A 115,343-nucleotide genomic window follows, 5' to 3' on the forward strand; every position below is an offset into this window, starting at 1 on the left:
GGGCACTCCGTCGGCCCCTCGCCTGACGGTCTTGGCGTGGGCCTTGTCGAGCCCGGAGGCGGACCCGTACAGGACGGACACGTACCCGGCGGACTCCTTGCCGTCGACGGTGCCGAAGGGCGCGGACACCACGACGTCCGCGTACCCGTCGTGGTTGAAGTCCACGACGGGCTTGCGCGGCGGGACCGGGGCGGCCGCGGCACTGCCCGCGGTGGCGACCAGGGCGAGGGGCGTCGCGAGCGCGGCGGCGGCGACGGCGGCAATGACTGAACGACGCACTGTTTCTCCTGTGGGGTAAGACTGTGACGTAGGAGAAGACGAGTGACTCGAACGCAGGGTTGTACACCGGCAGTTCATTCATATGTCGCCGGACGGCCGGGCAGCGCAGGGCAGCGCCGGGCAGCCGGTCGACGCGGCGGCAGGGGTGGGGTAGAGGTTCAGTCATGCGAGGAAACCGGCGCCCGTCCATGCAGGAGCTGATCCGCCGCCGCACGGCCGCCGGATTCATCGCCCGCCGCCATGAACTCCGCCTCTACCGGGACAATTTGGACACGTCGCCGGACGACGACCGGCACCGCTTCCTCTTCCACGTCCACGGCGACGCCGGGGTCGGCAAGTCCTCCCTCGTCCACGAGCTGATCCGCATCGCCCGCGACCGGGGCGCGCTGACCGCGTACGCCGACGAGTCGGCGGGCTCCGTGCCGGAGGTCATGGCGGACATCGCCGAGCAGTTCGCCCGGCAGGGCCGGACGCTGAAGTCGCTGGAGCGGGCGCTCGCGGCGTACCGGGAGCGCAGCCATGAGGCGGTGGTGGCGGTGGGCGACCCTTCCGGGGGCGGTCCGTCGGAGGGCGGCCCCTCCGCGGGGAGCGTGGCCGTCGCGCGCATCGGGCTCGCCGGGATCGGTGCCGTCGTGCCCGGCGCCGGGGCCGTGACGGGCGCCCTCGACCCCGCCCAACTCGCCCAGGGCGCCGAGCGGTTCAGGGACCTGATAGCGGCCCGCTTCCGCAACCACGAGGACGTGCGCCTGGTCCTGGAGCCGGAGCGCGCGCTCACCCCGGTGCTCCTGTCCGAGCTGGCCGACGCCGCGGACGACGCCCCCTGGATCGCCCTCTTCTTCGACACGTACGAGCGCACGGCGCCCTTCCTCGACGCCTGGCTGCACGACGTCATGACGACGGACCGCCACGGCCCCCTGCCCGGGAACGTCGTCGTCACCCTCGCGGGCCAGCGCCCCCTCGACCCGGTCCGCTGGGAGGGCGCCCTCGCCTATGTGGCCGACCTGCCCCTGCGGGAGTTCACGGAGGCCGAGGCGCGCGAGCTGCTCACCGCGCGCGGGGTCACCGACGAACCCGTCGTGCGCGAGATGCTGCGGCTCTCCGGCGGCCTGCCCGTCCTGGTGTCGACCCTGGCCCGAAGTGGCGCGGAGAGAAGGGGACTTGAGGGCATCGACGACCCCAGCGCGACGGCGGTCGACCGCTTCCTGAAGTGGGAGCGGGACCCGGTCCGCCGGGCCGCCGCCCTCGCCTGCGCGCTGCCGCGCCGGCTCGACGGGGAGGTGGCGCGCGTGGCGCTGGCGGAGGTCTCCGAGGAGGGTCACGGCGTGCTGTACGCATGGCTGCGCACCCTGCCCTTCGTCACCGAGCGGCGCGGTGTCACCCGCTACCACGACGTGGTGCGCGCCCCGATGCTGAGGCAGCAGCTCAACTCCGCACCACAGGAGGCGAGTTCGGCGCACACGCGGCTCGCGGCGGCCTTCGGTGAGTGGCGGGAGGCGCGGGCCCGGGAGCTGAGCGACGACGTGTACGGGCGCCCCTGGCTGTGGCCCGACTGGTCGGCCCTGCGCGTCGAGGAGCTCTACCACCGGCTGTGCGCCGCACCGCGGGCCGCGCTCGCGGAGGCGCTGCGGGACGGGGTGGACGCGTGCCGCGCCGAGGTGGCGGCGGCCCGCGAGTGGGCGCGGGCGGTGGCCGACGCGGGGGAGGACGGCGCGGCCCACGCCCCGGAAGCAGCAGACCTCAGACAGCTGGGGGAGGAGTTCCTCACCCTCCTCGAAGACGAACGGCAGGGCCCCATAGAGGCGTTGACGCTCCTCCTCTCCCGTTCGGAACTCGACCAGGAGGGCCGTGTGGCGGCCTACAACGCCCGCGGCTACCACTACTTCATCACCCGGCAGCCCGAGCTGGCCTTCGCCGACCACGAGCGGGCGCTCGCCGTGGACCCGCAGGACCCCTGGGGCCACCACGGCCTGGCAATCCTGCGGCGCGCGGCGGGCGACTTCGAGGAGGCGCTCCACCACTTCGACAGGGCGGAGGAGCTGACGGGGCCCGACGTGGAATGGGTGCCCAGGGAGCGCGGCGACACGTACCGCAGAATGGGCCGCTACGACGAGGCCCTGCGCGAACTCGGCCGCGCCCACGCACTCGCCCCGCGCGAGGCCAAGACCCTGGCCAGCAGGGCCCAGACGTACTTCCTGCTGGGCCGCGCCCACGAAGCCCTGGACGACTTCGACCGGGCGATCTCCCTGTGGCCCGAGTACAGGTGGGCCCTGGTCCGCAGGGCCCACGTCCGCTCGGCGCTCGGCGACGTCGACGGGGCCCTCGCGGACCTGGACCGCGCGGAGGAGCTCGACCCGACCGCGCAGTACACGGTGGGGGAGCGGGGCGACGTGCACCGCTTCGCCGGACGGTACGAGGAGGCAATCGCCGCGTACGACCGGGCCATCGGGATGGACGCCGGGTACGCCTGGGCCTGGGGCAGCCGCGCCCTCGCGAACGAGGGCCTCGGCCGGACGGCGGCGGCGGTCGCGGACCTGGAGCGCGCGCTGGAGGCGAAGCCGGACTACGAGTGGGCCCGGCAGCAACTGGCCCGCCTCAGGGGCGAGACGGACGCGCCGGGCTGGACCGGCAGGCCCCCGACACCCCCCGGCACCCCCTAACCCACCAGCAGTTCACGCTTCAGCTCGCGCAGCTCGCGCGCGTCGAGCCCGAGGGCCCGCTTCTCGTACGTACGGAAGGAGCCGAACTTCTCCTCCACCTCGGCGAACCCGGAGTTGAGGTACTCGGGCCGCACGTCGAGCATCGGCTTGTACACGGCGGCCTGCTCCGGCGGCAGCGCGGCGAGGGCGGCGGCGTTGGCCTCGGCGCGGTAGTCGTTGGAGGCGAGGTAGTCGTCCATGACGGTGGCGCGCGGCACGCCGAGGGCGGTGAGCAGGGCGGCGTTCGCCCACCCGGTCCGGTCCTTCCCTGCGGTGCAGTGGAACAGCACCCCGCGCCGGCCGTGTGCCGCTCCGATCCGCGAAAAGACGTCCGTGTAGGCGGACTTGGCGCTGTCACCGCTGACCATGAACTTCTCGCCCTCGGTCATCATGGCGACGGCCTCGGCCGCCGTCCTGGGCATCGAGGTGAAGGCACCCGAGCCCGCGAGGACGTCCGCGACGACGTACGAGGTGCCCTGGGGCACCCGGTCCGGGTCCTTGCCGCGCTCCGACTCCATGCGCAGGTCGATGTCGGTGCCGATGCCGAGCCGCCGCAGCTTGGCGAGGTCGGCGGCGGTGAGCTTGTCGAGGGCGTCGGAGCGGTAGACGGCGCCCATCGTCACCCAGTGCCCGTCGGCGGTCCGATAGCCGCCCGCGTCACGGAAGTTGACGGTCCCGTCGAGCTTGATGAGCCGGTCCGCGAGCCGGAGCGAGCCACCGCGCGAGGGCACCAGGTCGAACCACTGCCGGTCGGCCCCGGCGGGCAGCCCCCGCACGGTGACCCGCCCGTGCGCCCCGCCGGACGCGACGGTGCGCCCGTCGTCGGTACGGACGGCCACGCGCCGCACCCCGGGCGCGGACCAGGCGACGGTGTACGTGCCCGGCTCGCCCTGCTCGGCGGTGACGGTGGCCTCGGTGAAGGGGATGCGGGAGGTGTGGTGCCCGGCCCCGTGGGAGTGGGCGTGGGAGTGGGCGTCGGAGTGGGCGGGCGCGGCGGTCGCGGTGGCGGTGGCGGCGAGCGCGGTGAGGGTGGCGGCGGCGAGGACGCCCGAGGAGCGCGTGACACGAGTCAAGGAGCCGGAGCGGCCGAGGGGGCGGGGCTGGATGGGATGCATGGGGGGATGGTTTGAGGGTGAGGCGAGGGCCTGGGAAATCTCCGGTGAACGCCGCTCAAAACCGGCCTGAAGGGCGACTTCGCTCATAACACTTGGTGCCTGAACCGAACGTTCCTGGTCGATTACAGTGCTGAGCCAGAGACGCCGGAGAACGGCGTGGAGCAGGTGTTGCAGGCATCGCAGGTGTTGCAGGTGGCGCAGCGCGGGGAGGGAGGGCTCGGTGACCGCAGCGACGACCGGCGTCTGGGGGCGCGCAGAGCAGCAGGACTTCCGCAGCCGGGTCCGCGGCACCCTCCTCGGCGCGGCGATCGGCGACGCCTTCGGGGCGGCGGTCGACGCCCTCTCCCTCGCGGAGATCACGTCGGCGCACGGCACGGAGGGCCTGACGGAACCGGCGGCCGCGCAGGGCCGCAGGGGTGCGGTGACGGCGGCGACGCAGCTGAGCCTGTTCACGGTGGACGGCCTGATACGGGCGCAGGTCCGCCGCGACACCGGCGCCTGGCACCCCCCGACCGACATCCACCGGGCGTACCGCCGCTGGGCCGCGACCCAGAGCGACTGGGGCCCCGACGAACGGCGCAAGGAGGACGGGTGGCTGGCGCGGGAGGAGTGGCTGTACTCGCGCAGGGCTCCTGAGCGGGCCTGCCTGCTGGCGCTGGCGGACGAGGCGATGGGCTCCCTCGACGCTCCGAGGAACCCCGAGGAACGGGGCCCGGGAGCGGCGACCCGCTCCGCCCCCTTCGGCCTTCTGGTCGGCTGGGAGCCGCAGTTGGTGCTGCAGCTCGCGGTCGAGTGCGCGGTGCAGACGCACGGCCACGCGGGCGCGTACCTCACCGCCGGGGCGCACACGGTCCTGGTCCACGGCCTCGCCCGGGGCGAGTCCCTGGACGGCGCGGTCCAGCGCACCCTCGCGCTCCTCGCGGCGCGGCCGGGCCACCAGGAGGTGACGGACGCGTTGCAGCATGCGCTGGGCGCGGTGCGGCAGGGGATGCCGACGGCCGCGCGGGTGGAGGAGCTGGCGGGGGAGGACAGGTCGGCGCCGGGGGCGCTCGCTGTGGCGGTGTACTGCGCGCTGGTGGGGGAGGACATCCGGCACGGTCTGCGCCTCGCGGTGAACCACGGCGGTGCCTCGTCCGCGACGGGTGCGCTGTGCGGCTCCCTCTTGGGCGCCCTGCACGGCGAGACGGCGCTTCCCCCTGCCTGGCTCAGCGAATTGGAGGGCCGGGCGACGATCCTTGAGCTGGCGGACGACTTCGCCATGGAGATGACCCAGGGCCCGGCCCTCCACGGCCCGGCCTCCTCGGCCCCGGGCTGGCTCTCCCGCTACCCCCGAGCCTGACCGCCACCCCTGCCGGGGGCCTTTTCCCCAACCCCGCCCCTTCCCGATCCGGCGACTCCGTCGCCCCTGGGTGGGCTTGTATCGCCTCAAGGGCTCGTCCTCAATCGCCGGACGGGCTATCTCCAGGCCGATCGGGGGGGGCAAGAACCGACGGAGGCATTACGGCGCCCGACCCAACTCCGTTGACCGTACCGGGGGAAAACAGGCTCAACCGGCGATTGAGGAACCAATCACCTGTACCGGGTGATTTAGCGTCGCCCCCATGAACGCACCCCGCTTCCTCACCGCCCCCCTCCTCGCCCTCACCCTCCTCGGCACCGCAGCCGCCGCCACCGCCACCGCGGCCCCCGCCCACGACCCGTGGCCCAACTCCGGCCAGGGCCCCGCCGCGTCCTCCGTCCCCTTCGGCGCCCCCTTCAGCGCCGACCCCTTCTACGAGGGCTTCTTCAGCAGGGCCAAGGCCCACCAGGACCGCACCATCCCGGCTGCCGCCCCGGCCGCCGCCCCCCACTGCCCGCCGCCGGCGACCGGCAACGGCTCCAGCGGCGACAGCGACTCCCTCGTCGACTCCGACATCACGTCGAGCACGTCGATCCTCTGAGGCTCACCCCTTGTCAGCCACGCCGTCCCGCGCACCCTGCGCGGGCACGGCGGCCGACGCCGCCCCACCCGGCATCCCGTCCCCGTCCCTGTCCCCGTCTGCGTTGATCCGCTCGATGAGCGCGTCCCGCTCCGGAGTGTCCTCCGGCTTCACGTATCCGATGACCACGTACAGGACCAGCGACACCGCCAGCGGCACCGACACCTGGTACTGCAGCGGCACTCCGCCCTCCACGTTCCAGCTGATCGGGTAGTTGACCAGCCAGAAGGCCAGCAGGCCCATGGCCCAGCTGGTGAGCGCCGCGGTCGGGCCGCAGCGGCGGAACGGGCGCAGCAGGCCCAGCATCATCGGGATCGCGATCGGTCCCATCAGGCCCGCCACCCAGCGGATGACGACCGAGATGATGTCCTTGAACGTGGGCGAGTTGACCTGGGTGGCCACCGCCATCGACAGGCCCAGGAAGATCACCGTGGTGAGCCGTGCCGCGAGGAGGCCGGCCCGCTCCGTCCAGGACCGCGCCGACTTGGCGAGGACCGGCGCCACGTCCCGGGTGAACACCGCGGCGATCGCGTTCGCGTCCGAGGAGCACATCGCCATCGTGTGGGAGAAGAAGCCGACGATGACCAGGCCCAACAGGCCGTGTGGCAGCAGGTTCTCGGTCATCAGGGCGTACGCGTCCGAGCCGTCCGGCTTCTTCGCGTCGACCAGCAGCGGTGACATCCACATGGGGAAGAAGAGGACCACCGGCCAGACCAGCCACAGCGCCGCGGACAGCTTCGCCGAGCGCGCCGCCTCCTGCGGGCCGGCCGTCGCCATGTAGCGCTGGGCCTGGTTGAGCATGCCGCCGTTGTACTCGAAGAGCTTGATGAAGAGGAAGGCGAGCAGGAAGACCGTGCCGTAGGGGCCCACCAGCGGCTTGGCGTGGCCGTCCAGTTCGGGGCGGTCCCAGACGCCGAAGAAGCCGCCGAAGTCGCCGAGCTTGGCGACGACCGCGATGAACATCGCGATGCCCGCGAGGAGTTGGATGATGAACTGGCCCAGCTCCGTCAGTGCGTCCGCCCACAGGCCGCCGATCGTGCAGTAGATCGCGGTGATCACGCCCGTGATGAGGATGCCCTGATTCAGGGAGACGCCCGTGAAGACGGACAGGAGCGTCGAGATCGCGGCCCACTTGGCGCCCACGTCCACGATCTTCAGGAGCATCCCGGACCAGGCGAGCGCCTGCTGCGTCGCGAGGTTGTAGCGGTTCTTCAGGTACTCCAGCGGAGAGGCGACGTGGAGGCGTGAGCGCAGCCGGTTGATCCGTGGGGCGAACAGCCGCGCGCCGATGGCGATGCCGAGCGCGATCGGGAACGACCAGGTGACGAAGGAGGTGACGCCGTAGGTGTAGGCGATGCCCGCGTAGCCCGTGAACATCACCGCGCTGTAGCCGGACATGTGGTGCGAGATGCCCGAGAGCCACCAGGGCATCTTGCCGCCCGCGGTGAAGAAGTCGCTGACGTTGTCGACGCGCTTGTGGGACCAGACGCCGATGGCGACCATCACGCCGAAGTAGCCGACGAGCACGGCCCAGTCGAGACCGTTCATGCGCCCTCCTTGGGGTCCGTCTTGTGAACCCAGCTGCTCCCAGCTGAACTCCCGTGAACTGGCTGCCAGTTCGCCGCGCAGCCCGGTGTCGGTCGCGAATCGCCCGCTCATCGTGGGTTGGGTCACAGGGCACGGACAACCGCCCGACGAGTCAAGGGGAAGTAAAATCGTTCTGCTTGGTGACCTCGGTTCAGATACATGACCGTTCTCGGGTCACAAAAGGGGCCGTACGGGGCGTGTCCCGTACGGCCCTTGAGGGTGCGCGACGTGCCTACCTCATCAATTCGCCCGCGTTCACCAGCAGCGACTGACCCGTGATCGCCCGCGCCCGGTCCGAGGCGAGGAACGCGCACGCGTCCGCCACGTCCCCGTCCGTGGCCAGCTCCGGCAGCGCCATCCGGTCCGTGAGCCGGGCCAGGACCTGGTCCTCCGGGATTCCCTCGGTGTGCGCCTGGAACTGGACGAAGGCTTCCACCGGCGGACCCCACATCCAGCCGGGCAGCACGGTGTTGACCCGGATGCGCGCGGGCCCGAGCTCGCGCGCCAGGGAGTACATGGCCGAGGTCAGTGCGCCCTTGGACGCCGCGTACGCCGCCTGGTGCACCTCGCTCGGCGCGGCCACCGACGACTGCGTGCCCACGATGACGACCGAGCCGCCGCGCTCCTTGAGGGCGGGTAGGCAGGCGCGCGTCATCCGCAGCGTGCCGAGCAGATTGACGTCGAGCACGCCCTGCCAGGTCGCGAAGTCCGCGTCCGCGAGCCCGCCGAAGTAGCTGTCCCAGGCGGCCACATGGACCACCGCGTCGATCCGCCCGAACCGCTCCAGGGCCAGCGCCGCCAGCGCCTCGCACTGGTTCTCGTCGGTGATGTCCGTGCTCTTGTACGCGGTGCGGCTGCCGTCGGGGTCGATCTCGGCCGCCGACTTGGCGAGGTTGGCCTCGGTGCGCGCCCCGAGCACGGCGTTGCCCCCGTCGCGCACGACGGCGGCGGCCACCTCGTGGCCGAGCCCGGTGCCGACTCCGGAGACGATCACGGTCTTGTCTGCGAGGAGCATGTGCGGCCCTCCGAAGTCGGTGGCGACGTCTGGCGGATTGTCTGACGGGGCGTCAGAGTATGGGCCACTGCCGGAAGAAGGAAGGGTGGAGGCATGAGTGAGGACACGCGCAGCGAGGTGTACGCCGAGCTGGCCGCCGTCGGCCCGTACGGGACGCACCCGGGCCATGCGCTGATCACCATGGTTGAGCCGCACCCGGGCCATGAGTACGCGTACAACCGCTGGTACGAGGACGACCACTACTACGCGGGCGCGATGGCGATGCCCTGGATGTACGCGGGGCGCCGCTGGGTCGCGACCCGGGAGCTCCAACTCCTGCGCTACCCCGAGCAGTCGGCGGTGGCCCAGCCGGTGACGGCCGGGTGCTACATCTCCACGTACTGGATCACGGACGGGCGCTACGACGACCACATGAAGTGGACCGTCGGCATCAACAAGCGGCTCAACCGGGACGGCCGGGTCTACCAGGACCGCACCCATGTCTTCACCTCCTTCCAGGACCACGCGGCGACGGTCTACCGGGACGGCGCGGCGGGCCCGCGCGACCTGCACGCGCTCGACCACCCCTACCGGGGGCTCGTCGTCCAGGTCGTCGACGCCGAAGGGGACGGGCAGCGCGCGGAGTTGCTGGAGTGGCTGCGCTCCTCGTATCTGCCGAAGCGGCTCGCCGGGTCACCGGCGGCGATGGTCGTCCTGTTCCGCCCGACGCCGCTGCCGGGGGACCGGATGACGTACGTGAAGCAGGTCGAGGGCGTCGACACGCGGCTGACCCTGCTGTGGTTCCTGGAGGAGGATCCGCGGGAGTGCTGGGAGCGGCATTTCACGGGCTTGGACGCGGCGGTGGCCGAGGGGGGCCTGGGGAAGGTGGAGTTGGTGGCGCCGTTCATCCCGACGATCCCTGGCACGGACGCGTACGTGAACGAGCTGCGGCACTAGCCCGTCCGGCGTTTGAGGACGAGGCCGTCCAGGCCGATACGGGGGCGGGGGTCGAGTCCCGAGGTGGGGCGCCTCAAGAACCGTCCAGGGCGCCCACGCCAGGGGAAAGCCCCCTCGGCCGGGACGGCGGGCCAGTCGAGAGGGCTCTTTCGGTGGAGCGTATGCAGTTGTTGAACCGAGCTGATCGATCTTCGGGATATCGCCGGGATCTCGGTCATCACCGGAGGTCGGAGGCACCCCGGCTGACCTCGGTCACGAACGCGGTCCATGATGCGGCGGGGAAGGCGAGGACCGGCCCTTCGGTGACCTTGGAGTCACGGACGGAAATCGCCTCCACGATCGGGGACTTGACCTCGACGCATGCGCCATTTCCCGTGGAATACGAGGACTTGATCCATGCATGCGAAGTGCCCTGCTTGATTGCCATGTTTGCTCCGATTCGCCCAGTTGTTGATGAGTGATGTCACCAGTGGGAACCGCATGAGTGCGGTATCCGCCAACGTTCTGTCCTGTTGGCGTGAATGACGCTACTCGCCAACATCGGCGCGTGAAGGGGTCGTTCACTCAACCGGATGGCATATTCCAGGGGGGCCTTCCGCCCCGACGCGGCGAAGGTGTACCGTGCGGCGCCTTCCCGCCCGGGGCTGCCCCATGCTCACAAAACGGACTCAGCGCGTGTAATCCTTGGCGATGTCGGCGATGAACTCGCGCGACTGGTCCACATTCAGGGCTTGTGCCCGCAAATGCTCGTACATGACGCTGTATTTCTGGACGTCGTTGGCCTTCTCCAGATACAGGTCACTGGTCACGCCCTCGATGTAGACGACGCTCGAATCGGACGCGTCGGGGAACTCGAGGATCGCGTACTGGCCATTGAGGCCGGGATGAGCCCCCATGTGGAAGGGGATCACCTGCACGGTCACATGCGGGAGTTGGGACTGCTCGACGAGGTACTCCAGCTGCTCGGCCATCAGCTGCGGTGTCCCCACGACACGGCGCAGCGCGGCCTCGTCGAGGACGGTCCACAGGCGCAGCGGATTCTCCGGCGCCGCGATGCGCTCCTGGCGGCGCATGCGCACCTGGACGCGCTTCTCGATGTCGGTGGGGGTGGTCTCCGGGAGCGCGCCGGTGATCAGCGCCTCCGCGTACGGCCGGGTCTGCAGGAGTCCCGGCACGACCTGCGGGTCATAGACGCGCAGCGAGGCCGCGTCGGTCTCCAGGCCGATGTAGACGCTGTAAGGGATGTCGCCGAAGGAGTGCCACCAGCCTTGCTGGCGCGAGTCCTTGGCCATCTGCATGAGCGAGTCGACGATGCGGTGGTCCTCGACCTCGTACACCGCGCACAGGTCGCGGACGTCGCGCTGGCTGATCGACCGACGCCCGTTCTCCAGGCGGCTGATCTTCGACTGCGAGACGAGGAGCTTCTCCGCCACCTCTTCCGCCGTCATGCCCTTGAGCTCTCGGAGCCGGCGCAGCTCCTGGCCCAACCGGCGCCGCCTGACAGTGGGATTGACATTGGACGCCACGGGACGTGCACCTCCGGCTACGTGCCTCTACTTTGCGTATCTGCTGTTCAGCAGAGTGCCACCAAGGGGCTTCGTGCCGCTGGGAAACAGCGGATGTGAGGCGCGCGTGAGCAGTGCGGACTCAAGTGATGCGGCCGCGCGGGGCGGCGGCCCGGTGGGCCCCGGCCCCGCGCGGCCCAGCGGCTCCCGAACCGGGTCTGGGGGACTGCGGTGCGGCGCTGGTGCATGGTGCTGCGGGTCGTGCGTTGTGGTGCGGATGGTGCGTGTGGTGCAGGTGGTGCGTGAGCGGTGATGGTTGCTGCGGCGGTTGCTGCAGCGGGTGAAGAGGTGGTGCCGGTGCGGCCTCAGTGGGCCACGGCGCGAGCCATGGCTCCGCGGCGCGACTGCAGCGGAACCTGGTCGACGCGACCGGGATCCGGAGCTGTCCGGTCCGCCTTGCGGCCGACCGATCCGGCAGCGGCTGCCGGCGCCGGGCTGCGGCGCGGCTGGGCCGCCACACCGTTCTGAACGTCCATCACGGCGTGCGCCACGAGGCCGCCCATGGGGTCGTGCCTGATGAGATCCCGGAGGCGGGAGCGGGATGAACGCCCCTCGTTGCCGGGATACAGGTGCTTGCCGAGGCCGACCGCGTGGGCCAGTGCGGCGAGCGCCGCGGTCCGCGGGTCCGGTGGTACGCCGGTGCGGATCGCGCTGTCCAGCCGGGACCTGATCTCCCGGCTGATGGCCGTGTCCGTCGCTTGGTAGCGAGTCGTCGGCAGCACTCCGCACATCTGACCGGCGACGGCATGAACCATGCCGCACCGCTCGAGGTGCGAGAGATACGTCTGGCGCAGCCCCAGTCGGGGCCCGCCGATCCAGTGGACGGCCCGAACCGGGCTGCCGCGCCTGCGCAGCAGTTCCAGTGCGGAGTCCAGAGTCGGATCTCCGGTCGGCCGTGGCATCACCACGGCGATACGATCCCCGTCTGGGGCTATCCGTCCGGCCAGCGCCAGCTCTACTAGCTGTGCTCCGGCCAGACCCAGGTCGAGCGACTGCGGCTGCGCTGTGGTGCCCGTGGCCGGGTCCAAAGCGAGCAGCAGAAGCTCCTCCGGAATTGTTCTGCGGCTCCTGCCCATCCATGCCTCCCCGCGTGGATGAATGACAGGGTGACCCCTCTCACATTGGTCTGTCGAGAGTGCGTGACCGGTAAGTACGGGAACCAGTAGGTATGTCGTTCTCGTCTACCACGGGGGTTAAGCCCTCACACAGGACACTGGTACATGGTTCGGACAGCGCGTCCGTCCAAAAAAAACGGCGTTACGGCATATCGAGGAGGCATCGGTGGCGGGCGAGTCCCCCGACAGGTCGGAGCAGCGGAAGTCGTCGGGGACCCCGGCTGCGGACGAAGGCGCGAGCCAGGCCCCGCGTGACCCGAGGCTCGCGGTGACCCGCGAGGACCAGGCGACTGCGGTGTTCTCGACGAAGGACGTGGCGCGAACAGGAAACGGTTCCGCACCGGAGCCGAAGCCGCAGACGGAGCCTGAGCCGGAGGCGGGGTCGGCCGGGGAGAGCGGCGACGCGCGCCTGCGGGCGGCGGTGGCGGCGTGGGTCGCCACGGCGGACGACGAGACGTCCCCGGAGGACGCCCCGCCCGCCGACGCGCGGCCTGAGCCTTCTTCGGCGTCCCCGGCGTCCCCGGCGTCCCCGGCGTCCCCGGCGGACGACGCCGACGCCGAGCCGGACGCCGACGAGTCGCACTCGGAGGGCGACTCGGAGGACGTCTCGAGGAGCGCTTCGGGGGCGGGACTTGGCGCCGCTGCCGCGTCGGACTCCGACTCGGACTCGAACTCCGACTCCGACGCGGAGCCCGGGGCCGCGCCTGAGTCCGGTTCCGGGCCGGAGGCCGAAGCCGGTGACCGCGACGAGAGCGGGTCCGACGCGAAGCCCGCCGCCGACTCCTCGGCCGAAGCCGACGCCGCCGAGCCTTCCCCGGAAGCCGACTCCGACTCCGAGCCCGAGGCGGCGCCCGAGGCGGGCGACGGGGGTGTCTCCGCGTCCTCGTCCGGCGAGGACGACAGCGCCCGTGCCGAGGCCGAGCCCGCCTCGAAGACCGACGCCGACGCCGACGCCGACACCGACACCGGCGCCGACTCCCGAGCCAAGGCCGACGCCGAGCCCGAGGACGCCCCCGGCCCGGACGCCAAGTCCGACTCCGAGGCGAAGCCCGAGCCCGAGAAGAAGCCCGAGTCGGACGCCGAGCCCGACGCCAAGCCCCCCGTCGACCAGGCCACCGCCGTCTTCAAGACCATGCGGCGGACCGAGGTCGATCAGCCGACGACCATGCTCAAGCTCGGGGACCAGAAGCCCGAGGCGGGCGCCGGGAAGGCGGCCGAGAGCGAGGCCGAGCGGACCAGCAAGTTCGTCGCGCTGAAGCCGCTCGACGAGCCCAAGCGTCAGCCCCAGGGTCAGCCCCAGGGGCAGCCCGCGGGGCAGCCGCAGAGCAGCCCCTCCGAGAGCCGGTCCAAGGCCCCGTCGGAGCCGGCGGCGGCACCGGGGCAGCCGAAGTCCGGGGCTGGAGCCGAAGCCGGGGCGCAGGCCGGGTCCAAGGCGCCCACGCCCGACAACGGCGTCCCCGACACCCCCGAGCGCACCCGCCAGCAGCCCCTCCCGCCCAAGCCCCCGATCGACCTGCTCGCCGAGCTGACCAACACGCCGCCGCCGCCCGAGACACGGGTCCGCACCGCCGTGCGGCGGGTCAAGATCTGGACGCCGCTCGTGCTGCTCCTGGCGATCGTGTTTGCAGTCGTACAGGCGGTGCGGCCGCTGCCCGACCCCTCGCTCTCGCTGACCGCGCAGGAGTCCGTGTCGTTCGACGGGAGCAAGCCCTCCATCCCGTGGCCCACCCAGGGCCAGGCCGCGATGGACGTGAACGGGATCGGGTCCTTCGGCACCGCGGGCAAGCAGAAGCCCGTGCCGATCGCCAGTATCGCCAAGGTCATGACCGTGTACGTGATACTGCGCGACCACCCCATCAAGCCCGGGGGCAAGGGCTCCATGCTCACCGTCGACGACAAGGCCGAGGCGCACTACAAGTCCGGCAAGGCCGACAAGGAGTCCGTCGTCGATGTGAAGGCGGGCGAGAAGATGAGCGAGTACGAGGCGATCCAGGCGGTGATGTTGCCGTCCGCGAACAACGTCGCGCGCATGCTGGCCCGCTGGGACTCGGGCGGTGACGAGAAGGCGTTCGTCAAGAAGATGAACGACACCGCCAAGGAACTCGGCATGAAGAACACGACCTACACCGACCCCAGCGGGCTCGACAAGACCACCGTGTCGACCGCCGAGGACCTGGTGAAGCTGGGCCGTGCCGCCATGGACGTCCCGGTGTTCAAGGAGATCGCCGCGCAGCCCTTCTACACCCCGAGCAACCACCGCGGTGACCCGAACCGCAGCGACGGCAAGTGGGGCAACTTCAACAGCCTCGTCCCGACCGTCGCGGTCGGCATCAAGACCGGTACGACCACCGCGGCCGGCGGCAACCTGCTCTTCGCCTCCAAGAAGACCGTCGGCGGCAAGGAGCAGCTGATCATCGGCGCCGCCCTCGGCCAGTACGGCAAGCCCGGCGTGGCCAACATCGACGAGGTCACCAACGTCAGCCGCGCGCTGATGGAGGCGGGCGAGGCCGCGCTCACCGCCAAGAAGGTCGTGAAGAAGGGCGACGTCGTGGGGCATGTCGACGACGGGCTCGGGGGGACCACCCCGGTCGTCGCCACCAAGGACGTCTCCGCCGTCGGCTGGGCCGGGCTCACCGTGAAACTGCAGCTCGACACGGACAAGGGCAAGACCATCCCGCACTCGGCGAAGGCGGGCACCAAGGTCGGCGTCCTCCGCGTCGGCGACGGCAGCAAGGCGGGCGCCGTCGAGGTTCCCGTCGCGCTCCAGCAGGACCTCAGCGAACCCGGCTTCGGGGCGAAGCTGACCCGGATCAGCTGAGCGGGCCCGTGACGCCGCAGGGGGAGGCCGGTCCGGGCCTCCCCCTGCGGCGTGCGTGCTAGCGTCACAAGTTCGGGGAACAGCACGAGCGGGACAGCACCACGCGGCTGCGGGACAGCACCACGCGGCTGGGGACGCGATCAGGTACCGGGATCAGGTACCGGGATCAGGTACCGGGATCAGGGACCGGGACCAGGGACCACGCGACCCGCAGGACCAGCACAGAACAACACGGGGAAAGAGAGCCTGCAGTGGCCACCGCGGAGCCGACGCGCGCAGACGATGCCGGGACCACGAGCACCGGATCGCGAATACGGCTGCCCGCCCAGCGCCGTACCGGCCCGGCCACCCGCCCCGGCGACCCCGACTCCCGCTTCCGCGCCCTGCTGCGCCACCCCGTCACCATCTCGGTCCTCACGGCCGCCGCACTGCACCTGATCTGGTCCTTCACGTTCGCCAGCAGCGGCGGTGACCTCGCCGCGCAGGACGCCTGGGCCGAGTTCGTGGGCCGCCACCCCGACTCCGCGTACAACCTCGCCTGGTACGGCGGGATGCACCCGGTCTCGTACAGCGTGGTCTCGCCGTATCTGATGTCGGTGCTCGGCGTGCGCACCACGATGATGATCGCCGGGACCGTCTCGGCGGGCCTGCTCGCGATGATCCTGATCCGCAGCCGGGCCGTGAAGAACCCCCTCGCCTGCTCGCTCGCGGGCGTCTTCGCGCTGATCTGCAACGCCATCTCGGGCCGCGTCACCTTCGGCCTCGGCCAGATGTTCGCGCTCATGGCGGTCGCCGCCGTCTTCTGCTGGCCCTACCGCTGGCGCTACAAGCGGTGGGCCAAGGCCCTGGTCGCCGCGCCGTTCGCGGCGCTCGCCACGATGGGCTCGCCCGTCGCCGGGCTCTTCGTCGGCCTCGTCGCCGTCGCCCTGTTCCTCAGCAAGCGCTACCCCGGCGCGTACGCCCTCGGCATCGCGCCCGCGATCGTGGTGGGCCTGTCCGCCTGGCTGTTCCCGTTCTCCGGCACCCAGCCGATGATGTTCTGGTCGACGCTGCTGCCGCTGACGTACGCGATCCTGACCGTCGTCCTGGTGCCGAAGCACTGGAAGACCGTGCGGATCACCGCGGCCGTGTACGGCGTCTTCGTCGTCGGCGTCTGGGTGATCAACTCGCAGATCGGCTCCAACATCACGCGGCTCGCGATGTCCTTCGGGGGCGTCGCGATGCTCGCCGCGCTGCCGTTCCTGGTGCCGAAGTCCCGCAAGTGGTACGCGGCGGTGATCGCCTTCGTCGGCTTCACCGTGTGGCTCGGCATCAAGACCGGCGACGACATCGTGCACGCCCGGCCCGACGCCGCCTGGACCCGCGAGCTGGCGCCGCTGGTGAACGAGTTGCAGGAGGTCGGCACCGACAGGGGCCGGGTCGAGGTCGTGCCCGCGCGCAGCCACCGCGAGGCGTCCGCCCTCGCCCCGTACGTGATGCTGGCCCGCGGCTGGAACCGCCAGGCCGACATGGAGCGCAACCCGCTCTTCTACGACGACACCCTCAACACCGCGAACTACCACGCGTGGCTGCAGCGCTGGGCCATCCACTACGTGGTCCTGCCCAAGGGCGAGCCCGACGGCGACGGCGGCAAGCGCGAGGCGAAGCTGATCAGCGACGGCCTGCCGTACCTGGAGCAGGTCTGGGTCGACGACAACTGGCAGCTCTACAAGGTCAAGGACCCCACCCCGCTCGCCGACCCGCCCGCCACCATGGAGCGCACCGACCAGGACCGCATGCGGATCAAGGTCGACAAGCCGGGCAAGGTCCTGCTGCGTGTCCCGTACTCGCCGTGGCTGAGCATCGTTGACGAGCACGGCAAGGGCGTCGCGCGTCCCAAGGAGACCGACGAGTCCAAGAAGCGGGACCACGACGTCTACGAGAAGGAGTTCGACAACCCCAACGGCTGCCTGGTGGAGGCGGCCGAGGACTCCGACGGCGACAAGTGGACCGAGCTGGTCGCCCCGAAGCCGGGGGTCTACCAGCTGGGGGCGCCGTACCAGCTGCCGCGGGGCACGCCGTGTCCGGAGGAGCTGGCGAAGTAGCCCGCCGCCGCGCCGCCGCGCCGTCTCGCCGTCTCGTCGGCTCCCCGGTCAGTCGGCCGGGGAGTCGCAGATGTCCTTCGCCAGGATGCGGACCGAGGCGTTCTTGCGCGCCTCCCCGCGCACTTCCTCGCGCACCCGGTCCAGCTGCTTCAGGAGCGGCTTCAGGTTCTTGGCCGTGGGGTCGCCGAAGTAGCTGAGCACCGCCCGGTGGAAGGCGTCCCTGACCCGGGGCGGCATCACGTCCGAGGCGTCGAAGCAGAGCGTCTTCGCCCGCCGCGTGAAGATCCTGGTGATCGCGGCGCCCTCCCGGTCCTCCGGCTGCGGGTCGGAGCGGGCCGGGAAGAACGGCGCGAGACCGGGCTCGGCCGCCCCCTGCCACTCCTTGCGGGCCGCGGGCGAGGACAGCCGGTCGACGAGTTCCCTGGCCTCCCGCCGGCCGGTGAAGACCGCGGCCATGTCCCCGGACACCTCGAAGGTGTCGGCCCCGGCGCCGCCCCCGATGAAGGCGGCCGACGGCTGGACCCGCACCTGGTCGCCCACGTACACGTGGCGGATGAAGGCGCTCTGGTGCTCGTGCGTGCAGCCCTTCAGCGAGTTCAGCAGTCCGCGTTCGTCGCGGCCCTTGTACGGCATGCCCAGCGGGCCCGCGGGGGCATACGTCTGGTGGTCGTCGAGCATCCGGCCCCACTTCTCCCAGGCGCCCCGGATACCGGTCCACGGCAGCTCGCCCGCGGCCCACCGCTTGTAGACGTCCTGGCCGTACAGGTGCAGCACGATGTCCTCGATCCAGTCGGTGCCGGGCCAGCCCGAGGTGGCCTCGGACGCCATGCCCACGCACCAGCGCGGGGCCGCATCCGACGTGCCCTTCTTGCTCCACACCAGGCTCTTCACATCGACCTTGAGGGGCACCCAGTACGTGGAGCGCGCGTGGTTCACCACCAGCTTCGGCACCCAGGGCGCGAAGGCCCGGGACGCGGCCGTGCCGTCCAGGGGCTTCAGCCGGTTGTCGGCCGCGTACTCGGAGAGCTCGCCGATGCTGTTGAGGACCGCGACGTCCGGCGGGTCGCCCGCCTCCAGCTTCGCGACGAGGGTCTCGCGCAGGGAGCGCGTGCCCTCGTACTCGTACGTGACGCTGTCGTCCTTTGCGTCGAGGCGCGCGAGGACCGCGCGGAACGCCTTGCCCTCGGCGTCCGTCCACGGCCCGAGGACGACGACCTTCCGCGGCGCGGGCGCACCGCAGCCGCCCGCGCCGAGGGCGGTGACCGCGAGCAGACAGCAGACGAGGGCCGCGCGCAGCAGACGGCTCATGTGGCGGCTCCTGGGCGGGAGATGAGGACGTACTCGCGGCGGTAGACGTACAGCGCGGCGCCGGCGAGGGCCGCGCTCAGCAGCCCCGCCGGGGCCACCCAGGGCGCGACCCCGTCGAGCGCGGAGAGGCGGCCGTCGGCCAGGTCATGGGTCGCGGTGGCGTCGAGGGCGGAGATCACCGGCGCCTCGGGCTTCTTGAACGGGTGCTTCTCGGCGAGGGTCTCCCGCTCCGGCCCGGCGTCCTCGGCGAGGGCGGCGGCCACGTCCGTGACCCGCCCCTGCGCCCGCTGCACGTACACCGCGTCGACGGCGAGCACCGGCACGGCCAGGAGCAGCAGCAGGCTCACCCACAGCGGCCAGCTGATGAGGTGCAGCCGGTGGCGCACGAAGGTCTGGGCGCGCCACAGACCGACGGCGAGCAGCACGAAGGCGACGGCGGAGACGGCCAGGGCGGCGAGCACCAGGGCGCCCGGCCCCGCGCGGTCCCCGAGGCGGGCGCGCAGGGACGTCTCCAGGGCGGTGATCCGGTCGACCACGGTGGTGTTCTCGGAGGCGGCGTCCGGCGGATAGCACGTCAGCAGGGAATCCCTGGACCTGGCGGCTTCGACGGCCTTGCCCTTGCCGTTCCTGGGGGGCTCCTTCGTGCACAGGATGCTGCGCGCGTACCCGAGACCGGCCTGCCGCAGGGCGTCCACGTCGGCGTTCAGCTGCGCGTAGCTGATCCAGTTCGCGTAGTCGACGACGAGCCCCGAGACGACGTCGAGCTCCTGGCGCTCCGAGGCGGTGAGGGCGTCGCTGCGGGCCGCCTGGTTGAGCTTCTGCGTGGTCCGCGTGATGCGGGTCCGGTACCCGTCGCTCATCCCGCTGAGCTTCACCGCCTCCTCGATGGCGAGGCTCTTCTCCGCCTCCTGGTCGGCCATCCGCAGGGACACCCGGGCGTCGGCGAGTGCGACGAGGGCGGGCTTGTACTCGTCCCGGATGTACGCGGAGTCCCCGCGCACGTCCGCGTACGCGAAGCCGAAGGTGCTGAACGCGACCACGGTGAGCAGGGGCAGCGCGACGAGGCGGTCGCGGAGGTAGGAGCTGCTGCGCGGCGGGGGCTGTCCGGGGCGGCCGCCTGCGGGCGGCGGCCAGGCGTAGCGCAGCACCCGCCGCCCCACGTCGCGGGCGACGAGGACGGCCATGTGGGCGTGGCGGCGCAGCGTGCGGCCCCGCTCGCTCACCGCTCCGCCCCGCCCGGCAACACCGTCGTGCTCGCGTGGATGCGCGCCGCCTCCACGTCGAACCGGGCGATCCGGTCGAGGAGTTCGACCTCGCCGCGGTCGGGGTCGACGACCCGGACCAGCTTGCGCAGATGGTCCTGCATCGTCGTGTCGCCGGTCGTGGCGGCCAGCTTCCAGGCGGTGGCGAGGAGGGTGCGGGCCTCTTCGCGGCGGCCGCTCTTCAGCTCGGCGCAGGCCCGTTCGTACGTGTCGTGGAGCTCTTCCTCGTGCTGGTAGTGGGCGACCCTCGGGTCCAGCCTGCTGTAGAGGTCCGCCTCGTCGGACCAGCGCATCAACACGGCCTTGCCCAGGGGGAGTTGAACGGCGGGGGACGGAGGATCCACGTCGACCTCCACCTCCGTGAGGAGCAGCTCCTTGTCGCGCTGCTCCTTCTCGTACGGGGCGCTGACGCACAGCAGGTAGTCGCGGGTCTCGTCGCCCCAGGGTGCCGTGTCGTACTCCTCGACGGGGCCGCCCCTGCCCGACTCCTCGTCGGAGCGGTCGACGTGGGCGGGGCGGAGCCGGGTGCGCGTCGGGTGCACCTGCTCGAAGTAGTGCAGGCGGACGCCCTTGCGGTGGTAGAGGCGCAGGCGCAGCCCGGTCAGATCGCGCTCGGCGGCGCGCTGGGCGAGTGCGGCCAGCTCGGCGGGGAGCTGGGCGAGGTCCGCGACGGCGCGGGCGCGGCCGCCCAACCGGCCGGTGATCAGGAGGAGTTCCTCGGTCTCCCAGTCGTCGCCGATGCCGACGGCGTCACACGTGAAGCGGCCCGCGCACCGCTCGACGCGGGCCGTGAGCTCCTCCCGGGACTCGTACGCGGGCAGGTTCTTGCCGTCGGTGAGGAGCAGCGCGTGCCGGGCGCGGGCGGTGCCGGGCCCCGCCGTGTCCCCCTCGGCCCCCTGGAAGAGGCGGCGGGCCCGCTCCAGCCACGTGCCCATCGCCGTGCCCCCGCCCGGCGTGCAGCCGTGCAGCGCGGCCTCCGCCTCCGCGCGGGTCACGGCGTCCGCGACGGCGAGCGCCGGGCGCCTCGGGTAGATCATGTCGGAGTCCTTGCGCCCGGCGACGAGCGCGAACTGGGCGCCGTCCGGGAGCCGGGCGAGCGCGCCCACCGCGGCCTCGCGGGCGGCGGCGAGGCGGCTCGGCGGGATCACCATCGACGAGGAGTGGTCGATGAGGAGGACCTCGGCGAGCGGCGGGCGTTCGGCGCCGCCCGGCGGCTCCACGGGGTCCGGGTCCGCCTGCCGGGCGGGCGCCGCGGCCCGCGCGTTCTTGCGTACCGTCACCGTGATCACCGCGTACATGCGTGGCGGGTCGGCCACGAACGGCGCCTGCGGGCGCGGCAGTTCGTGGACCTGGCTCACTTCGAGGGTGATGGCGGCTCCGGGCGCGCGGGCGCCGTCGTCCGGGTCCACCACGTGCTGATTCTCTCGGTCCATCGAGTGCCCCCGTGGTATCGGTGGTGCCGGAGCGCGTACGGCCTGGTCACATAGGCGCGGTCCAGGATGAGCGCGGCGACCGGACCGCCGTCCGGCGCGTCCATGCGCGCCGCCTGGTGGGCGAGCCGCTGGTAGAGCTGTGCCAGATCCTTGCGCAAGTCGCGCGGCCCGTACGGGAATTGGATGCGCGGGTCCGCCTCATGGGCGACCCGCTCCAGCTCCCGCGGGGGCATCGCCTCCGCGCCGACGAGCCGGTGCGCGGCGCCCCAGACCTCCGCCTTCATGCGCACCCTGGCCGGTTCGTCGGTGAGGCCGTGCGCGTAGCAGAGCCGGGACAGCCGGCGCAGCGCCTCGGCCAGGTCGTCGGCGGTGCGCGCGTGGTCGGTCCACACCCGCAGCGCGGCGGTGCGCGCCGGGGTGCGGTGCGGGGAGTGCTGCGGGACGGCGTCGAGCGCCTCCATCGCGTACGCGAGCGCCTCGGGCCCGCCGAGGGCGAGCCGGGCCCGCACGGCGCCGAACGCGGCGCTGCCCAGGGAGGGGTTGCGCAGCCGCACCGCCTCGTAGAACGTCAGCGCCTGGCGCCCGCGCCCGCCGTGCTCGGCGCAGTAGCCGAGGGCCAGCTTGGGCGCGTACTCGCCGGGGATCGCGCTGTAGACCCGGTCGAAGCGGTTGCGGGCCGCGCCGATCTGCCCGCCCGCGAGAGCGAGCAGGCCGTGGTGCCAGTCGAGGCGCCAGTCGTGCGGGGCGTCGCGGGGGCCGATGGCGGCCGCGGCGCGGGTGAGCTCCCGCGCGGCGCTCTCCAGCCGTGCGGCGTCGTCCCCGTCCGGCCGGCCGATCGTCCGCAGCCGCAGGCGGCAGCGGAGCAGATGGATCTCGGTGGAGTCCCGCCACTCGCTGACGTGCTGGAGCAGCGCCTCGGGCGCATCGTCCTTGAGCCGGCTGAGCTCGCCGTGGTGCGGGTCGTCGGGGGAGGGACGGGGGACGGGGAGCTGCTGGGCGATGCGGAGGGGGGCGGGGGGTGGGTAGGTGGAGCGGGGGGTTTCTTGTGGTGTTTCGGGGGGCTGGGGCTGGGGCTGGGGCTGGGTCTGGAGCTGGCGCTGGGTCTGCGGCTGGGGCTCGGGCTGGCGCTGGGTCTGTGGCTGGGCCTGCTTCTGTGGCTGAGGCTGGGTCTGTGGCTGCGGCTGGTCCTGAGGCTGAGGCCGGGCCTGTGGCTGCGGCAGCGGCTGGGCCTGCGGCCGGACCTGCGTCTGCGGCAGCGGCTGGGTCTGCGGCAGTGTCTGTGGCTGGGTCTGCGGCTGCTGCGTCCCGCCCCCGGGCGTGGGCGGGACCGCCCAGTGCCGTGGGTGCGGCGCGTCCCCGAGGCCGCCGTCCAGGGCGTGCGCGGAGAGCAGGAACAGCGGTGACGGCTCGAAGGTCTCCTCGCCGGTCCGCAGCGACCGCAACTCCCGGAAGACCCCCCGCAGTTGCTCCTCCATCTCCTGGGCCGTGGCGAACCGGTCGGCGGGCTTCGGCTCCGTGGCCCGGTACAGCGCCCGGGCGAGGGAGACAAGGCCGAGCCCGCCCGGGGGCTCGGACATGGCGCGGGGCGCGGCCACGGAGGGCGTGCCGTCCGGGCCGAGGGTGCCGAGGCGGCGCAGCCGGGCGCGGTCCTCCGGTTCGTTGTCGATGCCGATGCCGCTCAGGCTGCGCAGCGTCATGCCGAGGCTGAACAGGTCGTCCCTGCTGGTGGATTCGCCGTGTGCGCCGACCGTCGGGGCGTGGTAGCCGGGGGTGATCTCGCCGGGCGCGCCGGACTCGCGGACGCTCGCCACGTCGATGAGCTTGGTGCTCGCGCCGTCGTGCATCACGTTCGTCGGCTTGAGGTCCCCGTACACCTTGCCGCGCCCGGGGGCGTGCAGATGACGGAGTCCGGCGAGGACGCGGATGCCGTAGCCGAGGACGAACTCGTGGTAGCGCGCCCCATCGAACTCCTCCGGGTGCCGCGCCGCCCGGGCCCGCACCTCCTCCAGGTTGAGCCCGTCCGCGTACTGGAGGACGAGGAAGTCCCCGACGTCCGGGTGGTGGCCGTAGTTGTGGACCCGGATGAACGCGTCGTGGTTGAGCTCGACGAGGGCCTTGCGCTCCCGTTCCAGTGTGTGGCGGGCGGCGGCACCGGCGATGTCGTCGTCGCGTCGCAGCAGGATCTTGATGGCGACCTCGCGCCCGCCGACCTTGGTGTCGAGCGCGAGGAAGACCTCCCCGAGCCCGCCGTAGCCGAGCGGCTTCACCAGCCGGTACTGGCCCGCGAGCAGTTCCCCGGGCGGCAGCGGGAGCCGCGCGGCGAGCCCCGGTTCGGCGGTGCCCGGTTCGGCGGTGCCCGGGTCTGTGCCGCCGGCGTCCGTGCGGCGCGGCAGGGTGATCTCGGGCAGGGTGGTGGGCTCGGGGTTCTCGGGCGGGGTGCGGACCAGGGCGGTGGTGAACTTCGGTGCGGACACGCGTGGTGGGGGCCCGATGCCGGACAGGCGGGTCCGAGGGAGACGGGTCCGGGTGTACGGGTCCCGGGGCGCGGCCCGGGGGGCCGTGGCGGCGCCCCCGTGCTCGGGCGGCGGCGAGGAGGCGGGCGGCGCGGCGGGGGGCGGGGTGCGCGGGGCGACGACGGAGGAGTGCCGCTGCGTCGCGGCGTCCACGGGCTCGCCGGTGAGGCGGCAGTAGCCGGTGGGGCTGAGGGTGCCCCGGCAGCCGGGGTGCGGACAGGGCTTCACGACTCCCCTTCCTGGTGCGGCTGTTCGGGATTCTCGTGCTCACCCACGACCTCGTCCGCGACCTCGCCCGCCCCCTCGTCCGCGACCTCGCCCACGACCCTCCGTACGACCCGCGCGTACGCCGCCACGGCCCGCTCCGCGTCGGGCAGCGGACACGGCCCCGCCATCAGCAGGTGCTGGGCCTCCGCGAACGCGTCGACGGCGCCGGGGTGTTCGGCGAGCCCGTGCGCGGCGAGGCGGGCCTGGTGGTCGGCGAGCAGGGCGCGCAGCCGCAGGTGTTCGTCGAGGACGCCCTGGAGCGCGCGCTCGGCCCGCTCGGCGCGCAACAGGTAGGTCTCCACGGCCTGTTCGGCGTACGACAGCTTCTCCAGGAATATCGGCCCGCTCTGCTCCCTGCCCTGGCCGCGCTGCTCCCGCAGCTCCTCGGTGAGCTGCACCGTCCACACGGCGCCGCGGGCCGCGTAGTCGGTGGCCCGGGGCGGGTCGACGACGCGCCGCTCCACGCGCCGGAACAGCCCGCGGGCCCGCCGCTCGGTGGCCGCGAGTACGGCGACCCGGTCCCCGATCCGCTCCAGCCAGGCGTCGGCGCGGTCCGCGGGCAGCAGGTGCTCCGCCATCGCGTACGGGAATCCGTGCTTGCTGTCGCGCACGACGAGCAGCAACCGGGCGCCCGCGTCGGCCAGTTCGCGCAGGACGTGCACGGCGGCGGCCGGGTCGGTGGCGGACCGGTCGGCGCCGAGCACGGCGACGGCGGGCCGCCGCGAGCCCGCGTGCCGCAGCATGTGCCGCAGCACGGCGAGGGCCTCGCGGGTCTCGCCCTGCTCGGGCCGGTCGAGGGCGACGCCCTCCACGTCGAGGACGAGGTTGATGCTGCCGACGCGGGGGGTGAGTCCCGCGCGGGAGAGGAGCGGCGCACCGGAGCCGCCGCCCTCGCCGTGTGCCGCCGTCCCGTTGCCTGCGGGCAGTTGGGCGGGGAGCTGGGCGGGGAGCTGGGGCGACTGCTCGTACGCGGCCAGGTTCAGGACGACGTCCAGGGCCTGGCGGGCGCGGGCGTCGTCCTCGGCGATGAACAGCACCTCGGTGTCCCAGGCGCACGCCTGCTCGGCGGGGGCCGCGTCCGGGCCCTCCAGCCAGCGGTTGACGGTGCGCTGGAGCCCGTGCGGCCGGGCGGCGCGGGCGGCGTCCGCCGAGACGACGCGCGGCCCCGGGATGGCGTGCGGCCCGGTCACGTACCGCTCCGCGAACCGGCTGAAGTACTTCGAGACGGTCGCCGCCGGGATCATGTACCCGCGTTCGCCGCTCTCGTCGGCCTGGACGACGATGCCGAGGACCCGGTCCGTGCCGTCCTCCAGGACCCCGGCCCCGCTGAACCCTTCGCGCAGCCCCCGCTGCGCCGTGTGCGGCCCGGTCAGGTCGATCTGCACCCGCTCGTCGCCCGCCCCGCCCGGCCCGCGGCAGGCCCCGGTCAGCCACTGCCCGCCGGACTCGAACTCCGGGAATCCGTCGATGAGTACGGAGGTGTCGCGGTAGTCGAGGGTGCGGTGCAGGGTGACGGGCGAGGCGACGGGCGCGGCGGTGTCGAGGGCGAGCAGCGCCAGGTCGCCCTGCGCCCGGCCGAACGGGGGCAGCCAGTGTCCGGGCACCACGGTCGCGGTGCGCTGCGGGGTGCGGGGCAGCCCCTGCAGGAGCGGGAAGTCGACCTGCACCCGCTCGGGCGCGCGGCCGGTGCCGGGGTCGAGGACGACGTGCGCACAGGTGAGCACCCGGTCGCTGCCCAGCAGCACCCCGGCGCCGAGCACCTCACCGCCCCCTGAGGGCCCCCACTCCCGCAGCCTGACCCGCCAACTCCGGTGGTCCACCGGCGAGTTCCTCATGCTTCCTCAGAATAGGTGCGGGGCGGGGGTATGACGCCTGAGTTGCGTGAGGAGACGGTGACGGGGCGTGTCGCCGGCCGCCGGGCCGCGCCGCGGTACGTCTCGTTCCCGTTGCACCGGCGCCGCGGGCCTTGTCGCGGCACGGGGAGCGGTGTGTGCTGAGCGGATGATCGCTCGTACCCCGGCCGCCCGAGGGGCCACCGCCGCCGTCCTGCTCGCGCTGCTCGTGCCGCTCGCCGGGTGCGGGGGCGAGGGCGGCGGAGGCGACGGAGGCGACGGCGGCGGGCGCAAGGGCGCGGCGACCGGGTCGGGCTCCCCGGCCCCGGTACCGACCGCGAGCCGCCCGCCCGAGCCGGGCAAGGGGACGAAGGACCCCGACGACCTGAACGGCGACGGGCACCGGGACCTCGTCCTCACCGTGCCCGTGGCGAAGCCCGGCAGCCAGGGCGCCGAGACCCGGCTCGCCGTCGTCTTCGGCTCGGCGGGCGGCCTCGACCCGACGCGCCGCACCCTCTACGGCCGCCCGGACCTCGGCCTGCCCGCCGACAAGGGGGCGGAGCAGGGGGACGCGCCCGCCCGTGCCCGCTCGGTGGGCCCGGTGACCACGGCCGACCTGGACGGGGACGGCTTCCCCGACGTCGTGGCCCAGGTGTCCGTCCGCCTGTCGGACGAGGAGGCCCGCCGCACGGGTGCGCCGATGGATTCCCGCTCGGACACCTACGTCACCTGGGGCGGCCCCTCCGGTCCACGGCGCGGCACCGGGGCGGTGCGGCTGCGGCTGCCCGCGCCCGCCGCCGCGCAGGGCCTCGCCCTCGTCCGGCGCGGCGACTTCGACGGCGACGGCCACCACGACCTGGCGGGCGTCCGGCAGGACGGCAAGGAACTCGACCTGCTGTACGGCCCGTTCACGCGGTCGGGCGCCCCGGCACGGACGGACACCCGGTCCCTGCCACAGGACCAGAACGTCGCGTACGGGACGCTGTGCGTGGACGACATCGCGGCGTCGGGGCGGCCGCGGGCCACGGGCCTGCTCGTGCACTACGGCGACGACGGCGAGCAGGCGGGCGGGCTGCTGTTCGCGGCGGCGGGCGGCGGCAGCGGCGACGGCGCCCGGGGGATCGCGGCGACCGGGCGCCCGGTCCGGGCCGGAAACGCCTTCGCCTTCGGGGACTTCGACGGCGACGGGGCGCGGGACCTGGCGGTCGGCGACAGCGGCAGCCGCAACGACGAGCCCGGCTACGAGACGGAGCCGCCCGAGGTCGACGGGGCGTACGCCGTCTACTCCGGCGAGGGCGGCGCACCGGCCGCCCACCGGCTCCCGAAGACGTCGGGGGAGACGGGGCTGTCCACCACCTCCACCCGCGCCTTCTTCGCCGCCGACCCGGACGGCGACGGCAAGGACGGACTCCTGGTGGCCGGTCCCGAACAGGTCCCCACCGCCGTACTGCTCGACGGCGACAAGGAGTCGGCCCGCCTCACCCGCTCCGGCCCCGCCACCCTGGACGGCGCCCGCATCCCCGCCGACGACCGCCGTACGAGCGTGACGGCGACCGGGGACTTCGACGGCGACGGCGCGGACGAGACCGTCGTGGCGTGGGCGACGAGGACGCTGGACGGCACCTACGGCACGGTCCCGGTCCAGTGGTGGATCACGAAGGGCCTGACGGACCAGGACCAGCTCACTTTCTCCACACGGAAGTTGGCTCCCGTACCGCATTCCGCTGAGTAAACTGCGGCGCTCGCACACGTCGCGGGACACCAAGGAACTGTCGCGGGACACCAAGGAACAGTCGCGGGACACCAAGGAACAGTCGCGGGACACCAAGGAACAAAGGGGTAGCAGTGGCACACGGGGGAAACCAGGGCTGGGGGCCACGCAACAACCCACCCCACGGAGGCGGCCCGGACCCGTACGGCCCCCCGCCCCAGGTCCCGCCGCAGGGCGGCGCCCCGACCCCGCCCCCCTACCCGTCCCCGCACCTCGCGCCGCCCTACCCCCAGCCCCACCCGTACCCGCGGCCCCAGCCGCAGCCGCTGCGCAGGCGCCGCTCGGGCTGCGGCTTCCTCTTCGTCTCGCCGCTCATCCCGCTGATCCGCTCCGCCCGCAACCGCGCCGAGGCGATCTTCAACCAGCCGGGCGGCGGCCGCGTCGTGGACTCGCTCGTCACGAAGGTGCAGCTGTGGCGCGCGCTCGCCGGAGCGGCCGCGACCCTCTATCTCATCTACACCTACGGGGCGGACGACGGCTGGAGCGGCGTCGCGAACGACGGTGTGGCGAAGCTGATCCTGGCCCCGCTGCTGCTCATCCTCACCGGCCCGGTGGCCATTCTCGTCTTCATCCGCTGCGCGCCCGCCGACCAACGGCGCCTGCTCCGCTCCCGGTTGGGCGCCCCGCTCAAGGCCGTGGCCTGGTGGGTCGGGATCCTGGTGGGCGTCGTCCTGGCGCTGGCGGGCAGCGCCTGGATCATGAAGCAGAACTACGGCACGCTGGTGATGGGCCTGGTGGCGCTCACCCTCCTCATCGGCCTCCTCTGGCTGCTGCCGTTCATGGCCTTCGCCTCCGCCTACGCCGCCCGCTACGCCTTCAACACGGCCAACGTGCACGCCGCGCTCCCGGCCGTCCTGACCGTCGTACTCGTCTGGGAACTCATGCTCTGCAGCCTCGCCCTGGACGGCGGCCTGCCCCATGGCCCCCCGGCGGCCCAGTGGTCGGCGGTCCTCGGCGGCCCGCTGTCCGTAACGGCGGTGGCCCTGTGGGAACTCCACCGGATGCGGACGCGGCACGGGGTGCGGATCCGCCACTGAGCGGTCCCCTCCGGGCCCGGCCGGACTATCGTGGATGACGCACCGTGAATGCGCCCAGGCCGTCCGGAAGCGGCCGCAGCGGCGCTTCGGACGGGCCGATACGGAACCGGGGCGGATCAGCGAGTTCCTGTCAGCGGGCACGACGGGCCCCCCAAGGGGTCGACCTCATGGCTCCTCATGGCTCCCACCGCGGTTCGCCCTCAAGCCAAGTCCTCGCCCGGCACAGCGGATTCGGGAGCCGATGGAAGAGGGAAGACGGGCTGACTCCTGATGCCTACGTCAGAGCGCGAGGTGTTCATCGCCGAGGTCGTACTCGACCTGGCCGCACGCGCGGACGGCTTCGACGCGCTGGAGCTGCTGCACGACCTGACCTCGCGCACCGTCGATCTGCTGGCGGTGCGCTCGGCCGGCGTCACCGTCCTGGACGAGGCCGGGCAGGTGGACTACCTCACCGCCTCGGACGAGGTCTGCCGCCGACTCCAGGAGATCCAGATCGACTTGGACGAGGGCCCGTGCGTGGACAGCACCCGGTCCCATGCCGTCCTGCCCCCGGTGCTCCTGGGGCCTCCGGGGAACCCTGGGCCCCCGGGCACGCGGAGCTCCTCGGCCGGGCCCCCGGGTACGCGGGGCTCCCCGGGGCCGGGTACGCGGGGCTCCCCGGGGCCAACTTCTCAGCGCTGGCCGCGCTTTGCGCCCCGGGCTCTGAGCGCCGGCATCATCGGCGTCGCCGCCGTCCCGGTGCGCACGTCCACGCACAGCGTCGGCGCGCTCAACCTCATGATCGACCGCCGCCCGCTGCCGACCCTGGGGGACCTGCGCCTGGCCCTCGCCCTCGCGGCCGGTGCCGCGCACTGCCTGCAGCAACGGCACGTCCTGCTCACCAAGGACGAGACCATCCACCAACTCCAGTCCGCACTCGACAGCCGGGTCACGATCGAGCAGGCCAAGGGAGTGCTGTCGGCCCGCCTGGACGTCGACATGGAGGAAGCCTTCGCCCGGCTTCGTTCGTACGCGCGCGCCCGGCAGGAGAAGCTGGGCGACTTGGCCGCACGGGTCGCACGCGGGGCCGTCCCGGCCGAGCTCGACCGGACCACGTGACGTGCCCGCCCCGGACGAGGGGCCCGAGCCGTCCGAGGCCGCGCTGCCCGGCACCCCCTTCGCGGACCTTCTCACCCGTGCCCGCCGCGCCGCCCGTACGGGCCTGGGCCTGGGCGCCGCCCCGCTCGCCGGCGCCGCCCGCCTGATCAGCCTGGACGCGCTCACGGTGAGCGCGGTCGCCCACGACGGCCACCTGGAACTCCTGTGGAGCGACCCGCCCCGGGGCCTCGGCCCGGACCTGGACGACCTCCAGTACGTCCTGGGCGAGGGCCCCACGCTGGAGGCGGTGCACCAGAGCCACTCTGTGCTGGTGCCCGACCTGACATCGATGGACCCCACACGCTGGCCCACGTTCCTGACGGCCGTCGACGGCGTCACGGACGTCGCGGTGCGCGGCGTCATGGCCGCCCCCCTGGAACTCGGCGCGGCCACGGTCGGCGTGCTCACCGGCTACGCCACCACACCCACCCCGCTCGCCCCCGGACAACTCCACGACTTCCACTGCCTGGGCCGCGTCCTGCTGCTCCTGCTCCTGCACCAGACGGCGCCCGCGACGGCGAACAACCACGGCGACGTGACGGCGAACAACCACGGCGACGGGAACGGCGGCGGCATCCACCTGTACCGCGCCGAGGTCCACCAGGCCACCGGCTTCGTGGCCCACCGGCTCGGCATCCCCCTGGACCAGGCCCTGACCCGCCTCCGCACCCACGCAGCCACCCACGACCGCCCCCTGTCGGACCTGGTCCACGCAGTCCTCACACGCCGCCTGTCCCCGGAGGACCTGGGCCTGTGAGCACCCACGCGAGAGGCCCCGGACCGTGATCGGTCCGGGGCCTCTGGACTGGTGCCCCCGGCAGGATTCGAACCTGCGACACCCGCTTTAGGAGAGCGGTGCTCTATCCCCTGAGCTACGAAGGCCAGCCCAGACAGGGTAGCCGATGGCGGGAAGTGGCGGGGTGGGGGCGGGGGTGCGGGCGGCTGCTGTCCAGGGCGACGGGGGTGCAAGACGCTGGGACATGTGGGCGAGACAGAAGGCTATTCAGCGGCTCGTTCGGGCTCTCTACGGTGGAGCACATCAGCCAGAGGCGGCCCACTGGATGCAGTGGCAACCCGCCGTATGAGAAGGAGAGTTGCCGTGCGTGCAGTCGTTCAGAAGTCCTTCGGTGGTCCCGAGGTCCTCGAGGTCGTCGAGGCCGAGCGGCCGAAGCCGTTGTCCGGTGAGGTCCTTGTGCGGGTCCGTGCCAGTGCCGTGAATCCTGCCGATGTGGCCGTCAGGGCCGGGGCCTTTCCGCTGCTCGGGGAGCCGCCCTTCGGGGTCGGGTGGGACATCTCGGGTGTTGTCGAGGAGGCGGGGCCCGGTGCCCGGTTCAAGGTCGGGGACGAGGTGTACGGGATGCCGTTCTTCCCGCGCGCCGCCACCGGATACGCCGAGTACGTCGCCGCCCCCTCCCGTCAGCTCGCCCGCAAGCCCGCCTCGGTCGACCACGTGCACGCCGCCGCCGTCCCGCTCTCGGCGCTCACCGCCTGGCAGGGCCTCGTGCAGGCGGCGGGCGTGCGGGAGGGCGACCGGGTGGTGATCCAGCGGGCGGCCGGTGGGGTCGGCCACTTCGCGGTGCAGATCGCGAAGGCGCACGGCGCCCATGTGATCGCCGTCGCGAGCGCCGCCCGGGAGGACTTCGTGCGCGGGCTCGGTGCCGATGAGGTCATTGACTACCGCACCACCGACTTCACCGACGTCGTCACGGACGCCGACATCTTCCTCGACTCCACGGCCCAGGGGGACCGCTCCCTCGGGGTGCTGCGGCCGGGCGGCACCCTCATCAGCGTCCTGGAGCACGGGGACGCGGAGCTCGCGGCGCGTGTCGAGGCGGCCGGGCGGCGCTTCGCGGGGGTCTCGGTCGAGCCGGACTACGCGGCGCTCGAAGCGATCGCCGAGCTGGTCGACGCGGGGCGGATCCGCCCCTACGTGGAGGAGACGTTCCCGCTGGCGGAGGCGGGCAAGGCGCACGAGCTGGTCGCGGCGGGACACGTCCAGGGCAAGATTGTGCTGACGGTGGAGTGAGACGGAACAGACACGCAGCAGCCTGAGCATGCGGGGGACGAGGGCGGGATGGACATCCTCACCGAGGCGCTGGCCTCGATGCGCACGGGGCAGCCGGCCTCCGTACGGACCAACGGCCGTGCGCCGTGGGGGCTGCGGCTGCCGCCCGTCGCAGGGGCCGGGTTCCACGTGGTGCTGCACGGGACGTGCTGGCTGGTGCCGCTGGCCGACGCCCCGCACGCCCCGCACGCCCCGCACGCCCCGCACGCCCCGCACGCCCCGCACCTGGAACCGATTCCGCTGAACCCCGGCGACGTGGTCTTCCTGCGGGACGGGCGCGGCCACATCCTCGCCGACCAGCCCTCCACCCCGCCCCAGGTGCCGGAGGCCGAACGGTTCGAGGAGGGTTCGCCGATCGGGTCGGTGACGCTCGGCGGTGACGGGCCCGAGACGAGTCTGCTGTGCGGCAACTACCACCTGGACCAAGGGCGTCCGCACCCCCTGGTGCGCCAGCTGCCCGAGCTGATCCACCTGCCGACGCGGCACGGCAGGCACCCGGAGCTGAGCGCGGCCGTCCAACTCCTGTCCACGGAGCTGGAGAACCCGCGCATCGGCTCGGCCGGCATCGTGCCGACCCTGATCGACTCGCTGCTCCTGTACATCCTGCGGGCCTGGCTGGACGACCAGCCCGCGGCCGTGGCCCGGGGCTGGGCCGCCGCGCTGAGCGACGCGGCGGTGGCACCGGCCCTGTCGGCCATCCACGCCGACCCGTCGGCCACTTGGACGGTCGAGTCGCTCGCGGGGCGCTCCGGTCTGTCCCGCGCGGCCTTCGCCCGCCGCTTCAGCACGCTGGTGGGGGAGCCGCCGATGGCGTACCTGACCCGCTGGCGGATGACGACGGCGGCCCGGCTGCTGCGGGAGACGGACGCCCCGCTGACGGCGGTGGCCGCCCGCACCGGCTACGGCTCGGAGTTCGCCTTCGCCAAGGCGTTCAAGCGGGAGTTCGGGGTGGCGCCGGGCGGGTACCGGCGCGGGACGAGGGCGGCGTAGCCCCCCCCGCCCATCCGCCGGTCCACCCCCGTCCACCCCGTAAGTCATCGGGCCAGGCACACTTCAAGTGCAGCAATTGCATCAATGTCACCATCAATGCCATGACTTTTGGGGAACACGCATGATTACGCTCACCAAGGAAGACGGCCCCGCCGACCTGGACGGCGTGACGCACCTGTCCATCGGTGTCTCCTGGGACCCCACCGCGGGAAGCAGCGGCGGGGTGCTCGGAAAGCTCAAGCGGAAGAAGGGCACCGACCTCGACCTGATCGCCGTCGCGATGCAGGGCGCGGACCCGGTGCGGCTCGCGGGCCTCGACTCCCTGGACCCGATGGGCAACGGCTCGTTGGTGCACAGCGGGGACAACCAGACCGGCCACGGCGACGGTGACGACGAGACGGTCACCGTCGAGTTCGCCCGGGTTCCCTCGCAGATCACGTCCATCGTGTTCATCGCCGCCGCGTACAAGAAGCAGAGCTCGTTCCAGGCCGCGCGCAACATCAGCTTCAAGGTGTACGACGCCTCGGGCGGCAGCAGCCAGCAGGTCGCCGACATCTGGCCGAGCCTGCTCAGCAACGACAACGGCTGCGCGGTCGCCAAGGCCATACGCGTCGGCGGGAGCTGGAAGCTCGAGGTCATCAACCAGACCGGCAAGATCAAGCAGGGCGACGAGCAGGCGCTGATGCGGTTCGCCGTCAGCAAGTAGTGAGTCGTGCCCCTCTGGGAGGGGTGGCCAGGAGCGGGAGGCGGCGGTGCCGCCTCCCGCTCCTGCTGTGTGAGTGGGGGGAGACGCTCGGCATCCCCGTGTGTTACCTTGCCGAAAGCACGTGTGAAACGCCCCTCTGTGGCGCCCGTGCTGAAGCTCTTCTCTTTTCCTTTTCTCCCGGCGACGCCTGGATCTTCGTAGATCTCCGTACGGCAACCGGGTTTCTCCAGGTCACTGCGGTTCCGGGCCTCTGTGAGCCCTTGGTTCCACGCCCCGCAGCGCCTTCTCCCTCGCATGTCCGCACCAGCGGCGACATTCGCGAAGTCCTCGAAAGGACCCCACCATGACCAGCACACTCCCTGAACTTCAGACACAGAACCAGAACCAGAACCAGAACCAGACCAAGCCCGTCTCCGGGGTCCTCGACCTCGGCCGTGACGGCCATGGCTTCCTGCGCGTCGAAGGGTGCCTGCCCGGCCCCGCCGACGTCCGCGTCCCCGCCCCGCTCGTCCGCCAACTCGGGCTGCGTACAGGTGACTTCGTCGAAGGCGAGGCCAAAGAAGGCAAGGATGCCAAAGGCGGCAAGAACGGTGCCCTGACCCGTGTCTGGCGGGTCAACGGCCGTACGCCCGAATCGCTGCGCGGCCGCACCAAGTTCGCCGGGCTCACCCCGCTCTACCCCAGCAGCCGACTGCGCCTGGAGACGACCGGCGACCTCGTCGCGACCCGGCTCGTCGACCTCGTCGCGCCCATCGGCAAGGGGCAGCGCGGGCTCATCGTCGCCCCGCCCCGCACCGGCAAGACCGTCCTGCTCCAGCAGCTGGCCGCCGCCGTGGCGGCCAACCACCCCGAGTGCCACCTCATGGTGGTGCTGCTCGACGAGCGGCCCGAGGAGGTCACCGACATGCGGCGGTCCGTGAAGGGTGAGGTGCTCGCCTCCACCTTCGACCGGCCCGCCAAGCAGCACATCGCCCTCGCCGAACTCGCCGTCGAGCGCGCCAAGCGCCTGGTGGAGGAGGGCCGCGACGTCGTCATGCTCTTCGACTCGCTGACCCGGCTGTGCCGCGCCTACAACAACGCCGCCGCCAACAGCGGCCGCACCCTCAGCGGCGGTGTCGACGCGGCCGCCATCCAGGGGCCGAAGAAGCTCTTCGGTGCCGCCCGCAGCGCCGAGGAGGGCGGGTCCCTGACCATGCTCGCGACCGTCCTCGTGGAGACCGGTTCGCGCGCCGACGACTACTACTTCGAAGAGCTCAAGAGCACCGGCAACATGGAGCTCCGCCTCGACCGGGGCATGGCCGACCGGCGCGTGTTCCCGGCCGTCGACATCACCAGGTCCGGTACGCGCAAGGACGAACTCCTCGTACCGGCACAGGAGTTGACCGCCCTGCACGGGCTGCGGCGGGCGCTGCACGGGCGGGACGGGCAGAGCGCCCTGGAGGCCGTCCTCGACCGCCTGCGGCACACCCCGTCCAATGCGGCCTTCCTGCGCCAGGTCCAGCAGACCGTGCCCGGCGCGGGAGCCCAGGAGGGCAAGGAGAGTTGAGGCCCCCTGCAGGGTCGAGAGCCTCAACAGGGTCACGAACGCGTGATGTTCACCCGGTAGTTGCCGTTCTCGTCCACGCCCGCCACCGTCACGCGCACCCCGGACGCGCGGTCCACATAGGACTCGCCGGGGCCGTAGGGGGCGTCGGAGAGTTCGGCGTGGACGTTGGGGCGGCGGGTGCAGCCCCCGCTGTCCTTCGTGGAGTCCTGCACGGTCACCGGGCCGTGGCCGGTGTCGACGTCCGCGTCCACCTTGTAGACGAGCACCCCGGGGCGGCACACCGCCGCGTCGTTCCCGGCGCGGGTGCGGACCTCGACGGCGATGCCGGTCTTCTCCGTCAGCGGGACGAACGCCATCTTGGTGCCGCCCGGCGTCGCGAGCGGGCTCAGCAGGTGCTCGGTGGTGCCGGGCGTCGACGCGCAGCCCACCTGGGTGTCGTCGAGCCAGCCGAGCTTCCACTTGTGCCAGCCGAGGAGGTCGTTGTTGGCGCCCCAGTCCTCGCTCATGATGTCCCAGTGCCCGACCGCGCCGCCGCCCTCCTGGGTGTAGAGGTCGGGCAGCCCGAAGACATGGCCGTTCTCGTGCGGGAGCACCCGGTAGCCGGTCTCGGTGTAGGAGCCGGAGCCGTCGTCCTGGCGGCTGTAGACGAACGAGGCGTTGGAGACGGGCACGCCGTCGGCGACCGGTGCCTCGTGGTTGCCCGCGAAGGTCACGGACAGGACCGTGTCGAGCGCGGACGGGCCAGCGTTCGGGGTGATCAGGATGTTCACGAGGTCGTAACTGCGGAAGTCCACGTCCGGGTCGGCCGCCGCCACGATGTCCTGGACGAGCTCCCGGTAGCCGGGGTCGAAGGGGGCGCCGCGCTCTATCCCGTACGCGGCGAAGGGCTTGGGCATCCGCAGCCAGTGCGGGACGGGGGACTCGGGGCGGTAGTCGAGCCGCCCGTACGAACTGGTGCGGAACCAGTCGGAGGTCTGCGGGAAGAACTCCGCGAGCCGGTCGAGGGCGCTGCCCTGTCCGGGGGCGTCGGAGAAGTCGACCATCAGGTTGAGGGCGCGGACGGTGCCCGTGGAGCGGGAGTAGCCGGGGGCGGTGGGCACGCCTTCCGACATCTGCACGCCCATCGCGCCGTTGATCATGCACGGGCCGAGGGCGGTGGCGCGGGCCAGGGCCACCGGGCCCGCCGTGGTCGGCTCCTCCATGAGGCGGCCGGTGCTGGCCGACGTGGTCACCGCGAGGGCGACGGCGGTGAGCGAGGCGAGGGCGATGCCTCTGCGGGCCCCGCGTATGCAGCGTCTTGTCGGCCGCGTCGGCGGCGGCTGCGTCGGCTGCTGCTGCATCCATGGGCCTTCCGGTCCGTGGCAGCCGCCGGTCTGGCTGCACCCTGTCCGATCACCCTGTGCCGGAGGGTGCGCGGGCGCTCGCTGAGTGCGACCGATCGGGGCTTTCTCGGCGAGGGGGTGTGACGCGGGTCACAGAATCCTTCTTCGGTTCCGGGAAATATCCGGGGACTCCTTCCCCGTTTAGACCTGTGTCCGCGTGAAACGGGGATTCACTCCCCGCATCCCGGGCGATCGGGCCGGACCGGCCGATGAGTTCCGGTCTCCCGCCCGGTCTACAGATCGAGACCGGTCGAGACCGATCTAGACCGTCCAAGAACCAAGCGAAGGGGAATGCCGTGAGCACCGCGACCACCGCCACGCAGCGCCGCGTACCCCGCCCCCGGGCCGACGCCCTGCGCAACCGGGAGCGGATCATCGGGGCCGCGCGCGAGATGTTCGTGGAGTTCGGCGCCGAGGTGCCGCTCGACGAGATCGCGCGCCGTGCGGGCGTCGGCAACGCCACGCTCTACCGGCACTTCCCCGACCGCGGCGACCTCCAGCGCGAGGTCGTCCTGCACGTCAGCGACCGCATCGTGGCCCGCGCCGAGCAGGCTCTCGCCGAGTCCGCGACGGACGAGGCGGGGACCTTCGAGGCCCTGCGCGGCTTCGTGCACGACGCGGCCGACGAGCGGATCGGCGCCCTGTGCCCGATGCTCTCGGCCCACTTCGACCACGACCACCCCGATCTCTTCGAGGCCCGGAACCGCATCCAGGACCGGGTCGAGGAGCTCATGGAGCGGGCGCGCGCGGCCGGGCAGCTGCGCACCGACATCGCCGTCGGAGACCTGATGGTCGCCCTCTCCCAGCTGACCCGCCCGCTGCCCGGCACGCCCTGCGCCAACATGGACGGCTTCATCCACCGCCATCTGCAGCTGTTCCTCGACGGCCTGATGACGCCGGCCCGCTCCGAACTCCCGGGGGAGGCAGCGACTTTGGAGGATCTCCGCAAGAACTGACGCGCGCGGCCGGTTCCTCTCGGACGACGTGCGAACGTCTCCTTCGTACGTCTCCTTCGTACGTCTCTCACTTACGTCTCTTACGTCTCTTTTTCACCACTCCGTATCCCTAGGTGGCTACCTCCATGTCTGAAACAGCTCTCCGACCGCCCGTGGCGGCCGACCCCAAGCGCTGGAAGGCCCTGGTCTTCATCGCGCTCGCGCAGCTCATGGTCGTGCTCGACGCGACGATCGTGAACATCGCGCTGCCCTCCGCCCAGACCGACCTCGGCATATCCGACGGCAACCGGCAGTGGGTCATCACGGCCTACGCGCTGGCCTTCGGCGGACTGCTCCTGTTCGGCGGCCGCATCGCCGACCTGTGGGGCCGCAAGCGCGCCTTCGTCGTCGGCCTGATCGGCTTCGCCGGTGCCTCCGTGCTCGGCGGCGCCGCGCAGAACGAGGCCATGATGCTCGGCGCCCGTGCGCTGCAGGGCGTCTTCGGCGCGCTGCTCGCGCCCGCCGCCCTGTCGCTGCTCGCGGTGATGTTCACCGACGCCAAGGAGCGCGCCAAGGCGTTCGGCATCTACGGTGCGATCGCCGGTGGCGGCGGCGCCGTGGGCTTCATCCTCGGCGGCACCCTGACCGAGTACCTGGACTGGCGCTGGACCTTCTTCGTCAACGTCCCGTTCGCGATCGTCGCCGCCCTGGGCGCGTACTTCGTGATCCGTGAGCCGGCTGAGGGCCGCAACCGCTCGCCGCTCGACATCCCCGGCGTGATCCTGTCCAGCCTCGGCCTGGTCGCCCTGGTCTACGGCTTCACCCGCGCCGAGTCCGACGGCTGGTCGGACGCCGTGACGGTCGGCATGTTCGTCGCCTCCGCGCTGCTGCTTCTCGCCTTCGTCCTCACCGAGGCCAAGGTCCGCTCGCCGCTGCTGCCGCTGCGCGTCCTGACCGACCGCAACCGCGGCGGTGTCTACCTGTCGCTCGGCCTCGCGGTCATCGCGATGTTCGGCACGTTCCTGTTCCTCACCTACTACCTGCAGGTCGTCCAGGGCTTCTCGCCGATCAAGACCGGCTTCGCCTTCCTGCCGATGATCGCGGGCATGATCGTGGGCTCCACCCAGATCGGCACGCGGCTGATGACCCGCGTCCCGCCGCGGCTCCTGATGGCCCCGGGCTTCCTGGTCGCCGCGCTCGGCATGCTGCTCTTCACGCAGATGGAGGTCGGCTCCTCGTACGCCGCGCTCGTGCTGCCCGCGATGGTGCTGCTCGGCCTCGGCATGGGTACGGCGTTCATGCCCGCCATGTCGCTCGCCACGCACGGCGTCGAGCCGCGTGACGCCGGTGTCGCCTCCGCGATGGTCAACACCTCGCAGCAGGTCGGCGGCGCCATCGGCACGGCCCTCCTGAACACCATCGCCGCCTCGGCCACCACCGCGTACCTCACGGACCACGCGGCCGGTGCCACCGACCCGAAGCTCCTCCAGGCGCAGGCCATGGTGGACGGCTACAGCCACGCCATCTGGTGGGCGGTCGGCATCCTGGTCGTCTCGGCCCTGATCGCCGCCACGTTCATCACCACCGGTGCCCAGGGCGGCACCCCCGCCGCGTCCGGCGGGGACTCCGAGGGTGTCGAGGACGAGGTCAAGATCCCGGTGGTCGCGCACTGACCCCCGGGAGCAGGTGAGCCCCTAGCGGAGCCAAGGCAGGTCCGCCCCGGCCTCCTTGGGCTGAAGTCCCTCGGCGACGATCGTCATGATCTCGCCGAGGGACTTCTGCTGTTCCGGGGTGAGCCGGTCGAAGAGCGCCTGCCGTACGGCGGTGACGTGGCCGGGCGCCGTGCGGCGGAGCACCGCGTGGCCCTCGTCGGTGAGGATCGCGAGCTGGCCGCGCTTGTCGGAGGGGCAGTCCTCGCGCCGCACCCAGCCGCTCTTCTCCAGGCGCGCGATCGCGTGCGAGAGCCGGGAGCGGGTGATCTTCATGGTCTTGGCCAGCTCGGTCATCCGCAGCCGCCGCCGGGGGGCGTCGGACAGCTGGACCAATAGGCCGTAGTAGATGTGCGGCATGCCCGCGTCGCGCTGCAGCTGCCGGTCCAGATGATCCTCGAGGAGCGTGGTCGCCTGGAGGTAGATCCGCCAAACGCGCTGCTCATCGTCGTCGAGCCAGCGCGGCTCCCCGCCCGCGGGTGCAGTCGATGCCGTATCCATGTACTCCACTGTACGCAACCCCTCCTTGAACCTTAAACAAACCAGGCGTAGGCTCAGGATCGCCCCAAAAACTTGAACTTTCAAGCTCCAGCTTCCAGCGGATCGACTGCTGGTGGATCGAGTGGAGTCCCGCTCCCGGAGGTGCGCGATGTCCCGCATGCCCGCCCTGTACCTCAGCCACGGCGCCCCGCCGCTGGCCGACGATCCGGTCTGGCCCGCCGAGCTCGCCGCCTGGTCCGCCGACCTGCCGCGCCCGAGGGCGGTCCTGATGGTCTCCGCCCACTGGGAAGAGGTCCCGCTCGCCCTCGGCGCCACCGAGGCGCTGCCGCTCGTCCACGACTTCTGGGGCTTCCCCGAGCACTACTACCAGGTGACGTACGCCGCTCCGGGCGCCCCGCAACTCGCCGCATCCGTACGGAAGTTGCTGCGCTCCGCCGGGACGCCCGTCCAGGACGTGCCCGACCGCGGGCTCGACCACGGCGCGTACGTCCCGCTCGTCGAGATGTACCCCGAGGCCGACGTCCCGGTCCTCCAGATCTCGCTCCCCACCCTCGAACCCGAGCGCCTGATGGAGATCGGCCGCAGGCTGGCGCCGCTGCGCGACGAGGGCGTGCTGATCGTCGGCAGCGGCTTCTTCACCCACAACCTCGCCGCGCTCCGCCGGCCCGGTACGCCGGCGTGGTCGGCCGAGTTCGACGCGTGGGGGCGCGAGGCGCTGGCGGCGGGCGACGTGGACGCGCTGCTCGACTTCGAGGCCAAGTCCCCGGCGGGCCGGCTCGCCCACCCGCGCACCGAGCACTTCGCCCCGCTGTTCGTGACGCTGGGCGCGGCGGACGCGGTGGGGGAGCTGGGGGAGCAGCGGTCGGTGATCGACGGGTTCTGGATGGGGCTCGCGAAGAGGTCGGTGCAGTTCGGCTGAGCTCCGGCCGGTCAACGGGCCTACGGGTTTCGGCCGGTCAACCGGCCTACAGCACCGGGTCGTTGAGCTCGATCCCGCGCAGGGCCGCCGCGAGCGCGACCTCGTCGCCCACGTCGAGAGCGGTGTCCGCGAACTTGATGGTGTGGTCGTCGCCGTGCGCGGCGGCCCGCGCGAAGATCTCGTCGGCGGTGAGGGACCCCGCGGGCCCGTACGCCTGCGGGGCGGCCGGGGAGTACGCGGCCGTGACCGCGGCGCTCGCCGACCAGGCCGCCTGGAGGGACGCGGGCCACAGCTCGCGGGGGAGTGCGGGCAGGGTGCGCAGGACGGCGTTGGGCGCGGTCGCGGCGTGCACCAGCATGACCGGCTCGCCGTGGCCGTGGGTGGCGTAGCGGTGCACGGCGGCGGTGACCAGTTCGCGGAGCCGGTCGCGGGCGAGCTCCGGGTCCGTGGCCGTGCTGTCGGCCGGGTTCACCCATGCGGGGAACGCGGTGAGCTGGGCGAGCCGCTCCCGGATGCCGCCCTCCTGGCGGGCCACGCGCGGCACCGCGTCCAGCGCGGCGGCGGCGCTCGGCGCGGCCGCGAGGGTGCGGAGCGGCGGCAGCGGCTGATGGCGGGCCGCCCAGTAGCCGAGCCCGTGCGCGAGCTCCGCGAGCCGCGGCTCCGTCTCGTCGCCGCCGAGCAGGGTGCGCACCGCGTGACCCACCCGGATCGCCGGGTGCGTGGCGCCCGCCGCGATGCCGGGCAGCAGCGGTGCCCACCACGCGGCGAGCACCTCGCGCCAGGGCCGCTCCGCCACCGCCCGCTCGAAGTAGCGGGTCCAGTCCGCGATGCGCCGTGGATCGCCGAGGGCCTCTCGCCAGTTGTCCTCCGTGATGGCGGTGTCGGGCTCCGGCATGTCCTCCAGCTTGGCCCGGTAGTAGTCGAGCCACCGGTGCACGGCGGGCGCCTGCCCGTGCCGTACGAGGGACTCGACGGCCATCGGCCCGTGGTTGCTCAGCCAGCCGTTGCGCTCGGGCCCGGAGGCGTGCAGGCGTTCAAGAGCTTCGTCGAGGGTGCCGCTGGTGTCGTCCGCGATGACGTTCATGGGGGCAAGGTAGGCGCGGCCCCGCACCCGCCGTAACGGCCGTAGGCCCTAGTCCCCGGGACCGAGGCGCTTCTCGTACCAGGCGACGTCCCAGTACCGCTCGAACTTGCGGCCCACCTCTTTGTACGTGCCGACATGGCGGAACCCGAAGCGTTCGTGGAGGCGGACGGAGGGCTCGTTGGGCTGGGCGATCCCGGCGTACGCGCGGTGCAGGTCCTCCGTCGCGAGGACCTCGAAGAGCGTCTTGTACAGGAGCGTGCCGATGCCGCGCCCGGCCGCCTCGGGCGCGCAGTAGACGCTGACCTCGACCGAAGTGGAGTAGGCGGGCTTGGGGCGGAAAGGGCTTGAGGTGGCGTAGCCCAGGACGGCGCCGGGAGTGGAGCCGAAAATGTCGCATTTGCGTTCTTGGGCAACCAAGAGGCGGTGCGGACCGTCTTTGGGGTGGGAGAGCAGCCAAGGGCGGCGCTCTTCCGGCAGGAACGCGGCCGTGTCGAATGTGACGGCGGTCTCACGGACGTAGTGGTTGTAGATGTCCGTGAGGGCCTCCAGATCCCCCTCGGCGCCCGGCCTGACCTGCGCCTCTGTCGCTTCCACCGGCATCGGGCCTCCTCTGTGGCGGCACAGGGTACTGCATGATCACGAAAATAGATGTGCGGCTTGGGAATTCTGTCCGGATTCCAGTCGTTGTTTCCATCGGATGCAGGGCACCCGGCAGGGTGTGCGGTCCACCACAACAGGTCAGAGCCGACCAGTAGCCCACCATTGCAAGGGAGCACGCATGGCAACCCGTGCCGTCGCCCGTCGTAAGTCCGCCGCGTCCGGCGAGACCGACGGTGCACGCAGTGTTCGCGCCGTAGGCGGCGAGATCGCCGACCGCGACCTGGTCGGCATGTACCTCGACGAGATCGCGCGTACACCACTGCTCGACGCCGCCAAGGAAGTCGAGCTGTCCCAGATCATCGAGGCGGGCGTGTACGCCCAGAAGATCCTCGACGGCGAGGTCGAGGACAGCAAGGTCACCGCGGACCGCGAGGAGCTCGAAGCGCTGGTCGCCGACGGTGAGCGCGCCAAGGACGTCTTCATCCGGTCGAACCTCCGGCTCGTGGTCGCGGTCGCCCGCCGCTACCCCCGCAGCGGCCTGCCCCTGCTCGACCTCATCCAGGAGGGGAACGCGGGCCTGGTGCGCGCCGTCGAGAAGTTCGACTACGCGAAGGGCTTCAAGTTCTCCACGTACGCGACGTGGTGGATCCGCCAGGCCATCACCCGCTCCATAGCCGACCAGTCCCGCACCATCCGCCTCCCCGTCCACCTCGTGGAGGAGCTCGGCCGGATCCGCCGCGTGCAGCGCGAGTTCAACCGCGAGCATGGCCGCGACCCCGAGCCCGCCGAGATCGCCGCGGAGCTCTCCTCCACCCCGGAGCGCGTCACGGACGTCCTGGACTGGGCCCGCGACCCGGTCTCGCTCAACATGGGAGTGGACGACGAGGGCGACACCCAGTTCGGCGACCTCCTGGAGGACACCTCGGCCGTCTCGCCCGAGCAGTCCGTCCTCTCCCTGCTGCGCAGCGAGGAGCTGGACGACCTGATCGGCCGCCTCGACCAGCGCACGGCGTCCATCATCAAGATGCGCTACGGCATCGAGGACGGCCGCGAGCGCACCCTGACCGAGGTCGGCAAGGAGCACGGCCTCACGCGCGAGCGGATCCGCCAGATCGAGAAGCACGCACTCCTTGAGCTGAAGCGACTGGCCCGCGACACCGGGTTCGACGCGGCGGCGTAGCGGGACCTGAGCTGAAGCCCACCCGGCGGCACCGGGTGGGCTTTCTGTTGCTCCCTACCTCGCCGCCCGCGTGAGGCGGTACCCCAACTCCCGTACCGACTCGACCAGTTCCGGCGGAGCGTGCGGCGTGAAGTCCGCGTCCGTCAGGGCCAGCCGCACCGCCAGCCAGTCCAGCGAGCCCGCGACCGTGCCGCGGACGCGGCAGCGCGTGGCGCCCTGCGGGGTCACCGTGCCGAGCGACGCGGGCAGACGTGCCGCGATGAAGTCGGCCGACGCGTCGAAGCTCACGTCGAAGTCGTGGGTCTGCGCCTGCTGGCCGCGCCACATGGACTGGCGCAGGAACTCCGCCGCGTCCCCCGTCGGCAGCTCCCGCGCCGTGAACCGAGCCCCCGTGGGGAAGGGCTCGGAGACCCGGTCGACGCGGAACGTCCGCCAGTCCTCGCGGTCCAGGTCGTACGCGACCAGGTACCAGCGGCGGCCCGTCGAGACGAGGCGGTACGGCTCCGTCTGGCGCCGTGACTCGGTGCCGTCCTTGGCGCGGTAGGCGAACCGCAGGCGCTCCTGCGCCGCCACCGCCGAGGCCATCACGGTGAGCGTCTCGGGTGCGATGCTCGGCCCGTCGCCGCTGGTCAGCTGGGTCGTCGCCACCTGCAGTGCGGACACCCGGTGGCGCAGCCGCGACGGCAGCACGTGCTCCAGCTTGGCCAGGGCCCGCACCGACGCCTCCTCCACCCCCTCGACCGCGTGCCCGGCCCCGGCACGCAGCCCCACCGCGATCGCCACCGCCTCCTCGTCGTCGAGGACGAGCGGCGGCATCGCCTTGCCCGCCACCAGGCGGTACCCGCCGGCCGCGCCCTGCGTGGCCTGCACCGGATAGCCGAGCTCGCGGAGCCGGTCGATGTCGCGCCGGACCGTGCGGCGCGAGACGTCCAGGCGCTCGGCGAGCTCGCCGCCGGGCCACTCGCGCGGGGTCTGGAGCAGGGAGAGGAGCTGGAGGAGGCGCGCGGGGGTATCCGTATTCGACTTGCTTTTCTCGTCGTACGTGCCGCTCTTCGTCATGCCTCCAGGCTCCCGTAGAACTAGGACGTGATCTGACCTATATGGACTCTAGCCTTACGGCATGACTTCTCAGCCCAGCAGTGGCGCGGCCATCGGCGCGCCCGCGGACCGGCGCCGCTGGTTCGCCCTCGCGATCGTGATGACCGCGGCCTTCATGGATCTGGTCGACGTGACGATCGTGAACATCGCGATCCCGTCGATCACGCGCGACACCGGCGCCTCGTTCAGCCAGATCCAGTGGATAACCGCCGGTTACGCCCTCGCGTTCGCGGCCGGGCTCATCACCGGCGGGCGGCTCGGCGACATCCACGGCCGCAAGCGCCTCTTCCTCGTCGGCATCACGGGCTTCACCCTCGCCTCCGCGCTCTGCGGCTTCGCGGCGAACCCGGAGATGCTGGTCGCCTCGCGCATCCTCCAGGGCGGCATGGCCGCGATGATGGTGCCGCAGGTCCTGTCGATCGTGCACGCCACCTTCCCGGCGCACGAGCGCGGCAAGGTCTTCGGGCTCTTCGGCGCGGTCGTCGGCATGGGCGCGGTCATGGGCCCGCTGCTCGGCGCGCTGCTCACGGAGTGGAACATCGCCGGTCTGGAATGGCGGCCGATCTTCCTGATCAACCTGCCCGTCGGCATCGCGGGGCTGCTGCTCGGCCGGAAGTTCATCAGCGAGTCCAAGGCGCCGAAGGCGCTGAAGCTCGACCTCGTCGGTGTCGTCCTCGTCGTGGTCGGCCTGCTGATGGTGTTCTACCCGCTCACCCGTGGCCGCGAGCTGGGCTGGCCGCTGTGGGGCTATCTGTCGATGGGCGGCTCGCTGCTCGTCTTCGCGGCCCTGGTGGCGTACGAGAAGTACAAGACGCGCAAGGACGGTTCGCCGCTGGTGGAGCTGTCGCTGTTCAAGGTGAAGAGCTTCGCGGCGGGCATCGCGGTGCAGCTCACCTTCGGCATCGTGTGCGGCATCTTCTTCCTGGTGTGGACGCTCTACATGCAGACCGGGCTCGGCTGGACCGCGCTGCGGGCGGGTCTGACCGGGGTGCCGTTCTCCATCGCGGTGTCGGTCGCCGCGGGCATCTCCGTGCAGAAGTTCGTGCCGCGCTTCGGGCGCAAGGTGCTCCAGGCGGGCGCGCTCATCATGGCCGCGGGCATCGGCATCTACATCTGGGAGGCCGGGCACTACGGCCAGGACATCGCCTCCTGGCAGATGGCGCTGCCGCTCGTGGTGATGGGCCTCGGCATGGGCCTGATCGTGGCACCGCTGACCGACGCGATCCTCTCGGAGGTGCCGCGGGAGCACTCGGGCTCGGCGTCCGGACTCCTCAACACCACGATGCAGATGGGCAACGCGCTCGGCCTCGGCCTGGTCTCGGCCGTCTTCTTCGGCACGATCGACGACCCCATCACGCCGCAGCAGATCGGCCCGGAGTTCACGGACGCCTTCCAGAACTCGCTCGGCTACGCGGCGGCCATCCTCGGCGCCATCTTCCTGCTGATGTTCGCGCTGCCGAAGAAGCCGCGCCAGCATGTGGAGGAGGAGGCGGCCGGTGACGGCACCCCCGGCGAGCACGGTGAACTCACCGACCGGGAGCCCGCGTTGACCCCGTGACACGGGTACGGGCAGCTGATGACCGCGACCCCGGCAGGCCCTCACGGCACTGCCGGGGTCGCGGCGTCTCAGGGGGCTCAGGGGGCTCAGGGGGCCCGCAGGTCCGCCCGGGTCGCCGCCGTGTCCAGGGACTTCAGGACGGTGGCCGGATCGCCGCCCCGTACGACCGCGGAGCCGATCTCCTTGCGGATCGCCGCCCGGACCGTCGGCCACGACCGCAGGTTCACCGGCTGGAACTCGGCCCGCGGCATCTGGTCCACGAACTTCCACAGCGCGCGGTGGGCGGAGTCGGCGCGCAGCGCGTCCGAGCCCGAGCTGGTCACCGGGAGGGTGGACTGGCCGCCGCCGTACGTGGTCGCCGAGTCGGCGCTGTAGATGTGGCTGAGGAAGGCGCCGCAGGCGTCGCGGTGGCCGCGCTGCTTGAACGCCATCATCCAGTCGCACAGGCCGAGCGGCGCCGCGGCCCCGCCCTCCCGCTTGGGGAACGCGGCGTGCGCGTAGGGGAACCGGGCCTTGTCGGCGGCGCCCATCAGGACGGGGTGCGCGATCATCATGCCGATGTCGCCCCGCAGGAACTGCGCGTACGCCGCCGTCCTGCTGAGCCCGCCCGGCTCCGTCCCGGCGAGCCCGGCCGTGACCAGCTCGTCCCGCAGCCAGGTCAGCGTCTGGACGTTCTTGGGGCTCGCGAAGTCATAGCCGGACAGGCCCGCGTAGCCGCCCCCGGCCGAGAGCATCCACGACAGCGCCTCGTCCTCGGCGGCCTCGGGTCCGAGCTGGAGCCCGTACGGGGTCTTCACGCCGATGCCCTTCAACGCCCGTGCGGCGGCGCGGAGTTCGGCCCAGGAGGCGGGCGCGGCGGTGAGACCGGCCCGCTTGAAGAGCTCTTTGTTGTAGAAGAGGCGCGGGGTGCTGGCGAGGAACGGGATGCCGTACTGGACGTAGTCGACGCTGCCCGCCTCCGCGTACGAGGGGGTGAAGTCGGCCTGGGTGCGGATGTCGAAGAGGTCGTCCGCGCCGTAGAGCTTGTCGTCCTCGGCGTAGGGGGCGAAGACGTTCGCGTGCGCGATGTCGGGGGCGTCGCCGTCCGCGATCCGGCGGGCCAGGGTGCGGTCGAGCTTCTCGAAGGGGATGCGCTCCAGGTCGACCTTGATGCCGGAGTTCTTCTTCTCGAAGGAGTCGACGAGCCCGTCCCACTGATCGCTGATCGAGGAGCCCACGCTCTTGTCGTAGCTCGCGACGAGGACCTTGAGCGTCACCTGGTCGTCCGTGGCGCAGCCCGCCGCGCCGAGCGCGGTGGTGCCGGTGAGCCCGGCCGTGGAGAGAAGGAACCGCCGCCGACGCACCGCTGAGACACCTCACATGACGCACAGGACACACATGACCAGGTCTGACTAGGTGGCAGATTGTGCCACAGGGGCATGACGCGCCCTCTGGTCGGGGCGGACCTCGGTCCTCCGCTCCCGGGTCCAAAGTCCGTTTGTGTCCGCCCTGCGCCCGAAACTGTTTACTTTCCCCAAGCCCGGCCGTAGCCTCGCGGTGAAACAACAGATTCGGGCATCAGGTGGAGGCAGGCGGACATGTACGCACCGGAGCGACAGCAGGAGATCCTGCGGCTCGCGCGCGACGGCGGCCGGGTCGATGTGCTGTCCCTGGCCGAGGAGTTCCAGGTCACCGCCGAGACCATCCGGCGCGACCTGAAGGCCCTCGACCGGGCCGGGCTCGTGCGGCGCGTGCACGGCGGCGCCATACCGGCAGGGCGCCTCGACTTCGAGCCGGACCTCGCCGAGCGCGAGTCCACCGCCGCCGACGAGAAGGACCGCATCGCGCGCGCCGCCCTCGCCGAACTCCCCGCCGAGGGCAGCGTGATCCTCGACGCGGGCTCCACCGTGGCGCGGCTCGCGGCGGCGATCCCGCTGGAGTCGGAGCTCACCGTCGTCACGCACGGCCTGCCCACCGCCGCCCGGCTCGCCGACCACCCCGGCATCCAGCTGCACCTCATCGGCGGCCGGGTCCGCCACCGCACGCGCGCGGCCGTCGACGCCTGGGCGCTGCGGGCGTACGGGGAGATCCGCGCCGACGTCGTCTTCCTCGCCGCCAACGGCTTCTCCCCGGCCGCCGGGCTCACCACCCCCGACCTGGCGGAGGCCGCCGTGAAGCGCGCCGCCGTCGCCGCCGCCCGCCGCGTCGTGCTGCTCGCGGACTCCGCCAAGCACGGCCAGGAGCACTTCGCCCGCTTCGGCGACCTGGCCGATGTGGACCTGCTGATCACCGACAGCGGGCTGTCCGACGACGACGCCGCCGCCATCGAGCGCGCGGGCACGGAAGTCGTCCGCGCATGACGGAAGTCGTCCGCGCGTGAACGCCGCTGCGACCGACCCGCCCCCGCCCCCGCCCCCGGCCCCGGCCCCGGCCCCGGGCCCGGGCCCCCGTACCACCAAGGAACTGGCTCCCACCCCCATGATCCTCACCGTCACCCCCAACCCCTCGCTCGACCGCACCTACGAGGTCCCGTCCCTGGACCGCGGCGAGGTCGTCCGCGCCACCGCCGACCGCATGGACCCGGGCGGCAAGGGCGTCAACGTCTCCCGGGCCGTCGCCGCCGCGGGCGTCCGCACCCTCGCCGTGCTGCCTCTCGGCGGGGCACCCGGCGCGCTCGTCGCCGAGCTGCTGGCGCAGGAGGACATCGAGGTCGCCCCGGTCCCGGTCGCCGGGCAGACCCGCTCGAACATCGCGGTGGCGGAACCGGACGGCACCCTGACGAAGATCAACGCGGCGGGCCCCGAACTCTCCGCCGAGGAGCGGGAGTCGCTGCTCTCCACCGTCGGCGAGCGGTCGGCGGGCGCCGACTGGATCGCCTGCTGCGGCAGCCTGCCGCGCGGCCTCGCGCCCTCCTGGTACGCGGAGCTGGTGGCCCGCGCCCACGCGGCGGGCGCCCGGATCGCCCTCGACACCTCGGGCCCCGCCCTGCTCGCCGCGCTCGCCGAGCGCCCCGACGTCGTCAAGCCCAACGCCGAAGAGCTCGCCGAGGCCGTGGGGCGCCCCCTCACCACGGTCGGCGACGCGGTCAAGGCGGCGGAGGAACTGCGGGAGTCGGGCGCGCGAGCGGTCCTCGCCAGCCTCGGCGCGGACGGCCAGCTGCTGGTCGACGCGTCGGGCACGTACTTCGCGAGCGCCCGCGTCGACGCGGTCCGCAGCAACGTCGGTGCCGGTGACTCGTCCCTCGCCGGATTCCTGATCGCGGGCGGCGCCGGTCCCTACGCCCTCGCCTCGGCGGTGGCGCACGGCGCGGCCGCCGTCCAGCTGCCCGGCAGCGTGATGCCGAAGCCGTCCGACCTCGCGCCGGAGGCGGTCACCGTGACGGCGGAGGTCCCGCTGGACCGCGTACTGACGGAGCCCGCGTCATGAACCCCCGCATCCCCGTCCCCGCTGTTGTCCCCGCCGCTCAGGCGATACGCGTGCGAAGGAGCCCGCGATGACCGACATGATCACCGCGGATCTGGTCGACCTCGAACTCGACCGGTCCGCCGACACCAAGGAAGCGGCCGCCCGCGCGCTCGCCGAGCGGATGGTGGCCCTCGGCCGGGTGACCGACCTGGACGGGTTCCTCGCCGACGTGGCCGCGCGCGAGGCCCAGATGCCGACCGGCCTGGACGGCGGCATCGGCATCCCGCACTGCCGCAGCGCCCATGTCACCGAGCCGACCCTCGCCTTCGGCCGCTCGGCCCGGGGCATCGACTTCGGCGCCCCGGACGGCCCCGCGGACCTGATCTTCCTGATCGCGGCCCCGGCGGGGGCGGACGACGCGCATCTGACGATCCTCTCGTCGCTGGCGCGGCAGTTGATGGACGAGGAGTTCAAGGGGGCGCTGCGGGGGGCCGCTGACGCGGCGGAGGCCGCGGCGCTCATCCTGGGCGAGGAAGCGGAGCCCGCAGGGGAGGAGGCCGCGCCCGCAGAGGAGGAGGCCGCGCCCGCCCAACCGGCAGCTCCTGCACCGGAGTTCAGGATTGTCGCCGTCACGTCCTGCCCCACGGGCATCGCCCACACGTACATGGCCGCCGAGTCCTTGGAGGCCGCGGCCCGCGAGGCGGGTGTGGAACTCACTGTGGAGACCCAGGGTTCCGCGGGCTTCACCAAGCTGGACCCGGCCACCATCGCGGCAGCGGACGCCGTGATCTTCGCCCACGACGTCCCCGTCCGCGACAAGCCCCGCTTCGCCGGAAAGCCCACCGTCGACGTCGGCGTCAAGGCGGGCATCAACCGCCCCGCCGAACTCATCGCCGAGGTGCGGGAGAAGGCGGCCCGGGGCGAGACCACGGCCCCCACCGGCCCCACGCCGGTGGAAGGCGGCGGGGACGAGGGCGACGGCTACGGCACCAAGCTCCGCAAGTGGCTGATGTCCGGCGTCAGTTACATGGTTCCGTTCGTGGCCGCGGGCGGCCTCCTCATCGCGCTCGGCTTCGCCATCGGCGGCTGGAAGATCGACAAGGCCCCGTCCGTCGCGGAGCACTTCGTGTGGACGGACCACACCAGCTGGGCCGCGCTGCTCTTCCAGATCGGCGGGCTCGCCTTCGCCTTCCTGGTGCCGGTCCTCGCCGGTTACATCGCGTACGGAATGGCGGACCGGCCCGGGCTCGTGCCCGGCTTCGTCGGCGGCTCCGTCGCCATCACCATCAACGCGGGCTTCCTCGGCGGACTCGCCGCCGGTCTGCTCGCGGGCGCCGTCGTCATGGGCATCCAGAAGGTCCGGATCCCGGCCGTGCTGCGCGGCATCATGCCGGTGGTGGTGATCCCGCTGATCTCCTCGGCGGTCGTCGGCTTCCTGATGTTCCTCGTCGTGGGCAAGCCCATCGCCTCGCTGCAGAGCGCGCTCACCGACTGGCTGGAGGGCCTGTCCGGCGCCAACGCGATCATCCTGGGCGTGATCCTCGGCCTGATGATGTGCTTCGACCTCGGCGGCCCGCTCAACAAGGTGGCCTACGCCTTCGCGGTCGGCGGGCTCACCCACCCCACCGAGGGCTCCCTGAAGGTGATGGCCGCCGTGATGGCGGCGGGCATGGTGCCGCCGCTCGCGATGGCGCTCGCCACGACCGTGCGCGGCCGGCTCTTCACCAGGACGGAGCGGGAGAACGGCAAGGCGGCCTGGTTCCTCGGCGCCTCCTTCATCACCGAGGGCGCGATCCCGTTCGCCGCGGCCGACCCGCTGCGGGTCATCCCCGCGTCGATGGCGGGCGGCGCGGTCACCGGTGCCCTGTCGATGGCCTTCGGCTGCACGCTGCGGGCCCCGCACGGCGGCATCTTCGTGGTCCCGCTGATCGGTCAGCCGTGGCTCTACCTGGTCGCGATCGCCGCCGGGGTCGCCGTCTCCACGGCCGTGGTGGTGCTCCTGAAGGGGGCGCGGAAGACGGTGCCTGCGGAGTCGGAGACGGCGGCGGAGAAGGCCGAGGACGCGAAGGTCGCGGTGGCCGTCTGAGGCGGTCTGCGGCAATGGTTGAGTTGCGGGGGGTTATGCGACTTGCGTCACTTCAGGACCTAAGTCCCATAACCCCCCTGTCCGAAGTCCCGGACCGTGTTGTCTACTGGGCCGCATGTTCCAGGGTGTCTCGATTGTTCAGCAGATAGGCGTGGCCGTTCTCGCCGTGGCGACCGTCGTCTGGGCCGTCGGCCTGGTGCGGGTGCTGCGCAAGGACCGCTTCGACGTGGAGGTCTGGCGCCAGACCCAGGCACTGGAGGGCCTCCCGGCGCAGTCGGGCCCGCCGCACATCGAGACGGTGGAGCTGACGCCCACCGAGCGCGTGGCCTTCGCCGGTCTGGTCCGGCAGTTCAGCGAGGGCCGTTCGTAGCTAGCGAGGGCCGTTCGTAGCTGCGGCCGAGGCCGCACGCCGCTCCATCGCGGTGCGGGCCGCGTCCTCGCTCACGTACACCTCGCACATGTGCCGCCCGTCCGGCGTCGCCGTGTGCTCGACCTCCCAGAGGCTGAGCTCCGAGCCGTCGAAGAGCAGGAACGCGTGCTCGTACAGCGAGAAGCCGAGCCGCGCCTCGCCCGCCACACAGGGCCGGCCGAACGCCTGCGTGATCTGGTGCGCGAACGCCGAGCGCAGCAGCCGCGCCGTCTCCTCGCCGGGGCGGTCCGCGCCCGGCGGGTTCTCCGCGCGGCGCAGCAGCCGGCGCCCGTGATCCGCCGAGTCGTCCGGCACGTACGTGTGCCGGGGCAGGGCGCGGGCCGGGAGCTGGAGCGCGACGGGCAGCTCGCAGACCGGTGCGTCCGGGGGCAGTGGGAGCCGGGCCGTGGCGACGCCGGCCTCCTCCTCGTCCGCGTACACCTCGTACTGGGGGCGGCTGCCGGGGGCGGTGTTGTGCGCGAGCTCCCAGAGGGTGAGCGCGCTGCCGTCGCTGAGCAGCCAGGTGTGCCGGTACGTCTCGCGGTGCAGGCCCGCGCTGTGGTGCGCGGAGTGCAGCGAACTGTCGTACGCCAGGGCGAACTCCAGGCGGTGCACCACCTCGTCCGGCAGGTCGAAGGAATTCATGGCGCGGGCGAGCAGCCGCGCGAGGTGCTCATCGGGGGCGATGGGCTCGTGCGACTCGGGTGGCTCGTACTCGTACGCCGTTTCGTACGGAACGCTCAAGGCACCTCCCGGCGTTGTGCGTTGCTGCATGTCACCCCGTGGGTGCATAACGTAGCCCCTCGGTCGGACATCATGCCCGGGAACGGGAAAACGTGCGAGCCGCGCGGGCAAGTTCCCGCGCGGCTCGGTGGTGTTGGCGCTCCGGTGTGGTGCGCGGGGCGCGTCAGACCGCGCTGCCCGCCGTCCACGCGCTCCAGTCCATGTTCCAGCCGTTGAGGCCGTTGTCCGGGGCGATCGTCTTGTCCGGGGAGCCCTTGACCGTCACGATGTCGCCGATCATCGAGTTGCTGAAGAACCAGGCGCCCGGCGTGCCCGGGTCGCCCGCGCCGCGCGCGTCCTGGAGGCCGACGCAGCCGTGGCTGGTGTTGCCGCTGCCGAACGGGGCGCCCCAGTAGTTGCCGTGGATGAAGGTGCCGGAGTTCGACAGGCGCATGGCGTGCGGCACGTCCTTGATGTCGTACTCGCCGCCGAAGCCGACCGTCGAGCCGTTCATCCGCGTCTGCGTGAACTTCTCGGAGATCACCATCTGGCCGTTGTACGTGGGGTTCTGCGGGCTGCCCGCCGAGATCGGGACGGTCTTGATGACCTTGCCGTCGCGCTCGACGGTCATCTGGTGGGACTTGACGTCGACCGTGGAGACCTGGGCGCGGCCGATCGTGAACGTCACCGTCTTGTTCTGCACGCCCGTCGCGTTGTTCGCGCCCTTCACGCCGTCCAGGGCTATCTTCATCGTCACCTTGGAGCCGGCCTTCCAGTACTCCTGCGGCCGGAAGTCGAGGCGCTGCGTGCCGAACCAGTGGCCGACGACCTTCTGGCCGCTGTCGGAGCTGACCGTGATGTGCGACTGCACGGCCTTCTTGTTGGTGATCGGCTTGTCGAAGGTGAAGGAGACCGGCATGCCGACGCCGACCTTGCTGCCGTCGTCCGGGGTGTAGGTGCCGATGAAGCTGTTGGCGGACGAGACCGTCGTGAACGTCGCGTTCTCCGTCGCCTCGTTGCCGCTGCCGTCCTTCGCGTTGGCCGTGACCTTGTACTTCGTGCCGCGCTCCAGCTGGGCCTTGGGCTTCCAGCTGGAACCGTCGGAGGCCAGCGTGCCCTCGACGGCGGTGCCGCTGGTGACCTGCGTCATCTTCACGCTGGTGAGCTTGCCGCCCTTGACCTTGACCCCGGTGGCGTTGATGGAGGCGTCGGTCGCGCCGTCCTTCGAGGAGATGCTGATGTCGGCGCCCTTGGCGGCCGAGCCCTTCTTGCCGCCGTCGTCCTTGGCGTCCGCGTCGCCGCCGCAGGCCGTAAGGGTCAGCGCGCCGACGGCGAGTGCGGCGGTGGCCAGAAGGATGCGCTTGGACACGGGTTGCTCCCATTTGTGCGAGGTAGGCGGCGAACGTGGGGTCTGTTCCAGTACGGGTAAAGAGAGAGCCGAGGCCGGAAAGGTTCCCTCCGCTTGATGTGAGCGAGAGCACAAGAAGGGCTCAACTCCAGGCCGAGTGGCAGGAGTTGAGCCCTTTGGTGGTGTGTGTGGCTATATGGTCAATTTGTGCTGTTGGGTGCGTTGGAACCATTGGTTCCGTTATTTCCGTAGAGCTCGCTGTACGAGGGGAACGTCCCGCCCGGAGTCTGCGCCGACCCTGCCGCCAGCATCGCCCGCACGATCGCCCGCGTCACCAGGTCGGCGCCCGCCGCCAGGATCTCGTTGAGGGCGAGGGGGTTGCCCTCGGCGAGCGGGCGCTCGCCCGTGGCCAGGGCGAAGACCGTGTCCCCGTCGTTGAGGAGGTGCACGGGGCGGACGGCGCGCGCCATGCCGTCGTGCGAGGTGCCCGCGAGCTTCTGGGCCTGGGCACGGTTCAGGTCGGCGTCCGTGGCGACCACGGCGAGGGTGGTGTTGAGGGGTGCCGGGCCGTTCGCGGCGGCGAGGCCGGCGAGGCGGCGGGTGGCGGCGGCGTGGATCTCGGGGGAGGGGTGCGCCGGGAGCACGGGCGCCTCGGGGTCCTGCGGGTCCCCGGGGTCCTCGAAGTACCGCCCGTACAGCACCCCCGTCCGCGGGTCCACGCCCGAGCCCGCCGCGTTCGCCACGACGAGGGCGGCGACCGTGATGCCCGAGGGCAGCACCGTCGCCGCCGTGCCGACCCCGCCCTTGAGCTGGCCCACGAGGGCGCCCGTGCCCGCGCCGACGCTGCCCTCCTCGACCGGGGCGCCCGCCTCGCTGCCGGCCGCGTCCAGGACGGCCGCGCGGCCCGTCGCCGCGTCGGGGCGGGCCGTGAAGTCGCCGCCCCGGCCGAGGTCGAAGACGGCGGCGGCCGGGACGACGGGCACCACGCGCGCCGGATCGGACGGGTCGACGGGGACGCCGCGCCCCTGCTCCTCCAGCCACGCCATCACCCCGGACGCCGCGTCCAGCCCGTACGCGCTGCCGCCGGTCAGGACGATCGCCTCGATGCGCTGGACGAGGTTCCGCGGGTCCAGGGCGTCGGTCTCCTTGGTGCCGGGGCCGCCGCCGCGCACGTCCACCGCGGTGATGACGCCGCCCGGCGGGGCCAGGACCACGGTGGTGCCGGTGAGGTAGCCGTCACCGGTGCGGGTGGCGTGGCCCACGCGCAGGCCGGGGATGTCGGTGAGGGCGCCCGCCGGGTTCTTGGCGGCGGCGCCTGGGGTGCCGGTTGTCGTGGCCATCTTCCATACGTATCACGGGAGTTGACCGGGGGAGCGGAACGGGAGCCGGGTGGGGGCGGCAGGCGCTCTCTCAGGCGGCCGCCCTGGCCTCCGCGCGGACCATACGGGAGGTCAGCGTCGTCCCCGTCACCACGGCGAGCGCCGAGACGATCCCCGCGAGGAGCACCGCGGAGCGCCCCGCGAACGTGCACGCGAGCACCGTCACCGCCGTCACCGGAAGCACCAGCTGCTGGGCGAGCCCCACCTTGAAGTAGCGCGAGTGCAGCAGCCAGACCGTGAGGAGGTAGACGGCCGTCGGGATGGTCACGGCGGCGGACGCGGCCGTCGTCGAGATGTGTGCCTTGCCGAGGTCCTGCTCCACGGCGATCTCGATGCCCGCGCCGATCGCGGCCGCCGACGCGAGGATCAGGTAGTGGCCGTAACCCCACAGGAACGCCTGGCTGTTGGAGCGCAGATGGCCGTGGATCGGCACCACGAAGTAGATCCACCAGGCGGCGAAGACGACGAGGAGTCCGCCCGCGGCGAGCGGAAGCAGTTCGCCCAGCGCGTCGTTCTCGTCGATGCCCTCCTTCACCGCGACCGTCGCCGCGGCGATCGTCTCGCCGAGCACGATGATGGTGAACAGGCCGTAGCGCTCCGAGATGTGGTGCGGATGCCAGGCCGTGGTGAAGCGCCGCTCGGCGTACGCCGGTACGCACATCTCCAGGACCGCCATCACCAGGAACACCCAGGCCCGCCCCGCCTCCGGCAGCAACAGCAGCCCCAGCCAGCCGACTTGGCAGAGGGCGATGCCGCCCGCGTACCGCAGCGCCGTGCCCCGCTCGGCCCCCGTCGTGGACCGGGCGGCGCGCAGCCACTGGGAGATCATCGCCACGCGCATGATCGCGTAGCCCAGCCAGACGACCAGGAACTCATGGTCCTGGAACGCCTTCGACACCCCGGCGGCGAGCACGAGGACACCGGCGATCTGCACGAGGGTCACGACGCGGTACAGCACGTCGTCGTTGTCGTACGCCGAGGCGAACCAGGAGAAGTTCATCCAGGCCCACCAGATGGCGAAGAACACCATCGCGTAGTTGAGCACGCCCTCGCCTGCGTGCCCCTCGGCGACGGCGTGCACGAGCTGGGCGCCGGCCTGGGCCACCGCCACGACGAAGCAGAGGTCGAAGAAGAGCTCCAGCGGGGTCGCCGCGCGGTGCTCCTCCTCGCGGCCGCGGGCGGCCATGGGGCGCAGTGGGGGAGGGACGACGGCGGGCGCGGCGGGAGAGGTGGATGCGGTGGGGGAGGCGTGGGGCCCGGAGGCCCCGGACGGCAGGTCGCTGCTTGGCGTCATGGGCCAAGCACAGCAGAACCGGAACGCCGATTCAGGCTGCGGCACCCACGGGAGCGGAACGGACACCCGCACGCCCCACGATGTCCGCCACCAGCTCCGCGATCCTCGGGTGGTCCGCGAGCGGCTCGGCGACCAGGTCGGCCCCGGCCCGCGCGAGGGCCACGGTGAACCGCCCGGGGGCGAGCAGGTGCGTGGCGATCGCGACCCTCCGGTACCCCGCGGCGCGCAGCCGCGCGACGGCGTCCGGAACGGTGGGCTCGGCCGCCGAGCAGTACGCCACCACGACGGGGACCTCCACGGGCGCCCCGTGCACGGGCAGCCGCGCGCGCAGCTGCCGCGCCGCGATCTCGGCCCCGTCGTTGCCCCCGGCCCGCGAGGACCCGGCGGCGGCGAGGACCACGGCGTCGGCCCTGGCGCCGCAGTCACCTCCGGCGGCCGCGTTCTCCGCCTCCCGGAGGCGCCCGTGCAGCGCGGCGGCGACGGCGGGCGCACCGCTGAGGCTCTCGGTGAGCACACAGCCGCGGCCCTCGACGACGGCGGGGATGTCGACGGTGCGGTGGTACCCGTCACCGAGGAGAAGGGGGACGACGACGGCACCGGGCGCGGCGGCGTCGAGGGCTTCGGAGAGGGAGGGCGCCTGGTGGTCGAGATGACCGACCAAGGGGCGGGTGCCGAGGCGGAGTTCGACGGCGTCGCAGAGGCGCGCGAGGGTGGCCGAGGCGGCGGGAAGCGCGCTGCCGTGCACGGCGAGGACGAGGGACTGAGCCCGTCCGGCGACGGGGGACGGACTCGGCGAAGCCGGTGACATGGAGCACCCCTTCGGGCAAGAAGGCCGCTGCCCCGGCAGAGCGACGGCCGCCCTGCCCGGGAGGGAGTCAGCGGAACCGGAGCGGGAAACGGTGTCGCCGCATTTCCCGCCCCGGAAGCCGCATCGTGCGGGCCGCGCTCTCGGTCGGGGAGCAGCCCGTCCCTTACGACGCTATGCCTCCCGAGCGCCCTCCCCGCCCGCCGAAGGCCCTGACCCCGGGGGCCCTTGGTCCCCGGCACAGGGGCCTTTCCCGGACGGGACGCACTCCGTCCCCGGCCTACCGTCGAAGAGGAAGCGGCCCTCGTAGGCGTGGCCCTCGTAGGCAGAGACAGCGGCCCCCGAAGGCGGAGCCCCCAGTACGACGGAGTGTGCCCCTCATGATCCAGACCCTGGTGCTCATCGGCCACGGAATGGTGGGTCAGCGTCTCCTGGAGACCCTCGCCGAACGCGGTGCCCTCATCGACCCCGCCGACCCCGCGGGCCCCGGCTGGCAGGTCGTCGTGCTCGCCGAGGAGGACAAGGCCGCGTACGACCGCGTGCACCTCTCCTCCGCCTTCACGGGCTCCGGCGAGGACGAACTCTCGCTCTGCACCCCGGAGTTCATCGCCCGCCACGGCATCGAGCTGCGCCTCGGCGACCCCGCCGAGCACATCGACACCGCGGCCCGCACCGTCACCACCACCTCCGGCACCCGCTTCGCCTACGACGCGCTGGTCCTCGCCACCGGCTCCTACCCCTTCGTGCCGCCCATCGACGGCGCGGACGCCCGCGGCTGCTTCACCTACCGCACCCTCTACGACGTCGAGTCCCTCACCGCGTACGCCAAGGCCGGCGACCGGCGCACCGGCGTCGTCATCGGCGGCGGACTGCTCGGCCTGGAGGCGGCCGGCGCGCTGCGCACCCTCGGGCTGCAGACGCACGTCGTCGAGTTCGCCCCCCGGCTCATGCCGCTGCAGGTCGACGACGGGGGCGCCGCCGCGCTGCGCGCCACCATCGAGGGCATGGGCGTGGCCGTGCACACCGGCGTCGGCGCGAGCAGCGTCGAGACGGACGCGGACGGCGCCGCCCGCACCCTGCACCTGAGCGACGGCCGCACCATCAGCGCCGACGTCGTGGTCTTCTCCGCGGGCGTACGTCCCCGGGACCGGCTCGCCCGCGAGGCGGGCCTGGCTGTGGGCGACCGGGGCGGCGTCGTCGTCGACGAGCACTGCCGGACCACCGACCCGTACGTCTACGCGATCGGCGAGTGCGCGCAGACCGCCGACGGCCGCGTCTACGGTCTGGTGGCGCCCGGCTACCAGATGGCCGACGCGGCGGCCAGCGCCCTCGCGGGGGACGGCACCGAGGTCTTCACCGGCGCCGACACCTCCACGAAGCTGAAGCTCATGGGGGCCGATGTGGCCTCCTTCGGCGACCCGTTCGCCCCCGAGGGGCAGGACGGCGCCGTCTCCGTCGTCTTCTCCGACTCCCGTGAGGGCGTCTACAAGAAGCTGCTGCTCGGCCCCGACGGACAGCTGCTCGGCGGCATCCTCGTCGGCGACGCCGAGGCGTACGGCACCCTGAAGCCGCACGCGGGCCGCGCCCTCCCGGCGCCCCCGGAGGCGTACGTGGTGCCGAACTCCGGGGCGGAGGCGCCGGGCGCCGACACGCTGCCCGACGACGCCGTCGTGTGCAGCTGCCACAACGTCACCAAGGGCGCCGTCCGCGCCGCCGTCGCCGAGAACTCCCTCACCGACGTCGGCGGCATCAAGAAGTGCACCAAGGCCGGTACGGGCTGCGGCGGTTGTGTCTCCACGCTCCAGGCAGTCCTCGACGCCGAAATGGAAGCGGCGGGCATCGAGAAGGACCGGGGCCTGTGCGAGCACTTCGCGCTGACCCGCTCGGAGATCTACGAGACGATCCGCACCGAGCACATCCGCTCCTTCACCGAGCTCCTGGAGAAGCACGGCCGGGGCGGCGCGGGCTGCGCCGTGTGCAAGCCGGTCGTCGGCAACGTCCTCGGCACGCTGGCGCCCGAACTGGGCATCGGCCATGTCCTCGACGGCGAACAGGCCGCCCTCCAGGACTCCAACGACCTCTTCCTCGCCAACCTCCAGAAGGACGGCACCTACTCCGTCGTCCCGCGCATCCCCGGCGGCGAGATCACCCCCGACAAGCTCATCGCGATCGGCGAGGTCGCCCGCGACTACGGCCTCTACACGAAGATCACCGGCGGCCAGCGCATCGACCTCTTCGGCGCCCGCGCCGAACAACTCCCGGCGATCTGGAAGCGGTTGGTGGACGCGGGCCTGGAGTCCGGCCACGCCTACGGCAAGTCGCTCCGTACGGTGAAGTCCTGCGTCGGCTCCAAGTTCTGCCGGTTCGGGCAGGGCGACTCCGTGCAGCTCGCCATCGACCTGGAGCTGCGCTACCGCGGCCTGCGCACCCCGCACAAGATCAAGGGCGGCGTCTCCGGCTGTCTGCGCGAGTGCGCCGAGGCCCGGGGCAAGGACATCGGCGTCATCGCCACCGCCAACGGCTGGAACCTCTACGTCGGCGGCAACGGCGGCACCACCCCCCGCCACGCCGACCTCCTCGCCGCGGACCTGACCGCCGCCGAGCTCTTCCGCCTCATCGACCGCTTCCTCATGTACTACCTGCGCACCGGCGAGCGCCTGGAGCGCACCGCCCCGTGGTGCGAGCGGATGGGCGGCCTGGAGCACCTCAAGGCCGTCCTGATCGAGGACGAGCTGGGCCTCTGCGCCGAACTGGAGGCGCAGATGGAGCGGCACGTGGCCGCCTACCGCGACGAGTGGAAGGCCGTCCTGGAGGACCCGGCCGCCCTGGCCCGCTTCGGCCGCATCGACGTCGGCTACGACCTCGGCGGCGCCCCCGAGTTCCTGGAGCCGGGCCGCGGCCGCGCCGCCGTGCTGCCCGACGGCACCGAGGCCGCCCTCTTCAAGGACGAGGACGGCAAGGTGTACGCCCTCGGCAACCGCGACCCGTTCTCCGGCGCCGACGTCATCGCGAACGGCGTCATGGGCACCCGCGGCGGCGTCCCCGTCGTCGCCTCGCCCATGCACAAGCAGGAGTTCGACCTGCGCACCGGGGCGTGCCTGGACGACCCGTCGGTGGCGCTGCCGGTGCACGAGGTCTGAGTGCGGGGGGTCTGAGTGCGGAGGGTCGGGGTGTGCGGGGTCGGGGTGCGCGGGCTCAGCGTGGGCGGGCTCAGCGTGGGCGGGGTCAGCGTGGGCGGGGTCTGAAGTCCCCTTTACATGGGTGACTTCAGGCTGCTCAGCGGGTGTCCAACGCCTCTGCAACCAGGGCGCTTTGAGACGGATCGTGGATAGGTCAGGACCCGTAGCGAACTGGGACACGTCATGAGATCCGCCGCCACTCAGGCACAGGCCGCCGACGCTGGTACGTCGTACGACCCCGCGCAATACCGCCCCGGTAGGACCATCACCGACTGGGAGCCGGACAACGAACTCTTCTGGAAGTCCACCGGCAAGAAGGTCGCCACGCGCAACCTGTGGATCGCGGTCCCCGCGCTCCTGGTCGCCTTCGTGGTCTGGCAGGTCTGGTCGGTCACCGCGACCAACCTGAAGGACGTCGGCTTCGGCTTCTCCACCTCTCAGCTGTTCTGGCTGACGGCGATCCCGGGCATCACCGGCGGCACGGCCCGCATCTTCTACACCTTCCTCGGTCCGAAGATCGGCCAGCGCACCTTCACGGCCCTGTCCACGGTCGTCCTGATCGTCCCGCTGATCTGGCTGGGCATCGCGATCCAGGACACCTCCACGTCCTTCACCACCATGGCGATGATCGCCGCCCTGTGCGGCATCGGCGGCGCCAACTTCTCGTCCTCGCTCGCGAACATCGGCTTCTTCTTCCCGAAGGCCCAGAAGGGCAACGCGACCGGCATCAACGGCGGCCTCGGCAACCTCGGTGTCTCCGTGGTCCAGCTGCTCACCCCGATCGTCATCACCAGCTCGGTGATCGCCCTCGGCTCGGGCCAGCACAACAGCAAGACCGGCAAGGAGGTCTACCTCCAGAACGCCGCGTTCCTCTGGGTCCCCGTCCTGATCGTCCTCGCGCTCATCGCCTGGTTCGGCCAGAACAACCTGAAGAGCGCCTCGACCTCCTTCAGCCAGCAGAAGATCATCTTCAAGCGCAAGCACAACTGGCTGATGACCTGGCTCTACGTCGGCACCTTCGGCTCCTTCATCGGCTTCGCCGCGGCCCTGCCGATGCTGATCAAGACCACGTTCCCGGCCTACTCGGTCGCGACGTACGCCTGGATGGGCCCGGCCCTCGGCGCCCTGGCCCGCTGGGCCGGCGGCTGGATCGCGGACAAGCTGGGCGGCGCCCGCGTCACCATCCTGTCCTTCGTGGGCATGGCGGCGTCGATCATCGGCGTGATCAACTTCCTGCCCGCGGGCTCCGGTTCGGGCAACTTCACGGGCTTCTTCCTCTGCTTCCTCGCGGCCTTCTTCTTCTCCGGCATCGGCAACGGCTCGACCTTCCGCCAGATCCCGGTGATCTTCCGCAACCACCACCTGAAGGGCCTCACGGAGGGCACGCCCGAGTACGCGAAGGCGCTGAAGCAGACCGAGATGGAGGCGGGTGCCGTCACCGGCTTCACCGCGGCCATCGCGGCGTACGGCTTCTTCTTCATCCCGGCGCTGTTCGCCAACTTCGCCGTGACCAGCGCGATGTGGGGCTTCGTCGGCTTCTACGCCAGCTGCATCGTCGTCTGCTGGTGGTACTACGCCCGCAAGGGCGCGGAGTCGCCGAGCTGATCCGCCGCTCGTACGGATTCCAGGGGGCCGGGCGGGAAACCGTCCGGCCCTCCGCCATGTCCCGCACCTGCCGTCGAACCGTGAAGGGTCACCACCGTGCTCAGCATGTTCCTCCAACTCGCCGTCATGGTGGGCGCCATCGCCCTCGGCTCCCGCAGGGGCGGGGTGGCGATGGGGCTGTGGGGCGCGGTGGGCGTCTTCGTCCTGGCCACCGTCTTCGGCGTGGCCCCGGCCGACACCTCCGGCATCGTCGACGTCATGCTGATCATCCTCGCGGTGATCATGGCCGCGGCGGCCATGGAGACAGCCGGGGGGATCGACTACCTCGTGGGCGTCGCCGAACGCGTGATCCGCCGCAATCCGTCCCGCATCACCTTCATCGCCCCCGTCGTCTCCTGGCTCTTCACCCTCGGCGCGGGCACGGCGCACGTCTTCTACCCGCTCCTGCCGGTCATCCACGACGTGGCCCGCGAGGGCGGCGTGCGGCCCGAACGCCCCATCGCCGTCTCGTCGATCGCCGCCACCGTCGGCATCACCGCCTCCCCGGTCTCCGCCGCGATGGCGGCCATGATCGTGCTGTTCGACAAGGACGGCTGGGGGCTGCCCAAGATCATGGCGGTGGCGGTCCCGGCCACCCTCGTCGGCGTCCTGGTCGCGGCGACGGTGCAGAGCCGCGTGGGCAAGCCACTGGAGCAGGACGCCGAGTACCAGCGCCGCCTGGCAGCGGGCGAACTGGAGCCGGTGCCCGCGCCCGGGGCGGCGCCTGTGCCCGGGGCGATGCCCGCGCCCGAGAAGGCGCCCGCTACAGCGGGGGTGCCCGCGCCCGAGCCGGTGCCCGCTCTGGCGACGGCAGCCGTGCCCACGGCGACACAGACCCCCGCGACGGCGCCCGCACTCACGACGGCACAGGCGCCCACCACGGCGCCCGCGCCCACGACGGCACAGGCTCCCACCACGGCGCCCGCGCCCACGACGGCACAGGCGCCCACGGCGCCCCTCGCGAAGCCGAACTCCCTTCCCCCGCGCGCCGCTTGGTCCGCCTGCCTCTTCCTCCTCGGCACCGCGGCCGTCGTCCTCAGCGGCCTCTTCCCCTCCCTGCGCCCCGGCGCCGCCGACGGCAAGGGGCCGCTGTCCATGGCCGCCACCATCGAGATCCTGATGATGGCCGTGGCCGCGCTGATCCTCCTCGTCTGCAAGGTCGACGCGAAGCGCATCCCCGGCTCCGACGTCGCCCGCTCCGGACTCGTCGCCGTCATCGGCGTGTTCGGCCTGTCCTGGCTCGGCCTCTCCTTCATCGGTGCCAACGAGCACCGCATCACCGACGCCCTCGGCGGCATCGCCCGCTCCCAGCCGTGGTTCTTCGCGGTGATGCTCCTGGTCCTGTCCGCCCTGCTGTTCAGCCAGGCGACGACCACCAAGGCGCTGATGCCGCTCGGCGTCGCCCTCGGCATCCCGGCCCCGCTGCTCATCGCGATGTGGCCGGCCGTCAACGGCTACTTCCTGCTGCCCACCTACGGCACCTTCCTCGCGGCCATCAACTTCGACCGCACGGGCACCACCCGGCTCGGCCGGTTCGTGGTCAACCACTCCTTCATGCTGCCGGGCCTGATCACCGTCACGGTCTCGGTCCTCACGGGCTTCGGGATCGCGGAAATCCTGGCCTGACCGGGCGTACAGGGGGGCGTACCACAGGAAATCCAGGAAATTCTTGTGAATGCTTTCACAAGCGAACTTAGGTCCAAAGTCCCCTGAGAAATACCAGGTCAGGGCGGCATTGCTGCGGCCCGGCTCTTCCGAATAGGGCCCTCCGGCCCGGAATCGAGGACCATTGCGGCCTCTTTGATCGATCAAACGGGAGTGCAATGGAGGCGTAGCGAAGAAGCGACTCGGAAGGTGCAGGCCATGACTGCCACTCCTGCGGAAACGACAGTGCACGGTGAAGCCTGGAAGGGCTTCAAGGGCGGGCTGTGGCGGGACGCCATCGACGTCCGCGACTTCGTGCAGCGGAACTACATCCCGTACGAGGGCGACAGCTCCTTCCTCGCCGGGCCGACGGAGCGCACCACGGCCGTCTGGGACAAGCTCCTCTCGATGTTCCCGACCGAGATCGAGCGCGGCATCTACGACGTGGACGTGAAGACCCCGTCCCGCATCGACGCCTTCAAGCCGGGCTACATCGACGCCGACAAGGACCTGATCGTCGGCCTCCAGACCGACGCCCCGCTGCGCCGCGCGATCATGCCCAACGGCGGCTGGCGCATGGTCGAGGGTGCCCTCAACGCCTATGGCTACGAGGCCGACCCCGAGGTCAAGGACGTCTACACGCACCTCCGCAAGACCCACAACGAGGGCGTCTTCGACGCCTACACCGCCGAGATCCGCGCCTGCCGCTCCTCCGGCATCATCACCGGCCTGCCGGACGCCTACGGCCGCGGCCGCATCATCGGCGACTACCGCCGCGTCGCCCTCTACGGCGTCGACCACCTGATCGCCGCCAAGCAGGCCGACAAGGACAAGCTCGCCGACGAGTGGCCCACCGAGCACGTCATCCGTGACCGCGAGGAGATCTCCGAGCAGATCAAGGCGCTGGGCGAGCTGAAGAACATGGCGATGTCGTACGGCTACGACATCTCCGGCCCGGCCAAGACCGGCCGCGAGGCCGTCCAGTGGCTGTACTTCGCCTACCTCGCCGCGGTGAAGGAGCAGAACGGCGCGGCCATGTCGATCGGCCGCATCGACAACTTCCTCGACATCTACCTCCAGCGCGACATCGAGGCCGGCCTCATCACCGAGGCCGAGGCCCAGGAGTTCATCGACGACTTCGTCATCAAGCTCCGCATCGTCCGCTTCCTGCGCACCCCCGAGTACAACGAGCTCTACTCCGGCGACCCCACCTGGGTCACCTGGTCGATGGCCGGCATCGGCGAGGACGGCCGCCCGCTGGTCTCGCGCACCACCTTCCGCGCGCTGCAGACCCTCTACAACCTGGGCCCGGCCCCCGAGCCGAACCTCACGGTCTTCTGGGCGCAGGAACTCCCGCAGGGCTTCAAGGAGTACGCCTCCCAGGTCGCCATCGACACCTCGGCCATCCAGTTCGAGTCCGACGAGCTGATGCGCCCCAAGTACGGTGACGACACCGCGATCGCCTGCTGCGTCTCCGCGATGGCCGTGGGCAAGCAGATGCAGTTCTTCGGCGCCCGCGTGAACGTCGCCAAGGCCCTCCTGTACGCGATCAACGGCGGCCGCGACGAGAAGTCCGGCAAGCTCGTCGTCAAGGGCTTCGAGCCGATCACCGACGAGTACCTGGACTACGAGACCGTCGCCCAGCAGTACGACGCGATGCTGGGCTGGCTCGGCAAGACGTACGTGCACGCGCTGAACGTCATCCACTACATGCACGACAAGTACGCCTACGAGCGCATCGAGATGGCCCTGCACGACCAGGACATCCTGCGCACCATGGCGTGCGGCATCGCCGGCCTCTCGGTCGCCGCGGACTCCCTCTCGGCCATCAAGCACGCCAAGGTCAAGGTCATCCGCGACGAGACGGGCCTCGCCGTCGACTACGAGATCGAGGGCGACTACCCCGCCTACGGCAACAACGACGAGCGTGCCGACGAGATCGCCCAGCGCATCGTCTCGGACTTCATGGGCAAGATCCGCCAGCACCCGACCTACCGCGGCGCGCTGCACACCCAGTCCGTCCTGACGATCACCTCGAACGTCGTCTACGGCAAGAAGACGGGCAACACCCCCGACGGCCGCCGCGCCGGCGAGCCGTTCGCCCCCGGTGCCAACCCGATGAACGGCCGTGACGAGCACGGCTACATCGCCTCCGCGATGTCGGTCGCCAAGCTCAACTACGACGACGCCGAGGACGGCATCTCGCTGACCAACACCATCACTCCGGACGCCCTCGGCCGCACTCCCGAGGAGCGCATCGAGAACCTCTCCGGTGTCCTTGACGGCTTCATGGCCAGCGACGGCTTCCACATGAACGTCAACGTCCTCAACAAGGCGACGCTCGAGGACGCCATGGAGCACCCGGAGAACTACCCGCAGCTCACCATCCGGGTCTCCGGCTACGCGGTGAACTTCATCCGGCTCACCCGCGACCAGCAGCTGGACGTCATCAACCGCACCTTCCACGGCTCCCTCTGAGCCACCCCAGACTCGCGGCCCCGGGGCCGGGCCCTCACCCCGGCCCCGGCGGCCGCGAACTCCACTTTCTGCCAGCAGTACTTCGGGAGTTCCGTCATGGCTGTGCTTCTCGGTAGCGACATCCCCGTCCGTCCCCTCGGGTGCGAGGAGGACGCGGCCACCCCGGCGGCCGCAGCCACCCACCGCCCGGTCACCGGCTCCATCCACTCCTGGGACCTGTCCACGGGCGTCGACGGACCGGGCACCCGCTTCGTCACCTTCCTCTCGGGCTGCCCGCTGACCTGCCTGTACTGCCACAACCCCGACACCTGGCGGATGCGCGACGGCAAGCGCACCACGGCGGACGACGTGATCGCCGAGGCCGCCAAGTACACGAAGTTCATCTCGGCCGCGGGCGGCGGCGCCACCGTCAGCGGCGGCGAACCCCTCCTGCAGCCCGTCTTCACCGGCGAACTGCTGCACCGCCTCAAGCACGAGCTGGGCCTGCACACCGCCCTCGACACCTCCGGCTTCCTCGGTGTCCGTGCCACGGATGCGCTGCTGCGCGACGTCGACCTGGTGCTGCTCGACATCAAGTCCTGGGACCCCGACACCTACAAGAAGGTCACCGGGCGCCCGCTCCAGCCGACCCTCGACTTCGCCCGCCGCCTGGCCGACCTCGGCCAGGACGTCTGGGTCCGCTTCGTGCTCGTCCCGGGCCTGACCGACGACCCCGAGAACATCGAGGGCGTCGCCCGCTTCGCCGCCTCCCTCGGCAACATCTCCCGCGTCGACGTGCTGCCCTTCCACAAGCTGGGCGAGGCCAAGTGGCAGGCCCTCGGCAAGAACTTCACGCTGCACGACACCCCCTCGCCCACCCCGGGCCAGGTGGCCGCCGCCAAGGAGATCTTCGAGGCGCAGGGCCTCAAGGCCGTCTGAGCACCGGGCCCGCTCCAGGGGCCCGGGCCACCCGTACGGCCCAGCGGACAGGCGGCCCCGGCAGGCCCTACCTACCGTGGCCCCATGAGTGCTCCCACCAGCCACAGGCGGACGGGCGACACCTACCGTCCCGGATCCACCATCGCGGAATGGCGTCCCGAGGACGACTCCTTCTGGCGGACGACGGGGAAGAAGGTCGCCAACCGCAATCTGTGGATCTCGATCCCGGCCCTGATGCTCGGCTTCGTCGTCTGGCAGGTCTGGTCGGTCACCGCCGTCCGCCTCAACGACGTCGGCTTCGGCCTCACCACGTCGCAGCTGTTCTGGCTGACGGCCATCCCGGGCATCACCGGCGGCACCTTCCGGATCCTCTACACCTTCATCGGGCCGATCTTCGGCGAGCGGAAGTTCACCGCGTTCTCCACGATCATCCTGATCGCCCCGATGCTGTGGCTGGGCTTCGCGCTGCAGGACACCGGCACCCCCTACTGGGAGCTGGCGCTGATCGCCGCGGTCTGCGGCATCGGCGGCGCCAACTTCTCCTCCTCCATGGCGAACATCGGCTTCTTCTTCCCCAAGCGGGAGAAGGGCAGCGCCAACGGCCTCAACGGCGGCCTCGGCAACCTCGGTGTCTCCGTCGTCCAGCTGGTCGCCCCGCTGGTCGTCACGGCGGCCGTCCTCGGCGCCCCGGCGGGCGACCCGCAGCGCGACACCGTCAAGAACAAGGACGTCTGGCTGCAGAACGGCGCCTTCCTCTGGGTGCCGCTCCTGGTGATCATGGCGCTGCTCGCCTGGTTCTTCATGAACGACCTCAAGGTCGCCGCGGCCCCCTTCAGCCAGCAGAAGATCATCTTCAAGCGCAAGCACAACTGGCTGATGACCTGGCTCTACGTCGGCACCTTCGGCTCCTTCATCGGCTTCGCCGCGGGCCTGCCGCTGCTGATCAAGAACAACTTCGCCGCACAGGGCTACCAGGCCACCACCTACGCCTGGATCGGCCCCTTCGTCGGCGCGATCACCCGCTGGGCGGGCGGCTGGCTCTCGGACAAGATCGGCGGGGCCAGGGTGACGATGGTGTCCTTCGTCGGCATGGCCGCCTCGCTGGTCGTGGTCATCAACGCCCTGCCGTCCGGCGGCAACCAGGGCAACTTCTGGGCCTTCTACGTCGGCTTCCTGTGCGCCTTCGCCTTCTCCGGCATCGGCAACGGCTCGACCTTCCGGCAGATCCCCGTGATCTTCCGGGACCACCACCTGAAGCAGGCCGAGGGCAAGGGCACGGAGGCGGAGCAGGCCGCGCTGAAGCAGGCCGAGATGGAGGCGGGCGCCGTCACCGGCTTCTCCGCCGCGATCGCCGCGTACGGCTTCTTCTTCATCCCCGCGATGTTCGCGAACTTCGCCGTGACCAGTTCGCTCTGGCTGTTCATCGGCTTCTACGTCACGTGCCTGGCCGTCTGCTGGTGGTTCTACGCCCGCCCGGGCGCCGAGGCCCCGAGCTGACCCGGGGCGGGGGAGCACCCCACGGCCGTACCCTGGAGACATGAGCACCGCCCCCGCCCCCGAACCGCGCGATCCGAAGGACGCGTCGTCGAAGAAGCCGCAGAACACGGCCCGGAAGAAGCCGAAGAACGGCTTGGTCTTCGACGACCCGCTGTCCCAGCAGTCCTCGGACGATACGGACCAGGGGTGGGGCGAGCGGCCCTCCGGCAGCGGCGACAGCGCCGCCGACCTGGCCCGCTTCCTCGACGAGAAGCCGCCCCACCACCTGTGAGCCCGCGCTAGCTCCCGCTTCCGGTGCCGGAGCTCCCGCTGCCCGAGCCGCTGCCGTTCGAGCCGCGCTGCGCCACCAGCGCATCGCGGATCTCCTTGAGGACCTCCAGCTCGGTCACCTTCATAACCTCCTGCGTGCCCTCCTTCGCGGCCTTCAGCGCGGCCTGCCTCGCCAGGTACTTGGCCATGGGCAGCACCATCAGGAAGTAGACGACGGCCGCGGTGATCAGGAAGCTGAGGACCGCGCTCAGCACGGAGCCCCACATGATCGGGATCCCGTTGGTGACCGTCCCGTCCTTCGCCACCTCGCAGGGCGCTTTCAGGCACGAGCTGTAGTGGTCGAGATCCTTCGTGCCGAAGGCGCCGACGAGCGGGTTGATGACGCCCTTCACCACGGAGTTCACGATGTTCGTGAACGCCGCGCCGATGACCACCGCGACCGCCAGGTCGATGACGTTGCCGCGCATCAAGAAGGCTTTGAAGCCTGCCCAGACGCCCGGTTCCTTGTTCTCGCTCACCACGAGACCTTTCGTTGCATGTGCGGTTGACGCCGGTGCGCATGGAGCGACCAGCATGGCAACCTACGGCAGGGCGTGGCAGCCCTGTCCAATTGAGCAACACGAACGAGGGACTTGACAGTGCGTCAGGTCGGGTGCTTGGGAAGCCTCCCGCGGTGTGGCTCAGCACAGCGTCACCGCCAGGCGTGAGGTGGCCCCGGCTCCGGCGAGCCGCGTCGCCGTCGAGCGCGGCACCGAGAGGACGACCAACGCCCCGTCCTCGCCCGTGCTTTCGCGCGGCTCGGGCACCTCGGACACCCGGGCGGCCGCCGCAACGACGCGCGGCGCCCCGCCTCCGGCACTGTCCCCGGCGATGACGTCGACCCGGTCGCCGGGGTGCAGGAGCTGTGCCGCCCCGGCGTCCGCGATGCGCACCGGGGCCGTCACCCGCGCCTCGGCCGCCGACCGCTCCCGCGCGGGCGCGACGGCCACGCCCCGCCCGTCGTCCGGCCGCCCGCCCTGGGCCCGGGCCCGCCCGGCGTCCGGCGGCCCCGTGGCCGCGAGCGCGGCGGCGGTCATGGCGAGGCCCACGGCCATGACCCGCCGCCGCTGTCGCAGCAGCCTGCGTAGCCGCAGCCGGTCCCCGCGCACCCGCAGGGGCGGGAACAGCGGCACCTGGCCGACCTGCGGCGCGTCACCCGGGTACGGGCGCGCGGGAACAGGTGCTTGGGGCGTGGGGGAAGGGAGTTGGGGACGGAACTGAGCCATGGCGACCACCGCCTGCCGTGAGGAGCCCGGGACGAGCTCGGATGTCGATCTCACGATGCAGGCCCGCGCCGCATCCCGCTGAGCCCCGTGCGCTACTCGCCGGTTGTGGACAACTCCCTCACCCGAGAGGGAAATTCGCGGGCGAAGTCACGACAGCGGAGAAGTCACGACAGCGGAGAAGCCGCGGCAGCAGAGAGGTCACGGCAGCCGAATCCCCGGATCCATCCCACCCAGCGCCTGCGCGCACAGACAGCCCCGCTCACCCGTCGGCAGCGCGCCCACCGCGTCGAACAGCACGCCCCGCAGCCGGTCCACATTCGCCGAGAACACCCGCAGCACCTCGTCGTGCGAGACGCCCTCGCCGGTCTCCGCCCCCGCGTCCAGGTCCGTGACCAGGGTCAACGACGTGTAGCAGAGCTCGAGTTCGCGGGCCAGGATCGCCTCGGGGTGGCCCGTCATGCCGACCACCGACCAGCCCTGCGCTGCATGCCAGCGCGACTCGGCCCGGGTCGAGAACCGCGGGCCCTCGATCACCACGAGCGTCCCGCCGTCCACCGGCTCCCAGCCCCGCCCGCGCGCCGCCTTCAGTGCGGCCCCCCGCCCGACCGGGCAGTACGGGTCGGCCAGCGACACATGCACCACGTTCGGCTCGGTCCCGTCCGCGAGCGGCACCCCGTCGAAGTACGTCTGCGTACGGGACTTGGTGCGGTCCACGAGCTGGTCGGGCACCAGCAGAGTGCCCGGCCCGTACTCGGCGCGCAGCCCGCCCACCGCGCACGGTCCGAGCACCTGGCGCACCCCCACGGAGCGCAACGCCCACAGGTTCGCGCGGTAGTTGATGCGGTGGGGCGGCAGATGGTGGCCGCGGCCGTGCCGGGGCAGGAAGGCGACCCGCCGGCCCGCGACCTCGCCGAGGAAGAGGGAGTCGCTGGGTGCTCCGTAGGGGGTGTCCACCTGTATCTCGGTCACGTCCTCCAGGAACGAGTAGAAGCCCGAGCCGCCGATGACACCGATCTCCGCCTGCGCCGCGTTCGCCATGTCAGTCATGCCGAGCACAGTAGCCGGGCGGCACCAGGGCGCCGGAACGCCAAGGACCCCGCCGTCTCGTGACGGCGGGGTCTTCGGAAGAAGCGAGTGCGCTGCGCTTACGCGGCGGACGTGCTGGAGGAGCTGGACGACGAGCCGGAGGAGCCCGACGACGTGGAGGAGGACTTCGAGTCCGAGGACGAAGCCTTCTTGTCCGACGACGAGGACGACGTGGACGTGGAGGACGACGACGAAGCAGGCGAGCTGCTCGACGACGAGCCACGGCTGTCGTTGCGGTAGAAGCCGGAGCCCTTGAAGACGATGCCGACCGCCGAGAACACCTTCTTGAGGCGTCCGTTGCAGTTGGGGCACACGGTCAGGGCGTCATCGGTGAACTTCTGCACCGCCTCGAGGCCCTCGCCGCACTCGGTGCACTGGTACTGGTACGTCGGCACTTGCTTCCTCCTGGCACTCTCACTCGATGAGTGCTAACGACGGTCCATAGTGACGTATTCCGCGAGTTCAGTCCACCGTGACCGGAACTCGGTGACCCACGCCACGCGCCACCGTGCGCCCCGCGGGCCGCGGCACGAGCCGCGAACGCAGCGAGACGAGCACTACGAAGGCCAGGGCCGTACCGCCGAGCGGCACCAGGAATCCGGCGCCGTCCCAGAAGCCGTCCTCCAGCTGACCGGCGACCGTGACCCCGGCCGCCTGCCCGAGCGCGACCGCTCCGGTGAGCCAGGTGAAGGCTTCGGTGCGGCCGGTCGGCGGGACCAGGCTGTCGACCAGGGTGTAGCCGGTGATCAGTGCGGGAGCGATGCAGACGCCCACAAGGAGGCCGAGACCGGCGAGCAGCACCAAGGAGTGCGCGGCCCACAGGCCGGACGCCATCACGGTCAGCGCCGCGTACCCGACGACGAGGCGCCGCTGCGGGGCGACCTTCCAGGCCACGGCGCCGCACACGACTCCGGAGAGCATGTTGCCCGCCGCGAAGATGCCGTACAGAACGCCGTTCAGGCCGGGCTTGCCCATCGACTCCGTGAGGGCCGCGAGCGAGACCTGCATGCCGCCGAAGACGGCGCCGATCCCGAGGAACGTCACGATCAGGACGCGCACTCCGGGGATCCGCAGCGCCGAGACGTGCTCCACGCGCGCGTGCTCGTCGGATGCGGCCGACGCCGACCGCGAGGGCACCGGCTGGGAGCCCTTCTGCGCCGCGAACAGCAGGCCGCCCACCAGGGTCAGCGCGGCCTCGGTGAAGAGCCCGGCCGAGGGGTGGAGGCCGGTGCACAGCGCCGTCGCGAAGAGCGGGCCGAGGACGAAGGTCAGCTCGTCGGTGACCGATTCGAAGGCGACCGCAGTCTGGGCCAGGGGCGTGCCGTGCAGCTTGACGCTCCAGCGGGCCCGCACCATGGGGCCGATCTGCGGGGTCGAGGCACCGGCGGGCACGGCGGCCGCGAAGAGCGCCCACAAGGGGGCGTGGGAGAGCGCCAGGAGCGTCATGGCGAGCACGGACGCGGAGTGGATGAGGACGCCGGGCAGCAGCACGGCGCGCTGCCCGAACCGGTCGGCGAACTTGCCGCTGAAGGGCGCGAACAGCGCCATCGAGACGCCGGTGACGGCGGAGACGGCGCCCGCGATTCCGTAGGAGCCGGTGGTGTGCTGCACCAGCAGCACGATGGAGATCGTCAGCATCGCGAACGGCTGACGTGCGGCGAAGCCGGGGAGCAGGAACGTCCAGGCGCCGCGGGTGCGCAGCAGCTGTCCGTACCCCGGGCGGGACGACTTCGAGGTGACCGTGGATGCCACGGCCCGTGCCTTTCTGCCGCCTGGTAGCGCGCCTGTGCGGGGGCGCCGAGAGCTGTCCTCTTGCGCGGAACTGCGGTAGATACCGGGCCGCCCACTGCGAGGGCACCGCGGCCGCCATACGGTCGCGCCAGCTCTGCTTCAGGCAGAGTTGGTTCGATCTGGGTGCCTTCATCGTACAGGGAGCGGCCCTGTCGGGCCTGCGATTGCGAGAATCAGGGCGCACGTCACCTGGGATTGAACTCCTGGTAACCGCTACTTCGCGCCAGGAGACCTGCGTCCACGCTACTTCGCGCCAGAAGACCTGCCGGTCCCCGCTCCCTGGTCCCCGCCGCGCGGCCCGTTCCCCGCCCCCAGCCAGCCGGCCAGCTTGCCGCCCTGGGTGACCGCGCGCAGCCGCTGCTCGGCGGCGTCCCGCACGGGGTCGGTCGCCACCACGAGGAGCTCGTCCCCGCGCCGCAGGACCGTCGTCGGGGACGGCACGAAGGACGTCTCGTCGCGGACGACGAGGGTGACGGCGGCGCCCTTGGGCAGCCGAAGCTCGCCGACCTCGACGCCGTGCATCCGCGAGCCCTTGGGGATCGACACCGACAGGAGGTGCCCGCGCAGCCTCTCCAGGGGCGCCGATTCGATGCCCAGGTCGGCGGTCTCCGTGCCGTTGCCGAGCTCCAGCTTGCGGGCCAGCCAGGGCAGCGTCGGCCCTTGGATGAGGGTGTAGACGACCACGAGGACGAAGACGATGTTGAAGATCTTGGTGCTGTCCTCGACGCCGTTCACCATCGGGATGGTGGCCAGGATGATGGGCACGGCGCCGCGCAGCCCGGCCCAGGACATCAGCGCCTTCTCCTGCCAGGGCAGCCGGAACGGCAGCAGGCTGCTGAAGACGGAGAGCGGCCGCGCCACCACCGTCAGGACCAGGCCGATGACGAGGGCGGGCCAGGTGTCGTCGAGGAGGTCGTGCGGGGTGACCAGCAGGCCGAGCAGGACGAACATGCCGATCTGCGCGATCCAGCCGAGCCCCTCCGCGAAGCCCCGGGTGGCGGGCCAGTGCGGCAGCTTGGCGTTGCCGAGCACCATCGACGCCAGGTAGACGGCGAGGAAGCCACTGCCGTGCGCCATGGCGCCGGCGGCGTACGCGGTGACCGCGATGGCCATGACCGCGATCGGGTAGAGGCCGGAGGCGGGCAGTGCCACGTGCCGCAGGCCGTAGGCGCCGAGCCAGCCGACCGCGAGGCCGATCGCCGCACCGATGGCCAGCTCCAGGGCGATCTCGCCGATGAGCACGGACCAGTGGTCCACCGGCCCGGCCGTGGAGAACGCCACCACCAGGATCACGACGGGGGCGTCGTTGAACCCCGACTCCGCCTCCAGGACACCGGTCACGCGGGAGGGGAGCGGCACCTTGCGCAGCACGGAGAAGACCGCCGCCGCGTCGGTCGAGGAGACGACGGCGCCGATGATGAGCGCCTGGCGCCACTCGAGCCCGACCAGGTAGTGCGCGCCCGCCGCCGTGACGCCGACGCTGATCGCGACGCCGACGAGGGAGAGGACGGCGGCCGCGGGCAACGCGGGCTTGATCTCTTTCCACTTGGTGCCGAGGCCGCCCTCGGCCAGGATCACGACGAGTGCCGCGTAGCCGATGACCTGCGTCAGTTCGGCGTTGTTGAACGTGACGTTGCCGACGCCGTCCTGGCCTATCGCGATGCCGATGCCCAGGTACAGCAGCAGGCTCGGCAGCCCGCTGCGCGACGAGACGCGTACCGCGGCGACCGCGATGAGCAGCACGAGCGAGCAGACGAGCAGGAGCTGGTTGAGGTGGTGGACAGTCAGGGGCCGTTCCTTCCTCCGTCACGAGCCAGGTACTTCGTTACCTTACCTAATCGTTTACGTTTCCTTGACGCCGCCCCCCACATCTTCGAACGTGCATCCGTTGCCGGTTCCTGACTCCGCGTCCGGGCGCGCACTGCCCTGCGCCTACAGTTGCTCCAGCGCTCCCAGAGCCGCCCAGCCGACAGCACAGCCCGCCCTGCCGCTCGCGAAGGACAGCAAGGACAGCGATGCCCTCCAACACCAACGCCTCTTCCGGCCATAAGTCCGGCAAGAAGAAGGGGCGCCGAGCCCGACTCATCGTGATCGTCCTGGTCCTGGCCATCGTGGGGGGCATCGGCTTCGGCGCGTACTGGAGCATCAGCACGGTGCGTGCCTCCTTCCCGCAGACGAAGGGCACGATCAAGCTCGAGGGCCTCGCCGGCCCCGTCGACGTCAAGCGCGACGGCAACGGCATCCCGCAGATCTACGCCAACTCCGACGCCGACCTCTTCATGGCGCAGGGTTACGTCCAGGCGCAGGACCGCTTCTGGGAGATGGACGTACGCCGTCATATGACCTCCGGGCGGCTCTCCGAGATGTTCGGCAAGGGCCAGGTCAAGACCGATGAGTTCCTGCGCACCCTCGGCTGGCACCGGGTGGCGCAGGAGGAGTACGACTCCAAGCTCTCGCCGGAGACCAAGAAGTACCTCCAGGCGTACTCCAAGGGAGTCAATGCCTACCTGAACGGCAAGAGCGGCAAGGATCTCTCCGTCGAGTACGCGGCGCTGAGCTTCGAGAACGACTACGCGCCGCAGAAGTGGACGCCCGTCGACTCCGTGGCCTGGCTCAAGGCCATGGCCTGGGACCTGCGCGGCAACATGCAGGACGAGATCGACCGTTCTCTGATGACGAGCCGCCTCGGCCCGAAGCAGATCGACGACCTGTACCCGGCGTACCCGTACAAGCGGAACAAGCCGATCGTCCAGGAGGGCGCCTACAACAGCGCCACGAAGTCCTACGACGACAAGGCCACGGGCACCCAGGGCGCCTCCACGGGCGGTGCGGCGGGCACCGGGCTCGCGGGCAACACCCAGGCGCCCAGCGGCCTCCAGTCGCAGCTCTCGGGCCTCTCCAAGATCCTGGAGAGGGTCCCCTCCGCGGGCCTCGGCCCGAACGGCAACGGCATCGGCTCCAACTCCTGGGTGGTCTCCGGGGACCACACCATCACCGGCAAGCCGCTGCTCGCCAACGACCCGCACCTGGCGCCCCAGCTGCCGTCGGTCTGGTACCAGATGGGCCTGCACTGCCGCTCGGTCTCCGCGAACTGCCAGTACGACGTCTCCGGGTACACGTTCTCCGGGATGCCGGGCGTGGTCATCGGCCACAACAAGGACATCGCCTGGGGGATGACCAACCTCGGCGCGGACGTGACCGACCTCTACCTGGAGAAGTTCAGCGGGGACGGCTACCAGTACGACGGCAAGACGCTGCCCTTCAAGACCCGCGAGGAGACCATCAAGGTCGCCGGCGGCAGTCCCAAGAAGATCACCGTCCGCGAGACCAACAACGGTCCCCTGGTGTCCGACCGTGACGACGAGCTGGTCAAGGTCGGCAAGAAGGCCACCGTCGACACCGCGGCCCCCGACCGGGGCGACGGCTACGGAGTCGCGCTGCGCTGGACCGCGCTCTCCCCGGGCCGCTCCATGGATGCCGTCTTCGAGCTGAACAAGGCCAAGGACTGGCAGGAGTTCCGCAAGGCGGCCGCCTCCTTCGAGGTGCCTTCGCAGAACCTGATCTACGCCGACACCAAGGGCAACATCGGCTACCAGGCTCCCGGCAGGATCCCGGTCCGCGGCAAGGGCGACGGGGCGCTCCCCGCGCCCGGCTGGGACTCCGCCTACAAGTGGACCAAGTACATCCCGCAGGACGCCCTGCCGTACGAGTACAACCCGAAGCGCGGCTACATCGTGACCGCCAACCAGGCCGTGGTCGACCCGGACAAGTACCCGTACAAGCTCACCTCGGACTGGGGCTACGGAGCGCGCAGCCAGCGCATCGACGACCTCATCAAGTCGAAGATCAAGAACGGCGGCAAGGTCTCCACCGAGGACATGCGCCTCATGCAGATGGACAACAGCAGCGAGATCGCCAAGCTGCTCACGCCCTACCTGCTCAAGATCGACGTCTCGGACGACAAGTACGTCCGTGAGGCGCAGAAGCTCCTGGAGGGCTGGGACTACACCCAGGACGCCGACTCGGCGGCCGCCGCGTACTTCAACGCGGTCTGGCGCAGCCTCCTGAAGCTCGCCATCGGCAACAAGCTCCCCAAGGAGCTGCGCGTCAAGGGGCAGTGCCTGAACGTCGAACCGGCCGGCAACACCGGACCGGCGGACGAGGACCGCAAGGTGCGCGAGTGCGGCGAGCGCGACGCCGACTCGGCCCAGCCGGACGGCGGCGACCGCTACTTCGAGGTCATCCGCAAGATCCTCAAGGAGGAGAAGAACGACTGGTGGAAGTCGCCCAAGACCCGTCTCGACGGTGAGACCAAGACCCGTGACCAGCTGCTCAAGCGGGCCATGGCGGACGCCCGCTGGGACCTGACGGCCAAGCTGGGCAAGGACGCCGACACGTGGAGCTGGGGCCGTCTGCACCGCCTCACGCTGAAGAACCAGACGCTCGGCACCGAGGGCCCCGGCTGGCTCCAGTTCATCCTCAACCGCGGCCCCTGGAACCTCGGCGGCGGCGAGGCGGCGGTCAACGCCACCGGCTGGAACGCGGCGGGCGGCTACGGAGTGCAGTGGGTGCCGTCGATGCGGATGGTGGTGAACCTGGAGGACCTCGACAAGTCCAAGTGGATCAACCTCACCGGCGCCTCCGGGCATGCGTACAGCGCGCACTACACCGACCAGACGGGCAAGTGGGCCAAGGGCGAACTCCTGCCCTGGGCCTACTCGAAGGACGCCGTCGACAACAGCACGAGCGACACGCTGGTGCTCACGCCCGACAGCTAGCCGTCCGGTGACTCCGCAACTGGCCCTCCACGCGCGCGTGGAGGGCCAGTTGAGCTTTCAGGGGGCGCCTCAGGGCCTGAAGGGGCAGTTCGTGTCAGCCGAAGCGCCGTACCCCCGCGGGCGTCACCACGGCGCGCACCGGCCGGTCGTGCGCCTCCGCGGGGACGTGGGCGACCACTTCGGAGTCGTAAAGAAGCACGACGAGCGCGGGATCGACGCCCTCGCGCTCCAGCCGTGCGAGCACCCGGTCGTACGAGCCGCCGCCGCGTCCGAGCCGCATCCCGCGCCCGTCCACCGCGAGCCCCGGCAGCAGCACGACGTCCGCCTCCAGGACGGCGTCCGGCCCCAGGGACGGCCCCGAGGGCTCCAACAGCGCCATCTTTCCGGCATGTTGTACGCGCACGAGTGAGCCCTCGCCGTCGTACGTCCCCCAGTCCAGGTCGTTGTCAGGGAGCAGCACGGGCAGCAGGACACGTGTCCCGCGCGCGTGGAGGGCGTCCAGGAGGGCCCGGGTGCCGGGCTCGCCGCCCACCGAGACATACGCGGCGACGGTGTCCGCACCGGCCAGTTCCGGCAGCTCCAGAGCCCGTTCGGCGAGAACCACGGCGGCCTTCTGTGCGTCATCCTCAGTCAACCGGCGTCTTACCGCGAGGACTTCCGCGCGCAATGTCTTCTTGGTTGCCTTGCCGGACGCGGCCTGATCCGTCACGTCGCCCCCTGTGTGATCCATAGCGAACTCACAAACCCTTCCTAGTTGGCCCATACCAGAGCCAATGTTCCGGAGCCACAGATTCCGCACATAGGCACCGGTTATGGTTACGGCATGACTGAGTCTCGCCCCCCACGGATCACCAAGGCTGTCATTCCGGCAGCCGGTCTCGGCACGCGTTTCCTGCCCGCCACCAAGGCCACTCCGAAGGAGATGCTGCCGGTCGTCGACAAGCCGGCGATCCAGTACGTGGTCGAGGAGGCCGTCGGCGCGGGCCTCGATGACGTCCTCATGATCACGGGTCGCAACAAGCGCCCCCTGGAGGACCACTTCGACCGCAACTACGAGCTGGAGTCGGCCCTCCTGAAGAAGGGCGACGAGGCCCGCCTCGCCAAGGTCCAGGAGTCCAGCGACCTGGCGACCATGCACTACGTCCGCCAGGGCGACCCCAGGGGTCTCGGTCACGCCGTGCTGTGCGCGGCCCCGCACGTCGGCCACGAGCCGTTCGCCGTCCTCCTCGGCGACGACCTGATCGACCCCCGCGACCCGCTGCTCGCGCGCATGGTCGAGGTCCAGGAGCGGCACGGCGGCAGCGTCATCGCGCTCATGGAGGTCGCGCCCGAGCAGATCCACCTCTACGGCTGCGCGGCCGTGGAGCCCACGGCCGACGGCGACGTCGTGAAGGTGACCGACCTGGTCGAGAAGCCGGACGCGGCGGACGCGCCCAGCAACTACGCGATCATCGGCCGCTATGTCCTGGACCCCCACGTCTTCGACATACTGCGCAAGACCGAGCCGGGCCGCGGCGGCGAGATCCAGCTCACGGACGCCCTCCAGCAGCTCGCGGCCGACGAGAAGGTCGGCGGCCCGGTGCACGGCGTCGTCTTCAAGGGCCGCCGCTATGACACCGGTGACCGGGGCGACTATCTGCGTGCCATTGTCAGACTCGCGTGCGAACGTGAAGACCTGGGCCCCGACTTCCGGACCTGGCTTCGCAGTTACGTCACCGAGGAGATGTAGCACCTTGAGCAGCGCGACCCCGCACCACCCCGGTCAGGACCACCTCTGGTCGGTGGACGAGCACCTGGACGACATCCTCGCGACCGTCCGCCCGCTCGAGCCCATCGAGCTCCAACTCCTCGACGCCCAGGGCTGCGTCCTCGTCGAGGACGTCACGGTGCCGGTCTCGCTGCCCCCCTTCGACAACAGCTCCATGGACGGGTACGCGGTGCGGGTCGCCGATGTCGCGGGCGCGAGCGAGGAGTTCCCCGCCGTCCTGACCGTCATCGGTGACGTGGCCGCGGGCCAGGGCGAGCAGCCCACGGTCGGCCCCGGCCAGGCCGCCCGGATCATGACCGGCGCCCCGCTGCCGCCCGGCGCCGAGGCCGTCGTCCCCGTGGAGTGGACCGACGGCGGCCTGGGCGAGGGCCCCGTCTCCGGGATGCGCGCCCACAGCGCCGCCCCCGAGGGCGCCTCCGGAGAGGTCCGCGTGCACCGCCCGGCGGAGTCCCGCGCCCATGTCCGCGCGCGGGGCAGCGACGTCCAGGCGGGCGACCGCGCCCTGTCGGCGGGCACGGTGCTCGGGCCACCGCAGGTCGCCCTCCTCGCCGCGATCGGCCGCGGCACCGTGAAGGTGCGCCCGCGCCCGCGCGTGGTGGTGCTCTCCACGGGTTCCGAACTGGTCCAGCCCGGCGAGGAGTTGGCGGACGGCCAGATCTACGACTCGAACAGCTTCGCCCTCACCGCCGCCGCCCGCGACGCCGGGGCGATCGCCTACCGCGTGGGCGCGGTGGCCGACGACGCCGAGACGCTGCGCGCCACCATCGAGGACCAGCTGATCCGCGCCGACCTCATCGTCACCACCGGCGGCGTCAGCGTCGGCGCGTACGACGTGGTGAAGGAGGCCCTCACCGCCATCGGCGACCCCGACGACGAGGAGGGCATCGGCGCGGGCAGCGGCGTCGAGTTCCGCAAGCTCGCCATGCAGCCGGGCAGGCCGCAGGGCTTCGGCTCCATCGGCCCCGACCACACCCCGCTGCTCGCCCTGCCGGGCAACCCCGTCTCCTCGTACGTCTCGTTCGAGATCTTCGTCCGCCCCGCCGTGCGCACCCTGATGGGCCTGCCCGAGGTCCACCGCCCCACCGCCCGCGCGGCCCTGACGACCGACAAGGCGCTGACCTCCCCCTCCGGAAAGCGCCAGTTCCTGCGCGGCCGGTACGACGCGGAGGCGGGCACTGTCGCCCCCGTCGGCGGCTCCGGATCGCACCTCATCGCCGCCCTCGCGCACGCGGACGCGCTGATCGTCGTCCCCGAGGACACCACGTCGGTGGAGCCGGGAGCGGACGTCGAAGTGGTGCTGCTCGGCTGACGCCCCCTCCCGCGCGGTACCGTGTCGCGCACAACAGGCCCCGCGTGCCGCGCCACCAGGGGCCCGGACCGGGAGCGCCACAGCACATGAGTACGCAGCAGCGACTGACGCACATCGACGAAGCGGGCGCAGCCCGCATGGTCGACGTATCCGAGAAGGACGTGACCGCGCGCACCGCCCGCGCCAGCGGCCGCGTCCTCGTCTCCCCCCGCGTGATCGAGCTGCTGCGCGGCGAGGGGGTCCCCAAGGGCGACGCCCTGGCCACCGCGCGGATCGCGGGCATCATGGGCGCCAAGCGCACCCCCGACCTGATCCCGCTCTGCCACCCGCTGGCCGTCTCCGGAGTGAAGCTCGACCTCTCCGTGGCGGACGACGCCGTGGAGATCCTCGCCACCGTGAAGACGACGGACCGCACGGGCGTCGAGATGGAGGCCCTCACCGCGGTGAGCGTCGCGGCCCTCACCGTCATCGACATGGTGAAGGCCGTCGACAAGGGCGCCGTCATCACCGACGTACGGGTGGAGGAGAAGACCGGCGGCAAGTCCGGCACGTGGAGCCGCGAAGGAGCCGGAGCATGAGCGCGCCCTACCGCGCCCTCGTCGTGACGGCCTCGAACCGCGCGGCGGCCGGGGTCTACGAGGACAAGGGCGGCCCGATCATCGCCGAGGGCCTCAGGAAGCTCGGCTTCGAGGTCGAGGGGCCCCAAGTCGTCCCGGACGGCGACCCGGTGGAGCAGGCCCTGCGCGCGGGCGCCGAGGCCGCGTACGACGTCATCCTGACCACCGGAGGCACCGGCGTCTCACCCACCGACAAGACGCCGGAAGCCACGCGCCGCGTCATCGACCACGAGGTCCCCGGCATCCCCGAGGCGATCCGCGCCTACGGCCGCGAGAAGGTCCCGACGGCGGTGCTCTCACGCGGCCTCGCCGGAGTCGCGGGCCGCACCCTGATCGTCAACCTGCCGGGCTCGACCGGTGGCGTACGGGACGGCCTCGCCGTCCTGGAGCCCCTGTTGACGCACGCCGTCGACCAGCTGCGGGGCGGCGACCACCCCAGGCCGGACGGGCCCGCCGGGGGTGCGAGCTGAACACGCCCTCCTGGCCCGTCGAGCTGCGGGACGGCGACATCGCCCTCCGCCCCATAAAGATGCGCGACCAGCGGGCCTGGCGTGAGGTCAACCGGCGCAACAGGGACTGGCTGCGCCCCTGGGAGGCGACCATCCCGCCGCCCACGCCCAGCGGCCCCGTCGCCCACCGCCCGACGTACCGTCAGATGGTCCGCCACCTGCGCGCGGAGGCCAACGCCGGGCGCATGCTGCCCTTCGTCATCGAGTACCAGGGCCGCCTGGTCGGGCAGTTGACGGTCGCCGGGATCACCTGGGGCTCGATGTGCTCGGGCCACGTCGGCTACTGGGTCGACGAGTCGGTGGCGGGGCGCGGAGTGATGCCCACGGCGGTGGCGCTCGCGGTCGACCACTGCTTCAGGACCGTCGGTCTGCACCGCATCGAAGTCTGCATTCGGCCGGAGAACGGGCCGAGCCGCCGGGTCGTCGAGAAACTCGGATTCCGCGAAGAGGGACTGCGTCCACGCTATCTCCACATCGACGGAGCCTGGCGCGACCATCTCGTGTTCGCGCTCACCGCGGAAGAGGTGCCGGAAGGGCTGCTGCGCCGCTGGCACCAGGCACGACCCCGAAAGACGGCCTAGACCGGTACGTGTCCCGACCCAAATAAAATAAGTGTTCGAAATTGATCGCTGAACGACCGTCTCGAAGCCGCCTGAGCCATTAAATTCGCCGTCTCGGCGGCCTGTTGATCGCATCAGTCACAAAAAAAGTTCGAGATATCAGCCAGATCGTGCGACACACCGGCCCAATTGGCAGATGGCCTCACGCAAACCCCTCTACCGTGTGAGGCGTGAGCAGCAGCGGCCTCATCTACGCAGTCATCGTCGGGGCCTGGGCCGCCTACTTGGTGCCGATGTGGCTCCGTAGGCAGGACGAGCTCAATGAAGCCCGTCCGACGGAACGCTTCAGCACCGCCATCCGGCTGCTGTCCGGACGGGCGGGGATGGAGCGCCGATACGCCAAGGACCTGCAAGCGCGCTCGCCTGAAGAGGGGGAGTCGCGCGGCGACCCGGACGACGCCACCGGTTCGGTGGACGTCCGGGCCTTTGCCGCGCCTCCGTCCCGGCAGGAAGCGCGTCCCGAAGCGCGGGCCGACGTGCGGGCCGAAGTGCCGCACGAGGAACGCGCCGAGCCGCCCGCCGAGGAGCGGGCCAGGCCCAAGTCCCAGGAGCGGCACGGGCACCAGGGGCAGCAGGCACAGCACGGGCAGCAGCACGGGCAGCAGGGGCAGTCGGTGTCCGGCAGACGCGTCAGTCCGGCGGAGGCCGCCGCGCGCGCCCGGCGCTCGAAGGTGCTCGCGCGCCGTCGGCGCACGACTGTGATGCTGTTCCTCGCCTTCACGCTGGGCGCGATCGTCGCCGCTGTCGGCGGGCTCGCGTTCCTCTGGGCGCCCGCCGCGCCCGCTCTCCTGCTGAGCGCGTACATCGTGTACCTGCGCGGGCAGGAGCGGCGTCGCTTCACGTACACGATGGACCGGCGCCGGGCCGAGGTCGCGGCGCAGCGGCTGCGGGAGCGCGAACGGCAGCCGCGCAGGCGGGTGTCGGCGACGGAGCCGGTCGCGGCGGACGAGGCGGAGGAGGGACCGGTGGCCGAGACGGAGACCGGGCTCTCCGCGCTCGCCGCCGACCGTCGTGCCCTCGTCGAGCAGACCGACCACGCGGAGTGGGTCGACCAGCAGCGTGAGCGGCAGCGCGGTCCGGGGCGCGGTGACAGCTGGGACCCGGTGCCCGTGCCGCTGCCGACGTATGTGACCGCTCCGGTCGCCCCGCGTGCCACCGGGTCGGTGGACCTCGGTGCTCCCGATGCCTGGAGTTCGGCGCGGTCCAGCACGGTGGAGCCGACTGCGGCGGCCGACGCCGGTGCCGGTGCCGCGGCTTCCGGTGCCGAGCAGCGGAAGGCCGGGGAGGCCGGAGGTGCTGGAGGTGCCGTCGGTGACGGCGGTGCTGGAGGCGCTGGAAGTGCCGGAAGTGCTGGAAGTGCTGGGAGTGCTGAGGGGGGCGACGTGGACGGTGCGGACGGTGTGAGTGGTGGGCGTAGTGATGCGCGGCGGGCCGCCTCCGCGCGGCGGGCCCGCGAGCGGGGCCGCACCCCGCTGTTCGACCAGTACGCCGACGGCGACCGGCCGCGTGCGGCCAACGAATGAGCGAGCGAATGAGCGGTCGGCGAGCGGTGTGTGAGAGGTCGTGAGGTCCGCCGTCCTGACCAGCCAGGAACGGATTTCCAAGCACCCGGATGGGGATGCTAGAGTTTCACTCGTTGCAAGGGCCTGTGGCGCAGTCCGGTAGCGCACCTCGTTCGCATCGAGGGGGCCAGGGGTTCAAATCCCCTCAGGTCCACTGCACAAGAGATCCCGTCCGATCATTCTGATCGGGCGGGATTTCGTCGTTTCCGGGTGGGGTGGAGGACCTGATGGTGAACGGCACGGTGGTCGTGAGCGGGGTCACGCTTCGGTATGACGACCATGGGCCCGAGGCGGGGGTGCCCGTCGTCCTCGTGCACGGGCATCCGTTCAACCGGACGCTGTGGGCGCCACAGGCCGAGGCGCTCGCCGCGGCCGGGTACCGGGTGATCGTGCCCGATCTGCGGGGGTACGGGGAGAGCGAGGTCGTGCGGGGGAAGGTGCTGCTCGGGGACTTCGCCGATGACATCGCGGGGCTGCTCGACCGGCTCGGTCTGGAGCGGGTCGTGATCGGTGGGGTCTCCATGGGCGGGCAGATCACGATGGAGTTCCAGCACCGGTATCCGGAGCGGGTGCGGGGGCTCGTGCTCTGTGACACCTCGCCCGTCGCCGAGACCGAGGAGGGCCGTGCCTTCCGCAACGGCCTCGCGGACCGGCTGCTCGCGGAGGGGATGGGCGGGTACGCGGACGAGGTGATCGACAAGATGATCGCGCCCGCCAGCGTGGTCGCGCTGCCGGAGGTCGCGGCGCACGTCCTCGGGATGATGCGCGACACCGATCCGGAGGGTGCCGCGGCGGCGCTGCGGGGGCGGGCCGAGCGGCGCGATCACCGCGACACCCTTGCCGGGGTCCGGGTGCCCACGCTGATCGTGGTCGGCGCGGATGACGTCTATACGCCGGTCGTCGACGCGGAGTCGATGCGCGAATTGATTCCGCATGCGGTGCTCGTCGTGGTCGAGGGGGCGGGGCATCTGCCCAACCTGGAGCGGGCGGAGCGGGTGAGCGCGGAGTTGGTGGGGTTCCTCGGTGGGGTGGCGGTGTCGTCTTCGCCCGGTGAGCGGTGAGCGGTGAGCGGTGAGCGGTGAGCAGTGAGCGGTGTGCAGTGAGTGTGAGCGGTGACCTGGTGACGCACTGTCCGTCGTCGGTGGGGCGGGGTGGGGACGCGGCGGTATGTCCGTCCTCGAAACGCCTCGGGCGCCGGACGGGTACGCGAGTACTGGCTTGGGTTGCTTGCTGTACTGCGGGCGGACATACCGCCGCGTCCCCACCCCTTGCGCCGTCGCCCGTCTGCCGGTTGTGGGGCTTCTTGGGCCGTGCGAGCCGGGTCAGGGCTGGGTGGGCCAGTTCTCCAGGAGGGTGTGGAGGGCTTCCACCGTGCGGTTCCAGGAGGTCTGGATGTTGCGGGGGTGGGCGAAGCTGCCTGTGGCTTCGAGGCTGATGTAGCCGTGGAGGGTGCTGCGGAGGAGGCGGACCGCGTCGGTGAGGTCGGGTTCGGTCAGGCCGTAGCCGCGGAGCAGGCCGTAGGTGATGTCGATGGTGCGGTGGAAGGCGGGGGAGGTCGCTGCGGCTGAGGGGTCCAGGGGGATCTGGGTCGCGGCGTAGCGGCCGGGGTGGGCCTGGGCGTAGGCGCGGTAGGCGCCCGTGTACGCGATCAGGGCGTCCTTGCCGGTGCGGTCCGCCACCGCGTCCGCGATCAGGTCGATCTTCTCGCTCGCGGCGAGGAGCGCGACGCGGGTGCGCAGGTCGGCGAGGTTGCGGACGTGGGAGTACAGGCTCGCGTCCTTGACGCCGAAGCCGCGCGCGAGGGCCGAGACGGTGACCTTGTCGAAGCCGATCTCGTCCGCCAGGTCGGCGGCCGCCTCGGTCACGCGCGCCGCCGTGAGGCCGGCTCGGGCCATGGAGTCGTCTCCTTGGGGGGAAGGGGAGGGGCTGTGGCTGTGGTGGGGGCAATCTATCGAGGGGCTTCTCGGTGGATTCTCGTCGGGTGGGTTATTTGTCCGTATAGATACATTTAGTGCATGCAGTGCCCTGGTCCGTTCAAGAGAAGTGCCGCCGTCGTGTGTGGAGCCGTGCTCGCCGTTCCTCTGGTGGGGGGCTGTGCGGAGCCGGGCGGGCTGAAGGTCGAGGGGGCCGCGCTGCGGCCGTCGAAGGTCAGCGGGCCCGTCTATGTGGCCGATGCCATGGGGCAGCCGTTGCAGCGGCCGCTCGTCGTGGGGCTCACCGAGGCCGTGTCCATGTCCGGGCTGAGCTGGAAGGACTGGGGCGGGCCGACCGCGCGGGCGACGGGGAAGCTCAGCGGGAGCTGGTGCATTCCGGGGTGTGCCAAGAATCCGTACGACGCGACGCTGACGCTCAGCGGTCTGGAGCAGCAGGAGCGGGTGGCGTACTACCGGCGGGCGACCGTCGAGGCGAAGAACCCGGAGGAGCTGCCGCCGAGCGCCGTCAATGTGCAGCTCCAGGGCATCCGGCTGCTCGTCCCGGAGTTCTGAGCGCGCCATGGGACTCCGTACGAAGATCGGGCTCGCCATCGCGGGGACCGCGGCTGTGGTCTCCGTGGTGATGGGGCTCCTGGTGCACCACCGGACGGTCGAGGCGCAGTACGCGAGTGCGCGCAGTCAGATCGGGGACCGGCTGCAGACGGCGGTGCAGGACCATGCGGCCGGTGTGGATGGTGATCGCACGCTCATCGATCCGCCGGATCTGCCGAAGCCGCTGGCCGAGGCGGTGCGGCAGGGCAAATGGGGGGTCTATCTCGACCGCGGGCCGAAGGTGCCGCAGATCTGGGCCGCCAGTAAGTACGGCAAGGAGGTCGTGGCGCTGAAGCGGCCGTATCAGCGGGAGGCCGAGACCGTGCGGGATCTGGACCGGGTGCTGTGGCTCGCCGGCGGTTTCGGGACGGGGCTCGCGTGTGTGGCCGGGCTCGTCGTGGCGACGCGGCTCGGGCGGCGGCTCAAGGTGAAGGCGGGGGCGGCGCAGCGGATCGCGGAGGGGGATCTGACGGCCCGCCTGCCGCTGCGCGGCAAGGACGAGATCACCCAGCTGGCGGCTGCGGTGAACACGATGGCCGATGCGCTCGCCGGGCGGCTGCAGGCGGAGCGGGAGGTCACGGCGAACATCGCGCATGAGCTGCGTACGCCGGTGGCGGGGATGGTCACGGCTTCGGGGCTGTTGCGGGAGGGGCGGGCCGAGGAGCTCGTACGGGGGTCGGTCCGGCGGCTGAGCGAGCTGGTGGACGACGTCATCGAGGTGGCCCGCCTCGACACGGCCACGCAGGAGGTGCGGACCGAGGTGTGTGAGCTCGGGTCGCTGGTGCGGCGGTCGGTGGCGGGGGTGGCCGGCGAGGCGGAGGGGGTGCCGGAAGGGGTCACTGTGCGGGTGGTGCGGGACGTGCGGGTGGAGACGGATCCGCGGCGGGTGGAGCGGATCGTGGCGAACCTCGTCAGCAACGCGCTGCGGCATGGGCGGGCGCCGGTGTCCGTGGAGGTCGACGGGGGTGTGGTGCGGGTGCGGGACTGTGGGAGCGGGTTTCCGGAGGCGCTGTTGTCCGGGGGGCCGCAGCGGTTTCGCACCGGGGGTGGGGAGCGGGGGGTGGGGCTGGGGCTCGGGCTGACGATTGTGCAGGGGCAGGCGCGGGTCCTGGGGGCGGGGGTTCGGTTCGCCAATGAGTCCGGTGCGCTGGTGGAGGTTGATCTTCGGGGGGCTGTTGTGGGGGAGTGAGGGCCCGTCCCGGCCTGGGGGCTGTTGTCGGGGTGCTCCCTGGACTCTTGGGATCTTGGGTTCTTGGCTTTTGGGCTCTTGGGCTCTGGGGTGTTGCCGTTGCTGTTCAGGGTGCTCGCCGTCGTGGCGTTGTGCCCACCCGTTCCGCCGTGCGGAACGCCTGCCCACAACGGGGGCGGCTGCCTGTCACGGGGACGCCCGTCCGTCACGGGGGCGGCTGCCCGTCACGGGGGCGGCTGCCCGCAACCGGGGCGGCTGCCCGCAACCGGGGCGGCTGCCTGTCATGGGGTCGCCTGCCTGTAACGGGGGCGGCTCCCCGTCACGGGGGCGGCTGCCTGTCACGGGGGCGGCTGCCCGCAACCGGGGCGGCTGCCCGCAACCGGGGTGGCTGCTCATGGCGGGGGTGGCCACGTGGCTCGCCTGGGTGGGGTTAGAGGGGCTTGGCGTAGCAGCGGCTCAGGGGTTCGTGGCGGTAGAGGCCGAATTTGGGGCAGGGGGTGTAGCCCGTGGAGGTGTAGAGGGCTATGGCCTCCGGCTGCTTGGTGCCTGTTTCGAGGACCATGCGGGTGCGGCCCGCCGCGCGCGCGTCCTCTTCCAGCGCCGCGAGGATGCGGCGGGCCAGGCCGAGGCCGCGGGCCTCCGGGGTGACGTACATGCGCTTGATCTCGGCGTCGCCGTCCGAGTAGCCCTCGTCGTTCTCGTCCTGGGTGCGCCAGCCGCCCGTCGCGACGGGGGTGCCCCGGCCGTCGTACGCGATGAGGTACAGGCCGCGCGGGGGCACGAACATCATCGGGTCGAGGGGGGTGGCGTCGCCCTCGTCGCCGTAGCGCTCCGCGTACTCCAGCTGGACGCGGTCGTTCAGGGTGATCGCGTCGGGGTCGCCGAAGGAGGCGGTGCGCAGGGATACGGAGGGGGTGGTCATGTCGTGCATCGTATTTCCGTGCGTGGGGAGAGGGTGGTGCGGGCCGCGTGGGGCTGTTCCAGTGTGCCGGTATCGTGCCCTGATGCTCACAGTGACCAGCGTGAATGTGAACGGGCTGCGTGCCGCCGCCAAGAAGGGGTTCGTCGAGTGGCTCGTTGAGACCGCCGCCGACGTCGTCTGCCTGCAGGAGGTGCGGGCCGAGCCGCAGCAGCTGCCCGCGGACGTGCGGGAGCCGAAGGGGTGGCACGTCGTGCACGCCCCGGCCGCGGCCAAGGGGCGCGCGGGGGTCTCGCTCTACACGCGCCGGGAGCCGGAGCGGGTGCGGATCGGCTTCGGGTCCGAGGAGTTCGACGGGAGCGGGCGGTATGCGGAGGTCGATCTGCCCGGCGTGACCGTCGCCAGCCTGTATCTGCCCTCGGGGGAGGTCGGCACCGAGCGGCAGGACGAGAAGGAGCGGTTCATGGCCGAATTCCTCGTCTACTTGCGGGAGTTGAAGGCCAAGGCCGCCGCCGACGGCCGTGAGGTCGTGGTGTGCGGGGATTGGAATATCGCGCACCAGGAGGCGGACCTCAAGAACTGGAAGGGGAACAAGAAGAACGCCGGGTTCCTGCCGGAGGAGCGGGCCTGGCTGGGGGAGGTCTTCGAGGAGTACGTGGACGTGGTGCGGGGGCTGCATCCGGATGTCGAGGGGCCCTATTCCTGGTGGTCGTACCGGGGGCGCGCCTTCGACAACGACACGGGCTGGCGCATCGACTACCACGTGGCGACGCCCGGGCTCGCGGAGCGCGCGGTCAAGGGGTTCGTGGAGCGGGCGGCGAGCCATGCGGAACGGTGGTCGGATCACGCGCCGGTGACGGTGGTTTACGAGATGTGACATCGTGCCCCGTGTCCGAGGCCCGGGTGACCTCCGGGTAACTGGCTTGTGTACGGGGGTAGTTGATGTCGGCGTTGACGGGGATGCGGCGTGCGCGCGTGGCGGCCGCGGGGCTCGTGCTGGGTGGGCTGCTTGCCGCCGGGTGCGGGGGCGAGGCGGAGAGTGGTGCCGGGAAGGGCGGTGGCGGGAAGAGCGGTGGTGCGGGGGACGGGGTCGTCGCGCGGGACGCGGAGGGTGCGCGGGACGCGGAGGGCGCGCGGGATGCGGAGGGTGCGCAGGAAGCCGCGGTGCCCGGAGGCGTCATCATCACCGGATCGAGGGCCGGGGGGAGGGAGCGGGCGGCCCTCGTCGCCTTCAAGCCGGGGCAGCGGGTCTGGGACCCGAAGCGCAACCCGGCGGGTGTCGCCTGGACCTTCGATCCGCGCAAGGTCGCGGGATACGGCGACCTGGACCCCAAGCGCACCTGGCCGAACGGGCCGAACGAGGCGAAGACCTACCAGGTCGGCTCCGAGACCTGGGTGGCCACCGTGTCGGGGCGGGGCTTCCTGGGCGTGGTCAAGTACGGGACCGGCAAGCGGGTCTGGGGAGCGAGGCTGGCCGCGGCCTATCACCCGCACAGCATCGAACTGCTGCCCAGCCGCGAGGTGGCGGTCGCCTCACCGGGCGATGACCGGGGGAACGCTCCGGGAGGCAGGAACGTCTGCCTCTTTCCCCGTGGAGGGACGAAGGCCCGGTGCGTGACGCTGAAGTCCGCGCACGGGGTGCACTGGGACAGCCGGCGCAAGCGGCTGTGGGCGCTCGGCAACACGGAGCTGGCCGCCTACCGCATCGACCGGTCGGCCCCGGGGCGTCCCGCACTCGTGAAGGACGGGGCGCTCAGTGTCAGCACGCCCTGGCCCGCGGGGCACGACCTGATGCCCGTGCAGGGCAACCCGGACCGGCTGTGGGTGGTCACGGGCAGCTTCGTGTTCCAGTACGACGTTGGCGGGCGGGAGTTCTTCGGGCCGAAGGTGAAGCCGGGTGACCAGCGGCGGCCGTACCCCGGCGTCGACAAGGTCAACGCGCGGGGCGTCAAATCCCTGAGCTCCGCGCCGGGCACCGGGCGGGTGCTGCGCAACGTGACGGTCGGGGGGACTGATCAGCTGTCCCGCGTGGCCACGTTCCACCTGCCGGAGGGGGCCGCGCGCACGCCGAAGTACGACGGGAAGCCGTACGACTTCTACAAGGCCCGCTGGGTCACGCCCCGCGTTCTCGGTCGCTGAGCCTGCGGTCCAGGGCCATCGACAGCTCCGCCTCCACCACGCTCTTCGCGAGGGGGCGGAGCTTGTCCATGTCCTCGGACGCCGTCTCGGGCAGGTGGCTGTCCAGCATCGTCAGGAACAACTCCGCCAGTACGTCGGCGTGTTCGCGCACCCGCTGTCCCGCCTCCAGGACCGCAGAGAGCGGAACTCCCTTGCGGACGAGGGTGGCCGACGCCTCCAGGAGGCGCCGGCTGATGTGCACGATCTCGTCGCCGTCGGTGCCGAGATAGCCGAGGTCGAGCGCCGCCGCGAGGTTCTCCGGGGTGACCTCGCCCGCGAAGTGGTCCGCGAGCTCCTCGGGGGTGAGGCGGACCGGGGTCTCCTCGCTGGGCGCGCCCATGCCGAGGAGTTCGCCGACGTCGCGGCCGTTCTCGAACGCCTCGGTCAGGGAGGCGATGCCGGTCAGGGTGTGGCCGCGCTCCAGGAGGGCGGCGATGGTGCGCAGGCGGGCCAGGTGGTGCTCGTCGTACCAGGCGATGCGGCCCTCGCGGCGGGGTGGCGGGATGAGGCCGCGCTCGCGGTAGAAGCGCACGGTGCGCACCGTGATGCCGGCCTCCCTGGCCAGCTCCTCCATGCGGTACTCGCGGATGCCGGTCCCGCTCCCGGTCCCGTTCCCGGTGTCCGCGCTCCGGTCCGCCCCTTGGTCTGCCACGTGGGAAGCCTATGTTGTACCGCCGGTAACTTTCCCCTTCCCGACCCCTACCCATGAGTACGAGGCTGCTCTACCCTCCCAATTGCGCCAGTGGTTACTGGCAGAGTCGTGGGTACTTCGGGAGGCGGCGGCATGGCCGAGACTGAACACGTGCGGGTGGCGGTGATCGGGTCCGGATTCGGCGGGCTCGGGGCAGCGGTCCGGCTGCGCCGCGAGGGCATCACCGACTTCGTCGTCCTGGAGCGGGCCGGGGCCGTCGGCGGCACCTGGCGCGACAACAGCTACCCCGGCTGCGCCTGTGACGTCCCCTCGCACCTCTACTCCTTCTCCTTCGCGCCCAACCCCGACTGGCCGCGCACCTTCTCCGGCCAGGAGCACATCCAGGAGTACCTGGAGCACGTCGCCGACACCTTCCGGCTGCGCCCGCACATCCGGCTGAACACCGAGGTGACGCAGCTGCGTTGGGACACCGGGAACCTGTGGTGGGAGGTGGAGACGGGCAGCGGCGAGACCCTCCACGCGGACGTCGTCGTGTCCGCCACCGGGCCGCTCTCCGACCCCAAGCTGCCGGAGATCCCGGGGCTCGACGCCTTCCCCGGCAAGGTCTTCCACTCCGCGCGCTGGGACCACGACTACGACCTGCGCGGCAAGCGCGTCGCCATGGTCGGCACCGGGGCCTCCGCCATTCAGATCGTGCCGTCCATCCAGCGCGAGGTCGGCCGGCTCACCCTCTTCCAGCGCACCCCGCCGTGGGTGCTGCCGCGCGTGGACCGGCCCATCACCGGGCCCGAGCGCTGGCTGCACCGGCAGCTGCCGTTCACCACCAAGGCGCGGCGCGGACTCCTGTGGGGCATACGGGAGTTGCAGGTCCAGGCGTTCACCAAGCGGCCCGACGAGCTGGGTCTGGTCGAGCAGCTGGCCAAGCGGAACATGGCGCGCGCCGTGAAGGACCCGGTCCTGCGGGACAAGCTGACGCCGGACTACCGCATCGGCTGCAAGCGGATACTCCTGTCCAATACCTACTACCCGGCCCTTGCCCAGCCGAATGTGGACGTCGTCGCGAGCGGGCTCGCCGAGGTGCGGGGCTCCACCGTCGTCGCGACCGACGGCAGCGAGGCCGAGGTCGACGCGATCATCTTCGGTACGGGGTTCCACGTCACCGACATGCCGATCGCGGAGCGCGTCGTGGGCGCCGCCGGGCACACGCTGATGGCGGACTGGAAGGAAGGGATGAAGGCGCTGCGCGGCGCGACGGCCGCCGGGTTCCCCAACTTCATGACGATCATCGGCCCCAACACCGGTCTCGGCAACTCCTCGATGATCCTGATGATCGAGGCCCAGCTGAACTATCTCGCCGACTACATGCGGCAGTTGGACGTCCTCGGGGGCAGGACGGCCCTCGATCCGCGGCCCGGCGCCGTGACCGCCTGGAACGACCGGGTGCAGCAGCGCATGGAGCGCACCGTGTGGAACACGGGCGGCTGCAACAGCTGGTACCTGGACGAGAGCGGCGTCAACACAACGCTGTGGCCGGGCACCACCACGGAGTTCCGGGGTGCGGTGCGCCGGGTCGACCTCGCGGAGTACGAGGTGATCAGGGCCGCGAAGAAGCCGGTGGCCGACGCCCCGGCCAAGGAGTCCGCCCCGGCCGAGGAGTCCGCCCCGGCCGAGGAGTCCGCCCCGGCGAAGGAGTCCACCCCGTCCCGTAAGGCCAAGAGCGCGAGCAAGAAGGTGGAGGCCGGGGCATGAGCAGGCTGATGCATGTGACCAGCGGGCCGTACGCGCCGCCCGTCCCCGTGCGGGAGGTGACCGCGGTCTCGGCCGACGCCGCCCGCATCCACGTCGAGGTGCACGGACCCGTCGACGATCCGGCCGCCCCCGCCGTCGTCCTCGCGCACGGATGGACCTGCTCGACCGCGTTCTGGGCGGCGCAGGTGCGGGCGCTCGCCGCCGGGCACCGTGTGATCACGTACGACCAGCGGGGGCACGGCCGCAGCGCCGCGCCGCTCGGCCCCTCCGCGTACAGCGTGCGGACGCTCGCCGACGACCTGGAGGCGGTGCTCGCGGCGACGCTCGAGCCGGGCGAGCAGGCCGTGGTCGCCGGGCACTCCATGGGCGGCATGACGATCATGGCGGCGGCGCGGCGGCCGGTGTTCCAGGAGCACGCGGCGGCGGTCCTGCTGTGCAGCACGGGCAGCGCGCGCCTCGTCGCGGAGTCCCGCGTGGTGCCGCTGCGGTCCGGGCGGCTGCGGACGCGGGTCACCCGGTCGGTGCTCGGGTCGCGGGCGCCGCTCGGGCCCGTGACGCCGCTCGCCAGGCGGATCCTCAAGTACGCGACGATGGGCCCCGGTTCGGCCCCCGACAAGGTCGAGGCGTGCGCGCGGATCGTGCACGCCTGTCCGCGACGGGTGCGGTACGGCTGGTCGCACGTCCTCGACGAGCTCGAACTCGACGCGGAGGTCACGCAGTTGACGGTGCCGGCGGCCGTGGTGGTCGGCAGCGAGGACCGGATGACTCCCGTCGTGCACGCGCGGCGCCTCGTCCAGCTGCTGCCGAACTGCCTGGGCCTCACCGAGCTCGCGGGCCTCGGCCACATGACGCCGATCGAGGCGCCCGAAGCGGTCACGGAGCAGATCGCCGAACTCGTCGACACCTATGTGCGCGTACGGCACGCGCAGCACGTGAAGGAGGGCGCATGAGCAAGGTCAGCCTTGAAGGTCAGGTCGCGGTCGTCACGGGGGCCGCACGCGGGGTCGGCGAACTCCTCGCCCGCAAGCTGTCGGCGCGGGGCGCGAAGGTCGCCCTGGTCGGCCTGGAGCCGGACGAGCTGAAGCAGGTCGCGGCGCGGCTGCACACCGACAGCGACTACTGGCACGCCGACGTGACCGACCACGTGGCGATGGCGGGGGTCGCGCAGGAGGTCAAGGAGCGGTTCGGGAAGGTCGACATCGTCGTCGCCAACGCCGGTGTGGCCAACGGCGGTCCGTTCGTGGAGTCCGACCCGGTCGCGTGGCGGCGCGTCATCGAGGTGAACCTGATCGGGTCCGCCGTGACCGCGCGGGCGTTCCTGCCGGTGCTGATGGAGTCGCGGGGGTATCTGCTGCAGATCGCCTCGCTCGCCGCGATCACCCCGGCGCCGATGATGACCGCGTACTGCGCGTCGAAGTCGGGCGTCGAGGCGTACGCGCACTCGCTGCGTGCCGAGGTCGGCTACAAGGGGGTGCGGGTCGGCGTCGGGTATCTGTCGTGGACCGACACGGACATGGTGCGGGGTGCCGACCAGGACGACGTGATGCGGGAGTTGCGGCAGCGGCTGCCGTGGCCGTCCAACAAGACGTATCCGCTGGGCCCCGCGGTGGACCGGATCGTGGCGGGGATCGAGCGGCGGTCGGCGCATGTGTACGCGCAGTGGTGGCTGCGCGGCATGCAGGGCATGCGGGGGTACTTGCCGGGGATCATCGCCACTGTCGGGCAGCGGGAGATGCGGAGGTTCGAGCCGCGGCTGGGGAGTGTGTCCACCGGCCTTGTGGGGGCCGGTGGGTCCGCCGACGAGTCGGTGCGCGGCGGGAGTTGAGGCTTCCCGGGCGACGAGGAGAGGGGCACCCGGGTAACCCGGGTGCCCCTCTCCCGTGCGGCACAGCGCAGCGTCAGGCGTCGTAGTCCTGGTCGAACTTGTCCTGAGCCTCCTGCGCCGCCCGCTGGGCCGAGTCCGGCGCCTGGTCCTGGGCCTGCGAGGCACGCTCGCCGGCCTCGTCCCGCGCCTGCGAGGCGCGTTCGCTCGCCTCGTCCTTCGCGCCGCCCATGGCCTGCGAAGCCTTGTCGCGGAGCTGGTCGGCCTTGTCGTTGAACTGGTCCTTGATGCCCATGCGGTTCACTCCTAGAGGGTGAGGTTGGGTGGGCCTCGACCAGACTGACACGGCCCGACATACCTCGCATTTCGATCAACTACCCAGAGTTCGGGCGGATACAGAGGGTTACGCGTCGCTGGTCAGGGGCGTGGCGGGAGCTGGGGGCGGCGGCGGTCGGGGGCGCTCCCGTAGCCGGGGGGCGTCGCCGCCGGGTGCTCGGCGAGCAGGTCGAGCGCCATCCGGACCGCGTCGTCGAGCTGGGCGTGCCGCCCCTCCGCCCAGTCCAGCGGCGTGCGCAGGACCTCCAGGTCGGGCTCGACGCCGTGGTTCTCCACGCCCCAGCCGTACGCGTCGAACCAGCCCGCGTTCATGGGGACCGTGATGACCGTGCCGTCGCCCAGCGCGTGCCGTCCCGTCATGCCCACCACGCCGCCCCAGGTGCGCTGGCCCACGACCGGGCCGATGGGCAGGAGCTTGAAGGCCGCCGTGATCATGTCGCCGTCGGACGAGGTCGCCTCGTCCGCGAGGGCAACCACCGGGCCGCGAGGGGCATTTGAGGCGTACGAGACCGGCTGGGCGTTGCGCGTGAGGTCCCAGCCGAGGATCGTGCGGGTGAGCTTCTCGATGACCAGCTCGCTGATGTGGCCGCCCGCGTTGCCGCGCACGTCGACGATGAGGGCCGGGCGGGACACCTCCAGGCGCAGGTCCCTGTTGAACTGGGCCCAGCCCGAGCCGCCCATGTCGGGGATGTGCAGATAGCCGCACTTGCCGCCGCTCAGTTCGCGGACCACCTCGCGGCGCTTGGCCACCCAGTCCTGGTAGCGCAGGGGGCGCTCGTTGACGAGGGGGACGATCGCGACGCGGCGGGCGCGGCCCTCGCCCTCCGCGGGCTGGAAGGTCAGCTCGACCGTGGTGCCCCCGGCCGCCGAGAGGAGCGGGTAGGGGCCCGTCACCGGGTCCACCGGGCGGCCGTCGACGTGCGTGAGCACCGCGCCCTCGCGGATGCCCGCGCCCGCCAGCGGGGAGCGGGCCTTGGAGTCGGACGAGTCGCCCGGCAGGATCCGCTTCACCAGCCAACTGCCGTCCCTGCACACCAGGTTGGCGCCCAGCAGGCCCATCGCGCGCTGGTAGTGCGGCGGGCCCTCGTTGCGGCGGGCCGCCGTCACGTACGCGTGCGAGGTGCCCAGTTCGCCGAGGACCTCGCGGAGCAGGTCCGCGAACTCGTCGGGGGAGGCGACGCGTTCGACGAGCGGGCGGTACTGGGCGAGCACCCCGTCCCAGTCGATGCCGCACATCTTCGGGTCCCAGTAGTAGGACCGGATGATGCGGCCCGCCTCCTCGTACGCCTGGCGCCACTCGGCGGGCGGGTCGACCTCGTGCAGGATGCGGCGCAGATCGATCCAGACCGTCGTGTCGCCGTCGCCGGACTCCGTCGAGGGGACTGCGCGCAGGTCGCCCTCGTCCACCACGACGAGGCGGCTGCCGTCGCCGCTGAGGCCGAACCAGTCGAGGTGGTCGACGAGTTCGGACTTCTTCCCCTTGGTGATGTCGAAGTACTCGAGGGTGGGGCGGCCCGAGGTGTCGGACGGGTTGGCGAAGGTCTCGCCGAGCGCGCCGGAGATCGGCCAGCGCAGCCAGACCAGGCCGCCGCCGCTGACCGGGTGGAGCGCGGAGTACTTGGACGCGGAGACGGGGAAGGGGGTGACCCGGGACTCCAGGCCCTCCACCTCCACGGTCGCGGTGCCCTCGGCGGGGCCGCCGTCGCCGGGGTCGAGCCCGCCCGCGGCCGGGCGCCCGTCGGGCAGGAGGGCGAAGGGGGAGGGGGTCGCAGAGGAGAGGGGGACGAGGTACGGGCGGCAGCCCAGGGGGAAGGAGAGGTCGCCGGTGTGCACGTCGTAGACCGGGTCGAAGCCGCGCCAGGAGAGGAAGGCGAGATAGCGGCCGTCGCGCGTGAAGACCGGGTTCTCGTCCTCGAAGCGGCCGTTGGTGACGTCGACGATCGTCCGGTCCTGGATGCGGGCCAGCTTGATCTGGCGCAGCGAGCGGCCCACGCCCGGGTGGGACCAGGCCAGCCAGTGGCCGTTGGGCGAGAAGGCGAGGTCGCGGACCGGCCCGTTGATGGAGCGGATCAGCTCGGTGACCTCGCCGTTGGAGTCCTCGGTGGCGTCGATGAGGAGGAGGCGCCCGTCGTTCGAGGCGACCGCGAGGCGTTCGCCCTCGCGGTCCGCCACCAGTTCCTGGACCCGGCCGAGCTCGCCCTGCGCCAGCCTGCGCGGCTCGCGGTCGCCGCTGGCCCGGGGCAGATACGAGATCTCGATGGCGTCCTCGCCCTCGGCGTCCGTCACATAGGCGACCTGGCCGCCGGTGCCGAGCATCTCCGGGAGGCGGACGCGGACGCCGGGGGTGTCCACGATGGTGCGCGCGGGGCCGTCCCGGTGCGTGAGCCAGTACAGGCTGCCGCGCACCACGACGGCGCTGGCCCGGCCGGTCGCGTCCACCGAGAGCGAGTCGACGTGCTGGGCCGCCGGGACCTGGTAGACCCGCCGCCCGGCGCGCGGACCGCCCAGGCGTACGTCGAGGCGGCGCGGCGCCGAGTCCGCGGAGAGGTCGTCGACCAGCCAGATCTCGCCGCCGCACTGGTAGACGACGCGGGAGCCGTCGCTGCTGGCGTGCCGGGCGTAGAAGGCGTCGTGGTCGGTGTGGCGGCGCAGGTCGGAGCCGTCCGGCAGGCAGGAGTACAGATTGCCGACGCCCTCGTGGTCGGAGAGGAACGCGATGCGCTCGCCGACGAACATGGGGGAGTCCAGGTGCCCGTCGAGGTCCGGGAGCAGCTGCTCGCCGTGCAGCCACAGCCGGCCCATGGCGCCGCCCCGGTACCGCTTCCAGGCGGCCGGCTCGTGCGGCGGCTTGCCGGTGAGCAGCAGGGTCTTGCGGTCGGTGCCCTCGGAGCCGGCGTCGGCGAGCGCGTCGCTGACCGCGATGTCGTAGACGGGGCCCCAGGGGAGCTTGCCGCCGGGGGAGCCGTCGGTGGGGACGCTGTAGGCCCAGCAGAAGTACGAGAAGGGCTGGCCGTGCGAGGAGACGGCGAGGATGTCGGCCCGGCCGTCCTTGTCGGGGGGTGTCCAGCCGCAGACCCTCGTGTCCGTGGAGCCCCAGTAGGTGAGCCGGCGCGCGGGGCCGCCCTCGACGGGGGCGAGGTGGATCTCCGGGTCCAGGCTGCGCCACGTCGTGAACGCGATGTGGCGGCCGTCCGGCGAGAAGCGCGGGTGGCCGACCTTGGTGCGGTCGACGGTGATCCGCCAGGCCCGGCCTGCCGGGGCGGCCGCGTCCGATGGGGACGTCAGGGGCGCCACCCACAGGTCGTCCTCGGCGGCGAAACAGAGGCGGTCGCCGCTGAGGTGCGGGAAGCGGAGGTAGGCAGGGGCATCCGTGGAGTCTTCGCGCGCGTCGGTCACCTCCTCATGCTTTTCCGGTGGCGGGGCCCCGGCAACTTGTGGCGCAGCCCACGTACGAAACGGTTTCGTTTCGATAGCCGGAGGGGTATGTTCGTCACGTACGAGACGGAGAGGTTCCCCGATGGGAGGGGCGATCATGGTGGCGGAAGCAACGGCGCGCCGCAGCCGGATCACGCCCGAGCGCGAGGCCGAGCTGTACGAGGCCGTGCTCGACCTGCTCCGCGAGGTCGGCTACGACGCCCTGACGATGGACGCCGTCGCCACCCGCACCCGGGCCAGCAAGGCGACGCTCTACCGCCAGTGGGGCGGCAAGGCCGAGCTGGTCGTGAAGGCGCTGCGGAGCCAGAAGCCGGCGTTCGACGAGATCGACACCGGCTCGCTGCGCGGCGATCTGCACGCGATGGTGCTGCGCGACGACGACTGTCACATGGAGCAGAACAGTGCGCTGATGCGCGGCCTGATGGTCGCGGTGCACGCGAACCAGGATCTGCTCGCCGCCTTCAAGGAGTGGATCGTCGAGCCCGAACTGTCCGGTCTCGACCGGATGTTGCAGCGGGCGGTGGACCGGGGTGAGATCCGGGCCGGCAACCCGGCGCTCGGCTATGTGATCCACATGCTGATCGGCGCGTTCGCCACCCGCACGCTCATCGACGAGCAGCCGCCGACCCAGGCGTACCTCGCCTCGTACATCGACGCTGTGGTCCTCCCCGCCCTCAGCGCGTAACTCGCCCTCCTCACCAGCCAGTTCACCTGACGCGAGCCTCCCCCATTGCCTTAAGGGCACGGGAGGCACCCGCTTACGTCGTCGGGCCGATACCCCCTGCCCCGCTGAACCCCACGACCTGACCGGGAGTACGCCCTCGTGGCCACGTTCCTCTACAAACTCGGCAAACTCGCCTTCCGGCGACGCCACTTCGTCGCCCTGATCTGGGTGGCGCTGCTCGTGGCCGCCGGAGTCGGCGCCGCGTCCGCGCCCACCGCCGCCTCCAGTTCCTTCTCCATACCGGGTACGGAGGCGCAGAAAGCCTTCGACCTGCTGGAGCAGCGCGCCCCCGAGACCAGCGCCGACGGGGCCGGCGCCCGCGTCGTCTTCAAGGCGCCCGACGGGCAGAAGGTCTCCGACCCGGCCCACAAGAAGCAGATCGAGAAGACCCTCGGCGCCATCAAGTCCGGCTCGGACCAGGTGGCTTCGGCGCCCGACCCGTTCCGGGCGAAGACCGTCAGCAAGGACGGCTCGACGGCGTACTCGGCGGTCTCGTACAAGGTCACCTCGATGGAGCTGACCGACGACGACCGGGACGCCCTGGAGAAGACGGTCGACCGGGCGAAGGAGTCCGGGCTCACGGTGGAGGTCGGCGGCGACGCGCTGCAGGCCATGCCGGAGACCGGGGCCACGGAGGTCATCGGCATCGCGGTCGCGGCCGTCGTCCTGATCATCACCTTCGGCTCGCTGATCGCGGCGGGGCTGCCGCTCCTGACGGCGCTCATCGGCGTCGGCATCGGCGTCTCGACGATCACCGCGCTGGCCAACGTCCTCGACCTGGGCACCACCACGTCGACGCTCGCGATGATGATCGGCCTCGCGGTCGGCATCGACTACGCGCTCTTCATCGTCTCCCGCTTCCGGGGCGAACTCGCCGAGGGGCGCGATCGCGAGGAGGCGGCGGGCCGTGCGGTGGGCACCGCGGGCTCGGCCGTGGTCTTCGCCGGTCTGACGGTCGTCATCGCCCTGGTCGGCCTCGCGGTCGTGAACATCCCGATGCTCAGCAAGATGGGCTTCGCGGCGGCGGGCACGGTCGCCATCGCGGTCCTCATCGCCCTCACCCTCATCCCGGCGCTGCTCGGCTACGCGGGCAGGCGGGTCCTGCCCGCGGGCAAAAAGAGCAGGCTGTTCGGCGGAGGGAAGAAGTCCGGGGCGGCCGGGGCCTCCGAGGCCGCCGGTGAGCCGAAGTCCAACATGGGCACCCGCTGGGCCCGCTTCGTGGTGCGCCGCCCGGTCGCGGTGCTGCTGCTCGGCGTGCTCGGCCTCGGCGCGGCGGCGATCCCGGTCGCCCAGCTGGAGCTGGGCCTGCCCGACGACGGCGCGCAGCCGACGTCCACGACGCAGCGCAAGGCGTACGACCTGATCGCGGACGGCTTCGGGCCCGGCTTCAACGGCCCGCTGATGGTGGTCTCCGACCTCAAGGGCGCCGACGACCCGAAGGCCGCGGCCGCGACGATCTCGAAGAAGATCTCCGGGCTCGACGACGTGCTCTCGGTCAGCCCGCCGATGCTGAACAAGGCGGGCGACACGGCGGTCCTCTCCGTCGTGCCCTCCTCCAAGCCGAGCAGCACCGGGACCGAGAACCTGGTCCACGCGATCCGCGACGCGAACGCCGGGCTGAAGGCCGACACGGGCGCGTCCACGATGGTCACCGGCACGACGGCCATGAACATCGACGTCTCGCAGAAGCTCAACGATGCCCTGCTGCCGTATCTGGCGCTGGTGGTGGGCCTCGCGTTCCTGCTCCTGATCGTCGTCTTCCGCTCGATCCTGGTCCCGCTCAAGGCGGCGGTCGGCTTCCTGCTCTCGGTCCTCGCGGCCCTGGGCGCGGTCGTCGCGGTCTTCCAGTGGGGCTGGCTCGGCTCGCTCTTCGGCGTCGAGCAGACCGGCCCGATCATGTCGATGATGCCGATCTTCATGGTGGGCGTGGTCTTCGGCCTCGCGATGGACTACGAGGTCTTCCTCGTGACCCGCATGCGGGAGGCGTACGTCCACGGCGAACGCCCCGGGCAGGCGATCGTGACGGGCTTCCACCACGGCGCCCGCGTGGTCACGGCCGCGGCGGTCATCATGATCGCGGTGTTCGCGGGCTTCATCGGCTCCAGCGAGCAGATGGTCAAGATGATCGGCTTCGGGCTCGCGATCGCGGTGTTCTTCGACGCGTTCGTGGTGCGCATGGCGATCGTCCCCGCGGTGCTCGCGCTGCTCGGCAAGCGGGCGTGGTGGCTGCCGAAGTGGCTGGACCGGGCGCTGCCGAACGTGGACGTGGAGGGCGAGGGGCTGCGGGACGCGGCCAAGGACGCGGACCCGGGCTCGGACCCCGACCCGGACGTCGACCGGGAGCTCGTACGCGCGTGACTCAGTGAGTGACCGGAGTGGCGGCCGTGTACGTGCGGCGCAGGAAGCGGATCAGCGCCGAGCTGTCGAACTGCACGACCGTCACTCCCTTCGCGGTGTGGAACTCCACCACCGCCTGGACCCGCCCACAGGGCCAGACATGGATGTTGCCGCTGGTGGCCGGGGCGCGCAGGCCGCGTTCCAGGAGGTCGCGGGCGAAGGTCCACTCGTGGGAGCCGGGGAGGCCGATCCGCACGGAGCGCGGGTCGGCCTCCGGGTCGTAGCGGAGGGCGACGGGGATCGTGCGGTGTCCGGCCTCGGAGTCCGTGACGAGGTGGGCGCGGGCGTACTGCTCTACTGCGGACATCGAGGCTCCTCACGCCACACCTGTTGACTCCTGACCACAAATGTCCCATATGGGGAGAAATAAGGCTCAGGCGTAATCGTGACCTGGCCGCTCTTGCAAGCCGTTCGCAACAGGGCACTACTATTGAACGGTTCACGACCGGTCGAGTCCCCTGCCTGGAGTCCGCCCATGCATGTCCCCGACGGATTCATCAACGCTCCCGTCTCGGCTGCCTGCGGAGTCGTCGCCGCGGGAGCGGTCGCCGTCAGCCTGCGCGGGGCCCGCAAGGAGCAGGGAGGCACCTCCCTGCTCGAGCGCAGCCGAGAGCTCGGGGGAGAGAGGACCGCGCCGCTCGCAGGTCTCGTCGCCGCCTTCATCTTCGCCGTGCAGATGCTCAACTTCCCCGTCGCGGCCGGAACCAGCGGACACCTGCTGGGAGGCGCCCTCGCGGCGATACTCGTCGGTCCCTATACCGGGGTGCTCTGCGTCTCCGTGGTCCTGCTCCTGCAGGGCGTCCTGTTCGCGGACGGCGGGCTCACCGCGCTCGGCGTGAACATCACGGACATGGCGGTGGTCACCACCGTCGTCGCCTACCTCGTCTTCCGCGGCCTGGTGAAGGTGCTGCCCCGGGGCCGCCGCTCGGTCACCGTCTCCGCCTTCGTCGCCTCGCTGCTCTCGGTGCCGGCCGCGGCCGTCGCCTTCACCCTGATCTACGCCCTCGGCGGCACCACGGACGTCTCCATCGGCAAGGTCGCCACCGCCATGATCGGCGTGCACGTCCTCATCGGCATCGGCGAGGCCGCGATCACCGCCCTCACCGTCGGCGCCGTCATCGCCGTCCGCCCCGACCTGGTGCACGGCGCCCGCGGCCTGACCACCCCGCTCAAGCTCCGCGTGGGCGGCGAGCTGGTGGACGCCCCCGCCGCCGCCCCGTCGCCCGCCGCCGCCCGGTCCCGGCGCAAGGTCTGGGTCATCGGCCTCGTCACCTCCCTCGTCCTCGCGGGCTTCGTCAGCTTCTACGCCTCCGCCGACCCCGACGGCCTGGAGAAGGTCGCCCACGACAAGGGGATCGACAAGAAGGCCAAGGAGCACGCCTCCTCCGACTCGCCGCTCGCCGACTACGGGGTCAAGGACATCGCCGACAGCCGCCTCTCCGGCGGCCTCGCGGGCGTGATCGGCGTCGGCGTCACCGCCGTCGCGGGCACCGGGGTCTTCTGGGTGCTGCGCCGCCGCCGCACGTCCTCCTCGGAGTCCACGCCCACTTCCGTACCCGAGCAGGCCCTCCCGTCTCCCACCACCGCCCTCAACCGAGGCCCTTCGGGCCGCACCCCCTCACTCTGATGGGCGCGGGTCACGCCCACCGGCTCTACCGGCACGGCCACTCGCCGGTGCACGCGCTGCCCCCGCACACCAAGCTCGCGGCGGTCTTCTGCTTCGTGGTCGTCGTGGTCTCCACGCCGCGCGAGGCGATGTGGGCCTTCGGCCTGTACGCGGTGCTGCTCGGCGGCGTCGCCCACGCGGCCCGCGTCCCGGCGGGCTTCCTGCTGAAGCGGCTGCTCATCGAGGTCCCGTTCGTGGCCTTCGCGGTGCTCATGCCCTTCGTCGCGCAGGGCGAGCGGGTGGACGTCCTCGGGATGTCCCTCAGCGTCAACGGCCTGTGGGGCGCCTGGAACGTGCTCGCCAAGGGCACCCTCGGCGTCGCCGCGTCCGTGCTCCTCGCCTCCACCACCGAGCTGCGGGAACTCCTGCTCGGGCTCCAGCGGTTGAGGCTTCCGCCGCTGCTCGTGCAGATCGCCTCGTTCATGATCCGGTACGGGGACGTGATCACCGACGAGATGCGGCGCATGAAGATCGCGCGGGAGTCGCGCGGCTTCGAGGCGCGCGGCCTGCGCCACTGGGGCGTCCTCGCGAAGTCGGCGGGCGCCCTCTTCATCCGCTCGTACGAGAGGGGGGAGCGGGTGCACCTGGCCATGGTGAGCCGGGGCTACACCGGTTCGATGCCGGTCATCGACGAGGTGACCGCGTCGCGCGCGCAGTGGTCGTACGCCTTCGCCCTCCCCGTGACCGCGCTCGTCGTCTGCCTTTTGGGATGGACCCTGTGACCTCAGCGACCTCAGAGACCTCGGCACCCTCACTGGAAGTGGCGGGCCTCGCCTTCGCCTACCCCGACGGCCACCAGGCCCTGTTCGGCGTGGACTTCACGATCGGGCGCGGCGAGCGCGTGGCGCTGCTCGGGCCGAACGGCGCGGGCAAGACCACCCTCGTGCTGCACCTCAATGGCATCCTGACCGGTGGCGCGGGCACCGTGACCGTGGCCGGGCTGCCCGTCGGCAAGCAGCACATGGCGGAGATCAGGCGCCGGGTCGGCATCGTCTTCCAGGACCCGGACGACCAGCTGTTCATGCCGACCGTGCGCGAGGACGTGGCCTTCGGCCCGGCCGCGGCGGGGATGCGCGGGCCGGAGCTGGAGGCCCGGGTCATGAAGGCGCTCGGGCTCGTCGGCATGGAGGAATTCGCGGACCGCCCGCCGCACCACCTCTCCTTCGGCCAGCGCCGCCGCGTCGCCGTCGCGACCGTCCTCGCCATGGAGCCGGAGATCCTCGTCCTGGACGAGCCCTCCTCCAACCTCGACCCGGCCTCGCGCCGCGAACTCGCCGACATCCTGCGGTCGTTGGACGTCACCGTCCTCATGGTCACGCACGACCTGCCGTACGCCCTGGAGCTCTGCCCGCGCTCGCTGATCCTCAACGACGGTGTGATCGCGGCCGATGGTGCGACCGGTGATCTGCTCGCTGACGGGGACCTGATGAGCGCCCATCGACTGGAGCTGCCCTTCGGCTTCGATCCGAAGTCGGTGACGGTGGGACGGTAGGGAATCCTCGGTCGCGTACGAGTGTTGGCCTTGTCATGGACGCTGAGGTAAACGGGACGGTCGCCGCCGGGTTCGAGCCGGTCCGCGACGCCTTCGTACGCAACTTCGCCGAGCTCGGTGAGCGGGGCGCCGCCGTGACCGTGTACCGCGACGGGCGCAAGGTCGTGGACCTGTGGGGCGGGGCCCGGGACGTCGACGCGGCGGCCGGGGACTCCCCGTGGCTGCCCGGCACCGCGCAGATCGTGCGCTCGGCGACGAAGGGCGTGGCCGCGGCGGCCCTCCTCCTGCTCCATCAGCGCGGCCGGCTCGACCTGGACGCGCCCGTGGGCTCGTACTGGCCGGAGTTCAAGGCGGCGGGCAAGGAGAAGGTCCGGGTGCGGGACCTGCTCGCGCACCGGGCCGGAGTGCCCGCGCTCGACCGCCCGCTGACCCCCTCCGAGGCGCTCGACCCCGACCTGGCGGCCGCCGTGGTCGCCGCCCAGGCCCCCTTCTGGGAGCCCGGCACCGACCACGGCTACCACGCGCAGACGTACAGCTGGCTCACCGGCGAGCTGGTGCGCCGGGTGACCGGGCAGGCCATCGGGGACTGGCTCGCGGCCGAGGTGACCGGGCCGCTCGGGGCGGACCTGTGGGTGGGGCTGCCGCCGGGGGCCGCCGCGCGCGCGGGGCGCGTCGGGCCGCTCGCCGCGCCGGAGGCCGGGCCCGGCGGCCCGCGGACCCGGCCGAAGCGGAACGTCGCCGAGGCGTACGCGGATCCGGGCTCGCTGACCCGGCGCGCCTTCGGGGCGATCGACCCGCTCCCGGACGAGAACGACCCCGCGTACCGAGCGGCCGCGCTGCCCGCCTCGAACGGCATCGCCACCGCTGAGGGGCTCGCCCGCTTCTACGCCGGGCTCATCGGCGAAGTCGGCGGTGCGGAGCGGCTGTTCACGCCCGGGACGGTGGAGCTTGCGCGGGGCGAGGCTTCGGCGGGGCCGGACCGTGTGCTCGTCGTCAACACCCGCTTCGGGCTGGGCTACATGCTGCACGGGGGTGCGTCGCCGCTGCTCGGGCCCGGGTCCTTCGGGCACCCGGGGCGGGGTGGGGCGCTCGGGTTCGCGGATCCGGAGGCGGGGGTGGGGTTCGGGTACGTCACGAATGGGATGCGCAAGGGGGTTACGGCGGATCCTCGGGCGCAGGGGCTGGTGCGGGCGGTGAGGGCTGCGCTGTGATGCCTGCGGCGCCTCTTTCCCCAGCCCCGCCCCTTCCCGAATCCGCGACTCCGTCGCCCTGGGGCACCGCTCATGGGGCTTCGCCCCTCGCCCCCGATCGGCGCTTCGCGCCTCGTTCTCGAACGCCGGACGGGCTGAAAGGCTCCCGGACGGGCTGAAAGGCCCAGGCGTGATACCTGGTCGCGTGGCTGCTACACGGACCGCTAGCGTGCCGACCATGAGCGATACCGATACTCCCGCTGCTCCCGCCGAAGACGACACCGCCGCCCACCCCCGCTTCGCCGCCGCCCTCCGCGAGCTCGGTCTGGACGAGCTCGTCGGGCAGGCCGTCCGGTTCCCCGAGCAGACCCGTACCGCCGCCGAGGCCGCCGCCGCGATCGGCTGTGAACTCAGCCAGATCTGCAAGTCGTTGATCTTCGCGGCCGACAGCGTGCCGGTGCTCGTCCTGATGGACGGGGCCTCCCGCGTCGACCTGGAGCTCGTCCGCAGGGAGCTGGGTGCCGCGAAGGTCACCCGGGCCAAGGCCGATGTCGTACGGGAGACCACCGGCTATGCCATCGGCGGGGTGCCGCCCTTCGGGCACGCCACCAGGACGCGGGTGCTCGCGGACCGCTCGCTGCTCGGCCACGACGTGGTGTGGGCGGCCGCCGGAACCCCGTACGCGGTGTTCCCGCTGGACCCGAAGTCGCTCATCGCCCACGCGGGCGGCACGCTCGTGGACGTGCGCGAGGCCGCCGGAACCGGTCAGTGACCCCGCTGGTCGCGGCGGCCGTCCTGCTCGCCGCCGTCACCCACGCCAGCTGGAACGCGATCGCGCACCACATCACCGACAAGCTCGTCGTCTTCACCCTCATATCCGGCGGGGGCGCCCTCATCGGGCTGCTCCTCTCGCCGTTCGTGCCGTTCCCGGCGGCCGGGGCCTGGCCGTATCTGCTGCTCTCGGCCGTCCTGCACGTGGCCTACATGGTCCTGCTCATGCGGTCGTTCAAGCTCGGCGACTTCGGGCAGGCGTATCCGATCGCGCGCGGCAGCGCCCCGCTCGTGGTGACACTGCTCGCGGCCGTGTTCGTGGGCGAGGTCCCGGACGGCTGGCAGGCCGCCGGGGTCGTGGTCTGCTCGGTGGGCCTCACGGGCCTCGCGCTGTGGGGGATCCGGGGCTCGGGCCGGCGCCCGGACTGGGCGGCGATCGGAGCGGCGCTCGCGACGGGCGTCGCCATCGCCGGATACACCGTCGTGGACGGGCTCGGGGTGCGGGCGTCCGGCTCCTCGATGGGGTACATCGCGTGGCTGATGATCCTGGAGGGCATCGCCATCCCCGTGTACGCGGCCAACCGCTGGCGCGGTGAACTCTGGCCCCGGCTGCGGCCGTTGGCGGGCCTCGGGCTGTTCGGCGCGGCCCTGTCCGTCGCCGCGTACGGGCTGGTCCTGTGGGCCCAGACCCGCGCCGACCTCGCGCCCATCTCGGCGCTGCGGGAGTCGTCGATCATCGTGGGGGCGGCGATCGGGGCGCTGTTCTTCAAGGAGAAGTTCGGCGCGCCCCGCCTGGTCGCGGCGGGCGTGATGGTGGCGGGCATCGGGCTGATGCTGCACGCGGGCTGAGCGCGCCGGTCGGGGCGGAACGCCCGAGAGGCGACACGAAGGGGGCCGCGGTGTGCGCGGCCCCCTCGCGTCGTGTGGTGCTCAGCCGCCGGCCAGCAGCATCTCCCGCACGATCGGTCCGGCCGAGTCGCCGCCGTGGCCGCCCTCCTGCACCACGGCCGCCGAGGCGAGGTCTCCGCGCCACGCGGTGAACCAGCCGTTCGGCTTCTTCTGGCCGTCGACCTCCGCGGAGCCGGTCTTCGCGCCCATGTCGGAGCCGAGCCCGGACATCGGCTTGACCGCCGTGCCCGCGACCGCCGTGTAGTGCAGCAGGTCACGGAGCTGCTTCACCGTCGCCGGCGAGAGCTTGCGGGAGGCCGTCGCCAGCTTGCGGTCGTCCAGGTCGGGGGAGACCAGGTACGGCTGGCGGAAGGTGCCCGTCTCGGCGGTCGCGACCACCGACGCCATGTTCAGCGGGTTCATCCGCACCGCGCCCTGCCCGATCAGCGAGGCCGCCATCTGCGCGTCGGACTGGACCGGCACCGCGCCGTCGAAGGACGGGACGCCGATCGACCAGTTGCCCCGGCCGAGCCCGAAGACGTCCTGGGCCTGCCGCGTCAGGTCGTCGTTCTTGAGCTTCTCGGCCTGGCTGATGAAGGCCGTGTTGCAGGAGCGGGCGAAGCTGGCCCGGAACGTGCCGTCCTTGATCTCGAACTTGTCGTCATTCTGGAACTTCCAGCCGCCGTACGTCACGTACTTGGGGCACGGGTGCTTCTTGTCGATGCCCGCCAGCTTCTTCTCGATGAGGAGAGAGGAAGTGATGATCTTCATCGTGGAGCCCGGGGCGATGGAGCCCTGGAACGCCGTGTTGAAGCCGCCGGGGCGGGAGTTGGCGGCCGCGAGGATCTCGCCCGTGCTGGGCTTGAGGACCACGACCGAGGCCCGCTGCCGCTTGGCCACCGAACGCTCGGCCGCCGACTGGGCCTTGGCGCTGAGCGTGGTGTGGAGCGTGCCCGGGGTGCCCTTGGCGAGGGTGAGGAGCGTCTTGTCGGGCAGCGCCTTCGCGTCGCCCTTGCCGGACTTCGCGGCCTTGCTGTCCTTGCGGATGACGCGGGTCTCGATGCCGGGGGTGCCGCCCGCCTTCTTGCCGAACTTCTCCCGCAGCCCGTCCAGGACCGTGCCGAGCGAGGGGTACTTCGCCGCCGTCAGCTCCGCGCCGTCCCGGTCCACGGCCTTGATCGGCGGGGTCCCGGAGGCCCCGGTGACCAGCCGGTCGCCGTCCCGCAGCTCCGGGTGCAGGACCGAGGAGGCCCACTTCACCAGCGGCTTGCCGTCCTCGGCGCGGCGCACGACGGTCAGCTCGGAGCCGTACGAGAGGGGCTTGCTCCGGCCCTTGTACGCGACCGTGGTGGCGACGGTGAAGGGCGCCTTCGCGGTCTTGCCGCGCGCGCTCTTCCCGCCCGTGCCGCCTTCGGAGAGCTTGCCCGGGGTCACCTTCAGGGCGCCCAGGTGCGCGTCCTTGCGGAAGGAGGTCAGGGCGGCCTCGGCCGTCTTCGCGTCGTCCGTGTGCGCGGCCGCCCGGCTCATCTTCCCGGCCGCCCACGCGGTGAGGAACTCCCGGCTGGCCGTGCGGACTTCGGTGGCGGACAGCGGCCCCGTCTTGACGTGGGGCTTGTCGTCCGAGGACGCGGACGAGCCCGAACCGCCGCCGTCCTCGCCCCCGCCGAACAGGGCGAAGGCACCGGCGCCCGCGCCGAGCACGACGACAGCCGCGACACCGCCGATCACGGCGATGTTCGTGTTGGTGCGTGCCGTGGTGGCACGTCTTCTCTTGCCCACTGCTCCTCCGCAGGTCATGGCCGGGGCCCCACCCTAGGGGCCGGTAGAACGCGACGTGTCACCCCGCCCGCAGCACCGCCGCCACGATCGGGCCCGCCGTGTCGCCGCCGTGACCGCCCTCCTGGGCCATCGCCGCCGCCGCGACATCACCCCGGTAACCCGTGAACCAGCTGTTGGGTTTCGGCTGGCCGTCGACCTCAGCCGAACCGGTCTTCGCGCCGATGTCGCTGCCGAGGTTTCCCATCACCCCGGCACCCGTTCCGCTGACGGCCGTGCGGTGCATCATCTGGCGGAGCTGGGCGGCGGTGGCGGCGGACAGTCCGTCGGCGGTGGCCAGTTCGCGGTCGTCCAGGCTCTGCGGGACGAGTACCGGCTGGCGGAAGCGGCCGTTCACCACCGTCGCGGTGACCGAGGCGAGGTTGAGCGGGTTGAACTTGATCTGTCCCTGGCCGATGGCGTTGGCGGCGCGGTCGGGGCCGGGCGAGGCCGGGACGGAGCCGTCGGTCGACTCGATGCCGACCTTCCAATTGCCCTGGTTCAGACCGAACTTGTTCTGCGCCTCCTCGGTCAGGGAGCTGTCCGTGACCCCCGCCTCGTTCTTGCCGACGAGCTTCACGAAGGCGGTGTTGCAGGAGCGGGCGAAGCTCTCGCCGAGCGTGGCGTTCTCGTTCGGCTTCATGCCCGTGAGGTTGTGGAACGGCTGGCTCTGCCAGACCTCCCTGTCGCGGCACGGCGCCGGGCTGTTCGCCCCGTCGACGATGCCCTTGTCGATGAGCATCGCCGCCGTCACGATCTTCATCGTCGAGCCGGGCGCCATGGTCCCCGAGAACGCCGCGTTGAAGCCGTCCGCACGGTGGTTGGCGACGGCGAGGACCTCACCGGTGCTCGGCTTGACCGCGACCACCGACGACTCGGGGTACTTCGCCACCTGCGCCTCGGCGGCCCGCTGCACCGAGGCGCTCAGCGTCGTCGGGAGCTTGCCGGCCCTGCCCTTGGCGAGGGTCAGCAGCGTCTGCGTGCCCGCGGCCCCGTCCGCGTCGGTCTCGTGCTTGACGTACAGCTCGACGCCGGGCTTCCCGCCCGCCTTCTCGCCGTACTTCTCCCGCAGCTTGTCCAGGATCGGACCGAGGGAGGGGTAGTCCTTCTTGCGCAGGACGGTGCCCGCGCGGTCGACGGCCTCGATCGGCGGGACCTCGGCCCCGCCGGTGACCAGGGTGTCACCCCTCTGCTTCAGCTCCGGGTGCACGACGGACGGCTGCCAGTCGACCAGGGCCCGCCCGCTGCTGATGCCGCGCACGACGGTCAGCTCCGAGTCGTACGTGAAGGGCTTGCTCTTTCCCTTGTAGGTGACGGTGGCCGACACCGAGAACGGGACCCGGCTGCCGGCCGCCGTCCCGGGTCTCAGCTTCACCTTCGTGATGTGGGCGTCCTCGCGGTAGCCGGTGAGGGCGGCCACGGCGGCCTCCGCGTTGTTCGTGTAATGGCCTGCCGTGTTCGCGTCGCCCTCGGCCCAGGCGGCGAGGAACTTCGCCGTCGTCTCCTTGACCTCACCGGCGTCGGGCGGACCCGTCTTCGCGGGCCTGGCGTCCGTGCCGGACGAACTCCCGCCCCCGTTAATGCCGTTGACGAGGTTGTACGCGCCATATCCGGCGCCCCCCACCATGACGGCGAACACCCCGCCGATCACTGCGGTCTTCATTCCCGTGCGCACGAAGCGCTCCCCTCCCCAGGAGCCCTCCCGAATTCCTCCGGGAGGGTGGTTCGTCCGAACCTTAAGGGGAGGTCATACCCACGTGTCCAGCCACATCCGGGATCGCCACTCATCGACCGGAATCGCGCGCCCGGTGTAGATCGGCCAGAAGTAAATGAAATTCCAGAGAATCAGCAGGACGAGAACGCCCGCACCGGCCGCCCCCACCACTCGTCGCCGCTCATTCGACCCGGGCGGGCCGAGAATCGCGCCGATCATCATCGCCACCGCGAGACACAGGAACGGCACGAAGACGACCGCGTAGAAGTAGAAGATCGTCCGCTCCTGGTACATGAACCAGGGCAGCCACCCGGCCGCGACCCCGCACACGATCGCGCCCGCCCGCCAGTCCCGCCGGAAGGCCCAGCGCCACAGCACGTACAGGAGCGCGAAGCACGCCGCCCACCACAGCAGCGGGGTGCCGAGCGCGAGGACCTCGCGGGCGCACTTCTCGGTGGTGCCCGCGGGGCAGTGGCCGATTCCGGTGCCCGTGCCCGGGGCCGGGGACTCGTAGAAGTACGAGACCGGGCGGCCGTCGACGATCCAGCTCCACGGGTTCGACTGGTAGGTGTGCGGCGACGAGAGGCCCACGTGGAACTCGTAGACCTGGTGCTCGTAGTGCCAGAGGCTGCGCAGCCAGTCGGGCAGCCAGGTGAAGCTGCCGCCCTTGCCGTCGGTGGCGGCCCAGTTGCGGTAGTAGCCGCCGGTGCCGTCGCTCGGGGAGAGGATCCAGCCGATCCAGGAGACGAGGTACGTCGCGACCGCGACCGGCACCGTCGACACGAACGCGGGCAGGACGTCGCGCCTGAGGACCGCGCGGTAGGGGCGGTACGCACCCGCGACGCGGCGGGCGCCCACGTCCCACAGGACCGTCATCAGGCAGAAGAAGACCATGACGTACAGGCCGTTCCACTTGGTCCCGAAGGCCAGGCCCAGCATCAGTCCGGCCGCCCAGCGCCAGGGCCGCCACCCCAGGCGCAGGTTCTCCGCGACGTCCGCGTCCGGGCGCGTCACCCCGTCCTCGCCGACGGGCAGCGCCGCCGCCAGCTTCGCCCGCGCCTTGTCCCGGTCGACCAGGAAGCAGCCGAACGCGGCCAGCACGAAGAACATCAGGACCTGGTCGAGCAGCGCGGTGCGGCTCATCACGAAGTGCAGCCCGTCCACCGCGAGCAGCAGCCCCGCCAGGCAGCCCAGGAACGTCGAGCGGAACAGCCGCCGCCCGATCCGGCACAGCATGAACACCGAGGCGGTGCCGAGCACCGCCGTCATGAAGCGCCAGCCGAACGGGTTGAACCCGAAGATGAGTTCACCGAGACCGATGACGTACTTGCCCACCGGCGGATGCACGACGTACGAGGCGTCGGACGGGATCGTGACATGCCCGTCGTCCCGCAGGATCAGCTTGTTGGCGCTGTCCGTCCAGTTGACCTCGTAGCCGTGGTGGACGATCGCCCACGCGTCCTTCGCGTAGTACGTCTCGTCGAATATCACCGCGTGCGGGCTGCCCAGGTTCCAGAACCGGATGGCGCCCGCGACGAGCGTGATCAGCAGCGGCGCCAGCCACGGCGAGTGCCGCGTCAGCCGGGCCACGACCTCGCGCGGCAGCCCCAGCGCGGCCCACAGGCGCGGGCTCGGCGCCGCGAAGGCGGGCACGAGCCGCTCGCGGACCCCGGTGCGCGGCGCCGCCACATAACCGAAGCGACGGAGCCGCCGCTGCCACGACGGCTGCTGCTCCTCGGGCGGCTGGCCCTGGCGGGTGTCCGGGGAAGGCGCGGTACTGGTCACCGCGCCATCGTAGGGAACGACGCTGTGCGAGTCCCGTGCCCGGCCCCTGGGAGGATGTGACTGTGACAGGAAGCGCTGCATCCCCCGAGTCCCCCGGAACCCTCGTCCTGGCGGGCACTCCCATCGGAGACGTCGCGGACGCCCCGCCCCGCCTCGCCGCCGAACTGGAGTCCGCCGACGTCGTCGCCGCCGAGGACACCCGGCGCCTGCGCCGCCTCACCCAGGCGCTCGGGGTGCAGGTCGGCGGCCGGGTCGTGTCCTATTTCGAGGGCAACGAGTCGGCGCGCACGCCCGAGCTCGTGGAGGCCCTCGCGGACGGGTCGCGGGTGCTGCTCGTCACCGACGCGGGGATGCCCTCGGTCTCCGACCCCGGCTACCGGCTCGTCGCCGCGGCCGTGGAGCGGGACATCAGGGTCACGGCGGTGCCGGGCCCTTCGGCCGTCCTCACCGCGCTCGCGCTCTCCGGGCTTCCCGTGGACCGCTTCTGCTTCGAGGGCTTCCTGCCGCGCAAGGCGGGCGAGCGCCTCGGCCGGCTGCGCGAGGTCGCCGAGGACCGCCGCACCCTCGTCTACTTCGAGGCCCCGCACCGCATCGACGACACCCTCGCCGCGATGGCCGAGGCGTTCGGCGAGGGCCGCAGGGCCGCCGTCTGCCGCGAGCTGACCAAGACGTACGAGGAGGTCAAGCGCGGTTCGCTGAAGGAACTCGCCGAGTGGGCGGCCGACGGCGTGCGCGGCGAGATCACCGTCGTCGTCGAGGGCGCCCCCGAGAAGGGCGCCGAGGAGCTCGACGCGGACGAGCTGGTGCGCAGGGTGCGGGTGCGCGAGGAGGCGGGGGAGCGGCGCAAGGAGGCGATCGCGGCCGTCGCGGCCGATGCGGGGCTACCCAAGCGCGAGGTCTTCGATGCGGTCGTGGCGGCAAAGAATGCGGCTCGGGGCGGCCCATCGGAGGGCAAAGGACTATCGTGAAAGGCAAAGTGCGAGCTGCGCACCAGGGGCCTTGCCTAAGGAAAGGCCAAATCGGCTCCAACTGTCGACAGCCCTGATGCGCTCGCTCCGGGAAAAGCGTCCACTGGTTGAAGGGACGCACCCGTCCCTCGCCTCCGGTCCGGGGGAAAGAACCCCTCCCCGGTAGCGCTTGTCCAGCGGACAAGAGGAGCTGGCATGAGTGAGATCGCAGACACCGGCCACTACACGACGGCCACCAATGTTGTTCATGAGTCGTATGCCTTCGCCTGCATGCGCTGCGGACACGGCTGGGAGCAGTCGTACGAAATAGAGCACCACATCGACGGCAAGGGCCACGAATTCGTGATGTACAAGGCCGACGGTGAACATGTGCCGTCGCCTCTCACCCGGCCCACCTGTCTGAACTGCGGGGGCCACGTGGTGCGGATCATGCGGGCGGGGCAGGTGTCGTCGGTGCTGCGGATGATGCAGAAACACCACGTGCCGAAGCCGGCCAAGGAGCGGCCCGCCGACCCGGAGGCCGGGGAGGCCGCGGAGAGCGGGGGCGAGTCCGCGGCGCAGAGCGAGCACCACTGGCATCTGTCCGACCTCCTCCACCCGTTCCGCAAGGGGGCGTGAGGGCCCTCCGTAAGATCGGAGCATGCCTGCGAACCCCGACAAGAACGCCGCGCCACCGCTCCCCGAACCCCTCGGGGTCGCGGTGGCCGACTCCCACACCCACCTCGACATGCAGTCGGGCACGG

At 71.7% G+C, this 115,343-nt stretch carries 95 protein-coding genes and 2 tRNA genes (2 of these 97 running past the window's edge); 57 read left to right on the forward strand and 40 right to left on the reverse strand.

Translation table 11 applies throughout. The annotated features are described in order from the left end of the window. Positions 1–279 carry the start of a hypothetical protein gene (locus ACQB60_RS12295; protein WP_496925948.1) on the reverse strand. It extends 1,152 nt beyond the left edge of the window, so 279 of the gene's 1,431 nt are visible here — the first part of the coding sequence; its start codon is at positions 277–279; the stop codon falls past the left edge of the window. 188 nt (positions 280–467) lie between these two features. On the opposite strand from ACQB60_RS12295, the gene ACQB60_RS12300 reads away from it, so the two are divergent. Further along, the gene (locus ACQB60_RS12300) at positions 468–2,936 is read left to right on the forward strand and encodes a tetratricopeptide repeat protein (RefSeq protein ID WP_496925949.1); all 2,469 of its coding nucleotides are present in this window, start codon (positions 468–470) and stop codon (positions 2,934–2,936) included. On the opposite strand, the gene ACQB60_RS12305 is transcribed toward ACQB60_RS12300, so the two are convergent. Next, a complete protein-coding gene (locus tag ACQB60_RS12305) occupies positions 2,933–4,090 on the reverse strand; it encodes a tyrosine-protein phosphatase (RefSeq protein ID WP_496925950.1) in 1,158 nt (385 codons plus the stop codon). The two genes, ACQB60_RS12300 and ACQB60_RS12305, sit on opposite strands and share 4 nt — an antisense overlap. A gap of 220 nt (positions 4,091–4,310) precedes the next feature. Here ACQB60_RS12305 and ACQB60_RS12310 point away from each other — a divergent pair, with 220 nt between their 5' ends. Together ACQB60_RS12310 and ACQB60_RS12315 are read left to right on the forward strand one after the other, a co-directional pair. Continuing rightward, the gene (locus ACQB60_RS12310; protein WP_496925951.1) at positions 4,311–5,429 is read left to right on the forward strand and encodes an ADP-ribosylglycohydrolase family protein; all 1,119 of its coding nucleotides are present in this window, start codon (positions 4,311–4,313) and stop codon (positions 5,427–5,429) included. A 262-nt stretch (positions 5,430–5,691) separates the two neighbouring features. Further along, positions 5,692–6,030 carry a hypothetical protein gene (locus tag ACQB60_RS12315; RefSeq protein ID WP_496925952.1) on the forward strand — a complete coding sequence of 113 codons (339 nt, stop codon included), beginning with the start codon at positions 5,692–5,694 and terminating at the stop codon, positions 6,028–6,030. A gap of 3 nt (positions 6,031–6,033) precedes the next feature. Here ACQB60_RS12315 and ACQB60_RS12320 read toward each other — a convergent pair whose 3' ends face one another. Together ACQB60_RS12320 and ACQB60_RS12325 are read right to left on the reverse strand one after the other, a co-directional pair. Continuing rightward, entirely contained in the window at positions 6,034–7,617 is a 1,584-nt protein-coding gene (locus ACQB60_RS12320) for a sodium:solute symporter family protein (RefSeq protein ID WP_496925953.1), read from the reverse strand. Positions 7,618–7,888: 271 nt separating this feature from the next. Further along, complete coding sequence (locus ACQB60_RS12325; RefSeq protein WP_496925954.1) at positions 7,889–8,671, reverse strand: SDR family oxidoreductase; 783 nt, start codon at positions 8,669–8,671, stop codon at positions 7,889–7,891. Positions 8,672–8,764: 93 nt separating this feature from the next. Here ACQB60_RS12325 and ACQB60_RS12330 point away from each other — a divergent pair, with 93 nt between their 5' ends. Beyond that, complete coding sequence (locus ACQB60_RS12330) at positions 8,765–9,607, forward strand: hypothetical protein (protein WP_496925955.1); 843 nt, start codon at positions 8,765–8,767, stop codon at positions 9,605–9,607. 217 nt (positions 9,608–9,824) lie between these two features. Here the strand turns inward: ACQB60_RS12330 and ACQB60_RS12335 are convergent, their stop codons facing one another. From ACQB60_RS12335 to ACQB60_RS12345, 3 genes are all read right to left on the reverse strand, one after another. Then, positions 9,825–10,034, reverse strand: a complete 210-nt coding sequence (locus tag ACQB60_RS12335; protein ID WP_384840596.1) for a DUF397 domain-containing protein — start codon at positions 10,032–10,034, stop codon at positions 9,825–9,827. Positions 10,035–10,275: 241 nt separating this feature from the next. Beyond that, entirely contained in the window at positions 10,276–11,133 is an 858-nt protein-coding gene (locus tag ACQB60_RS12340; protein ID WP_496925956.1) for a helix-turn-helix domain-containing protein, read from the reverse strand. Between the two features lie 344 nt (positions 11,134–11,477). Next, entirely contained in the window at positions 11,478–12,248 is a 771-nt protein-coding gene (locus ACQB60_RS12345; protein ID WP_496925957.1) for a GOLPH3/VPS74 family protein, read from the reverse strand. 205 nt (positions 12,249–12,453) lie between these two features. On the opposite strand from ACQB60_RS12345, the gene ACQB60_RS12350 reads away from it, so the two are divergent. Both ACQB60_RS12350 and ACQB60_RS12355 read left to right on the forward strand, forming a co-directional pair. Further along, a complete protein-coding gene (locus tag ACQB60_RS12350; RefSeq protein ID WP_496925958.1) occupies positions 12,454–15,105 on the forward strand; it encodes a D-alanyl-D-alanine carboxypeptidase family protein in 2,652 nt (883 codons plus the stop codon). Between the two features lie 251 nt (positions 15,106–15,356). Next, positions 15,357–17,189, forward strand: coding sequence for a DUF8823 domain-containing protein (locus ACQB60_RS12355; RefSeq protein ID WP_496925959.1), 1,833 nt, complete (start codon positions 15,357–15,359; stop codon positions 17,187–17,189). Between the two features lie 48 nt (positions 17,190–17,237). Here ACQB60_RS12355 and ACQB60_RS12360 read toward each other — a convergent pair whose 3' ends face one another. The 5 genes from ACQB60_RS12360 to ACQB60_RS12380 are packed head-to-tail and all read right to left on the reverse strand — an operon-like array spanning position 17,238 to position 25,807. After that, entirely contained in the window at positions 17,238–18,497 is a 1,260-nt protein-coding gene (locus tag ACQB60_RS12360; RefSeq protein WP_496925960.1) for an extracellular solute-binding protein, read from the reverse strand. Beyond that, complete coding sequence (locus ACQB60_RS12365; protein WP_496925961.1) at positions 18,494–19,720, reverse strand: GlnX family signal transduction membrane protein; 1,227 nt, start codon at positions 19,718–19,720, stop codon at positions 18,494–18,496. The genes ACQB60_RS12360 and ACQB60_RS12365 overlap by 4 nt, the downstream gene beginning before the upstream one ends. Continuing rightward, a complete protein-coding gene (locus tag ACQB60_RS12370; protein ID WP_496925962.1) occupies positions 19,717–21,192 on the reverse strand; it encodes a VWA domain-containing protein in 1,476 nt (491 codons plus the stop codon). The genes ACQB60_RS12365 and ACQB60_RS12370 overlap by 4 nt, the downstream gene beginning before the upstream one ends. Further along, complete coding sequence (locus ACQB60_RS12375) at positions 21,114–23,933, reverse strand: tetratricopeptide repeat protein (RefSeq protein WP_496925963.1); 2,820 nt, start codon at positions 23,931–23,933, stop codon at positions 21,114–21,116. Before ACQB60_RS12375 ends, ACQB60_RS12370 begins: the two co-directional genes overlap by 79 nt. Continuing rightward, positions 23,930–25,807, reverse strand: a complete 1,878-nt coding sequence (locus tag ACQB60_RS12380) for a trypsin-like peptidase domain-containing protein (protein ID WP_496925964.1) — start codon at positions 25,805–25,807, stop codon at positions 23,930–23,932. Before ACQB60_RS12380 ends, ACQB60_RS12375 begins: the two co-directional genes overlap by 4 nt. Positions 25,808–25,973: 166 nt before the next feature. Between ACQB60_RS12380 and ACQB60_RS12385 the strand changes: the two genes are divergently transcribed. The 4 genes from ACQB60_RS12385 (at position 25,974) to ACQB60_RS12400 (ending at position 30,506) form a co-directional block, all read left to right on the forward strand. Next, a complete protein-coding gene (locus ACQB60_RS12385) occupies positions 25,974–27,536 on the forward strand; it encodes a hypothetical protein (protein ID WP_496925965.1) in 1,563 nt (520 codons plus the stop codon). A 113-nt stretch (positions 27,537–27,649) separates the two neighbouring features. Continuing rightward, the gene (locus ACQB60_RS12390; protein ID WP_496925966.1) at positions 27,650–28,612 is read left to right on the forward strand and encodes a hypothetical protein; all 963 of its coding nucleotides are present in this window, start codon (positions 27,650–27,652) and stop codon (positions 28,610–28,612) included. A gap of 270 nt (positions 28,613–28,882) precedes the next feature. Then, positions 28,883–29,710, forward strand: a complete 828-nt coding sequence (locus tag ACQB60_RS12395) for an ANTAR domain-containing protein (protein ID WP_496925967.1) — start codon at positions 28,883–28,885, stop codon at positions 29,708–29,710. Position 29,711: 1 nt separating this feature from the next. Then, entirely contained in the window at positions 29,712–30,506 is a 795-nt protein-coding gene (locus ACQB60_RS12400; RefSeq protein ID WP_496925968.1) for an ANTAR domain-containing protein, read from the forward strand. 49 nt (positions 30,507–30,555) lie between these two features. Here the strand turns inward: ACQB60_RS12400 and ACQB60_RS12405 are convergent. Then, positions 30,556–30,631, reverse strand: a tRNA-Arg gene (locus tag ACQB60_RS12405). A gap of 217 nt (positions 30,632–30,848) precedes the next feature. On the opposite strand from ACQB60_RS12405, the gene ACQB60_RS12410 reads away from it, so the two are divergent. The 4 genes from ACQB60_RS12410 to rho all read left to right on the forward strand — a co-directional run bounded on the left by ACQB60_RS12410 (position 30,849) and on the right by rho (position 35,056). Next, the gene (locus ACQB60_RS12410; RefSeq protein WP_496925969.1) at positions 30,849–31,775 is read left to right on the forward strand and encodes an NADP-dependent oxidoreductase; all 927 of its coding nucleotides are present in this window, start codon (positions 30,849–30,851) and stop codon (positions 31,773–31,775) included. A 48-nt stretch (positions 31,776–31,823) separates the two neighbouring features. Further along, positions 31,824–32,804, forward strand: a complete 981-nt coding sequence (locus ACQB60_RS12415) for an AraC family transcriptional regulator (protein WP_496925970.1) — start codon at positions 31,824–31,826, stop codon at positions 32,802–32,804. A 121-nt stretch (positions 32,805–32,925) separates the two neighbouring features. Then, positions 32,926–33,510 (forward strand): TerD family protein, encoded by a 585-nt coding sequence (locus tag ACQB60_RS12420; RefSeq protein WP_384840497.1) that lies wholly within the window; start codon positions 32,926–32,928, stop codon positions 33,508–33,510. Positions 33,511–33,853: 343 nt separating this feature from the next. Beyond that, the gene (rho, locus tag ACQB60_RS12425; protein ID WP_496925971.1) at positions 33,854–35,056 is read left to right on the forward strand and encodes a transcription termination factor Rho; all 1,203 of its coding nucleotides are present in this window, start codon (positions 33,854–33,856) and stop codon (positions 35,054–35,056) included. Between the two features lie 32 nt (positions 35,057–35,088). On the opposite strand, the gene ACQB60_RS12430 is transcribed toward rho, so the two are convergent. Beyond that, positions 35,089–36,396 carry a M6 family metalloprotease domain-containing protein gene (locus ACQB60_RS12430; RefSeq protein WP_496925972.1) on the reverse strand — a complete coding sequence of 436 codons (1,308 nt, stop codon included), beginning with the start codon at positions 36,394–36,396 and terminating at the stop codon, positions 35,089–35,091. A 338-nt stretch (positions 36,397–36,734) separates the two neighbouring features. Between ACQB60_RS12430 and ACQB60_RS12435 the strand changes: the two genes are divergently transcribed. Both ACQB60_RS12435 and ACQB60_RS12440 read left to right on the forward strand, forming a co-directional pair. Continuing rightward, a complete protein-coding gene (locus ACQB60_RS12435) occupies positions 36,735–37,394 on the forward strand; it encodes a TetR/AcrR family transcriptional regulator (RefSeq protein WP_496925973.1) in 660 nt (219 codons plus the stop codon). A 125-nt stretch (positions 37,395–37,519) separates the two neighbouring features. Further along, positions 37,520–39,046: an MFS transporter gene (locus ACQB60_RS12440; RefSeq protein WP_496925974.1), complete on the forward strand. Its 1,527-nt coding sequence runs from the start codon at positions 37,520–37,522 to the stop codon at positions 39,044–39,046. Positions 39,047–39,067: 21 nt separating this feature from the next. Here ACQB60_RS12440 and ACQB60_RS12445 read toward each other — a convergent pair whose 3' ends face one another. Then, a complete protein-coding gene (locus ACQB60_RS12445) occupies positions 39,068–39,583 on the reverse strand; it encodes a MarR family winged helix-turn-helix transcriptional regulator (RefSeq protein WP_496925975.1) in 516 nt (171 codons plus the stop codon). Positions 39,584–39,740: 157 nt separating this feature from the next. Here ACQB60_RS12445 and ACQB60_RS12450 point away from each other — a divergent pair, with 157 nt between their 5' ends. Then, entirely contained in the window at positions 39,741–40,502 is a 762-nt protein-coding gene (locus tag ACQB60_RS12450; RefSeq protein WP_496926171.1) for a dioxygenase family protein, read from the forward strand. Positions 40,503–40,548: 46 nt separating this feature from the next. On the opposite strand, the gene ACQB60_RS12455 is transcribed toward ACQB60_RS12450, so the two are convergent. Continuing rightward, on the reverse strand, positions 40,549–41,586 hold the full coding sequence (locus ACQB60_RS12455) for a questin oxidase family protein (protein ID WP_496925976.1): 1,038 nt from the start codon (positions 41,584–41,586) through the stop codon (positions 40,549–40,551). Between the two features lie 48 nt (positions 41,587–41,634). Then, positions 41,635–42,186, reverse strand: a complete 552-nt coding sequence (locus tag ACQB60_RS12460; protein WP_496925977.1) for a GNAT family N-acetyltransferase — start codon at positions 42,184–42,186, stop codon at positions 41,635–41,637. Between the two features lie 178 nt (positions 42,187–42,364). Between ACQB60_RS12460 and ACQB60_RS12465 the strand changes: the two genes are divergently transcribed. Next, complete coding sequence (locus ACQB60_RS12465; protein ID WP_496925978.1) at positions 42,365–43,366, forward strand: sigma-70 family RNA polymerase sigma factor; 1,002 nt, start codon at positions 42,365–42,367, stop codon at positions 43,364–43,366. A 54-nt stretch (positions 43,367–43,420) separates the two neighbouring features. Here ACQB60_RS12465 and ACQB60_RS12470 read toward each other — a convergent pair whose 3' ends face one another. After that, entirely contained in the window at positions 43,421–44,425 is a 1,005-nt protein-coding gene (locus ACQB60_RS12470; RefSeq protein WP_496925979.1) for a helix-turn-helix transcriptional regulator, read from the reverse strand. Between the two features lie 61 nt (positions 44,426–44,486). On the opposite strand from ACQB60_RS12470, the gene ACQB60_RS12475 reads away from it, so the two are divergent. Continuing rightward, positions 44,487–46,022 carry an MFS transporter gene (locus ACQB60_RS12475; protein ID WP_496925980.1) on the forward strand — a complete coding sequence of 512 codons (1,536 nt, stop codon included), beginning with the start codon at positions 44,487–44,489 and terminating at the stop codon, positions 46,020–46,022. Between the two features lie 86 nt (positions 46,023–46,108). On the opposite strand, the gene ACQB60_RS12480 is transcribed toward ACQB60_RS12475, so the two are convergent. Then, a complete protein-coding gene (locus ACQB60_RS12480; protein WP_496925981.1) occupies positions 46,109–47,365 on the reverse strand; it encodes an extracellular solute-binding protein in 1,257 nt (418 codons plus the stop codon). Positions 47,366–47,599: 234 nt separating this feature from the next. Between ACQB60_RS12480 and ACQB60_RS12485 the strand changes: the two genes are divergently transcribed. The 4 genes from ACQB60_RS12485 to ACQB60_RS12500 all read left to right on the forward strand — a co-directional run bounded on the left by ACQB60_RS12485 (position 47,600) and on the right by ACQB60_RS12500 (position 51,862). Further along, positions 47,600–48,361, forward strand: coding sequence for a DeoR/GlpR family DNA-binding transcription regulator (locus ACQB60_RS12485; RefSeq protein ID WP_496925982.1), 762 nt, complete (start codon positions 47,600–47,602; stop codon positions 48,359–48,361). Between the two features lie 118 nt (positions 48,362–48,479). Then, a complete protein-coding gene (gene pfkB, locus ACQB60_RS12490) occupies positions 48,480–49,427 on the forward strand; it encodes a 1-phosphofructokinase (protein WP_496926172.1) in 948 nt (315 codons plus the stop codon). 67 nt (positions 49,428–49,494) lie between these two features. Further along, positions 49,495–51,492 (forward strand): PTS fructose transporter subunit IIABC, encoded by a 1,998-nt coding sequence (locus ACQB60_RS12495; protein WP_496925983.1) that lies wholly within the window; start codon positions 49,495–49,497, stop codon positions 51,490–51,492. Positions 51,493–51,607: 115 nt separating this feature from the next. Continuing rightward, complete coding sequence (locus ACQB60_RS12500) at positions 51,608–51,862, forward strand: hypothetical protein (protein WP_384840453.1); 255 nt, start codon at positions 51,608–51,610, stop codon at positions 51,860–51,862. On the opposite strand, the gene ACQB60_RS12505 is transcribed toward ACQB60_RS12500, so the two are convergent. The 5 genes from ACQB60_RS12505 to ACQB60_RS12525 form a co-directional block, all read right to left on the reverse strand. Beyond that, positions 51,863–52,645, reverse strand: a complete 783-nt coding sequence (locus ACQB60_RS12505) for a DUF6227 family protein (protein ID WP_496925984.1) — start codon at positions 52,643–52,645, stop codon at positions 51,863–51,865. 163 nt (positions 52,646–52,808) lie between these two features. After that, on the reverse strand, positions 52,809–53,993 hold the full coding sequence (locus tag ACQB60_RS12510; protein WP_496925985.1) for a L,D-transpeptidase: 1,185 nt from the start codon (positions 53,991–53,993) through the stop codon (positions 52,809–52,811). A 179-nt stretch (positions 53,994–54,172) separates the two neighbouring features. Beyond that, positions 54,173–55,312: a P1 family peptidase gene (locus ACQB60_RS12515; RefSeq protein ID WP_496925986.1), complete on the reverse strand. Its 1,140-nt coding sequence runs from the start codon at positions 55,310–55,312 to the stop codon at positions 54,173–54,175. 70 nt (positions 55,313–55,382) lie between these two features. Beyond that, a complete protein-coding gene (locus ACQB60_RS12520; protein ID WP_496925987.1) occupies positions 55,383–56,645 on the reverse strand; it encodes a low temperature requirement protein A in 1,263 nt (420 codons plus the stop codon). 31 nt (positions 56,646–56,676) lie between these two features. After that, a complete protein-coding gene (locus tag ACQB60_RS12525) occupies positions 56,677–57,453 on the reverse strand; it encodes a sirohydrochlorin chelatase (protein WP_496925988.1) in 777 nt (258 codons plus the stop codon). 377 nt (positions 57,454–57,830) lie between these two features. Between ACQB60_RS12525 and nirB the strand changes: the two genes are divergently transcribed. The 7 genes from nirB (at position 57,831) to ACQB60_RS12560 (ending at position 69,081) form a co-directional block, all read left to right on the forward strand. Next, the gene (nirB, locus tag ACQB60_RS12530; protein WP_496925989.1) at positions 57,831–60,590 is read left to right on the forward strand and encodes a nitrite reductase large subunit NirB; all 2,760 of its coding nucleotides are present in this window, start codon (positions 57,831–57,833) and stop codon (positions 60,588–60,590) included. A 222-nt stretch (positions 60,591–60,812) separates the two neighbouring features. Further along, positions 60,813–62,234 carry a NarK family nitrate/nitrite MFS transporter gene (locus ACQB60_RS12535; protein WP_496925990.1) on the forward strand — a complete coding sequence of 474 codons (1,422 nt, stop codon included), beginning with the start codon at positions 60,813–60,815 and terminating at the stop codon, positions 62,232–62,234. Positions 62,235–62,339: 105 nt separating this feature from the next. Next, positions 62,340–63,899, forward strand: a complete 1,560-nt coding sequence (locus ACQB60_RS12540) for an SLC13 family permease (protein WP_496926173.1) — start codon at positions 62,340–62,342, stop codon at positions 63,897–63,899. 237 nt (positions 63,900–64,136) lie between these two features. Next, entirely contained in the window at positions 64,137–66,395 is a 2,259-nt protein-coding gene (pflB, locus tag ACQB60_RS12545) for a formate C-acetyltransferase (protein ID WP_496925991.1), read from the forward strand. 96 nt (positions 66,396–66,491) lie between these two features. Continuing rightward, positions 66,492–67,313, forward strand: coding sequence for a pyruvate formate-lyase-activating protein (gene pflA, locus ACQB60_RS12550; protein ID WP_496925992.1), 822 nt, complete (start codon positions 66,492–66,494; stop codon positions 67,311–67,313). Between the two features lie 84 nt (positions 67,314–67,397). After that, positions 67,398–68,810 (forward strand): NarK family nitrate/nitrite MFS transporter, encoded by a 1,413-nt coding sequence (locus ACQB60_RS12555; protein WP_496925993.1) that lies wholly within the window; start codon positions 67,398–67,400, stop codon positions 68,808–68,810. Positions 68,811–68,850: 40 nt separating this feature from the next. Then, positions 68,851–69,081, forward strand: a complete 231-nt coding sequence (locus tag ACQB60_RS12560; protein ID WP_496925994.1) for a hypothetical protein — start codon at positions 68,851–68,853, stop codon at positions 69,079–69,081. A 7-nt stretch (positions 69,082–69,088) separates the two neighbouring features. Here ACQB60_RS12560 and mscL read toward each other — a convergent pair whose 3' ends face one another. The 6 genes from mscL to ACQB60_RS12590 form a co-directional block, all read right to left on the reverse strand. Beyond that, positions 69,089–69,598: a large conductance mechanosensitive channel protein MscL gene (gene mscL, locus ACQB60_RS12565; protein WP_496925995.1), complete on the reverse strand. Its 510-nt coding sequence runs from the start codon at positions 69,596–69,598 to the stop codon at positions 69,089–69,091. Positions 69,599–69,760: 162 nt separating this feature from the next. Next, positions 69,761–70,345 carry a hypothetical protein gene (locus ACQB60_RS12570; RefSeq protein WP_496925996.1) on the reverse strand — a complete coding sequence of 195 codons (585 nt, stop codon included), beginning with the start codon at positions 70,343–70,345 and terminating at the stop codon, positions 69,761–69,763. A gap of 198 nt (positions 70,346–70,543) precedes the next feature. Then, positions 70,544–71,383, reverse strand: a complete 840-nt coding sequence (locus tag ACQB60_RS12575) for an S-methyl-5'-thioadenosine phosphorylase (protein WP_496926174.1) — start codon at positions 71,381–71,383, stop codon at positions 70,544–70,546. A gap of 107 nt (positions 71,384–71,490) precedes the next feature. After that, on the reverse strand, positions 71,491–71,826 hold the full coding sequence (locus ACQB60_RS12580; protein ID WP_496925997.1) for an FmdB family zinc ribbon protein: 336 nt from the start codon (positions 71,824–71,826) through the stop codon (positions 71,491–71,493). 67 nt (positions 71,827–71,893) lie between these two features. Beyond that, positions 71,894–73,183 (reverse strand): MFS transporter, encoded by a 1,290-nt coding sequence (locus ACQB60_RS12585; protein ID WP_496925998.1) that lies wholly within the window; start codon positions 73,181–73,183, stop codon positions 71,894–71,896. 282 nt (positions 73,184–73,465) lie between these two features. Beyond that, complete coding sequence (locus tag ACQB60_RS12590) at positions 73,466–75,010, reverse strand: potassium/proton antiporter (RefSeq protein WP_496926175.1); 1,545 nt, start codon at positions 75,008–75,010, stop codon at positions 73,466–73,468. Between the two features lie 227 nt (positions 75,011–75,237). Here ACQB60_RS12590 and ACQB60_RS12595 point away from each other — a divergent pair, with 227 nt between their 5' ends. After that, the gene (locus ACQB60_RS12595) at positions 75,238–78,000 is read left to right on the forward strand and encodes a penicillin acylase family protein (protein WP_496925999.1); all 2,763 of its coding nucleotides are present in this window, start codon (positions 75,238–75,240) and stop codon (positions 77,998–78,000) included. A 94-nt stretch (positions 78,001–78,094) separates the two neighbouring features. Here ACQB60_RS12595 and ACQB60_RS12600 read toward each other — a convergent pair whose 3' ends face one another. After that, positions 78,095–78,730 (reverse strand): 5-formyltetrahydrofolate cyclo-ligase, encoded by a 636-nt coding sequence (locus tag ACQB60_RS12600; RefSeq protein WP_496926000.1) that lies wholly within the window; start codon positions 78,728–78,730, stop codon positions 78,095–78,097. Between the two features lie 93 nt (positions 78,731–78,823). On the opposite strand from ACQB60_RS12600, the gene galU reads away from it, so the two are divergent. From galU to ACQB60_RS12640, 8 genes are all read left to right on the forward strand, one after another. Further along, positions 78,824–79,729, forward strand: coding sequence for a UTP--glucose-1-phosphate uridylyltransferase GalU (galU, locus tag ACQB60_RS12605; RefSeq protein WP_496926001.1), 906 nt, complete (start codon positions 78,824–78,826; stop codon positions 79,727–79,729). Positions 79,730–79,733: 4 nt separating this feature from the next. After that, a complete protein-coding gene (glp, locus tag ACQB60_RS12610; RefSeq protein ID WP_496926002.1) occupies positions 79,734–81,077 on the forward strand; it encodes a molybdotransferase-like divisome protein Glp in 1,344 nt (447 codons plus the stop codon). 86 nt (positions 81,078–81,163) lie between these two features. Beyond that, complete coding sequence (moaC, locus tag ACQB60_RS12615) at positions 81,164–81,655, forward strand: cyclic pyranopterin monophosphate synthase MoaC (protein WP_496926003.1); 492 nt, start codon at positions 81,164–81,166, stop codon at positions 81,653–81,655. After that, positions 81,652–82,164 carry a MogA/MoaB family molybdenum cofactor biosynthesis protein gene (locus tag ACQB60_RS12620; RefSeq protein ID WP_384840393.1) on the forward strand — a complete coding sequence of 171 codons (513 nt, stop codon included), beginning with the start codon at positions 81,652–81,654 and terminating at the stop codon, positions 82,162–82,164. The genes moaC and ACQB60_RS12620 overlap by 4 nt, the downstream gene beginning before the upstream one ends. Continuing rightward, positions 82,161–82,784, forward strand: a complete 624-nt coding sequence (locus tag ACQB60_RS12625; protein WP_384840724.1) for a GNAT family N-acetyltransferase — start codon at positions 82,161–82,163, stop codon at positions 82,782–82,784. Before ACQB60_RS12620 ends, ACQB60_RS12625 begins: the two co-directional genes overlap by 4 nt. A gap of 209 nt (positions 82,785–82,993) precedes the next feature. Further along, positions 82,994–84,346, forward strand: coding sequence for a divisome protein SepX/GlpR (sepX, locus tag ACQB60_RS12630; protein WP_496926004.1), 1,353 nt, complete (start codon positions 82,994–82,996; stop codon positions 84,344–84,346). 119 nt (positions 84,347–84,465) lie between these two features. Then, a tRNA-Ala gene (locus ACQB60_RS12635) sits at positions 84,466–84,539 on the forward strand. A 73-nt stretch (positions 84,540–84,612) separates the two neighbouring features. Next, a complete protein-coding gene (locus ACQB60_RS12640; RefSeq protein ID WP_496926005.1) occupies positions 84,613–85,446 on the forward strand; it encodes an alpha/beta fold hydrolase in 834 nt (277 codons plus the stop codon). A 261-nt stretch (positions 85,447–85,707) separates the two neighbouring features. Here ACQB60_RS12640 and ACQB60_RS12645 read toward each other — a convergent pair whose 3' ends face one another. Beyond that, entirely contained in the window at positions 85,708–86,280 is a 573-nt protein-coding gene (locus ACQB60_RS12645; protein WP_496926006.1) for a TetR/AcrR family transcriptional regulator, read from the reverse strand. Between the two features lie 171 nt (positions 86,281–86,451). Here ACQB60_RS12645 and ACQB60_RS12650 point away from each other — a divergent pair, with 171 nt between their 5' ends. Both ACQB60_RS12650 and ACQB60_RS12655 read left to right on the forward strand, forming a co-directional pair. Continuing rightward, entirely contained in the window at positions 86,452–86,871 is a 420-nt protein-coding gene (locus ACQB60_RS12650; protein ID WP_496926007.1) for a hypothetical protein, read from the forward strand. A 7-nt stretch (positions 86,872–86,878) separates the two neighbouring features. Continuing rightward, positions 86,879–88,099 (forward strand): ATP-binding protein, encoded by a 1,221-nt coding sequence (locus ACQB60_RS12655; protein WP_496926008.1) that lies wholly within the window; start codon positions 86,879–86,881, stop codon positions 88,097–88,099. A gap of 430 nt (positions 88,100–88,529) precedes the next feature. Here the strand turns inward: ACQB60_RS12655 and ACQB60_RS12660 are convergent, their stop codons facing one another. Then, positions 88,530–89,021, reverse strand: coding sequence for a GNAT family N-acetyltransferase (locus ACQB60_RS12660; RefSeq protein WP_496926009.1), 492 nt, complete (start codon positions 89,019–89,021; stop codon positions 88,530–88,532). A gap of 82 nt (positions 89,022–89,103) precedes the next feature. Here ACQB60_RS12660 and ACQB60_RS12665 point away from each other — a divergent pair, with 82 nt between their 5' ends. Together ACQB60_RS12665 and ACQB60_RS12670 are read left to right on the forward strand one after the other, a co-directional pair. After that, the gene (locus tag ACQB60_RS12665) at positions 89,104–89,895 is read left to right on the forward strand and encodes an exodeoxyribonuclease III (protein WP_496926010.1); all 792 of its coding nucleotides are present in this window, start codon (positions 89,104–89,106) and stop codon (positions 89,893–89,895) included. Between the two features lie 65 nt (positions 89,896–89,960). Then, positions 89,961–91,157, forward strand: a complete 1,197-nt coding sequence (locus ACQB60_RS12670; protein WP_496926011.1) for a DUF6528 family protein — start codon at positions 89,961–89,963, stop codon at positions 91,155–91,157. Here the strand turns inward: ACQB60_RS12670 and ACQB60_RS12675 are convergent. Further along, positions 91,132–91,770, reverse strand: coding sequence for a MerR family transcriptional regulator (locus tag ACQB60_RS12675; RefSeq protein WP_496926176.1), 639 nt, complete (start codon positions 91,768–91,770; stop codon positions 91,132–91,134). The genes ACQB60_RS12670 and ACQB60_RS12675 overlap by 26 nt on opposite strands. Positions 91,771–91,980: 210 nt before the next feature. Here ACQB60_RS12675 and ACQB60_RS12680 point away from each other — a divergent pair, with 210 nt between their 5' ends. Genes ACQB60_RS12680 through ACQB60_RS12690 form a run of 3 tightly spaced genes read left to right on the forward strand, consistent with a single transcriptional unit; the run spans position 91,981 to position 95,422 of the window. Then, entirely contained in the window at positions 91,981–93,597 is a 1,617-nt protein-coding gene (locus ACQB60_RS12680; RefSeq protein WP_496926012.1) for a flavin-containing monooxygenase, read from the forward strand. Beyond that, positions 93,594–94,547 (forward strand): alpha/beta fold hydrolase, encoded by a 954-nt coding sequence (locus ACQB60_RS12685; protein ID WP_496926013.1) that lies wholly within the window; start codon positions 93,594–93,596, stop codon positions 94,545–94,547. The genes ACQB60_RS12680 and ACQB60_RS12685 overlap by 4 nt, the downstream gene beginning before the upstream one ends. Then, on the forward strand, positions 94,544–95,422 hold the full coding sequence (locus tag ACQB60_RS12690) for an SDR family oxidoreductase (protein ID WP_496926014.1): 879 nt from the start codon (positions 94,544–94,546) through the stop codon (positions 95,420–95,422). Before ACQB60_RS12685 ends, ACQB60_RS12690 begins: the two co-directional genes overlap by 4 nt. 73 nt (positions 95,423–95,495) lie before the next feature. Here ACQB60_RS12690 and ACQB60_RS12695 read toward each other — a convergent pair whose 3' ends face one another. Beyond that, a complete protein-coding gene (locus tag ACQB60_RS12695; protein WP_496926015.1) occupies positions 95,496–95,714 on the reverse strand; it encodes a hypothetical protein in 219 nt (72 codons plus the stop codon). A gap of 122 nt (positions 95,715–95,836) precedes the next feature. After that, a complete protein-coding gene (locus ACQB60_RS12700) occupies positions 95,837–99,151 on the reverse strand; it encodes a S41 family peptidase (RefSeq protein WP_496926016.1) in 3,315 nt (1,104 codons plus the stop codon). 136 nt (positions 99,152–99,287) lie between these two features. On the opposite strand from ACQB60_RS12700, the gene ACQB60_RS12705 reads away from it, so the two are divergent. Both ACQB60_RS12705 and ACQB60_RS12710 read left to right on the forward strand, forming a co-directional pair. Continuing rightward, a complete protein-coding gene (locus ACQB60_RS12705) occupies positions 99,288–99,875 on the forward strand; it encodes a TetR/AcrR family transcriptional regulator (protein ID WP_496926017.1) in 588 nt (195 codons plus the stop codon). A 138-nt stretch (positions 99,876–100,013) separates the two neighbouring features. Beyond that, positions 100,014–102,272 (forward strand): MMPL family transporter, encoded by a 2,259-nt coding sequence (locus ACQB60_RS12710; RefSeq protein WP_496926018.1) that lies wholly within the window; start codon positions 100,014–100,016, stop codon positions 102,270–102,272. 1 nt (position 102,273) lies between these two features. Here ACQB60_RS12710 and ACQB60_RS12715 read toward each other — a convergent pair whose 3' ends face one another. Then, the gene (locus tag ACQB60_RS12715; RefSeq protein ID WP_496926019.1) at positions 102,274–102,618 is read right to left on the reverse strand and encodes an SsgA family sporulation/cell division regulator; all 345 of its coding nucleotides are present in this window, start codon (positions 102,616–102,618) and stop codon (positions 102,274–102,276) included. A 168-nt stretch (positions 102,619–102,786) separates the two neighbouring features. Between ACQB60_RS12715 and ACQB60_RS12720 the strand changes: the two genes are divergently transcribed. The 6 genes from ACQB60_RS12720 to ACQB60_RS12745 all read left to right on the forward strand — a co-directional run bounded on the left by ACQB60_RS12720 (position 102,787) and on the right by ACQB60_RS12745 (position 108,279). Further along, entirely contained in the window at positions 102,787–103,938 is a 1,152-nt protein-coding gene (locus ACQB60_RS12720; protein ID WP_496926020.1) for an energy-coupling factor ABC transporter permease, read from the forward strand. Then, complete coding sequence (gene cbiQ, locus ACQB60_RS12725) at positions 103,938–104,699, forward strand: cobalt ECF transporter T component CbiQ (protein WP_496926021.1); 762 nt, start codon at positions 103,938–103,940, stop codon at positions 104,697–104,699. Before ACQB60_RS12720 ends, cbiQ begins: the two co-directional genes overlap by 1 nt. After that, a complete protein-coding gene (locus ACQB60_RS12730; RefSeq protein ID WP_496926022.1) occupies positions 104,687–105,469 on the forward strand; it encodes an energy-coupling factor ABC transporter ATP-binding protein in 783 nt (260 codons plus the stop codon). The genes cbiQ and ACQB60_RS12730 overlap by 13 nt, the downstream gene beginning before the upstream one ends. A gap of 35 nt (positions 105,470–105,504) precedes the next feature. Further along, a complete protein-coding gene (locus tag ACQB60_RS12735; protein WP_496926023.1) occupies positions 105,505–106,680 on the forward strand; it encodes a serine hydrolase domain-containing protein in 1,176 nt (391 codons plus the stop codon). Positions 106,681–106,897: 217 nt separating this feature from the next. Continuing rightward, the gene (locus ACQB60_RS12740; RefSeq protein WP_496926024.1) at positions 106,898–107,431 is read left to right on the forward strand and encodes a YbaK/EbsC family protein; all 534 of its coding nucleotides are present in this window, start codon (positions 106,898–106,900) and stop codon (positions 107,429–107,431) included. Beyond that, the gene (locus ACQB60_RS12745; RefSeq protein WP_496926025.1) at positions 107,428–108,279 is read left to right on the forward strand and encodes an EamA family transporter; all 852 of its coding nucleotides are present in this window, start codon (positions 107,428–107,430) and stop codon (positions 108,277–108,279) included. The genes ACQB60_RS12740 and ACQB60_RS12745 overlap by 4 nt, the downstream gene beginning before the upstream one ends. Before the next feature lie 81 nt (positions 108,280–108,360). Here the strand turns inward: ACQB60_RS12745 and ACQB60_RS12750 are convergent, their stop codons facing one another. The 3 genes from ACQB60_RS12750 to ACQB60_RS12760 all read right to left on the reverse strand — a co-directional run bounded on the left by ACQB60_RS12750 (position 108,361) and on the right by ACQB60_RS12760 (position 113,632). Beyond that, the gene (locus ACQB60_RS12750; RefSeq protein ID WP_496926026.1) at positions 108,361–110,097 is read right to left on the reverse strand and encodes a penicillin-binding transpeptidase domain-containing protein; all 1,737 of its coding nucleotides are present in this window, start codon (positions 110,095–110,097) and stop codon (positions 108,361–108,363) included. 58 nt (positions 110,098–110,155) lie between these two features. Continuing rightward, positions 110,156–111,808, reverse strand: coding sequence for a penicillin-binding transpeptidase domain-containing protein (locus tag ACQB60_RS12755; protein ID WP_496926027.1), 1,653 nt, complete (start codon positions 111,806–111,808; stop codon positions 110,156–110,158). A 72-nt stretch (positions 111,809–111,880) separates the two neighbouring features. Continuing rightward, a complete protein-coding gene (locus ACQB60_RS12760; protein ID WP_496926028.1) occupies positions 111,881–113,632 on the reverse strand; it encodes a dolichyl-phosphate-mannose--protein mannosyltransferase in 1,752 nt (583 codons plus the stop codon). Between the two features lie 62 nt (positions 113,633–113,694). On the opposite strand from ACQB60_RS12760, the gene rsmI reads away from it, so the two are divergent. From rsmI to ACQB60_RS12775, 3 genes are all read left to right on the forward strand, one after another. Beyond that, positions 113,695–114,600, forward strand: a complete 906-nt coding sequence (rsmI, locus tag ACQB60_RS12765; RefSeq protein ID WP_496926029.1) for a 16S rRNA (cytidine(1402)-2'-O)-methyltransferase — start codon at positions 113,695–113,697, stop codon at positions 114,598–114,600. A 195-nt stretch (positions 114,601–114,795) separates the two neighbouring features. After that, positions 114,796–115,218, forward strand: a complete 423-nt coding sequence (locus tag ACQB60_RS12770; RefSeq protein WP_496926030.1) for a hypothetical protein — start codon at positions 114,796–114,798, stop codon at positions 115,216–115,218. 22 nt (positions 115,219–115,240) lie between these two features. Beyond that, positions 115,241–115,343: the beginning of a TatD family hydrolase gene (locus ACQB60_RS12775; RefSeq protein WP_496926031.1), read on the forward strand. 776 nt of this gene lie beyond the right edge of the window; only the first 103 of its 879 coding nucleotides appear in the window; its start codon is at positions 115,241–115,243; its stop codon lies beyond the right edge, outside the window.

The sequence above is a fragment of the Streptomyces odontotermitis genome (genome assembly GCF_050510915.1).
In the GTDB taxonomy this organism is placed as follows: Bacteria; Actinomycetota; Actinomycetes; order Streptomycetales; family Streptomycetaceae; genus Streptomyces.

Excerpts from the sequence above, each read along its gene's own strand:
- nirB (WP_496925989.1), top strand. The coding sequence starts at position 57,831 with ATGATCCAGACCCTGGTGCTCATCGGCCACGGAATGGTGGGTCAGCGT.
- pflA (WP_496925992.1), top strand. The coding sequence starts at position 66,492 with ATGGCTGTGCTTCTCGGTAGCGACATCCCCGTCCGTCCCCTCGGGTGC.
- ACQB60_RS12495 (WP_496925983.1), top strand. The coding sequence starts at position 49,495 with ATGACCGACATGATCACCGCGGATCTGGTCGACCTCGAACTCGACCGG.
- ACQB60_RS12485 (WP_496925982.1), top strand. The coding sequence starts at position 47,600 with ATGTACGCACCGGAGCGACAGCAGGAGATCCTGCGGCTCGCGCGCGAC.
- ACQB60_RS12600 (WP_496926000.1), bottom strand. The coding sequence starts at position 78,730 with ATGGATCACACAGGGGGCGACGTGACGGATCAGGCCGCGTCCGGCAAG.
- ACQB60_RS12520 (WP_496925987.1), bottom strand. The coding sequence starts at position 56,645 with ATGACGCCAAGCAGCGACCTGCCGTCCGGGGCCTCCGGGCCCCACGCC.
- ACQB60_RS12695 (WP_496926015.1), bottom strand. The coding sequence starts at position 95,714 with ATGGGCATCAAGGACCAGTTCAACGACAAGGCCGACCAGCTCCGCGAC.
- ACQB60_RS12705 (WP_496926017.1), top strand. The coding sequence starts at position 99,288 with ATGGTGGCGGAAGCAACGGCGCGCCGCAGCCGGATCACGCCCGAGCGC.
- ACQB60_RS12640 (WP_496926005.1), top strand. The coding sequence starts at position 84,613 with ATGGTGAACGGCACGGTGGTCGTGAGCGGGGTCACGCTTCGGTATGAC.
- ACQB60_RS12730 (WP_496926022.1), top strand. The coding sequence starts at position 104,687 with ATGGACCCTGTGACCTCAGCGACCTCAGAGACCTCGGCACCCTCACTG.
- ACQB60_RS12740 (WP_496926024.1), top strand. The coding sequence starts at position 106,898 with ATGAGCGATACCGATACTCCCGCTGCTCCCGCCGAAGACGACACCGCC.
- ACQB60_RS12620 (WP_384840393.1), top strand. The coding sequence starts at position 81,652 with ATGAGCGCGCCCTACCGCGCCCTCGTCGTGACGGCCTCGAACCGCGCG.
- ACQB60_RS12370 (WP_496925962.1), bottom strand. The coding sequence starts at position 21,192 with ATGGACCGAGAGAATCAGCACGTGGTGGACCCGGACGACGGCGCCCGC.
- ACQB60_RS12675 (WP_496926176.1), bottom strand. The coding sequence starts at position 91,770 with ATGGAGGAGCTGGCCAGGGAGGCCGGCATCACGGTGCGCACCGTGCGC.
- ACQB60_RS12655 (WP_496926008.1), top strand. The coding sequence starts at position 86,879 with ATGGGACTCCGTACGAAGATCGGGCTCGCCATCGCGGGGACCGCGGCT.
- ACQB60_RS12540 (WP_496926173.1), top strand. The coding sequence starts at position 62,340 with ATGTTCCTCCAACTCGCCGTCATGGTGGGCGCCATCGCCCTCGGCTCC.
- ACQB60_RS12660 (WP_496926009.1), bottom strand. The coding sequence starts at position 89,021 with ATGACCACCCCCTCCGTATCCCTGCGCACCGCCTCCTTCGGCGACCCC.
- ACQB60_RS12575 (WP_496926174.1), bottom strand. The coding sequence starts at position 71,383 with ATGGCGAACGCGGCGCAGGCGGAGATCGGTGTCATCGGCGGCTCGGGC.
- ACQB60_RS12770 (WP_496926030.1), top strand. The coding sequence starts at position 114,796 with ATGAGTGAGATCGCAGACACCGGCCACTACACGACGGCCACCAATGTT.
- rho (WP_496925971.1), top strand. The coding sequence starts at position 33,854 with ATGACCAGCACACTCCCTGAACTTCAGACACAGAACCAGAACCAGAAC.
- ACQB60_RS12560 (WP_496925994.1), top strand. The coding sequence starts at position 68,851 with ATGAGCACCGCCCCCGCCCCCGAACCGCGCGATCCGAAGGACGCGTCG.
- ACQB60_RS12685 (WP_496926013.1), top strand. The coding sequence starts at position 93,594 with ATGAGCAGGCTGATGCATGTGACCAGCGGGCCGTACGCGCCGCCCGTC.
- ACQB60_RS12715 (WP_496926019.1), bottom strand. The coding sequence starts at position 102,618 with ATGTCCGCAGTAGAGCAGTACGCCCGCGCCCACCTCGTCACGGACTCC.
- ACQB60_RS12335 (WP_384840596.1), bottom strand. The coding sequence starts at position 10,034 with ATGGCAATCAAGCAGGGCACTTCGCATGCATGGATCAAGTCCTCGTAT.
- ACQB60_RS12430 (WP_496925972.1), bottom strand. The coding sequence starts at position 36,396 with ATGCAGCAGCAGCCGACGCAGCCGCCGCCGACGCGGCCGACAAGACGC.
- ACQB60_RS12345 (WP_496925957.1), bottom strand. The coding sequence starts at position 12,248 with ATGGGCAGGAGCCGCAGAACAATTCCGGAGGAGCTTCTGCTGCTCGCT.
- cbiQ (WP_496926021.1), top strand. The coding sequence starts at position 103,938 with ATGGGCGCGGGTCACGCCCACCGGCTCTACCGGCACGGCCACTCGCCG.
- ACQB60_RS12525 (WP_496925988.1), bottom strand. The coding sequence starts at position 57,453 with ATGTCACCGGCTTCGCCGAGTCCGTCCCCCGTCGCCGGACGGGCTCAG.
- ACQB60_RS12555 (WP_496925993.1), top strand. The coding sequence starts at position 67,398 with ATGAGTGCTCCCACCAGCCACAGGCGGACGGGCGACACCTACCGTCCC.
- ACQB60_RS12735 (WP_496926023.1), top strand. The coding sequence starts at position 105,505 with ATGGACGCTGAGGTAAACGGGACGGTCGCCGCCGGGTTCGAGCCGGTC.
- ACQB60_RS12570 (WP_496925996.1), bottom strand. The coding sequence starts at position 70,345 with ATGGCTCAGTTCCGTCCCCAACTCCCTTCCCCCACGCCCCAAGCACCT.
- ACQB60_RS12300 (WP_496925949.1), top strand. The coding sequence starts at position 468 with ATGCAGGAGCTGATCCGCCGCCGCACGGCCGCCGGATTCATCGCCCGC.
- ACQB60_RS12395 (WP_496925967.1), top strand. The coding sequence starts at position 28,883 with ATGCCTACGTCAGAGCGCGAGGTGTTCATCGCCGAGGTCGTACTCGAC.
- ACQB60_RS12440 (WP_496925974.1), top strand. The coding sequence starts at position 37,520 with ATGTCTGAAACAGCTCTCCGACCGCCCGTGGCGGCCGACCCCAAGCGC.
- ACQB60_RS12455 (WP_496925976.1), bottom strand. The coding sequence starts at position 41,586 with ATGAACGTCATCGCGGACGACACCAGCGGCACCCTCGACGAAGCTCTT.
- ACQB60_RS12360 (WP_496925960.1), bottom strand. The coding sequence starts at position 18,497 with ATGAGCCGTCTGCTGCGCGCGGCCCTCGTCTGCTGTCTGCTCGCGGTC.
- galU (WP_496926001.1), top strand. The coding sequence starts at position 78,824 with ATGACTGAGTCTCGCCCCCCACGGATCACCAAGGCTGTCATTCCGGCA.
- ACQB60_RS12690 (WP_496926014.1), top strand. The coding sequence starts at position 94,544 with ATGAGCAAGGTCAGCCTTGAAGGTCAGGTCGCGGTCGTCACGGGGGCC.
- ACQB60_RS12475 (WP_496925980.1), top strand. The coding sequence starts at position 44,487 with ATGACTTCTCAGCCCAGCAGTGGCGCGGCCATCGGCGCGCCCGCGGAC.
- ACQB60_RS12680 (WP_496926012.1), top strand. The coding sequence starts at position 91,981 with ATGGCCGAGACTGAACACGTGCGGGTGGCGGTGATCGGGTCCGGATTC.
- ACQB60_RS12465 (WP_496925978.1), top strand. The coding sequence starts at position 42,365 with ATGGCAACCCGTGCCGTCGCCCGTCGTAAGTCCGCCGCGTCCGGCGAG.
- ACQB60_RS12470 (WP_496925979.1), bottom strand. The coding sequence starts at position 44,425 with ATGACGAAGAGCGGCACGTACGACGAGAAAAGCAAGTCGAATACGGAT.
- ACQB60_RS12305 (WP_496925950.1), bottom strand. The coding sequence starts at position 4,090 with ATGCATCCCATCCAGCCCCGCCCCCTCGGCCGCTCCGGCTCCTTGACT.
- ACQB60_RS12445 (WP_496925975.1), bottom strand. The coding sequence starts at position 39,583 with ATGGATACGGCATCGACTGCACCCGCGGGCGGGGAGCCGCGCTGGCTC.
- ACQB60_RS12665 (WP_496926010.1), top strand. The coding sequence starts at position 89,104 with ATGCTCACAGTGACCAGCGTGAATGTGAACGGGCTGCGTGCCGCCGCC.
- ACQB60_RS12450 (WP_496926171.1), top strand. The coding sequence starts at position 39,741 with ATGCCCGCCCTGTACCTCAGCCACGGCGCCCCGCCGCTGGCCGACGAT.
- ACQB60_RS12320 (WP_496925953.1), bottom strand. The coding sequence starts at position 7,617 with ATGAACGGTCTCGACTGGGCCGTGCTCGTCGGCTACTTCGGCGTGATG.
- moaC (WP_496926003.1), top strand. The coding sequence starts at position 81,164 with ATGAGTACGCAGCAGCGACTGACGCACATCGACGAAGCGGGCGCAGCC.
- ACQB60_RS12515 (WP_496925986.1), bottom strand. The coding sequence starts at position 55,312 with ATGGCCACGACAACCGGCACCCCAGGCGCCGCCGCCAAGAACCCGGCG.
- ACQB60_RS12330 (WP_496925955.1), top strand. The coding sequence starts at position 8,765 with ATGAGTGAGGACACGCGCAGCGAGGTGTACGCCGAGCTGGCCGCCGTC.
- ACQB60_RS12670 (WP_496926011.1), top strand. The coding sequence starts at position 89,961 with ATGTCGGCGTTGACGGGGATGCGGCGTGCGCGCGTGGCGGCCGCGGGG.
- pflB (WP_496925991.1), top strand. The coding sequence starts at position 64,137 with ATGACTGCCACTCCTGCGGAAACGACAGTGCACGGTGAAGCCTGGAAG.
- ACQB60_RS12500 (WP_384840453.1), top strand. The coding sequence starts at position 51,608 with ATGTTCCAGGGTGTCTCGATTGTTCAGCAGATAGGCGTGGCCGTTCTC.
- ACQB60_RS12420 (WP_384840497.1), top strand. The coding sequence starts at position 32,926 with ATGATTACGCTCACCAAGGAAGACGGCCCCGCCGACCTGGACGGCGTG.
- ACQB60_RS12315 (WP_496925952.1), top strand. The coding sequence starts at position 5,692 with ATGAACGCACCCCGCTTCCTCACCGCCCCCCTCCTCGCCCTCACCCTC.
- ACQB60_RS12460 (WP_496925977.1), bottom strand. The coding sequence starts at position 42,186 with ATGCCGGTGGAAGCGACAGAGGCGCAGGTCAGGCCGGGCGCCGAGGGG.
- ACQB60_RS12535 (WP_496925990.1), top strand. The coding sequence starts at position 60,813 with ATGAGATCCGCCGCCACTCAGGCACAGGCCGCCGACGCTGGTACGTCG.
- ACQB60_RS12595 (WP_496925999.1), top strand. The coding sequence starts at position 75,238 with ATGCCCTCCAACACCAACGCCTCTTCCGGCCATAAGTCCGGCAAGAAG.
- ACQB60_RS12325 (WP_496925954.1), bottom strand. The coding sequence starts at position 8,671 with ATGCTCCTCGCAGACAAGACCGTGATCGTCTCCGGAGTCGGCACCGGG.
- ACQB60_RS12380 (WP_496925964.1), bottom strand. The coding sequence starts at position 25,807 with ATGAGGAACTCGCCGGTGGACCACCGGAGTTGGCGGGTCAGGCTGCGG.
- ACQB60_RS12645 (WP_496926006.1), bottom strand. The coding sequence starts at position 86,280 with ATGGCCCGAGCCGGCCTCACGGCGGCGCGCGTGACCGAGGCGGCCGCC.
- pfkB (WP_496926172.1), top strand. The coding sequence starts at position 48,480 with ATGATCCTCACCGTCACCCCCAACCCCTCGCTCGACCGCACCTACGAG.
- ACQB60_RS12385 (WP_496925965.1), top strand. The coding sequence starts at position 25,974 with ATGATCGCTCGTACCCCGGCCGCCCGAGGGGCCACCGCCGCCGTCCTG.
- ACQB60_RS12720 (WP_496926020.1), top strand. The coding sequence starts at position 102,787 with ATGCATGTCCCCGACGGATTCATCAACGCTCCCGTCTCGGCTGCCTGC.
- ACQB60_RS12415 (WP_496925970.1), top strand. The coding sequence starts at position 31,824 with ATGGACATCCTCACCGAGGCGCTGGCCTCGATGCGCACGGGGCAGCCG.